The organism is Paenarthrobacter nitroguajacolicus, from assembly GCF_007786235.1.
Taxonomy (GTDB): domain Bacteria; phylum Actinomycetota; class Actinomycetes; order Actinomycetales; family Micrococcaceae; genus Arthrobacter; species Arthrobacter nitroguajacolicus_A.
The window spans coordinates 1-112,885 of the sequence record NZ_VNFK01000012.1; the positions used below are offsets into that span (position 1 = coordinate 1).

106 protein-coding genes, 4 tRNA genes, 1 pseudogene and 1 riboswitch (1 of these 112 cut by a window edge) are annotated in these 112,885 nt (G+C 63.4%); of the genes and pseudogenes, 48 read left to right on the forward strand and 63 right to left on the reverse strand.

The features are described from left to right. Positions 1-104: pseudogene (locus FQP90_RS15040) on the reverse strand (pyridoxal 5'-phosphate synthase lyase subunit PdxS); the annotation flags it as partial. A 192-nt stretch (positions 105-296) separates the two neighbouring features. Continuing rightward, entirely contained in the window at positions 297-977 is a 681-nt protein-coding gene (locus FQP90_RS15045; RefSeq protein WP_144651857.1) for a GntR family transcriptional regulator, read from the reverse strand. Between the two features lie 130 nt (positions 978-1,107). Between FQP90_RS15045 and purU the strand changes: the two genes are divergently transcribed. From purU to FQP90_RS23340, 10 genes are all read left to right on the forward strand, one after another. Next, complete coding sequence (gene purU, locus FQP90_RS15050; RefSeq protein WP_144651859.1) at positions 1,108-2,025, forward strand: formyltetrahydrofolate deformylase; 918 nt, start codon at positions 1,108-1,110, stop codon at positions 2,023-2,025. 48 nt (positions 2,026-2,073) lie between these two features. Beyond that, positions 2,074-4,566, forward strand: a complete 2,493-nt coding sequence (locus FQP90_RS15055) for a GcvT family protein (protein ID WP_144651861.1) — start codon at positions 2,074-2,076, stop codon at positions 4,564-4,566. A 16-nt stretch (positions 4,567-4,582) separates the two neighbouring features. After that, entirely contained in the window at positions 4,583-5,209 is a 627-nt protein-coding gene (locus tag FQP90_RS15060; protein WP_144651863.1) for a cyclodeaminase/cyclohydrolase family protein, read from the forward strand. Beyond that, complete coding sequence (locus tag FQP90_RS15065) at positions 5,206-6,090, forward strand: bifunctional 5,10-methylenetetrahydrofolate dehydrogenase/5,10-methenyltetrahydrofolate cyclohydrolase (RefSeq protein WP_144651865.1); 885 nt, start codon at positions 5,206-5,208, stop codon at positions 6,088-6,090. Before FQP90_RS15060 ends, FQP90_RS15065 begins: the two co-directional genes overlap by 4 nt. Before the next feature lie 10 nt (positions 6,091-6,100). Further along, complete coding sequence (locus tag FQP90_RS15070) at positions 6,101-8,419, forward strand: FdhF/YdeP family oxidoreductase (RefSeq protein WP_144651867.1); 2,319 nt, start codon at positions 6,101-6,103, stop codon at positions 8,417-8,419. A 156-nt stretch (positions 8,420-8,575) separates the two neighbouring features. Continuing rightward, on the forward strand, positions 8,576-9,793 hold the full coding sequence (gene fdhA, locus FQP90_RS15075; RefSeq protein ID WP_144651869.1) for a formaldehyde dehydrogenase, glutathione-independent: 1,218 nt from the start codon (positions 8,576-8,578) through the stop codon (positions 9,791-9,793). A 107-nt stretch (positions 9,794-9,900) separates the two neighbouring features. After that, on the forward strand, positions 9,901-11,160 hold the full coding sequence (locus tag FQP90_RS15080; protein ID WP_144651871.1) for a molybdopterin molybdotransferase MoeA: 1,260 nt from the start codon (positions 9,901-9,903) through the stop codon (positions 11,158-11,160). Between the two features lie 104 nt (positions 11,161-11,264). Further along, positions 11,265-12,071, forward strand: a complete 807-nt coding sequence (locus FQP90_RS15085) for an IclR family transcriptional regulator (RefSeq protein ID WP_144651872.1) — start codon at positions 11,265-11,267, stop codon at positions 12,069-12,071. A 285-nt stretch (positions 12,072-12,356) separates the two neighbouring features. Next, on the forward strand, positions 12,357-14,378 hold the full coding sequence (locus FQP90_RS15090; RefSeq protein ID WP_244296794.1) for a BCCT family transporter: 2,022 nt from the start codon (positions 12,357-12,359) through the stop codon (positions 14,376-14,378). Positions 14,379-14,423: 45 nt separating this feature from the next. Further along, the gene (locus FQP90_RS23340) at positions 14,424-14,600 is read left to right on the forward strand and encodes a hypothetical protein (RefSeq protein WP_167510501.1); all 177 of its coding nucleotides are present in this window, start codon (positions 14,424-14,426) and stop codon (positions 14,598-14,600) included. Positions 14,601-14,671: 71 nt separating this feature from the next. On the opposite strand, the gene FQP90_RS15095 is transcribed toward FQP90_RS23340, so the two are convergent. The 5 genes from FQP90_RS15095 to FQP90_RS23790 form a co-directional block, all read right to left on the reverse strand. Further along, a complete protein-coding gene (locus FQP90_RS15095) occupies positions 14,672-15,352 on the reverse strand; it encodes a fasciclin domain-containing protein (RefSeq protein ID WP_144651876.1) in 681 nt (226 codons plus the stop codon). 170 nt (positions 15,353-15,522) lie between these two features. Further along, positions 15,523-15,897, reverse strand: a complete 375-nt coding sequence (locus FQP90_RS15100; protein WP_144651878.1) for a VOC family protein — start codon at positions 15,895-15,897, stop codon at positions 15,523-15,525. A 171-nt stretch (positions 15,898-16,068) separates the two neighbouring features. Beyond that, a complete protein-coding gene (locus FQP90_RS15105; RefSeq protein ID WP_144651880.1) occupies positions 16,069-17,586 on the reverse strand; it encodes an alpha/beta fold hydrolase in 1,518 nt (505 codons plus the stop codon). Positions 17,587-17,632: 46 nt separating this feature from the next. Beyond that, the gene (locus FQP90_RS15110) at positions 17,633-18,967 is read right to left on the reverse strand and encodes an acyltransferase family protein (protein WP_144651882.1); all 1,335 of its coding nucleotides are present in this window, start codon (positions 18,965-18,967) and stop codon (positions 17,633-17,635) included. Between the two features lie 10 nt (positions 18,968-18,977). Next, a complete protein-coding gene (locus FQP90_RS23790) occupies positions 18,978-19,109 on the reverse strand; it encodes a hypothetical protein (RefSeq protein ID WP_280115986.1) in 132 nt (43 codons plus the stop codon). Between FQP90_RS23790 and FQP90_RS15115 the strand changes: the two genes are divergently transcribed. Beyond that, entirely contained in the window at positions 19,102-20,355 is a 1,254-nt protein-coding gene (locus FQP90_RS15115) for a sensor histidine kinase (RefSeq protein ID WP_144651884.1), read from the forward strand. The genes FQP90_RS23790 and FQP90_RS15115 overlap by 8 nt on opposite strands. Further along, on the forward strand, positions 20,343-20,981 hold the full coding sequence (locus FQP90_RS15120; protein ID WP_144651886.1) for a response regulator transcription factor: 639 nt from the start codon (positions 20,343-20,345) through the stop codon (positions 20,979-20,981). The genes FQP90_RS15115 and FQP90_RS15120 overlap by 13 nt, the downstream gene beginning before the upstream one ends. A 38-nt stretch (positions 20,982-21,019) precedes the next feature. Here FQP90_RS15120 and FQP90_RS15125 read toward each other — a convergent pair whose 3' ends face one another. The 6 genes from FQP90_RS15125 to FQP90_RS15150 all read right to left on the reverse strand — a co-directional run bounded on the left by FQP90_RS15125 (position 21,020) and on the right by FQP90_RS15150 (position 29,788). Continuing rightward, positions 21,020-22,132, reverse strand: a complete 1,113-nt coding sequence (locus tag FQP90_RS15125; RefSeq protein WP_144651888.1) for a mandelate racemase/muconate lactonizing enzyme family protein — start codon at positions 22,130-22,132, stop codon at positions 21,020-21,022. A gap of 65 nt (positions 22,133-22,197) precedes the next feature. After that, positions 22,198-23,847: a PucR family transcriptional regulator gene (locus FQP90_RS15130; RefSeq protein WP_144651890.1), complete on the reverse strand. Its 1,650-nt coding sequence runs from the start codon at positions 23,845-23,847 to the stop codon at positions 22,198-22,200. Next, complete coding sequence (locus FQP90_RS15135) at positions 23,840-25,825, reverse strand: S9 family peptidase (protein ID WP_144651892.1); 1,986 nt, start codon at positions 25,823-25,825, stop codon at positions 23,840-23,842. Before FQP90_RS15135 ends, FQP90_RS15130 begins: the two co-directional genes overlap by 8 nt. Continuing rightward, positions 25,822-26,811 (reverse strand): ABC transporter ATP-binding protein, encoded by a 990-nt coding sequence (locus tag FQP90_RS15140; RefSeq protein WP_144651894.1) that lies wholly within the window; start codon positions 26,809-26,811, stop codon positions 25,822-25,824. Before FQP90_RS15140 ends, FQP90_RS15135 begins: the two co-directional genes overlap by 4 nt. Then, positions 26,808-28,790, reverse strand: coding sequence for a dipeptide/oligopeptide/nickel ABC transporter permease/ATP-binding protein (locus FQP90_RS15145; RefSeq protein ID WP_208760020.1), 1,983 nt, complete (start codon positions 28,788-28,790; stop codon positions 26,808-26,810). The genes FQP90_RS15140 and FQP90_RS15145 overlap by 4 nt, the downstream gene beginning before the upstream one ends. Before the next feature lie 2 nt (positions 28,791-28,792). After that, positions 28,793-29,788, reverse strand: a complete 996-nt coding sequence (locus FQP90_RS15150) for an ABC transporter permease (RefSeq protein WP_208760021.1) — start codon at positions 29,786-29,788, stop codon at positions 28,793-28,795. 265 nt (positions 29,789-30,053) lie between these two features. Between FQP90_RS15150 and FQP90_RS15155 the strand changes: the two genes are divergently transcribed. The 5 genes from FQP90_RS15155 (at position 30,054) to FQP90_RS15175 (ending at position 35,885) form a co-directional block, all read left to right on the forward strand. Then, positions 30,054-31,442 (forward strand): serine hydrolase domain-containing protein, encoded by a 1,389-nt coding sequence (locus tag FQP90_RS15155; protein ID WP_144651898.1) that lies wholly within the window; start codon positions 30,054-30,056, stop codon positions 31,440-31,442. Further along, positions 31,439-32,338: a serine hydrolase gene (locus tag FQP90_RS15160; RefSeq protein WP_144651900.1), complete on the forward strand. Its 900-nt coding sequence runs from the start codon at positions 31,439-31,441 to the stop codon at positions 32,336-32,338. The genes FQP90_RS15155 and FQP90_RS15160 overlap by 4 nt, the downstream gene beginning before the upstream one ends. Before the next feature lie 79 nt (positions 32,339-32,417). Then, positions 32,418-34,019: an ABC transporter substrate-binding protein gene (locus FQP90_RS15165; protein WP_144651902.1), complete on the forward strand. Its 1,602-nt coding sequence runs from the start codon at positions 32,418-32,420 to the stop codon at positions 34,017-34,019. A gap of 145 nt (positions 34,020-34,164) precedes the next feature. Then, positions 34,165-35,043 (forward strand): hypothetical protein, encoded by an 879-nt coding sequence (locus FQP90_RS15170; RefSeq protein WP_144651904.1) that lies wholly within the window; start codon positions 34,165-34,167, stop codon positions 35,041-35,043. Next, entirely contained in the window at positions 35,040-35,885 is an 846-nt protein-coding gene (locus FQP90_RS15175; RefSeq protein WP_144651906.1) for a M55 family metallopeptidase, read from the forward strand. Before FQP90_RS15170 ends, FQP90_RS15175 begins: the two co-directional genes overlap by 4 nt. A gap of 113 nt (positions 35,886-35,998) precedes the next feature. Here the strand turns inward: FQP90_RS15175 and FQP90_RS15180 are convergent, their stop codons facing one another. The 7 genes from FQP90_RS15180 to FQP90_RS15210 all read right to left on the reverse strand — a co-directional run bounded on the left by FQP90_RS15180 (position 35,999) and on the right by FQP90_RS15210 (position 43,450). After that, positions 35,999-36,802 carry an ABC transporter ATP-binding protein gene (locus tag FQP90_RS15180; protein WP_144651908.1) on the reverse strand — a complete coding sequence of 268 codons (804 nt, stop codon included), beginning with the start codon at positions 36,800-36,802 and terminating at the stop codon, positions 35,999-36,001. Between the two features lie 2 nt (positions 36,803-36,804). Beyond that, positions 36,805-37,740 carry an ABC transporter ATP-binding protein gene (locus FQP90_RS15185; RefSeq protein ID WP_144651910.1) on the reverse strand — a complete coding sequence of 312 codons (936 nt, stop codon included), beginning with the start codon at positions 37,738-37,740 and terminating at the stop codon, positions 36,805-36,807. Beyond that, entirely contained in the window at positions 37,737-38,633 is an 897-nt protein-coding gene (locus FQP90_RS15190) for an ABC transporter permease (protein ID WP_144651912.1), read from the reverse strand. The genes FQP90_RS15185 and FQP90_RS15190 overlap by 4 nt, the downstream gene beginning before the upstream one ends. Beyond that, on the reverse strand, positions 38,630-39,565 hold the full coding sequence (locus FQP90_RS15195) for an ABC transporter permease (RefSeq protein ID WP_144651914.1): 936 nt from the start codon (positions 39,563-39,565) through the stop codon (positions 38,630-38,632). The genes FQP90_RS15190 and FQP90_RS15195 overlap by 4 nt, the downstream gene beginning before the upstream one ends. Positions 39,566-39,617: 52 nt before the next feature. Beyond that, positions 39,618-41,180 carry an ABC transporter substrate-binding protein gene (locus tag FQP90_RS15200; RefSeq protein WP_144651916.1) on the reverse strand — a complete coding sequence of 521 codons (1,563 nt, stop codon included), beginning with the start codon at positions 41,178-41,180 and terminating at the stop codon, positions 39,618-39,620. 62 nt (positions 41,181-41,242) lie between these two features. Further along, positions 41,243-42,088 carry a M55 family metallopeptidase gene (locus FQP90_RS15205; RefSeq protein ID WP_144651917.1) on the reverse strand — a complete coding sequence of 282 codons (846 nt, stop codon included), beginning with the start codon at positions 42,086-42,088 and terminating at the stop codon, positions 41,243-41,245. A gap of 78 nt (positions 42,089-42,166) precedes the next feature. Continuing rightward, positions 42,167-43,450, reverse strand: a complete 1,284-nt coding sequence (locus FQP90_RS15210) for an alanine racemase (RefSeq protein ID WP_144651919.1) — start codon at positions 43,448-43,450, stop codon at positions 42,167-42,169. 168 nt (positions 43,451-43,618) lie between these two features. Here FQP90_RS15210 and FQP90_RS15215 point away from each other — a divergent pair, with 168 nt between their 5' ends. The 3 genes from FQP90_RS15215 to FQP90_RS15225 all read left to right on the forward strand — a co-directional run bounded on the left by FQP90_RS15215 (position 43,619) and on the right by FQP90_RS15225 (position 46,048). Further along, positions 43,619-44,122 (forward strand): Lrp/AsnC family transcriptional regulator, encoded by a 504-nt coding sequence (locus FQP90_RS15215; protein WP_244296795.1) that lies wholly within the window; start codon positions 43,619-43,621, stop codon positions 44,120-44,122. Positions 44,123-44,287: 165 nt separating this feature from the next. Next, complete coding sequence (locus FQP90_RS15220; protein ID WP_144651921.1) at positions 44,288-45,070, forward strand: electron transfer flavoprotein subunit beta/FixA family protein; 783 nt, start codon at positions 44,288-44,290, stop codon at positions 45,068-45,070. A 12-nt stretch (positions 45,071-45,082) separates the two neighbouring features. Then, a complete protein-coding gene (locus FQP90_RS15225; protein WP_144651923.1) occupies positions 45,083-46,048 on the forward strand; it encodes an electron transfer flavoprotein subunit alpha/FixB family protein in 966 nt (321 codons plus the stop codon). Between the two features lie 106 nt (positions 46,049-46,154). Here the strand turns inward: FQP90_RS15225 and FQP90_RS15230 are convergent, their stop codons facing one another. The 3 genes from FQP90_RS15230 to pdhA are packed head-to-tail and all read right to left on the reverse strand — an operon-like array spanning position 46,155 to position 49,611. Further along, positions 46,155-47,456, reverse strand: coding sequence for a dihydrolipoamide acetyltransferase family protein (locus FQP90_RS15230; RefSeq protein WP_144651925.1), 1,302 nt, complete (start codon positions 47,454-47,456; stop codon positions 46,155-46,157). A gap of 5 nt (positions 47,457-47,461) precedes the next feature. Next, entirely contained in the window at positions 47,462-48,466 is a 1,005-nt protein-coding gene (locus FQP90_RS15235) for an alpha-ketoacid dehydrogenase subunit beta (protein WP_144651927.1), read from the reverse strand. Further along, positions 48,463-49,611 carry a pyruvate dehydrogenase (acetyl-transferring) E1 component subunit alpha gene (gene pdhA / locus FQP90_RS15240; protein WP_439898657.1) on the reverse strand — a complete coding sequence of 383 codons (1,149 nt, stop codon included), beginning with the start codon at positions 49,609-49,611 and terminating at the stop codon, positions 48,463-48,465. Before pdhA ends, FQP90_RS15235 begins: the two co-directional genes overlap by 4 nt. Before the next feature lie 262 nt (positions 49,612-49,873). Between pdhA and FQP90_RS15245 the strand changes: the two genes are divergently transcribed. After that, positions 49,874-50,446 (forward strand): GNAT family N-acetyltransferase, encoded by a 573-nt coding sequence (locus FQP90_RS15245; protein WP_144651929.1) that lies wholly within the window; start codon positions 49,874-49,876, stop codon positions 50,444-50,446. A gap of 11 nt (positions 50,447-50,457) precedes the next feature. Here the strand turns inward: FQP90_RS15245 and FQP90_RS15250 are convergent, their stop codons facing one another. Then, a complete protein-coding gene (locus FQP90_RS15250) occupies positions 50,458-51,222 on the reverse strand; it encodes an IclR family transcriptional regulator (protein ID WP_144651930.1) in 765 nt (254 codons plus the stop codon). A gap of 177 nt (positions 51,223-51,399) precedes the next feature. Here FQP90_RS15250 and FQP90_RS15255 point away from each other — a divergent pair, with 177 nt between their 5' ends. The 3 genes from FQP90_RS15255 to FQP90_RS15265 are packed head-to-tail and all read left to right on the forward strand — an operon-like array spanning position 51,400 to position 54,043. Then, the gene (locus FQP90_RS15255) at positions 51,400-52,131 is read left to right on the forward strand and encodes a CoA transferase subunit A (protein WP_144651931.1); all 732 of its coding nucleotides are present in this window, start codon (positions 51,400-51,402) and stop codon (positions 52,129-52,131) included. 17 nt (positions 52,132-52,148) lie between these two features. Next, on the forward strand, positions 52,149-52,835 hold the full coding sequence (locus FQP90_RS15260) for a CoA transferase subunit B (RefSeq protein ID WP_144651932.1): 687 nt from the start codon (positions 52,149-52,151) through the stop codon (positions 52,833-52,835). After that, positions 52,832-54,043 (forward strand): acetyl-CoA acetyltransferase, encoded by a 1,212-nt coding sequence (locus tag FQP90_RS15265; RefSeq protein ID WP_144651933.1) that lies wholly within the window; start codon positions 52,832-52,834, stop codon positions 54,041-54,043. Before FQP90_RS15260 ends, FQP90_RS15265 begins: the two co-directional genes overlap by 4 nt. Positions 54,044-54,053: 10 nt before the next feature. Here the strand turns inward: FQP90_RS15265 and FQP90_RS15270 are convergent, their stop codons facing one another. From FQP90_RS15270 to FQP90_RS15280, 3 genes are all read right to left on the reverse strand, one after another. After that, positions 54,054-54,818, reverse strand: coding sequence for an ankyrin repeat domain-containing protein (locus FQP90_RS15270; protein WP_144652029.1), 765 nt, complete (start codon positions 54,816-54,818; stop codon positions 54,054-54,056). A gap of 54 nt (positions 54,819-54,872) precedes the next feature. Then, entirely contained in the window at positions 54,873-55,448 is a 576-nt protein-coding gene (locus FQP90_RS15275) for a GlcG/HbpS family heme-binding protein (RefSeq protein WP_208760022.1), read from the reverse strand. A 147-nt stretch (positions 55,449-55,595) separates the two neighbouring features. Next, positions 55,596-57,215 carry a PucR family transcriptional regulator gene (locus FQP90_RS15280; RefSeq protein ID WP_144651934.1) on the reverse strand — a complete coding sequence of 540 codons (1,620 nt, stop codon included), beginning with the start codon at positions 57,213-57,215 and terminating at the stop codon, positions 55,596-55,598. 137 nt (positions 57,216-57,352) lie between these two features. On the opposite strand from FQP90_RS15280, the gene FQP90_RS15285 reads away from it, so the two are divergent. The 5 genes from FQP90_RS15285 (at position 57,353) to FQP90_RS15305 (ending at position 61,526) form a co-directional block, all read left to right on the forward strand. Then, a complete protein-coding gene (locus FQP90_RS15285) occupies positions 57,353-58,522 on the forward strand; it encodes a sensor histidine kinase (RefSeq protein WP_144651935.1) in 1,170 nt (389 codons plus the stop codon). Continuing rightward, on the forward strand, positions 58,519-59,145 hold the full coding sequence (locus tag FQP90_RS15290; protein WP_144651936.1) for a response regulator: 627 nt from the start codon (positions 58,519-58,521) through the stop codon (positions 59,143-59,145). The genes FQP90_RS15285 and FQP90_RS15290 overlap by 4 nt, the downstream gene beginning before the upstream one ends. A 27-nt stretch (positions 59,146-59,172) precedes the next feature. Further along, a complete protein-coding gene (locus FQP90_RS15295; protein WP_144651937.1) occupies positions 59,173-59,739 on the forward strand; it encodes an HdeD family acid-resistance protein in 567 nt (188 codons plus the stop codon). A 62-nt stretch (positions 59,740-59,801) separates the two neighbouring features. Further along, positions 59,802-60,608 carry an exodeoxyribonuclease III gene (locus tag FQP90_RS15300; protein ID WP_144651938.1) on the forward strand — a complete coding sequence of 269 codons (807 nt, stop codon included), beginning with the start codon at positions 59,802-59,804 and terminating at the stop codon, positions 60,606-60,608. Between the two features lie 33 nt (positions 60,609-60,641). Beyond that, a complete protein-coding gene (locus FQP90_RS15305; RefSeq protein ID WP_144651939.1) occupies positions 60,642-61,526 on the forward strand; it encodes a hypothetical protein in 885 nt (294 codons plus the stop codon). 6 nt (positions 61,527-61,532) lie between these two features. Here FQP90_RS15305 and FQP90_RS15310 read toward each other — a convergent pair whose 3' ends face one another. The 4 genes from FQP90_RS15310 to FQP90_RS15325 all read right to left on the reverse strand — a co-directional run bounded on the left by FQP90_RS15310 (position 61,533) and on the right by FQP90_RS15325 (position 66,078). Beyond that, complete coding sequence (locus FQP90_RS15310) at positions 61,533-62,597, reverse strand: LacI family DNA-binding transcriptional regulator (RefSeq protein WP_144651940.1); 1,065 nt, start codon at positions 62,595-62,597, stop codon at positions 61,533-61,535. A 113-nt stretch (positions 62,598-62,710) separates the two neighbouring features. Further along, positions 62,711-63,673: a carbohydrate ABC transporter permease gene (locus FQP90_RS15315; protein ID WP_144651941.1), complete on the reverse strand. Its 963-nt coding sequence runs from the start codon at positions 63,671-63,673 to the stop codon at positions 62,711-62,713. After that, on the reverse strand, positions 63,670-64,635 hold the full coding sequence (locus FQP90_RS15320) for a carbohydrate ABC transporter permease (protein ID WP_144651942.1): 966 nt from the start codon (positions 64,633-64,635) through the stop codon (positions 63,670-63,672). The genes FQP90_RS15315 and FQP90_RS15320 overlap by 4 nt, the downstream gene beginning before the upstream one ends. 96 nt (positions 64,636-64,731) lie before the next feature. Beyond that, the gene (locus FQP90_RS15325; RefSeq protein ID WP_144651943.1) at positions 64,732-66,078 is read right to left on the reverse strand and encodes an ABC transporter substrate-binding protein; all 1,347 of its coding nucleotides are present in this window, start codon (positions 66,076-66,078) and stop codon (positions 64,732-64,734) included. Positions 66,079-66,329: 251 nt separating this feature from the next. Between FQP90_RS15325 and FQP90_RS15330 the strand changes: the two genes are divergently transcribed. After that, positions 66,330-66,731 carry a helix-turn-helix domain-containing protein gene (locus FQP90_RS15330; protein WP_144651944.1) on the forward strand — a complete coding sequence of 134 codons (402 nt, stop codon included), beginning with the start codon at positions 66,330-66,332 and terminating at the stop codon, positions 66,729-66,731. A 9-nt stretch (positions 66,732-66,740) separates the two neighbouring features. Here FQP90_RS15330 and FQP90_RS15335 read toward each other — a convergent pair whose 3' ends face one another. The 8 genes from FQP90_RS15335 to FQP90_RS15370 all read right to left on the reverse strand — a co-directional run bounded on the left by FQP90_RS15335 (position 66,741) and on the right by FQP90_RS15370 (position 70,912). Next, positions 66,741-67,382 carry a DNA alkylation repair protein gene (locus FQP90_RS15335; RefSeq protein ID WP_244296803.1) on the reverse strand — a complete coding sequence of 214 codons (642 nt, stop codon included), beginning with the start codon at positions 67,380-67,382 and terminating at the stop codon, positions 66,741-66,743. Between the two features lie 174 nt (positions 67,383-67,556). Beyond that, the gene (locus FQP90_RS15340) at positions 67,557-67,892 is read right to left on the reverse strand and encodes a hypothetical protein (RefSeq protein ID WP_144651946.1); all 336 of its coding nucleotides are present in this window, start codon (positions 67,890-67,892) and stop codon (positions 67,557-67,559) included. Positions 67,893-68,013: 121 nt separating this feature from the next. Beyond that, complete coding sequence (locus FQP90_RS15345; protein ID WP_144651947.1) at positions 68,014-68,625, reverse strand: hypothetical protein; 612 nt, start codon at positions 68,623-68,625, stop codon at positions 68,014-68,016. Continuing rightward, positions 68,622-69,263: a DUF6286 domain-containing protein gene (locus FQP90_RS15350; RefSeq protein WP_144651948.1), complete on the reverse strand. Its 642-nt coding sequence runs from the start codon at positions 69,261-69,263 to the stop codon at positions 68,622-68,624. Before FQP90_RS15350 ends, FQP90_RS15345 begins: the two co-directional genes overlap by 4 nt. Then, positions 69,260-69,640 carry a hypothetical protein gene (locus tag FQP90_RS15355; RefSeq protein ID WP_144651949.1) on the reverse strand — a complete coding sequence of 127 codons (381 nt, stop codon included), beginning with the start codon at positions 69,638-69,640 and terminating at the stop codon, positions 69,260-69,262. Before FQP90_RS15355 ends, FQP90_RS15350 begins: the two co-directional genes overlap by 4 nt. Next, the gene (locus FQP90_RS15360; protein ID WP_144651950.1) at positions 69,637-69,828 is read right to left on the reverse strand and encodes a DUF2273 domain-containing protein; all 192 of its coding nucleotides are present in this window, start codon (positions 69,826-69,828) and stop codon (positions 69,637-69,639) included. The genes FQP90_RS15355 and FQP90_RS15360 overlap by 4 nt, the downstream gene beginning before the upstream one ends. Further along, positions 69,825-70,274, reverse strand: a complete 450-nt coding sequence (locus tag FQP90_RS15365) for an Asp23/Gls24 family envelope stress response protein (protein WP_144651951.1) — start codon at positions 70,272-70,274, stop codon at positions 69,825-69,827. Before FQP90_RS15365 ends, FQP90_RS15360 begins: the two co-directional genes overlap by 4 nt. Positions 70,275-70,384: 110 nt before the next feature. Next, positions 70,385-70,912: a hypothetical protein gene (locus FQP90_RS15370; protein WP_144651952.1), complete on the reverse strand. Its 528-nt coding sequence runs from the start codon at positions 70,910-70,912 to the stop codon at positions 70,385-70,387. A gap of 173 nt (positions 70,913-71,085) precedes the next feature. Between FQP90_RS15370 and FQP90_RS15375 the strand changes: the two genes are divergently transcribed. Both FQP90_RS15375 and FQP90_RS15380 read left to right on the forward strand, forming a co-directional pair. After that, a complete protein-coding gene (locus FQP90_RS15375) occupies positions 71,086-71,748 on the forward strand; it encodes a DUF6318 family protein (RefSeq protein WP_144651953.1) in 663 nt (220 codons plus the stop codon). A gap of 23 nt (positions 71,749-71,771) precedes the next feature. After that, entirely contained in the window at positions 71,772-72,695 is a 924-nt protein-coding gene (locus FQP90_RS15380) for a hypothetical protein (protein WP_244296796.1), read from the forward strand. Positions 72,696-72,930: 235 nt separating this feature from the next. On the opposite strand, the gene FQP90_RS15385 is transcribed toward FQP90_RS15380, so the two are convergent. The 3 genes from FQP90_RS15385 to FQP90_RS15395 all read right to left on the reverse strand — a co-directional run bounded on the left by FQP90_RS15385 (position 72,931) and on the right by FQP90_RS15395 (position 73,283). After that, positions 72,931-73,006 (reverse strand) — tRNA-Phe (locus tag FQP90_RS15385). A gap of 46 nt (positions 73,007-73,052) precedes the next feature. Then, positions 73,053-73,126, reverse strand: a tRNA-Asp gene (locus tag FQP90_RS15390). Between the two features lie 84 nt (positions 73,127-73,210). Continuing rightward, positions 73,211-73,283: transfer RNA gene (locus FQP90_RS15395), tRNA-Glu, on the reverse strand. 234 nt (positions 73,284-73,517) lie between these two features. Between FQP90_RS15395 and FQP90_RS15400 the strand changes: the two genes are divergently transcribed. Next, positions 73,518-74,459: a DMT family transporter gene (locus FQP90_RS15400; protein ID WP_144651954.1), complete on the forward strand. Its 942-nt coding sequence runs from the start codon at positions 73,518-73,520 to the stop codon at positions 74,457-74,459. Here FQP90_RS15400 and FQP90_RS15405 read toward each other — a convergent pair. Beyond that, entirely contained in the window at positions 74,456-75,379 is a 924-nt protein-coding gene (locus FQP90_RS15405; protein ID WP_144651955.1) for a PfkB family carbohydrate kinase, read from the reverse strand. The genes FQP90_RS15400 and FQP90_RS15405 overlap by 4 nt on opposite strands. A 90-nt stretch (positions 75,380-75,469) precedes the next feature. Here FQP90_RS15405 and FQP90_RS15410 point away from each other — a divergent pair, with 90 nt between their 5' ends. Continuing rightward, positions 75,470-75,931 (forward strand): metallopeptidase family protein, encoded by a 462-nt coding sequence (locus tag FQP90_RS15410; RefSeq protein WP_144651956.1) that lies wholly within the window; start codon positions 75,470-75,472, stop codon positions 75,929-75,931. Positions 75,932-75,941: 10 nt separating this feature from the next. Continuing rightward, positions 75,942-76,862, forward strand: a complete 921-nt coding sequence (locus tag FQP90_RS15415; RefSeq protein ID WP_144651957.1) for a cation diffusion facilitator family transporter — start codon at positions 75,942-75,944, stop codon at positions 76,860-76,862. Here the strand turns inward: FQP90_RS15415 and FQP90_RS15420 are convergent. After that, complete coding sequence (locus FQP90_RS15420; RefSeq protein WP_144652032.1) at positions 76,859-79,525, reverse strand: PEP/pyruvate-binding domain-containing protein; 2,667 nt, start codon at positions 79,523-79,525, stop codon at positions 76,859-76,861. The two genes, FQP90_RS15415 and FQP90_RS15420, sit on opposite strands and share 4 nt — an antisense overlap. Positions 79,526-79,576: 51 nt before the next feature. Beyond that, positions 79,577-80,614 (reverse strand): universal stress protein, encoded by a 1,038-nt coding sequence (locus FQP90_RS15425; RefSeq protein WP_144651958.1) that lies wholly within the window; start codon positions 80,612-80,614, stop codon positions 79,577-79,579. 417 nt (positions 80,615-81,031) lie between these two features. On the opposite strand from FQP90_RS15425, the gene FQP90_RS23345 reads away from it, so the two are divergent. Further along, positions 81,032-81,724, forward strand: a complete 693-nt coding sequence (locus tag FQP90_RS23345; protein WP_167510502.1) for an FAD-binding protein — start codon at positions 81,032-81,034, stop codon at positions 81,722-81,724. Positions 81,725-81,902: 178 nt separating this feature from the next. On the opposite strand, the gene FQP90_RS15435 is transcribed toward FQP90_RS23345, so the two are convergent. Then, positions 81,903-82,682, reverse strand: coding sequence for a hypothetical protein (locus tag FQP90_RS15435; RefSeq protein WP_144651959.1), 780 nt, complete (start codon positions 82,680-82,682; stop codon positions 81,903-81,905). A gap of 3 nt (positions 82,683-82,685) precedes the next feature. Further along, a riboswitch (cyclic di-AMP (ydaO/yuaA leader) is annotated at positions 82,686-82,854 on the reverse strand. 174 nt (positions 82,855-83,028) lie between these two features. Then, positions 83,029-83,661, reverse strand: coding sequence for a copper resistance CopC family protein (locus FQP90_RS15440; RefSeq protein ID WP_144651960.1), 633 nt, complete (start codon positions 83,659-83,661; stop codon positions 83,029-83,031). A 114-nt stretch (positions 83,662-83,775) separates the two neighbouring features. On the opposite strand from FQP90_RS15440, the gene FQP90_RS15445 reads away from it, so the two are divergent. From FQP90_RS15445 to FQP90_RS15465, 5 genes are all read left to right on the forward strand, one after another. Continuing rightward, positions 83,776-85,218, forward strand: coding sequence for an NCS2 family permease (locus FQP90_RS15445; protein ID WP_144651961.1), 1,443 nt, complete (start codon positions 83,776-83,778; stop codon positions 85,216-85,218). 73 nt (positions 85,219-85,291) lie between these two features. Then, positions 85,292-86,239, forward strand: coding sequence for a formimidoylglutamase (gene hutG, locus FQP90_RS15450; protein WP_144651962.1), 948 nt, complete (start codon positions 85,292-85,294; stop codon positions 86,237-86,239). Between the two features lie 64 nt (positions 86,240-86,303). Then, complete coding sequence (locus FQP90_RS15455) at positions 86,304-86,762, forward strand: hypothetical protein (protein ID WP_144651963.1); 459 nt, start codon at positions 86,304-86,306, stop codon at positions 86,760-86,762. An 84-nt stretch (positions 86,763-86,846) separates the two neighbouring features. Beyond that, positions 86,847-86,917: transfer RNA gene (locus FQP90_RS15460), tRNA-Cys, on the forward strand. Between the two features lie 265 nt (positions 86,918-87,182). Further along, entirely contained in the window at positions 87,183-87,407 is a 225-nt protein-coding gene (locus tag FQP90_RS15465) for a hypothetical protein (protein ID WP_144651964.1), read from the forward strand. Between the two features lie 119 nt (positions 87,408-87,526). Here the strand turns inward: FQP90_RS15465 and FQP90_RS15470 are convergent, their stop codons facing one another. From FQP90_RS15470 to FQP90_RS15480, 3 genes are all read right to left on the reverse strand, one after another. After that, positions 87,527-87,775 carry a hypothetical protein gene (locus FQP90_RS15470; protein WP_144651965.1) on the reverse strand — a complete coding sequence of 83 codons (249 nt, stop codon included), beginning with the start codon at positions 87,773-87,775 and terminating at the stop codon, positions 87,527-87,529. 198 nt (positions 87,776-87,973) lie between these two features. Continuing rightward, entirely contained in the window at positions 87,974-89,566 is a 1,593-nt protein-coding gene (gene hutH, locus FQP90_RS15475; protein ID WP_144651966.1) for a histidine ammonia-lyase, read from the reverse strand. A 9-nt stretch (positions 89,567-89,575) separates the two neighbouring features. After that, positions 89,576-91,303, reverse strand: coding sequence for a urocanate hydratase (locus tag FQP90_RS15480; protein ID WP_144651967.1), 1,728 nt, complete (start codon positions 91,301-91,303; stop codon positions 89,576-89,578). Positions 91,304-91,466: 163 nt separating this feature from the next. On the opposite strand from FQP90_RS15480, the gene FQP90_RS15485 reads away from it, so the two are divergent. Next, entirely contained in the window at positions 91,467-91,904 is a 438-nt protein-coding gene (locus FQP90_RS15485) for an SRPBCC family protein (protein ID WP_144651968.1), read from the forward strand. Positions 91,905-91,920: 16 nt separating this feature from the next. Here the strand turns inward: FQP90_RS15485 and FQP90_RS15490 are convergent, their stop codons facing one another. Beyond that, positions 91,921-92,727 (reverse strand): IclR family transcriptional regulator, encoded by an 807-nt coding sequence (locus FQP90_RS15490; RefSeq protein ID WP_144651969.1) that lies wholly within the window; start codon positions 92,725-92,727, stop codon positions 91,921-91,923. A gap of 191 nt (positions 92,728-92,918) precedes the next feature. Continuing rightward, on the reverse strand, positions 92,919-94,979 hold the full coding sequence (locus tag FQP90_RS15495; RefSeq protein WP_144651970.1) for an ALF repeat-containing protein: 2,061 nt from the start codon (positions 94,977-94,979) through the stop codon (positions 92,919-92,921). Positions 94,980-95,238: 259 nt separating this feature from the next. Here FQP90_RS15495 and FQP90_RS15500 point away from each other — a divergent pair, with 259 nt between their 5' ends. Continuing rightward, entirely contained in the window at positions 95,239-96,675 is a 1,437-nt protein-coding gene (locus tag FQP90_RS15500; RefSeq protein WP_144651971.1) for an amino acid permease, read from the forward strand. Positions 96,676-96,760: 85 nt separating this feature from the next. Here FQP90_RS15500 and FQP90_RS15505 read toward each other — a convergent pair whose 3' ends face one another. Both FQP90_RS15505 and FQP90_RS15510 read right to left on the reverse strand, forming a co-directional pair. After that, a complete protein-coding gene (locus FQP90_RS15505) occupies positions 96,761-97,510 on the reverse strand; it encodes a 3-hydroxybutyrate dehydrogenase (protein ID WP_144651972.1) in 750 nt (249 codons plus the stop codon). A gap of 4 nt (positions 97,511-97,514) precedes the next feature. Then, a complete protein-coding gene (locus FQP90_RS15510) occupies positions 97,515-98,903 on the reverse strand; it encodes an MFS transporter (RefSeq protein WP_144651973.1) in 1,389 nt (462 codons plus the stop codon). Between the two features lie 137 nt (positions 98,904-99,040). Here FQP90_RS15510 and FQP90_RS15515 point away from each other — a divergent pair, with 137 nt between their 5' ends. After that, positions 99,041-99,937 (forward strand): LysR family transcriptional regulator, encoded by an 897-nt coding sequence (locus FQP90_RS15515; protein ID WP_144651974.1) that lies wholly within the window; start codon positions 99,041-99,043, stop codon positions 99,935-99,937. Between the two features lie 93 nt (positions 99,938-100,030). Here the strand turns inward: FQP90_RS15515 and FQP90_RS15520 are convergent, their stop codons facing one another. The 6 genes from FQP90_RS15520 to FQP90_RS15545 form a co-directional block, all read right to left on the reverse strand. Next, a complete protein-coding gene (locus tag FQP90_RS15520; RefSeq protein ID WP_208760023.1) occupies positions 100,031-100,921 on the reverse strand; it encodes an ABC transporter ATP-binding protein in 891 nt (296 codons plus the stop codon). After that, positions 100,918-101,970, reverse strand: a complete 1,053-nt coding sequence (locus FQP90_RS15525) for a FecCD family ABC transporter permease (protein WP_144651975.1) — start codon at positions 101,968-101,970, stop codon at positions 100,918-100,920. The genes FQP90_RS15520 and FQP90_RS15525 overlap by 4 nt, the downstream gene beginning before the upstream one ends. Then, on the reverse strand, positions 101,967-103,061 hold the full coding sequence (locus tag FQP90_RS15530; protein ID WP_144651976.1) for a Fe(3+)-siderophore ABC transporter permease: 1,095 nt from the start codon (positions 103,059-103,061) through the stop codon (positions 101,967-101,969). Before FQP90_RS15530 ends, FQP90_RS15525 begins: the two co-directional genes overlap by 4 nt. Next, positions 103,062-103,943, reverse strand: a complete 882-nt coding sequence (locus FQP90_RS15535; protein ID WP_144651977.1) for a siderophore-interacting protein — start codon at positions 103,941-103,943, stop codon at positions 103,062-103,064. After that, entirely contained in the window at positions 103,940-104,872 is a 933-nt protein-coding gene (locus FQP90_RS15540; RefSeq protein WP_144651978.1) for an ABC transporter substrate-binding protein, read from the reverse strand. The genes FQP90_RS15535 and FQP90_RS15540 overlap by 4 nt, the downstream gene beginning before the upstream one ends. A gap of 145 nt (positions 104,873-105,017) precedes the next feature. Continuing rightward, complete coding sequence (locus FQP90_RS15545; RefSeq protein ID WP_244296797.1) at positions 105,018-105,884, reverse strand: helix-turn-helix domain-containing protein; 867 nt, start codon at positions 105,882-105,884, stop codon at positions 105,018-105,020. A 40-nt stretch (positions 105,885-105,924) separates the two neighbouring features. Here FQP90_RS15545 and FQP90_RS15550 point away from each other — a divergent pair, with 40 nt between their 5' ends. Beyond that, on the forward strand, positions 105,925-107,691 hold the full coding sequence (locus tag FQP90_RS15550; protein ID WP_244296798.1) for an ABC transporter ATP-binding protein: 1,767 nt from the start codon (positions 105,925-105,927) through the stop codon (positions 107,689-107,691). Continuing rightward, entirely contained in the window at positions 107,688-109,442 is a 1,755-nt protein-coding gene (locus FQP90_RS15555; RefSeq protein ID WP_144651980.1) for an ABC transporter ATP-binding protein, read from the forward strand. The genes FQP90_RS15550 and FQP90_RS15555 overlap by 4 nt, the downstream gene beginning before the upstream one ends. On the opposite strand, the gene FQP90_RS15560 is transcribed toward FQP90_RS15555, so the two are convergent. Further along, on the reverse strand, positions 109,425-110,357 hold the full coding sequence (locus FQP90_RS15560) for a spermidine synthase (protein ID WP_434372347.1): 933 nt from the start codon (positions 110,355-110,357) through the stop codon (positions 109,425-109,427). The two genes, FQP90_RS15555 and FQP90_RS15560, sit on opposite strands and share 18 nt — an antisense overlap. A gap of 103 nt (positions 110,358-110,460) precedes the next feature. Between FQP90_RS15560 and FQP90_RS15565 the strand changes: the two genes are divergently transcribed. Beyond that, a complete protein-coding gene (locus tag FQP90_RS15565; RefSeq protein WP_144651981.1) occupies positions 110,461-110,688 on the forward strand; it encodes a hypothetical protein in 228 nt (75 codons plus the stop codon). Here FQP90_RS15565 and FQP90_RS15570 read toward each other — a convergent pair. Together FQP90_RS15570 and FQP90_RS15575 are read right to left on the reverse strand one after the other, a co-directional pair. Continuing rightward, positions 110,651-111,490, reverse strand: coding sequence for a sucrase ferredoxin (locus FQP90_RS15570; protein ID WP_144652036.1), 840 nt, complete (start codon positions 111,488-111,490; stop codon positions 110,651-110,653). The two genes, FQP90_RS15565 and FQP90_RS15570, sit on opposite strands and share 38 nt — an antisense overlap. Before the next feature lie 65 nt (positions 111,491-111,555). After that, positions 111,556-112,761: a cupin domain-containing protein gene (locus FQP90_RS15575; RefSeq protein ID WP_244296800.1), complete on the reverse strand. Its 1,206-nt coding sequence runs from the start codon at positions 112,759-112,761 to the stop codon at positions 111,556-111,558. 14 nt (positions 112,762-112,775) lie between these two features. Between FQP90_RS15575 and FQP90_RS23450 the strand changes: the two genes are divergently transcribed. Further along, positions 112,776-112,885, forward strand: partial view of a hypothetical protein gene (locus FQP90_RS23450; protein ID WP_208760024.1) — the beginning only. Its footprint extends 205 nt past the window's final position; only the first 110 of its 315 coding nucleotides appear in the window; the start codon lies at positions 112,776-112,778; its stop codon lies beyond the right edge, outside the window.

The following is a 112,885-nucleotide window of genomic DNA, read 5'->3' on the forward strand; positions in this document are numbered from 1 at the left end:
TCGGCGATGCGGGCCTGCTCGACGTTAACGACGTCCATGATGACGCCGCCCTTGAGCATCTCAGCCATGCCCCGCTTAACACGGCTGCTGCCCGTGAGCGGAATGTGTTCGAAAAGAGGGTGTCGTGTAGTCACGTGGTACTCCAGGGACTTGGGGCTGTGATTGCATCACAGGCGCGCCGAATGCCGTGGCGGGCCAGAGGGCCCGCGTGATATCCGGGTGATATATTAGGTGGGTTTCAGTATGCAAGCACACAACCCCCGAGTCAATGGGCCGCCAAGACCACACGGCGAGGGTTACGCCGCAAACAACGCCTGGCGAACAGCCTGCTCGAAGCCACTGACATGGACGCGGGCGAGTTCGGCAGCTTCTTCTTCGTTGCCGTCAATGACAGCCCGCAGGAGATCCAGGTGCTCGCGGACGTGGTGCTCGAGGTCCGGAAGGCGGTCCAGCACCATGCACCAGATGCGCGTGGCCAGATTGTCGTAGCGAATCAGCACATCCTCAAGGTGCGGGTTCGCGGCGGCTGCATAGATGCCCTGGTGAACACTCGCGTCGAGGCGCAGAGTTTCAACCACCGAGGCCGCGCTGACATCGAAGTCCTCCACGGCGCGCATGACGTTTCGCAGATGCTCCCTGGTGGCAGGCGAAGCCACCCGCGCCGCGCGGGCGGCGGCGAGGGGTTCCAATTGGGCCCGAATCTCGGAGATAAAGGCCAGGTCCGTCACCTCAACGCGGGTGGCAAAGGTTCCCCGCCTCGGATAGGTAATCACCAGCCGGTCCAACTCAAGCCTCTTCAGCGCTTCGCGCACCGGAGTGCGTCCGATCTCGAGGTCCTTGGCGAGTTGGTCGTCATTCAAAAGGTCGCCAGGTTTGATTTCCAGCATCAGCAGCCGGTCGCGGAGGCGTTCATAGGCGACGTCGGCCAACGACTTCTTCGTAGCATCGCCGGCGATTGCCAGAGTTCCAAAAGCCACAGCGCCTTCCCTTCTTCACAACCAAAAAACCTATTGACCTGCCCCGGTCACCAGTATACGCTGATTTCCAATGCTAATATATCAGTTCGTGATTCAGGAATATATCTAGGCAAATACCTAAGGAGGACGCATGACCCTCGTGGCTTCAGACTCACACCTCAGCACCCTTCCGGCAGAACGCGGCCAGCTCAAGGACGAGCAGGCGCAGAAGTTCGTACTCACACTGTCGTGCGTCGAACAGCCGGGCATCGTGCAGGCAGTTACCACTTTCCTCTTCGACCGCGGCTTCAACATCGAAGAACATCAGCAGTTTGACGACAGCCTGCGCCAGACATTGCACCTGCGCACTGCCTTCTCCGGCGGCCAGAGCTACTCGCCGGATCAGCTGGAGGATGAGTTCCGTTCCATCGCGGACCGCTTCGACATGAAATTCAGCTTCCACGACCAGACCAAGCAACGCGTCCTGGTCATGGTCTCCAAGTTTGGCCACTGCCTCAACGACCTCATCTTCCGCTGGCGCGGGGGCAGCCTCGGCGGCGAGCTCGTCGCCGTCGTCTCCAACCACGAGACCCACCGTGCAATGGCCGAGGCAGCCGGCCTGCCCTTCATCCACGTCCCTGTAACTCCGGACACCAAGGCCGAGGCGGAGCAAAAGCTCCTGGAACTCGTGGACGAATACAAGGCGGACCTGGTGGTCCTGGCCCGCTACATGCAGGTCCTTTCGAACGACCTGTGCCGCCAGCTGGAAGGACGCGCGATCAACATCCACCATTCCTTCCTTCCCGGCTTCAAGGGCGCCCGCCCGTACCACCAGGCCTACGACCGCGGCGTGAAGCAGGTGGGTGCAACCGCCCACTACGTCACCGCCGACCTGGACGAGGGGCCGATCATCGAGCAGGAAGTCATCCGCGTGGACCACAGTTACGGCCCCAATGCGCTGTCCACTGTGGGCCAGGACGCGGAAGCTCTGGCGCTTTCCCGCGCCGTCCGCTGGCACTGCGAACACCGCGTCCTCCTGGACCGGACCAGCACGGTCGTCTTCCGCTAACCAGCCCGTTCAAGCCCGCCCCACACGAACTTCCGCAGGAGAATTTTCATGGCATCCACGCCTCGCATTGTCATCATCGGAGCCGGGATCGTCGGCACCAACCTCGCCGACGAACTGGTCACCCGCGGCTGGAACAACATCACAGTCCTGGACCAGGGCCCCCTGAACATGCCCGGTGGCTCCACGTCCCACGCCCCTGGCTTGGTCTTCCAGACCAACCCCTCCAAGTCCATGGCACTCTTCGCCAAGTACACGGTGGAAAAGCTGCTGTCCCTCACCGAGGACGGGCAAAGCTGCTTCAACCAAGTGGGTGGCCTTGAGGTCGCCACTACGGAGACCCGCCTGGCGGACCTGAAGCGCAAGCTCGGCTACGCACAGTCCTGGGGTATCGACGGCAAGATCCTTTCCCGCGAAGAGTGCAAGGCGCTCTACCCTCTCATCAATGAGGAAGACATCCTGGGCGGCCTCCACGTACCCACCGACGGCCTGGCGCTGGCTGCCCGCGCAGTCCAGCTGCTCATCAAGCGCACGGAAGCCGCCGGTGTGAAGTACATCGGCAACACCGAGGTGACCGGAATCGAGCAGTCAAACCGCCGCGTGACCGGCGTCGAGACCCCTGACGGCGTCATTCCCGCGGACATCGTGGTTTCCTGTGCCGGCTTCTGGGGCGCCAAAGTGGGTGAGCTGATCGGAATGTCCGTCCCGCTCCTGCCGCTGGCCCACCAGTACGTCAAAACCACTCCGGTACCCGCGCAAAAAGGCAAGAATGAACTGCCCAACGGCGCCCGGTTGCCCATCCTGCGCCACCAGGACCAGGACCTTTACTACCGCGAGCACGGCGAGCGCTATGGCATTGGTTCCTACGCACACCGCCCCATGCCCGTGGACCTGGACGAGCTGGGAAGCTACGAGCCCAGCAGCATCAGCGAACACAACATGCCTTCCCGCTTGGACTTCACCCTGGAAGACTTCCTTCCCGCGTGGGAAGCAACCAAGCAGATCCTGCCGGCACTCCGGGAAAGTGAGATCGAAGATGGCTTCAACGGCATCTTCTCCTTCACCCCGGACGGCGGTTCCCTGGTGGGCGAATCCAAGGAAGTGGATGGCTTCTTCGTCGCCGAAGCCGTATGGGTCACCCACTCCGCCGGCATCGCCCGCGCCGTTGCCGAATTGCTGGTAGATGGAAAGTCGAAGATCGACCTTGGTGACTGCGACATCCACCGCTTCGAAGAAGTCCAGCTGACCCCCGAATACGTCAGCGAAACCTCCCAGCAGAACTTCGTGGAAATCTACGATGTCATGCACCCGCTCCAGCCCAAGCTGTCCCCGCGCAATCTTCGTGTCAGCCCCTTCCACGCCCGCCACAAGCAGTTGGGCGGATACTTCCTGGAAGGCGCCGGTTGGGAGCGCCCGTACTGGTTCGAAGCCAACGCCGAACTGCTGAAGGAAATGCCGGACGACTGGCAGCCTCCGGCCCGTGACGCCTGGTCCGGAATGTTCAGCTCCCCCATCGCCGCGGCAGAAGCATGGAAGACCCGTACAGCTGTTGCCATGTACGACATGACGCCGCTCAAGCGCCTGGAGGTCTCCGGCCCGGGTGCCCTGAAGTTGCTTCAGGAACTGACCACCGGCGACCTGGCCAAGAAGCCCGGCGCCGTCACCTACACCCTGCTCCTGGACGAAGCCGGCGGCGTCCGAAGCGACATCACGGTGGCCCGCCTGAGCGAAGACACATTCCAACTGGGCGCCAACGGCAACATGGACACGGCCTACTTCGAGCGCGCAGCACGTCACCAGACCGAGAACGGAAGCGCCAGCGACTGGGTCCAAGTCCGTGACACCACCGGTGGCACCTGCTGCATCGGTTTGTGGGGTCCCCTGGCCCGTGACCTCATCAGCACGGTCAGCAGCGACGACTTCACCAATGACGGCCTGAAGTACTTCCGCGCCAAGAAGGTCACCATCGGTGGGGTCACCGTCACCGCGATGCGACTTTCCTACGTGGGCGAACTCGGCTGGGAGCTCTACACCAGCGCCGACAACGGGCAACGCCTCTGGGACGCCTTGTGGAAGGCCGGCCAGCCGTTCGGCGTGATCGCCGCCGGCCGTGCCGCCTTCAGCTCACTGCGACTCGAAAAGGGCTACCGCTCCTGGGGCTCGGACATGACAACCGAGCACGACCCCTACGAAGCGGGCCTCGGCTTCGCCGTGAAGATGACCAAAGAGAACTTCGTCGGTAAGGCGGCTCTGGAAGGACGCAGCGAGGAAAGCTCGGCCCGCCGCCTGCGCTGCTTGACGGTCGACGACGGCAGGAGCCTGGTGCTGGGCAAGGAACCGGTGTTTTATAAGGACCAGGCGGTGGGTTATGTCACCAGCGCCGCCTACGGTTACTCGGTCCGCAAGCCGATCGCCTACGCCTACCTGCCCGCTGCCGTGTCGCTGGGAGACTCCGTGGAAATCGAGTACTTCGGCCGCCGCATTCAAGCGACCGTCACTGAGGATCCACTGTACGACCCCACTATGAGCCGGCTCCGCGGCTAGGACGCCAGGACTGCACATGATCAGCTCAGAAACCATCAATGACTACCTCTCCCGGCTTGCTTCACGTCAGCCGACCCCCGGTGGCGGTGCAGCTGCGGCACTGCATGCAGCACAAGGTGCTGCATTGGTTGCCATGGTGGCCAGGTACACCACCGGCGCAAAATATGAGCAGCACGCCGCCTTCGTCAACCGGATCACCAGCGCAGCCGACCACTTGATCGTCGAGGCATTGCGCCTTGCCGATGCCGATGAACACGCCTTCCAGGCCGTCATTGACTCCTACAAACTCCCCTCAAGCACGGATGACCTCAAAGCCGCACGAAAAGCAGCCATCCAGGACGCCCTGGTCCAGGCGGCCCACACTCCTGCCGAACTCATCAAGGTTGCCGGCGAGATAGTGGATCTGGCCACTGAAATCTTTGACGTGGCCAATCCCAACGTCATCAGCGACGTCGCTGCTGCAGCGGACGCAGCCCGCGCAGCTGCGACCACGGCCAGGGTCAACATCGACATCAATGTGGTTGCCATCAATGACGCCGATGCCCGCTCGCGTTTGGCGGAGCAGACAGATGGGCTCGAGGACAAGGTAGTCCTGGCTGCCGACTCGTTGGTGAAGCGCGTCCGCGAAAGGATCCTCGCATGACCACCGCAGTGCTTTCCGGCAAGGGGCTCGCCGCCCTGATCCAGCAGCAGGCCGTCGAGGGGACGCGTCTCCTCGACGATGAGGGCCTGCGTCCTGTGCTGGCCGTTGTTGTTGCAACCGACGACGAGTCCACACTTTGGTACGTCCGCTCCATCGAGCGTGCAGCCGAACGCGCGGGCGTCGGTTGCAGGATCGTGGACCTTGGCCACGACGCCTCCGAGCACGTGCTGGCCAGCGTCCTGGAGGACCTCAGCGCGGAGCCCTCAGTCCACGGCATCATCCTCCAGACTCCCCTGCCGGCCGCTGTTGCGGCGGACCGGCTGGTGGGGCTCATCGCTCCGGAAAAGGACGTCGACGGCGCCAATCCGCTCAGTCTTGGCCGTTTGGCTGTCGGTCAGCCCGCCTTCGCACCCGCTACTGCGCGGGCCGTCGTTGAACTGCTGGACCACTTTCAGGTGCCGGTCGCTGGACGGAACGTGGCCGTCGTCGGGCGTTCCGCGGTGGTGGGCAAGCCGCTGTCCTTGCTGCTCCTCGGGAAAGACGCGACCGTCACCATCTGCCATTCCAAATCGGGCGAGCTGGAGCGCTACACCCGGCCCGCCGACGTCGTGGTTGTTGCCGCCGGGCGGACCGGACTGCTGAAAGGCAGCCACGTCTCGACTGAGACGGTGGTGATCGACGTCGGCACCAACGTCCTGCCCGACGGATCCCTGGTGGGGGACGTTGACGAAGCCAGTGTTACCGGAGTGGCGGCCGGCCTGAGTCCGGTTCCCGGCGGCGTGGGGTCGGTAACCACCGCGCTTTTGCTGCTCCACACCGTGGAAGCCGCCCGGCAGCAGTCCCGAACCACGTTGCTCACGGCTTCCACCTCCCGGATCTGAAGGGTTTCCCATGCATTCCAAAGCTCCGCGCGAGAACATCGACGAGTCAAAGCTCACCATCGGTAAACCCAAGACCAAGGCAGTTGGCATTCCGGCTGTTGCCAACGCCTTGAAGATTTCACTGGAACAGATGGGGCCCTTGCGCAGTGTCCAAACCCTGCTGGCAGTGAACCAGCTGGACGGGTTCGACTGCATGGGGTGCGCCTGGCCTGAGCACGAGAAGCGCAACGCTGCGGAGTTCTGCGAGAACGGCGCCAAGGCAGTGGCCGAGGAAGCCACCCGGCGCCGCGTCACGCCGGAATTCTTTGCCCGGCACTCCATTGCCGAGCTCAAGACCCGGGATGACTTCTGGCTGGGCCAGCAGGGCCGGCTCACCCACCCAATGTTCCTCGATGAAGGCGCAACCCACTACAGGGCAATTGACTGGGAAGATGCCTATGACCTCATGGCCGAAGAGTTGCGGGCCATGGAACACCCGGATGAAGCTGTGTTCTACACCTCCGGCCGGACCTCCAACGAAGCGGCATTCGTGTACCAGCTTCTGGTCCGGGGAATTGGCACCAACAACCTCCCGGACTGCTCCAACATGTGCCATGAATCCTCCGGCTCCGCGCTGGTGGAAACCATCGGCATCGGCAAGGGTTCCGTCAGCCTGACGGACTTGGAAACGGCATCGCTGATCTTCGTGGCCGGACAGAATCCCGGGACCAACCACCCACGCATGCTCAGTGCCTTGGAAAAGGCGAAGAAAAACGGCGCGATCATCGTGTCCGTCAATCCCCTGCCTGAGGCCGGGCTCCTGCACTTCGAAAATCCTCAGCATGTGGCCGGAATGATTCAAGGAACGCAGCTAACGGACGACTTCCTGCAGATCCGTGCCGGCGGCGATCAGGCCCTGTTCCAAGGCCTCGGCAAGTACCTCCTTGAAGCCGAAGCTGACGGCCGGAACACCCCTGGCCTGCGCACGGTCCTGGACCACCAGTTCATCGACAACCACACAGTGGGCATCGATGACTACCTCCGCTACCTGGAGAAGGTGGAATGGGATGACATCGTGGAGGCATCGGGCCTTACCTTGGAGCAGATCCAGGCCACGGGAGAGCGGCTGCTCGCCTCCAGCGCCACCATCGTGTGCTGGGCCATGGGACTGACCCAGCACAAGCACTCCGTCCCCACCCTCCGCGACGTGGTCAACGTCCTGCTCCTCCAAGGGAACATCGGCAAGCCCGGCGCAGGTGTTTGTCCGGTCCGCGGCCACTCGAACGTCCAAGGCGACCGCACCATGGGTATCTTCGAAAAGATGCCTTCGACGTTCCACGACCGGCTGGACCAGGAATTTGAGTTCCGCTCTCCCCGGGAACACGGCTACGACACTGTGGCAGCAATTCGCGCCATGCGGGACGGGAAAGTCCGTTTCTTCATGGGGATGGGCGGCAACTTCGTCCGGGCTGCACCGGACTCCGAGGTCACCGAGCAAGCATTGGCCAACACGGGCTTGAGCGTGCAGATTTCCACGAAACTCAACCACTCGCATCTGTCCACGGGGCGGCGGGCGTTGATCCTGCCAACCCTGGGACGCACCGAGAAGGACACCCAGCGCACGGGCGACCAACGGGTCACCGTGGAGGACTCCATGAGCGCCGTCCACGCATCCCGGGGACGGCTTAAGCCCGCAAGCGACCACCTCCACTCGGAGGTCGCCATCGTCTGCAATCTCGCACAGAGACTGTTTGCCGACGGCAACGCCCGCCTTCCCAACACGCCCAAGGCGTCCTGGCTCTCCCTGCGGGACGATTACTCCTTGATCCGGAAGCACATTGAAGCAGTGTTTGACGGCTTCGAGGACTTCGAGGCGCGGATCCAGCACCCGGGCGGTTTTGTGCTGCCACACCCACCGCGCGACGCCAGGAAGTTCGACACCGCGTCCGGAAAAGCCCACTTCACGGGCAATGCTTTGGAGTTCATCAAGGTTCCTCCCGGCCGGCTGGTCCTACAAACCCTGCGCTCACACGACCAGTACAACACCACCATTTACGGGAAGGACGACCGTTACCGTGGCATCCACGGTGGCCGACGCGTGGTGCTCGTCAACGCCCAGGACATCAGCGACCTGGGTTTTGCCGACGGCGACATGGTCCACCTGATCTCCGAGTTCCAGGGAACGGACCGACGTGCCGAGAATTTCCGCATCGTGTCGTACTCCACCCCCAAGGGCTGCGCGGCCGCGTACTACCCCGAAACCAACGTCCTGGTGCCTCTGGATTCCGTGGCGGATACCAGCGGTACACCCACCTCAAAGTCCGTGATTATCCGCCTGGAAAGGGCCTAGATACGTAACAGATTTATCCGTTCACCCATGTGTCCAGTGGTCCGTGAATGGTGCTTCGGTGGCCTGAAACCTGGGGAGGTATTCCTCATCGAAGCACCGCTTTCGGATCATTGGTCAGCACGTTTTCAGCAACAGCCAAGAGTAAAGGGAGTGACCATGTCAGGAAACAAAGCAGTCGCCTACAAGGAACCCGGTGTCGTCGAAATCATCGACACTGACTACCCGACGTTTGAGCTCAAGGACGGACCGGGCGTCAACCCGGCCAACGTCGGGCGGAAGGTGCCGCATGGCGCCATCCTCCGCACCGTGACCACCAACATTTGTGGTTCGGACCAGCACATGGTCAGGGGCCGCACCACAGCCCCGAAAGACTTGGTCCTCGGCCACGAAATCACCGGCGAAGTGGTGGAGGTGGGACCCGACGTCGAATTCATCAAGGTGGGCGACATCGTGTCGGTGCCGTTCAACATCTCCTGTGGCCGCTGCCGGAACTGCAAGGAGCAGAAGACCGGCATCTGCCTCAACGTCAACCCCGACCGCCCGGGCAGCGCCTACGGATACGTGGACATGGGCGGCTGGGTGGGCGGACAAGCAGAGTACGTGCTGGTCCCCTACGCCGACTGGAACCTGCTCCGATTCCCGGACCGCGACCAGGCCCTGGAGAAGATCATGGACCTGACCATGCTCTCGGACATTTTCCCCACCGGTTTCCATGGCGCCGTCACCGCCGGAGTTGGTGTGGGCTCCACCGTATACGTTGCGGGTGCCGGACCGGTGGGCCTTGCTGCCGCCGTGGGCGCGCAACTGCTTGGCGCCGCCGTCGTGATCGTGGGCGACATGAACGAAGACCGCCTGGCACAGGCGCGCTCCTTCGGCTGCGAAACCGTCAACGTCTCCAACGGCGACCCCAAGTTGCAGATTGAGCAGATCCTCGGAGTACCCGAGGTGGACTGCGGCGTGGACGCCGTGGGCTTCGAAGCCCGGGGGCACGGCAAGGACGCTTCGCACGAGGCTCCGGCCACTGTGCTGAACTCCCTGATGGACATTACGGCCGCAGGCGGTTCGCTGGGCATCCCTGGCCTGTACGTTACCGGCGACCCGGGTGGAATCGATGAGGCTGCCAAGCACGGCTCCCTCAGCCTCTCCCTGGGCACCGGCTGGGCCAAGTCCTTGTCCTTCACCACGGGTCAATGCCCCGTCATGAAGTACAACCGCCAACTGATGATGGCCATCCTCCATGACAAGGTACAGATCGCCAAGGCAGTCAATGCCCAAGCCATCCCGCTCGAAGATGCACCGCGCGGCTACGCCGAGTTCGATGCGGGAGCGGCCACGAAGTTCGTGCTGAACCCCAACGGCTACGTGAAGGCTTAGCACGCAACAACAGATACCGGGGACTGCGCGGCAAGATTTACGGGAAGGCCGTGCAGTCCCCGGTATCTTCGCAATGCCAGAAGCGCCACCTCAGGAAGCGGACCTCCATGCTTGCACCAGAACTCGTCGCCACTGCACCCAATCCCCCGGTCCCGGTCCCGGTCCCGGACAAACGAAGGCACGCCCCAACCTGGGCCGAGGCCCGGCGGTTGGCCTACGACTGCGCCGGTCCGCTGCCGCCGCTGAACGTTTCCCTCGCCGACGCGGTGGGACGCACGCTGACGGTTGACGTCCGCGCGTCCCGGGATCTCCCGCACTATGCGTCGTCCGCCATGGACGGCTGGGCCATCAACGGCAGCGGCCCGTGGACCATCACGACGGCGGGGCTGCCGCTGGCACCGGGCGAAGCAAGCGTCATCGCCACGGGCGGATGGATTCCTCCAGGCGCCGGGGCAGTCCTGCGCAAGGAAAGCGGGCTGGTCCGCGAAGCAACAGGGCGAGCCCGCCAGTTGGCACTGAGACCTGATGCGAAGCCCAGCGAAACGGTACCCGGAAAGCACATCCGTCCCACCGGAGAAGAAGCAACCGCCGGCGATGTCCTCATCCGGGCCGGAACGGTCCTCAATCCTGCCCACATAGCCCTCGCTGCCGTGGCGGGCCGCGACGAACTGCAGGTGCAGCGCAAGCCCATTGTCGCCGTCGTCCTTACGGGATCGGAGGTGGTGACCTCAGGTGAGCCGGAACCGGGACGGGTCCGCGACGTGTTCGGCCCGCAGTTGGATGCCGTTATTTCGCAACTGGGCGGGGAGCCCGGTGGCCACCACAGGATTGGCGATTCTTACGCCGAGTGGTTGAAGGCACTGGCCGGCGGCGGCGAGGGCCGACGTCCCGACGTCACCGTGACCACCGGCGGAACCGGTAAATCCGGAACAGACCATTTCCGTGCGGCGGTGGACGCCCTCGGTGGGCGGCTCCTCCTGGACGGTATCGCCATGCGCCCCGGCCACCCTGCCGTGTTGGCGGAACTTCCCGATGGCCGATTCATCATCGGGCTCCCGGGAAATCCCTTGGCCGCCATGATGGCGCTCATGACCCTCGGCGAACCACTCCTGGCCGCTGTGGGAAACCGGCCGTTCCGTAGATCCGGCCTCATGATGTCCGGGGCAGACGTAGCTCCGGACCCCGGACGGACACGCCTCATGCCGTGCACGTTCGTCCACGAACTCGCCTTCCCAGCCGCCCACACCGGTCCGGGAATGATGCGCGGGCTTGCCGGGGCAGACGGATACATGGCGGTTCCCCCTGAGGGTGTAGCAGCCGGCGCGACTGTCCCCGTGATGCCACTGCCATGGACCGTCATGGTGTGAAAGGGTCCGTCCAAAACTCCGTCTAGGATGTGGAAAGACGAAGGTGCAGGCCAGGCAGGGCTACCAGCCCGGGCCGCCTGCCTGGACAACGGACACGAGGCACCATGGCCGCACGCAACAATCCGGACATTGACAAGGACGCAGACGCCCAGGGCGGAGGCGTCCAGTCAGTGGATCGCGCCCTCCAAATCCTGGAGATCCTGGCCCGGGAAGGCGACGCCGGCGTGAGCGAAATCGCCGAGGAGATGGGCGTCCACAAATCCACCGTGTCCCGGCTGGTTGGCTCCTTGGTCAACCGTGAACTGGTCCGGCAGAACAGTGAACGCGGCAAGTACCAACTGGGCTTCGGGATCCTTCGCCTGGCATCTTCCATCCCCGGCAGGCTGAGCGTTGTGCACGAGGCAAGAGCGGTCCTGGAGGCGCTGGCCGCCGAATACAAGGAGACCGTCAACCTGGCAGTGTTGCGGTCAAACTACGCCGTTAACGTGGACCAGGCCATGGGCCCCTCAACACTGGCCACTTACGACTGGGTGGGCAGCCTGACCCCGCTGCACGCCACGTCCAGCGGCAAGGTCCTTCTTGCTGCCCTCACCGCCGACGAAAGAAGCCAGGTATTCAAGGCAGTGGGCTTGCCCGCGCGAACGCCCCGGACGGTGACAAACCGCGGCGAGCTGGAAAAGCAGTTGCTGGACGTGGCGCGCAACGGATACGCCACGGTCCACGAAGAGTTTGAAATAGGCCTCACCGCCGTCGCCGTCCCTATTTTCAACCATGCGGGGAACGTCATCGCCGCGGTAAGCATTTCCGGGCCGGCGTTCCGCTTTGCCCCTGAAGACCAGCCAGGGCTAATCGACGGGCTCCGCGAGGCTGGGCTGACCATCAGCGGACGGATGGGCTACAGGCACCGCTGAGGATGGGCTACAAGCGCCACTGAGCGCGCTCTACGCAACGTGGCCCATGATACGCAACATATTCGGTCGGGAGCAACTGATATATCAATTGGCCCTTAATGTGGATACAAGTCTTGACTTTGGGTGTGACGGAGCGCACTCTGTTGCTTAGTGCGGATGTTGTTGATTCCTGCGGAACGCTCCTCAAGCTCGACGAGCCCAGTGTTCAACCCCGGCCCGCCAGGAATCACGCCCCGGCCCATATGTAAACGCCAGCCCATGACACGCCGAGCAAAGGACCCGCTCATGGCTATAAACAGCGACACAAAACCCACAACCCCTGAGGAGTTACCTGCCGACGACCACCCGGCAGCAACTCCAGCAGCAACCCACAACGCCCACGCGGAGCGCCCTGACGAAAGCATCAGCGTCTCCCCCGATGAAACCAACCCGGCAGTCCTCGACGCTGAGGACGGCGGCGTCGAGCCCCTTCCCGATGCTGAAGAATACGAACAGATCATCGAAGAGTTGCGCCACGCCAAGACCGAGCAGGCCGTTTCGGCCCGCCGGAACCGCAAACTTACCCTCGACAAAGTCACCTTCGGGATCACGGGCGCCATCGCCGTCGCCTTCGTGGTCTGGGGCTTCGTCGGAAGGGACAGTCTTTCTGAAACCTCCAAGGGCGCCCTGAACTGGGTCATGGAGTACACCGGCTGGCTGTTCATGGTCCTCGCCTCATTGTTCGTGGTCTTCGTCCTGTGGCTTGCCCTCGGCAAGTTTGGCAACATCCCATTGGGCAAGGACGGCGAGAAGCCCGAGTTCCGTACCATCTCCTGGGTAGCCATGATGTTCGCCGCGGGCATGGGCATCGGCCTCATGTTCTATGGTGTTGCCGAACCGTTGTACCACTACATCTCACCGCCGCCGGGCACAGTGGATGGCCGCACACCGGCAGCCATCCAGACGGCCATGGCCACATCGATCTTCCACTGGACCCTGCATCCCTGGGCCATGTACGCCGTAGTCGGCATCGCCATGGCCTATGGCACCTACCGCCTGGGCCGTAAGCAGCTGGTCTCTGCGGCCTTCACGTCGCTGTTCGGCATTCGAATGGTTGAAGGCCCGCTGGGGAAGTTCATCAACATCCTTGCCATCTTCGCCACGCTGTTCGGTACAGCCGCTTCCCTGGGCCTGGGCGCTCTCCAGATCGGCAGCGGCATGACCTCCAACGGCTGGCTGGGTGAGGTGGGCACTCCGGTGCTCGTGGTGATCGTCGCGATCCTGACCTTCTGCTTCGTGGCCTCGGCCGTGTCGGGCATCAGCCGCGGCATCCAGTGGCTCTCCAACATCAACATGGTCCTGGCCGTGGTTCTGGCCCTCATCGTCTTCGTGGCCGGGCCCACCCTGTTCATCCTCAACCTGATCCCCTCTGCAGTGGGTGACTACGCCCGGGACCTGGCCGAGATGTCGTCCCGGACAGAAGCGGTGGGAGACGACGCACTGCGCAGTTGGATGACCAGCTGGACCATCTTCTACTGGGCCTGGTGGATTTCCTGGACGCCCTTCGTGGGGATGTTCATTGCCCGGATCAGCCGCGGACGAACCATCCGCCAGTTCGTCACCGGCGTACTGCTGGTGCCCAGCATCGTCAGCGTCATCTGGTTCGGAATCTTCGGCGGGGCCGCGTTCCATGTCCAGCAGGAAGCCGACAAGGCCGGCACTCCAGGGCTTGTGACCATGGTCAACGGCGCCCCCTCCATCAACTTCGATGGTGCACTGTTCGACCTGGTCAAGAACCTGGGCATGCCGGGATGGCTCACTGGAGCCGTCATCGTTCTGGCCATGGTCCTGGTGGCGATTTTCTTCGTGACCGGCGCCGATGCGGCGTCGATCGTGATGGGATCCCTCAGCTCCAATGGCGCCGAACACCCGCGCCGTGGAGTGGTGATCTTCTGGGGAAGCCTCACCGGCGCCGTGGCCGCCGTCATGCTGCTCGCCGGCGGTGACGAACCATCCGAAGCCCTGTCAGGGCTGCAACGGGTCACCATCGTAGCGGCGCTGCCGTTCATCGTGGTCATGTTGTTGCTCTGTTTCGCCCTCGTCAAGGACTTGCGCCGCGATCCCCTGTCACTGCGGCGCCGCCTGGCCACATCCGTTGTGGAGCGGGCAATCCGCACCGGAGTGGAACAGCATCGCGGTGTTCAATTCGACCTCGTCACCAGGCACGACTGCGCCGAGAAATGCCCGGACTCCGACTGTCCCGGAGGAACAGCTACCGGGAGCATTCCCGTGGTCGGGAATCCCACCCCGGAGTCCCGCGACAAGTAGCACGACTCGCAGCTGACACCCATTCACACATCAGGAAGGTCCGCCATGCCCAAAACCTCTGCCCCTGGCACACTCCGTCTCAGCAACCAAGCCAGCGAGGACGTAACCCTCACCCTGGACTCATCCAAGCCCCTGACAGTCCGGATTGAGGTGGACGGCTGCCCGTGCGGCTCCGCCCATGATCGGCCCGGTTCCTATGTGGACAGTGACTTGAACCGCTAGCCCATTGCACATCAAAGCAGGCGCCGGATCCCGGCGCCTGCTTCGTTGTTTGTACTGCTATGGCCTATGGCCTATTTGGGCATCAGCACTGAATCGATCAGGTACACCGTGGCGTTGGCGGTCTTCACGCCGCCGCAGATCACGTTGGAAGCTCCGTCAACCGTGAGGGCATCCTTGGTGCCGGCAACCGTCACTTCGCCACCCTGGACAGTCTTGTGGGTGCCGACGATCTGGTCCGGGGTCAGCTGGCCGGGGACTACGTGGTAGGTGAGGATCTTGCTCAGCAGGGCATCGTCCGTCTTGAGCGTTTCGATCGTCGCCGGGTCGATCTTGGCGAAGGCATCATCAACCGGTGCGAACACCGTGAATTCGCTGCCGTTCAAGGTGGAAACGAGGTCCACCTTGGGGTTCAGCTGACCTGAAACAGCGGCGGTCAGGGTCTTGAGCAACGGGTTGTTGGAAGCAGCTACGGCTACCGGGTCCTGGGCCATGCCCGTGACCGAACCGGCACCGTCCGGAACCTGTGCGGCGTAACCGGCGCAGCCGGGGCCTACAAGGTTAGCGGCCGGATCCATGGCGGCGCTGCTCATGGCGGAAGCCGACGGCGACGGTGCCGCCATGGAAGTTTCCGGTGCTGCTGACGAGGAAGCAGGGGTACTGGAGGTGCTTGAACCACCACAGGCCGTGAGTCCGAGAAGGGCGGCTGCAGTGAGGCCAACGAAGGCGAGGGCGGGGCGCTTTGTGGACAACATGTCATTCTCCTTATTTTTGGAACCAGGGCGTTGGGTCCATGGGGTACGGGGCACGGGCTGCCCGGTGTTGCTTTCGCGTCACCGGCGGTTTGTGCCTCACCAGCTATTCGGAGGACCGGCAGGGATGGATGGGTGCGGATTGAAAAAGTTTTTTTCACCCCGTTGTTGTTTTAGAAGTACGGCCGTGTGATGAGTTCAAGCGCGTGGCCCGAGGGGTCTTTGAAATAGACCCCTCGGCCACCATGCTCGGTGTTCGTCTCGCCGGGCCGGGTCATCTGCGGATCCGCCCAATGTTCGACGCCGGCACTCACCAAACGCTGATAGGCGCGGTCAAAGTGCGCGTCGTCCACCAGGAATGCGTAGTGCTGCATCTGGATCTCAACCGGTGGCTCAGCGAACTGCAGCATCACCCCGCCGGCCAGGGAGAGGTTGGTGAACGGCCCCCAGCTGGGAGCTTGGCCGGCTTCAAGGATTGATCGGTAGAACTCGGCGGAAACCGTGCGGTCGAGGGACGCGATGATGGTGTGGTTGAAAAGCGCTGGCATGGATAACTCCTTGGATGTGGGTTCGTTTCGATGGGTTGCTGGGTCATCGATCCACAAGGCGGGGCACGCGAGCGCGTCAGAGGTCGGCCGGGTAGCCGATCCGTGCAGGGCAGAAGCCCGATCCGGTCATCACGACCGCAAGCCTACCTGAGCCTGGAGGCCCGGTGCGTCCTACTTGCCGCAGACCACGTCCTTCACTGGAAGCTTGCCGTCGAGGAGGTATTGGTTCACGGCGGCATTGGCGCATTCGTTGCCATACGTCGGGAAGAGGGCGTGATTTCGGCCCGGAACCGTCAGGAGGCGTGAGCCCTTCATGGCCCGATGCATGCCCAGCCCTTCTTCATACGTGGTCCGGGTGTCGCCCACTGCCTGGATCTGCAGGGCAGGAATGGTGTTGTCGATGGTCAGCGGGGTGGGGGGAGCATCCCGCCAGAAGGAACACGGAGTAATGGTGTGATGGACGGGGGCAAAGATCGGCTGATCCACCCGCTGCCGTTGAATTTCGTCCCAGTACCATTCCGGGTCAGTGGGCATAGTGGAGTCTCCGCACACGATGGCGAGGGTGGCGGAATAGTCGGCTCCGGTGCCCAGCTCCGTGTCAAACCACGCTTGGACCAAGCCTGCCAGCATGGGGTGCAGTTCTACGTTCTTGCCCTGGGCCAGCTCGCGCAGTTGCACAAGGACCTGCGCGAAGGTCTGGTTGTCCTCTTCAAGGTCGCTGACACCATTGACGTACATCAGGAAGGGCAGGACATGATCGTCCAAGGTGTAGTTGCCCACCTGTATGGGCCGTAGAGCTGCGTCACTGATGAGTTTTTCGATTCCCTGACGGACTTCACCGGCAGTGGAGCCCAGGGAGTATTCAGTGTTTCGGCCGGCGGCCCATTCTGAGAAATCGTCAATCGCGTTCTCGTTGGCTGCGGCCATGTCCTTGAACATGGTGATGCCGTACTTGGCGGGATCGGGTGCGCTGTCCAGGACCAGGCGGTCGATTCTGTCCGGGAACATCTGGCTGTACGCAGCGCCGAGGTACGTGCCATAGGACCAACCCAGGAACGAGGTCTTCGCTTCGCCCAGAACAGTCCGGATCACGTCAACGTCCCGGGCGATGTTCTGCGTGTTGATGTGCGGGAGGACGTCAGGGTACTTTTCCCAACAGCGGTCGGCCGCTTCCTTTGCCCGGGCGACGTTCTCGTCGAACCCACTTCGATCGGCACCGGCTGACCGCATCCAGGTCATCTGGGGGACACCGCAGTCCACGGGTGTGCTCTTCCCCAGCCCGCGGGTGTCCATGCCGATGACGTCGTAGGCCTTGGCCACCTCATCGGTCATACCGGATCGAAGTATGGCGGGCAGGCCCAGCCCCCGCCCGCCGGGTCCGCCGGGGTTGGTCTGCAGGATTCCGCGCCGTTGGGCCGGATCCATGGAGACAATACGGGAGATGGCTACGGAGATTGTCTTCCCACCCGGATCGGCATAATCAAGGGGAACGGTGACCATGGCACACTCAGTCCCCGAGGCCGCGAGCGCCTCGTCAGCACAGGCCGCCCACTGAAGTTGTTGATCGTGGAACCGGGAGAGAGACCCGCCCGAATCTGCCGGCACAGTTGTTGGCGCGCAGCCGGCCACAAGAGGCACGGTGAGCAATATTGCAGCAATGGCCGAGGCCTTGGTCTTGGTCTTGTTCATAATGTTCCTTTTCCAGAGAGTTTCTTGGACCGGGGGCGGGGTGCAGCTAGTGGTAACGCCTGAGCCTTCCCAAGCTCGCCTGACCGATGAGTGCTGTGCTGAAGAGCAGGACGCTGATGGCTGCGGCACCCGGGGTGATTCCTTCGATGAGGAGGACGACGACTCCCGAGACTCCCAGCAGGGTGCTGACAGTGGCCCGGCGGCTGGTGGCCAGCGGCCCTCCGGCGGTCTTGTTGATGCGTTCAAAGCGCCCGAAGAATCCGGCGGTCGGGACAAGGACACACAGTGCGGCTGCCAACCAAGCGGGCCTGCTCAGCCACCACTCTGCCGTGCCCGGAACCGGCAGGGGCAACGGCGAGATGAGGAGCAGGCCCGCCAACCCCACCAGGACGGGCATATGCCAGAGGTAGACGGTCATCGCCCGGGAACCGACCGCACTGACCAGGGCCATGACGGAAGGATTCGCGGCCCACCTCCGGATGGGCGCCTGGCACATCGAGAAGATCATCAGTTGCGCCACCGCCAGGAGGACCAACGCTCCCGTCGGTGGGTTGAGGTTGGCCAGCATGTCCCCCGAGTACACGCCCAGCCACGTCAGCACCAACAAAACCGCCAGCGAGCATCCGGCAGTCCACTTCCGCACGGTCGGTGTCAGGCGATGAATGGAACCGTCCGCAAGCCAGAAACCAAGCTGCTGGATGAAGAGCCACACGAAGAGGAGGTTGGCGTACCCGAAGGCAGCCTGCCCCGACAGAATCCGCAGGCCGTCGACGGCGGCGATGGCCAGCAGGAGGCCCACCATGGTGCGGACTTTTGCCCGATCATGAATCTGGGCAAGCAAAGGAACCAGTGCGGAGCTTCCGAGGTAAACGGCTAGGAACCACAGGGGCTGACTGATCCGGTAGCCGGCGGTCGACACAATATCGGCGGGAACGCCCACCAGGGTCAACAGCACCAGACCTGCGCCGACCAACCCCACAAGGACCACAGCCGGGACAAGGAGCCGCACCAGGCGGCCCCTGACGTAGTCGGCAGCGGTGGCGCCACGGGCTGACATTGCCCGCCATTGCGAGATCGAGCTGAAGCCTCCGGCTATGAAGAAGAGCGGCATGATTTGCACAAACCATGTGAAGGCCGCAAACACGGTGTTGCCGTCAAGCGCATTCTCCAGGACAGGGCCATGCGGTCCCAGGCTGACACCTACCATCAAGGCATGGAGCGCAACCACAACCACCAGGCAAAGGCTCCGAATGACGTCTATGCTCGCGTCCCTGGAGCTTGATATACCCTGTGCCGGCGGGCGCCGACCGGTAAGAATGGTTCCGGTTTCCGGGGCTGTCTTCACCGGCCGGATCGCTGTGGATGTCGCGTCGCTGTTCATACCTTCGACGCTACGGATCGCCGGAAAAGCGCACGATGGTGCGGACCACCGTCTTCCTGATGGTGCTGGCCGCCCCCTCGAAGGTGGACCTGGCTATACCGACGGCATGGGCATTGCTCAGGCAGACTGAATGGATGATCACAACACGACTCCGGCGATGGTGGCGCGCCCTTGCGTATCTGGCCCTTGAACTGCTGGCCAGCATCATCTCCATGGGCCTGTTCATGGTGGGTGCAGTGCTTACCCCGCTCCTTCTGTTCAGCGGGGGGTGGCTCATTGCGCCACGGGCCGTGGCCGTCCTGCGGTGGTGGACAACCAAGGCACGCCTACGGGTCGCCCGCTACTCGGGAGTTCCGTTGGCTGCCGAGTACATCCCAATCCCCAAGAACCCCTCCTTCGAAGAGCGGCTCCGATTGGTCTTTTCCCGCACCACCGGCCGCGATTCCCTCTGGTTGGTGGCCCATGGACTCCTGGTTCCGATCATTACCCTGCTGTGCATCGGGCTGCCCCTCTCGGCCCTGAACTCGCTTCTCATCCCCAGCTACTGGTACCTCCTGCCCCCGGATCAGCCTGTCTCCAGCCTCTACCCGGTGACGTCCTGGGACGGCGCGGCCTGGATGGTGTTGGTGGGCGTGGGGTATGCCGCCGTCTCCTGGTGGCTGATCCCGGCGGCGGCCATGGGTCTCACCTGGATTCAGGCGCGCATCCTGGCCCTCCCTTCCAAGTCGTCACTGGTGGAAAGGGTCACCGCGCTGACCGCCAGCCGCGCCGCTGCCCTGGACGCTCATGCGGCGGAACTCAGGAGAATCGAACGCGATCTTCACGACGGCGCACAGAACCGCCTGGTGGGCGTGGTCATGATGCTGGGGTTGGCCGAGCGGACCCTCGAAAAGAACCCCGAAGATGCGCTGCCCCACGTGCGCAGGGCGCAGCAGGCAGCCACTGAAGCACTGGCCGGACTCCGAACGGCCGTCCACGACATCCACCCCCCGATCCTGGACGAGCTCGGGCTTGAGGGAGCGCTCTCCGCCCTCACGGGAAGGTCGGCCATCCCTTGCCTGCTGACGCTTACCGAACTGCACCGGGTACCCGCAGCACTGGAATCGGCCAGCTACTTCATCATTGCCGAGGCTTTGACGAACGCCAACAAGTACAGCGCTGCCACTGAGGTGACCGTCGCGGTGAGCCGCGGGCAAGGTTCCTCCGGCTCCACCGATAAACTGCTCATCTCAGTCGAGGACAACGGTCGCGGCGGAGCATTTGAACGGCCCGGCGGCGGCCTTGCCGGGATTCGCCGCAGGACGGCGGCTTTCGAAGGGGTCGTGGAGTTCGATAGCCCGGCCGGTGGACCTACAACTGTCAGAGTGGAGCTGCCATGCGGGTGGTAATAGCAGAGGATGACGCCCTCCTCCGGGAAGGACTGTCGCTCCTTCTCAAGAGCGAGGGTTTCGATGTCATCGCGGCGGTCGATAACGCCGATGACTTCCTCGCCGTCCTGGACGACGCCGATGCTGCCGTCCTGGACGTGCGGATGCCACCGACCTTCACAAATGAAGGGCTGCAGGCAGCCCGTGAAGCCCGACGGCGGCGGCCCGGGTTCCCGGTTCTGGTCCTCTCCGCTTATGTGGAGGACCGCTATGCCGGCGAGCTGCTGTCCGAGGGCGCTGCCGGCCTCGGTTACCTGCTGAAGGAGCGGGTGGGCAAGGTGGCTGAGTTCACGGACACCCTCCGCCGGGTGGCTGGTGGCGCCACGGTCATGGACCCGGAAGTGATCTCCCAGCTCATGAGCCGTCGCGGAGCCAGTGACCCCATCAGCACCCTCACTCCGCGGGAACGCGAAGTCCTTGGCCTGATGGCCGAAGGCCTGGACAACCTCTCAATAGGGGCGCGCCTGGTGGTGACGGAGACCGCGGTCAGCAAGCACATCGGCAATATTTTCCAGAAGCTCCAACTCTCCACCATGGACCGGGGACACCGACGCGTCCTGGCAGTCCTGGCCTACCTCCGGTCGTAGCCCCACAACCCAGCCACCCGCCGTCGTCCGCTCGATGGTTACCGTGAAACCTCACGCTCGCTCACCGTGAGTTCTGCAAGCACGTCAAGGTCCACGTCCACGCCAAGGCCCGGCTTCTCAGTGATGTGGACATCCGGGATCACGTACTTCAGGTCTCCGGGTTCCTTGGCGAACCTCAACGGTCCCGACAGCTCTGTGGAAACGATGTTGGGATGGCTCAGCGCCAGATGGAAACCCGCGGAAGAAGCGATGCTGGTCTCCAGCATCGAACCGATCTGAACCTTGAGTCCCCCGAGCTCCGCCTGCGTTGCCAAACGATGACACGGCGTGATGCCACCGCTCTTCATGAGCTTGAGATTCACCATGTCCACGGAGCGGTCCCGGACGAAGTGGGCAAGATCCTGGGCATCCACCACGGCTTCATCAGCCATCAGCCTCATACCGGTGGCCTGGCGCACCAAGCGGAAGCCGTCGATGTCATCGGCCAGGATCGGTTGTTCCACCCAATCGACATCGAACGGTTCCAAGGCCCGGATCATGGTGCGTGCCGTGGCCGGGTCCGCCCAGCCTTGGTTGGCGTCGACCCGGATGCCAAGGTCCAGCCCAATGGCTGCCCGGACGGCTCGTACACGCTCAATGTCCAGCCCGTCAGCACCACCGAGCTTCATCTTGAGGTGGCGGTAGCCCTCCTTCCTGGCTTGCACCGCCTGCTCCGCGAGGACTTCCGGGGCCAGGATGCTCATAACCCGTGCGATGGTTGGCTGCTGGGGCCGCCGTCCACCGAGCAAGGCATGGATCGGACGCTCCGCCGCCTTGCCGGCAAGGTCCCAACAGGCAATGTCCACCGCTGCTTTAGCCGCGCCACAACCCTTGAGGGCCGCATTCAGGCGCTGGTGGATGGCGGTGATATCCCTCGGATCCATGCCCATGACAGCGGGCAGAAGTTCCGTTGTGAGGGCTTCGACCACACCGGTCGGCGTCTCGCCGGTGATGTGTCCGTCAGGCACGCTTTCACCGTACCCAACCAGGCCGTCGTCGGTCTCCAGGGCAAGGACCACGCTGGGCATCGACGGGTAAGAGGCGTAGGCGACCACGAAGGGTTCCACCAAGGGAAGGTCGATCAGGGTAATGGTGGCGCGGGAGATTTTCATGGGTGGCTTCCTATCCACTGGTACTGGGCGGGGTTCAGGGCCAAACACGTTCCGTTTGACAGGGGTCAAGCGGAACGTGAGGCCAGGATGCAGAGTTGCAGCATGGCGGCAAAACGTGTCTTGGGATCGTCAAGGTCAAGCCCGCCCACCAGGGCAAGGCGGCGAAGCCGGTACCGGAAAGTGTTCGGGTGGATATAGACCGCGGCTGAGGCGGCTGCGACATCCCCGAAAGCATCCAGCCATGCGCGAAGGGTGTCCACCAGGTTGGCATTGTGTTTCTCGTCGTAAGCGTAAAGACGCGCGATCTGGCCTGTGGGCTGCTCTCCACGTGATGCAGCGAGGTCACAGAGTTCCAGGATCAGTGCTTCCACATGGACATCGGCCAGCCGGGCGACGCGTTGGCCGTTGGCGTTGCCGCTGCGCAACACCCGCAGGACACGGTCCGCGCTGGAACGGGCAGCAGCCAATTCCGCGGCACCATGGGCAACCGGCCCGACGCCGATCACCGCGTTGATGCGGTCACCCAGGCGCCTCAGGAAGTCGGCCCCGACTGCGGCAGCGCGATCCTCGCCCTGATTGTCTCCTTGCGAAACAGGAAACAGCGCGTAGGCAGTGTCACCCAACAGTGCTACTGCGCACCGTGGCTGAACGGCGCCCAGGTGCATGGCGAAGCTGTCACTGATTCTCTGCCGCTCCAAGGCAAGGCCTGCGTCACCTTCCCTCGGCGGCACCCGGTCCACTTTCTGCAGCATGGCCAACGCCAGCACAACGATCGGCTGGTCTCCCAACCCCAGTCTGTCCAGGGCTTCCGGAGCGCCCCGTCCGCCCGCCAGGGCACTGCTCAGCAGGTCAGCCCGCATCCTCCGCTCAACATCGGCACCGGCATGAAGCCGCAATAAATGCAGTGCCACCAATTTCGCGGCGTCGCATAATGACTGTTTCCGTTCCTCGTTGAGCGGGCCGCGGACGGCTACCCAGATGGAGCCAAGCACTTCATCGCCGGCGCGCACGGCCACAGCCACACGGGGAAGGGACGCCGCATCCAGCGACGTCGGCAAAGAATCGACGTAGACGGGGTCCGTGGAACGGTACAGCTCGCGGAAGACACCCCGCTCCACGAACACCCGCGAAATGGCTTCCGGAACCTGGCGTCCCAGGATCGTCTCCACCCTGGTGGCATCGGCTTCGTCTTGCCGACCGGAGAATGCGAGCACTCGCGAACTGCGGTCCTCAATGGTCACGGGGGCATCAAGCAGTGCTGCCACGGCGTTCGCTAAAGAGAACAGGTCACCGGAAGGCGGGCCACTGGTTGATTCGGCGCCCAAACCTCCAAGGTCGCCGGCAAGGACCGAACGCAACATCGCCGCAAGCTGCGCCCAACCAGCGCCCGGAGTCAGGCCCAGCAAGGCAACCCCGGACTCACGCACGGCGGCAGCCACCCGAAGGTCGGCCGCGAAGGGCGCACGGACCACCAGCCCCACCGCCCCCTGCCTGCCAAGCCTCAGCAACAACGACGCCACGTAATCCGCGTCCTGAAGACCAATGCCCAGCACCAGTGCATGAGCAGGCAGAAGCGGCTCATCCATGGGGTCATGGATGGCTATGCCGCCGATTTCCTCAGCCCTGCCAAGGTCTCCCTCCACCAACTCCAGGAGCGTGGCCCCCAAGTCGTCGAGGACTCGGCCCAAGCTGGCGCGGGGACGGACGTCATTCATTCAGGTCCACTCCCGCACCGGAACGGGCAGGCATCGGCTCCCGCTCCGAATCCACACCGTTGGCGTACTTCTCCACCCACTCCACAATGCGTCGGTTGAAGTCAATACGGTGCGATGGACGGCCAACGTCCGTGAAAAGGTGGGATCCGCCTGGATAAAGAACCAGACGGCTCACGACGCCCAGCTCGCAAAGGGCCGCATGCCATTGCTCCGCCTGGCCAACGGGACACCGCACATCGTCCGCGCCATGGAAAATGAGCGTTGGTGTCGTCACACGTTCCACCGCGGAAAGCGGGGACATCGCCTCGTAGCCCGGAGCATCCGTCCACGCCGGCCCGCCAAGCTCGCGGTCGCTGAGGAACTGCCCGCTGTCCGACGTTCCGGCAAGGCTCCGCAGATCGCTGACAACCCCGCCGGCCACCGCAGCCGCGAATCTCTGGTCGCGGCTGGTCAAGTAGCAGGTCATGTATCCCCCGTAGCTGTACCCGGTCACGGCCAGACGGTCCGGGTCCGCCACTCCTTCGGCCACCAGCACGTCCAGGGGCTCAAGGAAATCCTGTGCGTCCGCAATGCCCCATTTGCCCAGAGCCGCCCTGTAGAAGTCCGCACCATAGCCGTCGCTGCCCCGGACATTGAGCAACAGCACAGTCCAGCCTCGTGCCACCAGCTCCTGGTGGTAAAGGTTCACGTCGTCGGCAGCGCTGTTCCAAGCGTTGTGGGGGCCACCGTGAATGTCCAGCAGAAGGGGCTGCGGCCCCTCACTTTCCGGGTCGCGGATGATCCAACCCTGCACCACTGTCCCATCGGAGATGGGAAACCAGCGTTCCAATCGCGGGAAGAATTCCGTCTCCGCGAAGTTCGATCCGTGACGGGTCCATACCCGGACAGCGCCGTCTGAAAGGTCCACGCTCGCAATTTCGCCAAAGGAGTCAGGTGTCTTCAGGACGGTCACGACAGTGTTGCCGGCAACGGACAGCTCCGAGACCACCAGGCCGTCACCCCGCAGCACCGGGCGAGGCTCGCCGCCGTCGACGTCAACCTCGTAAAGGTGCGTGCACCCAAGGTCCCGGATGCAGAAGAGCACTGACCGGCCGGCATTTATCACTCGGGGCGCTGCCCCGGGATAGGCAGGAGCCCCACCCATCACATTGCGGTCCAGCGAAGCGGTGAGATTTCCTGCGGGGCTGCCATCCAAGGGAAGCCGGATCACGGCTGCGTGGCCCACCGGTCGGCTAGACACCACAAAAAGGGCGTCTCCTTCCGCGCTCCATTCGACGCCGCTTACCACGTGGTCGTCCGGGCCCACAAGAACGGGCTGTGCATCCGGAACGTCCACAGCCAGGACGTGCACGGGGGCAACCAGGCTGGCATCATTGTCGGCCGCGGGGCCGGCAGCAAACGCCACATGGCCCCCGTCCGGCGACCACTCCGGATCGCGGGCGTGCCAGTCGCCATGGGTGAGCTGGACGGTTTTCCCGGAGGCCACGTCAAGGACGTGGATCTGGCGCGTCAAGGTTCCCAGCAGGCCCAGTCCGTCGGACTGATAAACCCTGCCGTCCGCCACAACTGGCGCGTCCGATCCCGTGTTACGACCAGGGACAAAGGCAGCGAAGGCAAGCTTCGTCCCGTCAGGACTCCACGTCGGTTTACCGACTCCCAGCGGCAGGCTGCCCAGGCCTCTGAAACGGTGGTCCCCGGGAGTCATGATGTAGAGCTGGACGTGTCCCTCCGACTCCCGCAGAAAGGAAAGCGACGCCCCATCGGGCGACCACGCCGGTGCTGTATCGGCGTTCCCGAACGTGAGTTGGCGCGAGGGGTTTCCCGCGGCATCCACCAACCAGATGTTGCGTTGAGTGCTGTCGGAAACGGCATCGAGGGTCCGCAGTACGTAGGCAACACGCCCACCGTCCGGAGAGAGTGCCGGCTGTTCAGGAACCGCAAGATCCAGCAGATCGTCAACGCAAAGCCTCCGGGTCACAGCAGTCCCGCCTTCCCAGCCATCAGCGATCCATCAGCGAAGTGGCATGCAGCTGCGTGGCTGTGGCCCTCCGGCTCAGGATCGGCTTCCCGGCAGACGTCTCGGCCCGGGAGCACCAGTGGCCCTATGGGGCAGCGCAGATGGTACCGGCATCCGGTGGGTGGATGATGCGGGTCCGCCGGCTCGGCGTCGCTGACAGCCTGCACCGCCGGGTCGGACATCCCAGGACTCAGGCCGGTGCTGCCGTTTCCGGGCACTGCAGCCAACAAAGCCTTGGTGTACGGATGCTGGGGATTCGAAAGGATCTGCTCGGCGGGACCTTGTTCGACGATCCTGCCCAGATACATCACAGCGATGGCATCGGCCACGTATCGGACCACCGCCAGATTGTGCGAAATAAACAGCATGGACAAGTTCAGTTCCCGTTGCAGGTCCCTCACCAGGTTCAGGACTGTTCCTTGGACAGAAACGTCCAACGCAGAGGTGATCTCGTCGGCGATGATGACCTCCGGCTGCCCAGCCAAGGCCCTGGCCAGGGCCACGCGCTGAAGCTGGCCCCCGGACATCTGCCCGGGGTAGCTGGAGGCACGCTGGGGATCCAGGCCCACCAAACCGAGCAACCGTTCTACCTCTGCGCGTCGGCTTGCGGCGTCTCCCCTGCCGGCGCGTGGGATGCCTTCCGCTATGGAGTCACCGATGCTCATTCGCGGATTCAGTGACGAGTGCGGGTCTTGGAACACCATCTGCAAAGGTCTGTGCTCGCCCCTTTTGGGCCGGAGGGGCCGGCCATTGAAAAGTATCTGGCCAGCGGACAAGGGGGTGAGGCTTGCCGCAGCCCTGGCCAGCGTGGACTTGCCGGACCCCGACTCGCCCACCAAGCCCACCACTTGTCCCTTGGGCACTGTGAGGTCAACGCCATCCACTGCCGTCATCCCGCGGCGGCCACCGAATCGTACTGATACCTGCTCAAAGCGAAGTTCGCTCATGATGCCTCTCCTTGCAGTGCCGCAGCGGGTAGTTTGAGTTCCACCGAGACGCGCTGGCCCGTCCCACGCGACGGGTGCCAGCACGCCACCCGATGCCCGTCCTCCTGCTGGACGAGCTGCGGATCCTCGCGGGTGCAGTGGTCGTCCGCCTTCGGGCAGCGGGACGCGAACGCGCAGCCTGCGGGAACATTGGAGGGGTCTGCGGGGCGTCCCGGGACCACCGCCAGGGGCTGGTTGCGATCCGTTTCCATGTCGGGGACGGCGGCCAGGAGGGCCTGAGTGTAGGGGTGCAGTGACCTTTCAGCCAAATCGGTTGCCGGCAGGTCCTCCACGATCCGCCCGGCGTACATGACCAGGACGCGCTCGCAAACCTGGCCCACCAACGTGAGGTCATGGCTGATCAGGAGGATCGCCACGTTGTTCTCTTCCTTGATGGTCGACAACAGCCGAAGTACTTGTTGCTGGACTGTCACGTCCAACGCGGTGGTGGGCTCGTCAGCCACAATCAGTGCCGGGTTTCCCATGATTCCCATTCCGATCATGGCCCTTTGCCGCATGCCGCCGGAGAATTCATGGGGATATTGCCGGAGGCGCCGTTCCGCGGCAGGGACCCGGACTGCCCGCAACCGGTCAGCTGCGCGGGCGAGTGCTTGCCGACGGTTCATTCCTTGGTGCCGCTGCGCCACTTCAGCGAGCTGGGTGCCGATCCGCATGGTGGGGTTGAAAGATTTCATGGGGTCCTGGAACACCATTGCGAAGGACGTGCCCAACAGCTGACGCTTGGCCGGCGAGGGGCTGGACAGTTGGTCCTGGCCGAGGAACTCCAGGCGTGATGCCGTGACGCTTCCCGGGTACTCCACCAGTTGGGCAAGGGCAAGGGCGGTCTGGGTCTTGCCGGAGCCGGACTCCCCCACCACGCCTACGGCTTCCCCCTGAGCCAGGCTGAAACTGACACCGCGGACGGGAGTGATGGGTCCGGCAGGTCCAGGGAAGCTCACAAAAAGGTCGCTGACGGTCAGCACGGCGCTGCTTTCGCGGCTGCTGGTGGAAGGTTCGACGTCGGCGGAGGACTCGACGGCGGTTGGCCGCACCCGCTGAGGTGCTGCGCCCTTGCCGGCGAAGGGTGTGGGTGCGCCCAAGGTCTTGGCAACGGCTTCACCGAAGAGGTTGAAGGCCAGCCCCGCAATGACAACTGCAAGGCCAGGTGCCAGCGCCGCCATGGGGTGAAGGTAAATATCGTTGAGACCCTCGTTCAGGAGCCGACCCCAGTCATACGCAGGTGGTTGGACGCCCAGTCCCAGGAAGGACAGTCCGGCGAAGGCCAACAGCGAACTGCCCGCCCCAATCGTGGCGGTAACCACCAACGGTTCGGCGATGTTGGGAAGGATATGGCGGATCAATCGCTGCACCCGGCCAACACCGGCCAGTTTCGCCGCGGCGATGAAGTCCCGTTCCGACTGCGTGGCAATCAGGGTCTGGGTCAACCGGGCAAAGGATGGGGCGGTGGCAAAGCCTATGGCCAGCACAGCGCCGGTCTGGCCGACTCCGAAGATGACCGCGAAGAACATGGCCAGCAGCAGCCCCGGAAATGCCACTGCGATATTCACGAAAGCGGTGACCAGCCTGCCAATCCTCCGGCTCAGGAGAGAAGGGACAGCACCAAGCACCAAGCCCACGCAAACACCGATGCCGGTGGCTGCAAGGGCCAGTTTGACCGAAAGGCCGGTAGCCACCAGCAGCCGGAAGAAGAGGTCGCGTCCCAGGCTGTCTGTACCAACCGGATGTTCGGGCGAAGGTCCTTGGAGAATGGCGCGTGTGTTGATCTCCTCGGCCTGTCCTGACCACAGGATGGGTGCCAGAACGGCCAAGGTAAGGACTGAAAGGAGCATGGCGGCAGACACAGCCCCGACGGGTGTCTTCAGCGCCGCCAGCCATCGTGCCGCCATCCCTGCTGTGGCAGCCGTCTTTGAAGTGCTCATATTCAGCTCTCTTTAATCGTTGAACGGGGATCGAGCATGCCCAGTGCGATGTCCACCAAGAGGTTCACCAGAAGCACTCCCAGCCCGTACACCAGCACGACGCCCTGCACTACCGGGTAGTCCTTGGCCAGGATGGAGGAGACGATGGTGCTTCCCAGCCCGGGCCAGGCGAAGACATTTTCCACGAGGACCGTGCCTGCAACCATGGCGCTCAGCATCAGTCCACCGATGGTCAGGGTGGCGGTCAGCGCGTTTGGCAGGGCGTGCCGGAAATAGATCATCCAGTTGGGAAGACGTTTGGCGCGGGCGGTCCGGACGTAGTCCGCGCCGAGTACTGAAAGCATCTCCACCCGAACAATGCGCGACAGTATGGCAGCTGAGCCAAGGGCCATGGACACCACGGGAAGGACATACGAGCCCGCGTCGGAACGACCCGCCACGGGAAACCATCCCAGTTGCACGGCGAAGAAGTACACCAAGCCAACCGCAAGGAGGAACTCCGGAATGGCGGCCACAACAATGGAGGTGGAAGTGAAGGCAAGTTCGGTTCGGCGCCGACGACCGCCTCGGGTGAGGACGCCCATCAGCGCGCCCACCGGCACGGAGATCAGGACTGCGAGCAGGAACGCGAGTCCGGCCAGCTCGAAGGTGGCAGGAAGGCGGTCCCCGATGACCTGCGCCACCGGCAGGTCCGAAGTCATGGACGTTCCGAGGTTCCCGCCCACCAGGCCTTGGAGGTAATGGAGGTATTGAAGCCAGAGGGGATCGTTGAGGCCCAGGGCCTCGCGGCGCGCCTCGATCAGGGCACCCGGAGCGGAGTTGCCCAGTGCGGCCCTGACCGGGTCGCCCGGGATGAGGTGGATCATGAGGAAGGACGCCGTGACCAGCACCCAGAGGGAGACCACCAGACGGCCAATTCTTCGCGCTACAAAGCCGGCCCACGGGCTTTCCGATGCATCCGTGACTGCATCCGCGACGAAACGTGTTGCAATGCTCAAAGTTCTACTCCTGCTTCTTGGGAGACCACACTGGACCTCCACGAGACCGGCGTCATCTATTATCTGGCTCACACCCTTCTCAATGCTTTGTCCGTTCCAATCACTCATGGAGCCCGGCATGGTCGAATCGGACAATGCCCGGAAGAATGACTGAGATTGTCCGCTCCGCCGCATCGGACGGCCTTGTCGTAATGGACCACAGCGTTGGAAGGACGTCGTCGTGATCGACAAAATCGCTCCGCTGCGGGCGCCGTAGCATTGCCGCATGACGAACATGAATGAACTCCGCACGTGGCTGGAAGGCCGTCTCCCATCCCTGCTGGCCGAGCATCAGGTGCCCGGTGCCGCAGTAGCTGTTTCCGTCAGGGGTGAAGTGGTCGACGCCGCGGCAGGCATCCTCAGCAAGAACACCGGCGTCGAGGCTACCGTTGACTCCCTGTTCCAGGTGGGTTCAATCACCAAGCTGTGGACTGCCACCCTGATCATGCAGTTGGTGGACGAAGGCACCTTGGACCTGGATGTCCCGGTTCGGAGGTATCTGCCGGAGTTCCGCCTCATGGACGAGTCCGCCGCGGCCTCCATTACCACTCGCCAGTTACTGAGCCACACCGCTGGCTTCGAGGGGGATATTTTCACCGACACCGGCCAGGGAGACGACGCCATCGCCAAGCTGGTGGACCTCTTCGCGGACGTTCCCCAGCTGTTCGCCCCGGGAGAGATGTTCTCCTACAACAATGCCGGATACGTCGTCCTGGGACGGATAGTGGAAGTGTTGCGGGGCAAGTCCTATGACGAATGCATGCGGGAATACCTGTTCACACCACTGCAACTGACCCACGCGGCCAACGGGCCATACGAGGCGATCCTCTACCGCACCGCGGTGGGGCACATTCTGAACGAGGATGGCGGAGAACCCGAACCCAGCCCCATCTGGGCACTGAGCCGCTCAACCGCCCCTGTAGGCTCGATGCTCAACATGCGGCCCCGAGACCTTCTCAAGTTCGCGCAAATGCACATGGATGCAGGGCGCGGTCCCGCGGGCCAGCAGATTCTCAGCGCCAAGTCGGCGGCGGCCATGCTGGAACCGCAGGTGAAGCTCCCGGACCTGGGCTGGATGGGTGAGTCCTGGGGCCTGGGCTTCTCGCTCTTCGATTACGACGGCGGCACGGTAGTCGGTCACGACGGCGGCACTATCGGCCAAACGGCTTTCCTGCGGATATGCCCCGAAAAGGATGTCTCCATTGCTCTCTTCTGCAATGGTGGAAATCCGCTTGCTGTCTTCACCGAGATAGCAAAACATGCGCTCGGCGAGTTCGCCGGCATCACGTTGCCGCAGCTTCCCGTCCCGGCCGGCTCACCCCCGCCCGTGGATGCTTCTCGGTACGTGGGCGAGTACTCCTCGCGTGTTGCCAGCGTGGTGGTGAGCCAGGATGCCGAGGGCCGGATCTGGCTGGAGCGGACTCCCATGGGAGTCTACGCCGAGGTCGGCGACAGGCCCGAGAAGATCGAGCTGGTGGCCATGGACGGGGATACGTTGTTGCCCGCGCAAAAGCAATTCGGAATGCATCTGCCGCATGCCTTCGTTGGTGACGATGGCCAGGGCCGGGCCTTGTTCGTCCACACAGGCCGTGCAGATCGTCGCGTCAGCCCATGAGCATGGGATCTGAGGAACTCGCCGAAATCTTCGCGGCGGTGGGTGCTACGGGCTACGTGCATGCCCGCGAGGTGGGAGTCGTCGGTGGCCGCGAGGTGTCCCTGAATCCTGACGAGGCTGTTGTCCTGGCCTCCGTTTTCAAGGTGCCCTTTGCCGTCGCCTATTCGCGGGAAGTTTCCGCGGGCCGGTTGAAGGAAAGCGATAGGACCACAGTGACCTCCCGGTACCGGGTGGGAGGCCTGGGAACAGCAGGCTGCGCGGACGACGTCGAAATGAGTTGGCGGGACCTTGCAAAATTCATGATGACCATGAGCGACAACGCCGCCACTGACGTCATTTTCCATCGCATAGGCCAGGCCGCAGTGGACGCCGTCCTTGACGATCTGGGCTTACAGAGGACACGAATCATCGGCTGCGGCGAGGATATGGATCATCAGATGGCGGCCGACCTCGGCCTTGATCCAAGCGCTGCGACCACCGACATGGAAGCCATGCTGGCTGCGGCTGCTCCAGAGCAGGTCTGGGCGCTCGGAATCATGGATCCTGCACGGACACCCTCTTCCACTCCCCGGGACATCGTTTCACTGCTTGACGCCATCTGGACCAACTCAGCAGGCTCTCCTGAGACGTGCGAGCGTGTGCGCTCCATGATGGAGCAACAAATTTGGCGGCACCGGATGGCGACGGGTTTCGATGACGGCGTGGTGGTGGCAGGCAAGACGGGAACCCTTCCTGCCATACGCAACGAGGTCGGCGTGGTCACGTACCCCGACGGCCGTCGCTACGCCGTCGCGGTCTTCACACGGGCCACGACGCTTTCCGATACGCAACCAGGCATCGACGCATCCATTGGCAAGGCGGCACGCTTGGCCGTTGACCTGCTGCGCGGGGCATAGTCGGACCCGCCAAACCTTGATCCCTGCAGTTGTCCGCCAAGCCAATGGCACGGGTCACATTTGCCGAAAGAATAACACCATGAAGACACAAGGCACGATCAAGGCGGCGCTCGGCGTCGCCACCGTGGGCGCGCTCTCACTGACGATGGCCGCCTGCTCCGGTTCTGCACCGAAGACCGGGGGCGAGCTGGCAAACGGCAAGACGTTCACCATGAGGCTGAGCGTGGACCCCGGATCACTGGACCCTCTTTTCGCATCGAACTCCATCACCCAGCAAGCCACCAAATTCCTTTACGACTCGCTGATCAACCTTGATCCGGACAGCAAAGTGGTGTCGGGTTTGGCGGAGTCCTGGGAAGGTACTACCACCGAGGCCACCTTTACCCTGCGCAAGGGCGTCACGTGTTCGGACGGCACTGCCCTGACCCCGGACATCGTGGCAGCCAACATCAACTTCGTTGGCGACCCCGGCAACAACTCCACCCGAACAGGTGTCTTTGTTGCTCCCGGAGCCACCGCCGTTGCGGACAACGACAAAGGAACGGTCACGGTGACCACGGTCTCGCCGGAACCGTTCCTGGTCCGGAACGTGGGCAGCCTGCCGATCGTCTGCGCCGCAGGCACCAAGGACAGGAGCCTCCTTGCCCAAGGCGCCGACGGCACGGGCATGTACACAGTTGCAGAGGTAGCTGCGGGCGACCACTACACCCTCACCCGGCGCAAGGACTACGCCTGGGGTCCCGGTGACTGGAAAACCGAACAGGAGGGCTTGCCGGACAAAGTGGTCCTGAAGGTGATCTCCAATGAGACCACTGCGGCTAACCTGCTCCTTTCCGGTGACGTGAACGCTGCCACCATCGTGGGGCCAGACAAGCAGAGACTGGAGGCCAAGAAGTCGTTCCAACGGGACCTGGTCACGGCGCTGGGACAAATCTGGTTCAACCAGAAACCGGGCTTGCCCGGCGCGGACGAAAACGTTCGCCGCGCATTGACACAGGCATTGAAGCTCGACGAACTCGGTCAAGTGATGACGAGCGGCAGTGGCAAGCCTCCCACCAGCCTGATTGCACCGGTACTCAGCCCCTGCAAGCAGGACACACTGAGCGGCAACCTCCCCCAGCACGATCTTGAGGCCGCAAAGAACGCCTTGGATACCGCCGGATGGAAGGTGGGCCCCAACGGTGTTCGAAGCAAGGACGGCGCTCCGCTCAAAATAGAGTTCTTCTACCCAAGCACCATGGGGCCGACGTTCGCAGCAGGCGCAGAGCTGATCAAGGAAGTTTGGTCCGGGATTGGGGTTGACGTTCTCCTTCGGCCCGTCACGGATGCAGAAGGCAGCTCACTCATCCTGGGTGGTGAAGGCGGGTGGCATGCAGCATTCGTGCCCATCGGCGTTGCCTTGCCCAACGAGCTCGTACCATTGGTGTCCGGCCCGACGCCCCCCAACGGCAACAACTTCGCTTATATCAACAATGCCGGCTATCTGGAAAACGTCCAGAAAGCCGCCGCCGCCACTGGTGAAGCAGGATGCGAGCACTGGGCAGCCGCTGAAAAGCAGATCATCGAGCACGTCGATGTGGTGCCTTTCGTCAATTCTGCAACGCCGACCTTCGCCGAAGGGGCCACCTTTGAACTGGCCGACGGACAATTGGCCCCGTCTTCCGTTCGCATGCTTCGCTAACCGTCCTCTCAGAGGAATGCTCCGTCCTGCTCATGGCAGGGCGGAGCATTTCTCATTTGGGCTGGTTCTCCCGGACAAAGCCGGACGGTAAGGCTTCGTCCTGGCCGACAAAGCCAAGAGCACCTAATCGAACCAAGATTGAATCATGTCACTCAATCTCGATGCCCTCTCCCTTGCTGAGCGGGCCCAATTTACAGCCGTATCTGCGGCCGCCAAGGCCAATGTCCGAGTAGTCGACGAACACCGCCGTGAGAGTCTCAAGGATATTGAAGGGCTGCTGGTGGCTATCTGGGGGATGTCTCCGCAAGGAGCTCCCATTCCGTTTGACCTGCTGCGCAGCATTTCCCACGCCGGGTGCAATGTTTCTGCGGCCTACACCTCGGAGGGAGTCCTGTGCGGGGCCGCGGTGGCCATCGTCTCTCCGGACGGATCGACGTATTCGCTGATTGCCGGAGTCCTGCCCGGCGTTGCGGACAAGGGCGTGGGATTCGCCCTCAAACAACACCAAAGGGCTTGGTCCCTGGCACGTGGCATAGAAACCATGACATGGACCTTCGACCCCCTGGTCAGCCGGAACGCCCGCTTCAACCTGTCCAAACTCGGTGCCGTGACGTCCGAGTATGAGAGGAACTTCTACGGCGCGATGCAGGACTCCATTAACGCCAATGATGAATCGGACCGGCTAGTGGTGTTGTGGCCGCTTTCCTCAACCCGAAGCAGCAAATGCAGCGAGGGCTCGGTGCATGAGGTGAGCCTGCCACCGGGTGCGCTGAACAATGCCCGTGAATATGGACCTGACGGCCAACCTGCACTCCTCGAATCGGCAGGCTCCCTCTGGTGCCGGGCGCCGCAGGACATCGTCGCGCTGAGGAAATCCAACCCCCAGGAAGCGGCCATGTGGCGGTTGCAGCTCCGCGACATCATGGAAGGCGCGTTTGCGTCCGGGTTCATCGCTTCCGGCGTCACCCGGACCGGCTGGTACAAGCTCACCCCGGTTGCAAGCCTCACGAAGGAGACAGCATGAAGGTCTACATATCCGTTGACATGGAGGGTATCTCCGGAGTAGCCACCTACGACCAAATCATCCGGGGTGGCAGCGGTTATCCCCGGGCGCAGGCCCTCATGACAGCTGAGACCAACGCAGCCGTGGAAGGGGCCTTCGAAGGTGGCGCCACCGAGGTCCTGGTCAATGACAGCCACGGAACAATGAACAACCTCCTGCACGAGGACCTTGACCCCCGCGCCCGAGTTATCTTCGGTACTCCCACGGCGTTTTGCATGGCCGAGGGCCTGACGTCGGACTTCGACGTCGCCTTCTACATCGGATATCACGCCCCAGCGGGTGTGGAGGGCCTGCTGGCCCATAGCTTCTCCGGCCTCTTTACGAGCTTCAAGCTCAACGGCGAGATCGCATCGGAAGCGTCCATCAATGCCCTTTTCGCGGCCACTCGCGGCGTACCAGTAGGCCTGGTAACGGGCGACGACGTCATCTGCGACATCGCCGAACGTGAATTCCCAGGCGTGCTGACAGTGCCCGTCAAGGTCGCCCACGGATTCCAGGCAGCCAACAGCCTCTCCCCCACGTTTGCCCGTGCGGCCATTCGCAAGAGTGCCCGTGCTGCTGTCCAGGGCGTAGAGAAGACCCGGCTGCTGCCCGTACCGGACAGGCTCAGGCTCGAGATCGGCTTCCAGAACCCCCTGGCGGCAGAGCTCCTGGAAGCCGTCCCAGGGGTATCCCGGGTCAGCAACATGGTGATCGCCCGGGAAGTCGAAACCACCGAGGATCTTTTGGGGATGGTCGGAACCACGTACGAGTTGGCAGCAGTCGCTGCCAAGACAATGTTCCTCCGCGAGTCCCTCAGGTAATTTCCTTGCCGGCATTAAGCAACAACTCTGCAGGAGCCTGGACGGGCTCCTGCAGAGTTGTTTAAAGGGTGCTCGACCGGTTGAATGCTCGACCGGGTTGAAACCGGGTTGAACTAGTAACGGATCCGCGGAATCGACTGCAGAAGCGTCTGGGTGTACTGGTCCTTGGGTTCAGTAAAGAGACTTTCAGTTTCCCCGTCTTCGACGATGTTGCCGTGGTACATCACGGCGACGTTCTCACAAAGATTCCGGACCACGGCCAAGTCATGGGCTATGAACACCACAGAAAGGCCCAGTTGGTCCCTCAGGTCTGCCAAGAGGTTGACAATGCCGGCCTGCACCGAAACATCCAAGGCACTCACTGCTTCGTCCGCGACCAACAATGAAGGCTCCAGTGCAAGGGCCTTCGCAATGGCCACCCTCTGGCGCTGCCCTCCGGACATGGAAATCGGATAGCTGTCCAGGGCCCTGGCCGGCAGCTGGACTTGTTCCATCAGTTCAAGACACCTTCCACCTACATCCCGTGGTTCCACGATTCGGTGGACCCGCAGCAGCTCGGCCAAGGATTGACGAATGGTCATCCTTGGATCCAAGGACGAATACGGGTCCTGGAACACCATCTGGATATGGCGCCGCTGCTCTTTGGTGCGTCGGACAGGCAACTCTTCACCGTTGAACACCACGGTTCCCGTGAATGATCGCTCCAAAGCCGTGAGAACACGGGCCAACGTGGACTTACCGGATCCTGATTCACCCACCAGTCCATGGATCGTGCCCCTGCGGACGCTCAAGTTGACGTCGTTCAAGGCTACGACTTTGCGGCGATTCCGGCCCTTGCCCGCGGAGAATTCGACTCGTATGTCCCGCATCTCGAGGATGTTCTCGGACGCCGGCTGAGTCGGCTGGGTGTTGGACATCGTTAGAGCTCCTGAAGGATCGAAGGCGAGTCCGGTGCGTGGTCCGCAACCCGCATCGCGAATGAATACCCGGCCGGCCTGTCCCTAAGAGCCGGTGTGGTCCCCGGTATCGATCGAAGTCGTTGGCCGGGTTCGTCGATACGCGGAGTAGCGGCCAGAAGTGCACGCGTGTAGTCCTCCCGCGGGTTTCCCAACACTTCTGCAGCGGTGCCGGATTCCACCAGCCGGCCTGCGTACAGGACGCTGATGGTGCTGCAGAGTTCGGAAACCACAGCCAGGTCATGCGTTACGTACAGGATGCCGGCGTTCAGTTCGGCCCGCAGCCCGTCAAACAGCGCCAGGACCTGCGCCTGCACGGTCACATCGAGCGCGGTGGTGGGTTCGTCGCAGAGAATCAGCTCAGGTTCGCAGGCCACACTGGCGGCGATCATGACACGCTGCCGCATTCCTCCGGACAATTGGAACGGATAAGCGTCCACCCGCAGCTCCGGGCTTGGTATTCCTACCAAACCCATCATATGAATGGCGTAATCCCTGGCCTGCTTTCTGCTCAGGCCTTTCCGTTGGGCGATACCGTCCGTGATCTGGGTACCAACGCGGGCAATTGGATTCAATGCCACCGCAGGTTCCTGGAACACCATTGAGATACCAGCGCCCCGGATCCTACGGAAATTGCGGCCGCTGTTGGCAAAGAGATCCGCGCCGTTGAAGTATGCGCTCCCCGAGCTGACGCGGGCGTTGGCCGACAGCAAACCCATGAGGGACCGCAGGGCCAGGCTCTTTCCGGAGCCCGACTCCCCTACCAGTCCATGGGCTTCAGCCCGCTGGACCGTAAAGGAAACGTCCTTGAGCGCGGCATAGTCGCGGCCCTGGATGGTCACGTCGACGCACAATCCCTCCACCTTCAGGAGTGGCTGCTCCTCTGATGCCGCGTTCATCGCTTTGCTCGCAGGGCATTGGCGATTCCGTCGCCCAGGAACGTGAGCGAGAGGCTGGCGAGAATAACGGCTGCGCCCGGAATCAACACCAGCGTGTAGTTTCCGGAGGCCAGGAACTGCTGGCCGTCACTGATCATCTGTCCCCAATCAGGAGTCGGCGGGACGATGCCCAACCCGAAGTAGCTCAGCGTGACGATCACGCCGATGTTGGATACGACGTCGCTCATGGCGAACACAACTGCTTGCGTCATGGTGTTTGGCAAGACGTGCCGGACCACGATCCGGGCTTTGCCCAGCCCACCCGTCTCACAGGATTGAATGAAATCCCTGTCCCTGACCACGAGCGTTTCGGCGCGCACTATCCTCGCGTAGGAAACCCAGCTCACAATGCTGATCGCCAGGAAAATACTCATGGGACCGTTGCCGAAAACGAAGACCAGCGTGATGACCAGGACGAAGAACGGGAAAGCGGAAACGACGTCCGCAATGCGCATGATGAGGGTGTCGAACCAGCCCCCGAAATATCCGCACAATGCGCCCACAATCGTCCCCAGGACAAAGGGGAAAAGGACAGCCAGGACCGCAATTCCCAAGTCGCTGCGGGCACCGAAAAGAAGGCGGCTCCACGTGTCCCGGCCCAGGTTATCTGTTCCGAGAGGGTGCGCGGCCGTTGGCCCCGACAAGGCATTGGCCAGGTCCTGGGCTGTTGGATCGTAGGGGGTAAGGATCGGGGCAAACACTGCCGCCAGGACCATCGCACCGAAGACGACACCCCCGATGAGGAGCTCGATGTTTGATCCACGGCCCCATGGCCTTATCCGCGAGCGCCACGGAGGTTTGCTGCCACCGAGTCCGGTTGCGGGTGCAGTTGGGGGAAGAAGCGTCTGTGTCATGCCAGTCTCGCTCTCGGATCAAGCAGTGCATAGGAAAGATCAGTGACCAGGTAGACCACAACCACGATGCCGGCAAAGACAAGGGTGGTTGCTTGGACCACTGGGAAGTCCCTTCCGAGGATGCCGGCCAGCATAAGGCTTCCCATTCCCGGAATGGCAAAGACCTTCTCCACCACCAGCGCCCCTCCAGCCAGGACACCGGCTTGGATCCCCAGGATGGTTACCCCGGAGATGCTGCCGTTGCGGATGGCGTAGGCGGCCAGCACGGTAGCTGGCTTCAGGCCCTTGGAGTGGCCAAAAGCCACAAAGTCACTCTGCAATGCGTCCGTCAGCGACGCCCGGAGGCTGTTGACCAGCATGGGCACAATTCCCAAGGCGATCGTCAGGGACGGCAGGACGAGTGAGTGCAGGTGTTCCGCCGTCGTCCTTCCGTAGCCCCCCACGGGAAACCAGTGCAGCTTGAGGCCGAAGACAATGACCAAGAGAGTTCCGGTCAGGAACGCAGGAGTTCCCTGCGCCACGGCTCCGAAGATCCGCACCCCAATGTCGGCGCCTCCGCGGCCGCGGACTGCGACCCACGTTGCAAGCGGGAGGGAGATGACGACGGCGAAAGTCACCGCCATCAGCATGAGCAGGAGCGTGGTGGGCAGCCGATCGGCGAGCAGCGACACTATGGGCGACCGGTACTGGAACGATGTTCCCAAGTTGCCGCTGATCAGGTCAGTCAGGAAATGCCAATACTGTACGGTCAGGGGCTGGTCCAGTCCCCACTCGGCTCGAAGGGCTTGAACGGCCGATTCGGAGGCTTTGTCGCCCAGGGTTGTGCGGGCTGGATCTCCAGGAGTGGCATGGACAAGCACGAACGTCGCCGTGACGACGCCCCAGACCACCAGGACGAGCAGGCCCAGCCGGCGGGCCAGGAACCGGATCATCTGTCCTCACCCCATTCCCGGAGGTTCTCGGCTTCCGGCTGGGTTCCCGGGACTACTTCGACAGCCACGTGTTGACCAGGTTGTAGTTACCGGTGATGGACGGCTGGAAGCCGTGGACCCTGTCGCTGTAACTGTAGAGGCTGGGCAGGTAGAACAGCGGCACCAGTGGTTGGTCGTCGTCAACCTTCGCCTGGATGGTGGAGTAGACCTTTTTCCTCTCAGCCTGGTCACTAAGGCCTGCCGCCTGGCTTATCAAGGCGTCGACGTCCTGGTTTTCATATCCTGTGTACAAGGAGTTGGAGCCACCGGCTTTCGACACGATGAACCGCACCATTTCGTCGGGGTCCGTGATGTCGGTGGTGGCCACACTGATCGCCATGTCGTAGTCCATCGACTTCCGGGCGGCCCGCTGCGCTGCCGGCTCCATCTGGTTGATGGTCAGCGTGATACCTATTTCGGCAAGCTCACCCTGCAGGATCTGGGCAATGGTCAATTGGGTTGCGTTGCCACTGCTCACCAGGATGCTCGCATTGAAGCCCTGCGGCTGGGACGACAACGTCATCTCCTTCTTCGCTTCGTCGAGGTTGTACTGCCGGCCCTTCACGTTTGCGTCGTACGCCCAGTACGCGGGGCTGAGGAATGACCCGGCCGGGGCCCCCTTTCCGAAGTAGGCGGCCTTGAGTATCGCCTCGCGGTCAATGGCATAAGCGATGGCCCGCCGCACGTGGAGATCCGAGAAGGGAGTCCTGGTGTTGTTGAGCGTGAGGAAACTGGTGAGGCTGCTCTCAAATGCCGACGCCTTCAATCCCGGAGTCGACGACAAAGCATCGAAGCTGCTCGCGGCAGGCGTCTCATTGATGCTGATCTGACCACCCTGCAGTTGGGTTGCCCTGGTATTGGCATCTGCCACGGCAACGAAGGTCACGGCGTCAAGGTACGGCTTGTCTTTCCCCCAGTAGGACGTGTTCTTGACGAGCTCCAACTGTTGCCCCTTGGTCCAGCTCTTGACTTTGAAAGGCCCCGATCCCACCGGGTCCTTGGCGAACTCTTCCTTGGACTTGCCGCCATAGTTCTCGGGAACTATGGAGTTTGCGAACAGGGCAAGCACCGACGGCAGGGGTGTCCATGCAGCTTTCGTCTTCACCACTACGGTCTCCGGCGACGGAGCTTCGATCACGGCGATCTGCTCATTCAGGAAACCGGACGGGAGATCCGGGTCCGAGGCGGTGTCCAGGGAGAACTTCACGTCCGCAGACGTAAGCGGGGTGCCGTCCGAGAAAGTGATTCCGGGCCGCAGCGTGAAAGTCCAGGCCAGCTTGTCTTCGGACTGGACCCAGTCCGTCGCGAGGGCGGGCTGGACGCTTTCGCCGTCCACCGAAGGAACAAGAAGGGTGTCGTAGATTTCCTCAACTGTCCAAATGGACTCGTTGTCGGTGGCGTCCGTCGGCATCAGCGTCGCAACGTCCGCCTCCCGGGCCATGACAAGGTGCCCACCCGGCTGCGGGGTTCCTGGATCATCCGAGGATGAAGAAGGACCCGGGGAACACCCCACCAGTAGCAGTGACGAGATGACAGTCGAGGCGGCCAACGCTGGCAGCCATTTCTTTTGAATCATTGTTTGTCCTCTTAAATGCGGGCCTCGGCCCGAGGGTGATGTACTGCAGCAGTGCTGCGGGTTCAGGTCCGGTTGACCAGCGAGTACACAGTGCGGGCCGCGACGCCCGCCAGGTTGTAACTGGTTGCGATCATGCCGAGCAGCTCATCCGCCGATTCCACTTCCCGCGAAATCGACAGGTTGCTGGTGCGGCGCACCCCAGGCACTGCCTCCACGAGTTCCGCCGCCAGAGCTGTTTGGAATCCGATTTCCAGGTGAAGACGGTCCGGGACGGGCAGGAGGCGGGTGCCGCCCACCCCACGCACGGCAGCAGTGGCGGTCTCACGGATCCGCCGTCGTGCCTCTTGCGGGGACAAGCTGTTGGCAGCCATGACGCCTCTGGCGTCCTTGACCTGAACGGTCCGGACACCGGGGAAAGTGCTTTGGGCCAGTCCGCAGATCACGTTGTCCCCTGTCACGAGGCCAACGGGCACTCCCCTGGTGGCAGCAAACATGGCATTGACTGATGCCTCGGATGCCACTGCACCGTTGACGTGGAAGCTTGCGAAGTACCCTGAAAACGAATGCGCCAGCACGCCCTCGGAGCCGGCCGGCGCGTGGTATCCGACATACAGCGCCACATCAAAATCCGGGGTGAGTCCTTCGGCCATACAGAACGCTTTGGGCGAACCGAAGATGACGCGGGCGCGCGGGTCCAGCTGCTCGTGAAGGAGATTGTCCATGGTGCCGTGGCTGTCGTTGACCAGAACCTCGGTGGCGCCGCCGTGGAAAGCACCCTCAATGGCGGCATTGGTTTCTGCAGTCATGAGCTGTTGGGCACGGGGGTACCCGCTGCCGCCGCGAATGACTTGGTCATATGTCGCGATTCCGGCAATTCCCTCCATGTCCACTGAGATATAAACCCGCATAATGAATCTCCTTAAGATCGGCCGTAGTGCCGTTGGTGTCAGCCGATCCTTCGACTGTTCCGCCCAGAGTGGACGGTTCTAGAAATAGGTCCTGATGGCATTCATGACTCTGTAGGAGTCATCGACAAGTGGAATGAGAGTCCACCTGTCGAAGGCGGAGCACGGGTGGGATATCCCGAGGCAGACCAGGTCGCCCACTCCGATGCGGTCCTGGGCGGAAAAAGACAGGAAGAGGTGCTGGTCATTGAGGGAGGTGACTTGGGCGTTGATGGGAGGCCGATCGACGCCGCCGCTCCTCACCAGCAAGGGAATCGGCATGCCGGCGTCGTACGGAACGTCCCGCCGCCCACAGCCAACAATGGCCAAGCCTGGAGAGGGGACAGACAGGACAGTCGCCCAAACCTCCAACGCAGGAATGAAAGGCTCCGCTTCGTCGCGGAACGGCGAGGTCAGTTGATAGAGGCCATGATCGTGCGTGATGTAGCAACCGCTGCGCAGAACCACCCGGATGGACGGCCCCTCCCAGTCGCCGATGAATACCCGGACCACTTCGTCAAAGTAGGAGCTGCCGCCACACGTCACTATCGCGTTCGTGGGCAGCAAGGCAGCGCTGTGGAGGTCCCTGACTGTCGCAGCAAGGTGGGCAAGGAATGTCCGTGCGGCGATGAGCCGGTGAAGGGCGGATTCCCCGGGGACAAGTCCCTCGAATCCTTCAACTCCCACCAAATCCAGGTGGGAGGAGCCGTCGATGGCATGAGCGACCGCCAGAGCCTCCTCTGTGGTCCTGCATCCGGCCCGTCCCTGGTGGTAGCCAAGCTCCAGCAGCACGGGAAGGGGCCGTTCCACATCGCCAACAATTTTCAGTTCTGCGTCCATCAGTTGCACGCCTGCATGGGAATCCACCAGCACGTACACTTCCCTGGCTTCATCTTCCCGCCGGAAAGCGCAGATCCACTCGAGGTCACTCCTGGCAAGAACCTGATTGGCGATGATCATCCGCTCCACGCCGAACTCCGCCAGGACCCGCGCTTGCGAGACAGTGGCGACGGTGACGGCCCATGCTCCCGCCTCCAGCTGCCTGTGAACGAGTTGTGGGCTCATGGTGGTCTTCGCGTGCGGGGCAAGGAAGACGCCGCGTTTTTTGCACCAGCCGGCCATCCGCTCAATGTTGTGGGCCAGCTCTTTTTCTTTGAGCACCATCACCGGCAAAGAAAAATCACCATTAAGCGCATTCCATTGGCGCTCCGGGATTTCAGCCAGGGACATTCCGGAAATGCCTGGGGGAAATGCCTTGAAATGGTAGTCCACGGGGTTGGTGGGAATTGTTCGCTCTGCTGATGCGGGCAGGGTTTCTGTTGCCATGAAAGAAGTTCTCCTCGATGTCACTTCGAAGATTACGCGGTGCTGAATGCGATCCCTTAGTGCCACAGGCAGAGCCGAAGGCCGTTGTTTCGTCCTTTTGGACAATGAGTTTTGGCCGTGGTGCGCCTCGCTCCGGGTGTTCGGCGGCGCGCTCTTGACGATCGTCACATGACTGATACGTTTGCCGTCATGGCCAATGCGGATCCCCGAGCACTCCAGAACTTCGACGGAACAGACAAAGCCGTTTTCAGGGCGCTCGACGACGACCCTCGGGTGCCCGTCCTCTTCCTCGCCCAAAGGCTGGGGTTGGCACGGGGAACTGTCCAGGCACGACTCGAAAGGAAGATGGCAGCCAACTGTCTTCGGCCGAACAGCACCCGGATTACCCCTGATTCACTGGGACTGCCCATATCGGCACTCGTCACGGCGGAGGTGGAGCAATCGTCACTTGCCGCAGCCGTTGAGGCCCTGAGCGGAATCCCGGAAATCATCGAGGTGTACGGGATGGCAGGAGAAGCCGACCTCGCCATACGGGTCGTGGCGAAGGACACCGAAGACCTCTTCCGGCTCGGACAACAGATCACCGATTGCGCGGGAATTCGGCGAACCACCACGTCACTTCTGCTGAAAAAGCTGGTCCCGTACCGAATCAGCCAGCTGCTCCACGACTAACACCCCGCACGGTGAACAATTTCCGGCCTCCGGACCATGGTGAATGAATCACCGTGTTCACCCGGATGACACTGCATTGTCCACATTGACTCGGCTGCGTAGCGTCCTTCGCAACTATTCCTGTGCGCTCAAATATGCGCTCTGGAAAATGCAAGGAGTTGTTCAATGAAGATCATCGTGCTCGTGAAGCAGGTTCCAGATACATCGGAAGAAAGAACGCTGGACACTGAATCAGGATTCCTTGAGAGGGATCCGCAAGGAAATGTACTGGACGAAATCAGCGAACGCGCGTTGGAAGTGGCACTTCGCCATAAGGACTCGCACAAAGGCACGGAAGTCGTGGCCCTCACCATGGGCCCTTCGGATGCGTTGAAAGCCCTCCGGAAGGCCCTGTCCATGGGAGCGGACTCCGGGGTGCATGTGGCTGATGATGCGTTGGCAGGGGCCGACGCGATGTGGACATCCCGGGTGCTTGCGGCGGCCGCCAGCGCCGAGGGATTCGATCTTGTCATTACCGGCAATGAATCCACCGACGGCAAGTGCGGGGTTGTGCCGGCAATGGTTGCCGAGCACCTGCGCCTGCCGCTTGTTGGCTCCTTAGACTCCCCCGGTATCAGCGCCGAGTCGGTCAGCGGGCGGCGTGAGTGCGGGACGGGAACCATGACCGTCCGCGCTGGGCTCCCGGCGGTAATGAGCGTCACTGAACGTTCCGCAGAGGCACGTTTCCCCACCTTCAAAGGCATTCTGACGGCAAAGAAGAAGTCAGTAAAGAACGTGGCCTTGGCCGAGCTTGGACTCTCTGGGGCCACGGTATCGACGGCGGGACGGTCAGTCATCCTCTCCGTCGCCCGGGTGGAGGGCCGTTCAGGCGGCAGAAAGATTGTTGACCACAATGGTTCGGCCGCCACGGAGCTCATGGAGTTCCTCGCCGACCGCCAACTGCTGTAGGAGGAATCACCCATGTCGAACATCGTGGCATTCATAGAATTGTCCCAGGACGGCGGGCCTGGTCCCGGAGCCCGCGAAGTCCTCAAGGCGGCTTCACAACTGGGCGATCCCATTGCTGTCTTGGCAACCAGTTCCCTTAGCGGCTCTACCGTTGGGCAATTGGCCGCACTTGGAGCCAAAGGCGTCTTCGCCGGTGAAACGGAACTGACGTCGTCGTGTCTCCAGGAACCGGAGGTGGAAACACTCGCCAAGGCAGTCCAGGCGCTCGACCCCGCGGCCGTGCTGGTTGTGAACACCACCTCAGGACGCGAGATAGCGGCCCGGTTGGCGGTCCGGGCCAGCGGAGGACTCACTGCCGATGCGGTGGCCGTCCGAAAGCAGGACGGGATGGTGGTTGCCACGCGGCTCGTCCTCGGCGGCACATACTCAGTGGATTCGACGGTCGAGGATGGACTCCCGGTCATCACTCTCCGGCCAGGCGCCTTCGAAGGCCAGGCGCGTCCTGCGGAGCCTGTGGTGACCAGCCTTGGACTGAAGGTTGACACGCGGGCGGCGGCCGCCGTCGAAGCGTTCACTCCGGGTGCCGATTCGCACCGTCCCGACCTCCGGACGGCGGAACGGGTGGTGGCGGGCGGACGAGGGTTGCTCTCCAAGGAGAACTTCGTCCTGGTCGAGCAGCTCGCCGACGCCCTCGGCGCAGCCGTAGGTGCTTCCCGCGCTGCAGTGGACAGCGGCTTCATCGCTTCCGGAGCACAAGTGGGCCAGACGGGAGTCAGCGTTTCACCCGAGCTGTATGTGGCGCTCGGTATCTCCGGAGCCGTTCAGCACCGGGCGGGAATGCAATCGTCAAAGACCATTGTGGCGATCAATAAGGACGCGGATGCTCCGATCTTTGATATCGCGGATTTCGGCATAGTGGGCGATGCCACCACCGTGGTGCCGCAGCTGCTTCATGCGATGGCAGTCCGCACGCCCTGACGGTCAAGTGCCAGCTGTCCCGGACCGGGGCATAACAACGGCGGGCGGCTCCGGGTTTCGGAGCGGCCCGCCTTCCGTCGACCCATAAGGCTCGCGGTTTCCTGCGTTAGGTCATGGCAATGGCCATGCTGGGGTCCGAGACGATGGAACCCACGTCCGCCAGGAACTTCGAGCCCTGCTCGCCGTCCACCAACCGGTGGTCGAAGGAAAGGCTAAGGGTCATCACGCTGCGCAGCGCCACCTGGCCTTGGTGCACCCAAGGCATCTGCCGGACTGATCCGATGGCCAAAATGGCCGCTTCCCCGGGGTTGAGGATGGGCGTTCCAGCATCAATTCCAAAGACACCAATGTTGGTGATGGAAAGAGTACCGCCGGAGAGCTCAGCCGGGCTCGTCTTGCCTGCTCGGGCAACCTCCGTCAGTTCGCTGAGGGCGGCGGACAGCTCTTTGAAGGACATCGCATCAGCGTCTTTGATGTTCGGGACCGTGAGACCCCGGGGAGTCGCAGCGGCAATTCCGAGATTGACGTAGTTGAACTGCACGATCTCCTGCCTCGCCTCATCCCAGGTGGAATTCAGCGAAGGGTTGCGGCGCAGGGAGATGAGTACTGCTTTCGCCACCAAGGTCAGTGGCGTCAACTTGTACCCGGCGTATGCACGATTCCCCTTCAACCTCGCCAGCAGGTCCATCCCGTTCGTAACATCCACCGTGAGGAATTCCGTGACGTGGGGAGCCGTGAACGCACTCGCAACCATCGCGGAGGCCGTGTGCTTCCGCACACCTCTGATGGGTGTCCTGGTTTCGCGAGGGGCAGCAGTCTGCTGTGTCCCGGCGCCCACGGGATGCAGCAACGGCTGCCGGCTTCCGGCTGACTTCGCGGCGGCCGCCTGAACGTCGTCGCGAGTGACCAAGCCACTCCGACCTGTCCCCTGGATGGAACCCAAGTCCACGCCCAAGTCACGTGCCAGTTTGCGGACCGGCGGGGTTGATCGTGGTCGCTCCGGAACGCCACGAAGGGCAGCGGGGAGCGAACCATCCTGCGTGCCAGGATTGGCTTTCCGCGCCTTCCGCGTGGGCCGGCTGCTTCTTTCCACCTCCGCCCCGTATCCAACCAGGGTGGGCACGCGCTTGCCCTCGCCGCCATCGGGGGTTCCATCGGAGGGAAGCCCGCCGGGAAGCTCGAACGAAACAATGGGGGTACCCACCTCCACCACCGTGCCCGGCTGTTCGTGGAGGACGGCAATAGTGCCTGCATAGGGAGATGGAAGCTCCACCACTGCCTTGGCTGTTTCCACCTCTGCGATCACCTGATTCAGCGTGACGATGTCCCCCACGGATACTCTCCAGTGGAGAATTTCGGATTCTGTGAGGCCTTCCCCCAAGTCCGGAAGCCTGAATTCCTTCAACATTCCGTTCACGCTCCCAGACCGGACAGGGAGTTCCGGCGGCCCAGTGCCCGGTCCACACCGTCCAGGATCCTGTCCAGGTCCGGCAGGTGGTGCGCTTCCAACTTCGACGGTGGGTAGGGAATGTCGAAGCCGGCGATCCGCACCGGAGCGGCTTCCAGGAAGTGAAAACACCTCTCCGTAATGGTGGTGGCGATTTCCGCACCCAGACCGCCCGACTGGGAGGCTTCGTGTGCGACCACCAGGCGGCCCGTCTTCCGGACCGAGGCTTCCACTATGGAGTAGTCAATGGGAGACAGGCTCCGGAGGTCAATGACTTCCACCGACACGCCGTCGTCGGCGGCAGCTGTCGCTGCGTCCAAAGCCGTCCGAACCAGCGGTCCGTAGGCTACCAGGGTCACGTCCCTGCCCTCGGTGACCACCTGTGCACTGCCCATCGGCAGGCTTGGTTCGGCATGTTCCTTCACCTCGCCCTTGATGTGATAGCGGCGTTTCGGCTCGAAATAGAGCACCGGATCATCTGAAGAAATAGCCTGCCGCAGCATGGAGTAGGCGTCCTGTGGGTTGGAAACAGCCACCACGCGCAGACCTGACGTGTGCGTGAAGTACGCCTCGGGCGACTCGGAGTGGTGTTCGGGGGAACCGATGCCACCGCCGAACGGCACCCGAATGGTAATTGGCATGGTGACCTTGCCTTGGGTCCTGTAATGCAGCTTTGCCACTTGGCAAACGATCTGGTCGAACGCAGGGTAGATGAATCCATCAAATTGGATCTCCACCACCGGCCGGTAGCCGCGGTACGCGAGGCCAACGGCGCAGCCCATGATTCCGGCTTCGGCCAGCGGTGTGTCCACCACCCGATGGCTTCCGAAATCCTTCTGGAGTCCGTCCGTTACTCGAAAGACGCCACCGAGCTTGCCGATGTCCTCTCCCAGGAGGATGACTTTCGGATCATCCTCCAACGACTTGCGCAAGCCGGCGTTGATCGCCCGGCCGAAGGTCATGCTGCTCATTGGTTGATCCCTTCGACGCTGTCCGCTGGGAACGATTGGAGGTAGCGGGCGTAGTTTTCCTTCTGTGTGTCCAATGTTGAATTCGGCTCGCTGTAGACGTGGGAAAAGACATCCATGGGGGCTGGGGGCGGCATGGTGATGCAGGCGTGGCGCATCTCCTTGGCGACAGCGTCCGCTGCTGCGGTGACCGATGATTCAAGGGCCTCAGTGAGGACTCCCCGACTCTTCAGCAGCGCACCAAGCCTGGAGATGGGGTCCTTCGCCGCCCACTCTCCCATCTCTGCCTCGTCACGGTAGCGGGTGGGATCGTCAGCGGTGGTATGCGGACCCATGCGGTAGGTAACGGCTTCTATGAAGGTCGGTCCTCCGCCTGTTCTGGCTCGGTGCAGGGCAACCCGGGTGGCCGCGAGGACGGCGAGGACATCGTTTCCGTCCACGCGCATGGAGGGGATGCCAAAGCCCGGAGCGCGGGAAGAGATGGGCACGCGGGCCTGCAGGCCCACGGGCTCGGAGATAGCCCACTGGTTGTTTTGGCAGAAGAAGATGACCGGCACTTGAAAACTGGCGGCAAATATCATGGCTTCGTTGACGTCGCCCTGGCTTGTTGCGCCATCACCGAAATACGTCAGGGCCACAGCTTCGCTGTCGTCGTTCTTGAGTCCCATGGCATAGCCGGTGGCGTGCAGGGACTGTGCGCCGATGATGACCTGGGGTGTGGCCATGTTCAGCTCGTACGGGTCCCATCCTGAATGCGCGTTGCCGCGCCAAACGCGAACGATGTCCCCGAGGTCCACGCCGCGGCAATATGCCACGCCGTTCTCCCGGTAGCTGGGGAACACGAAGTCGTCTTCACGAAGGGCCCGACCGGATCCGATCTGGGCGGCTTCCTGCCCCAGGAGCGGCGGCCAGAGTGCGAGTTCACCTTGACGCTGAAGGTAGGTGGCCTCCGTGTCGATCCTCCTGATGACCACCATGTCCTCATACAGCGAGGCAAGCTGCTCATCGGTAACGTCCAGCACCCAGTCGTCGAACTCCGGACTCTCCCGTCGCTTGCCGTCAGGGGTAATTAACTGGATGAGGCCTTCTCCCCCCGTCCTTGGAAGAACCTCATGTTCTGTTGAAGGGCATAGCTCATCTACAAACAAACTCCACACACCTTTGTCATGTCGTCTCCAGCGGCGGTTGGGGCTGGTCCCCTGAACCGCGAAATGGGCAAGGAGGCCCCTTTTTGTGTGACCGTACTCACGCCCCTCGAAGCAGCACAACCTCGCCGTTTCATCTTGGGCACCGTGCGCATTTGGGTGGCCGATTCCTCGGAAATGCTGGGCATGGTGCCGCACCGCCGTAGTCACCGGTGTCCGATGCAGCCCGTTGCCCACCCGCGGCACGGATGACAGGATGGGCGGCATGGGAATCGAAGTTCGCCCCGCCACGGTGTTCGATGACGTGAAGACCATGGTTGGTCCTAAAAGCCCCGACGCCAATGTGTGCTGGTGCTTGAGTTATCGAATCCCGTCGAAGCTGAACAACGAGCTCCAGAGGCAGGAGCGTGGGAAGTTCGTGAAGAAACTGGTGGCGGAGGAGCCGCCTCCCGGGGTTTTGGCGTACGACGGCGACGAAGTAGTTGGGTGGGCAGCGGTGCACCCGCGCGCGGACACCAGTTTCGCGAAGAACCGGAAGATCCCCCATGTGGACGACTCCGAGGTATGGTCCGTGTGGTGCCTACGTGTGCGGCCGGGGCATCGTGGAAAAGGCATCTCGCATGAGCTGTTACGCGGGGCCATCGAGTTCGCGAAGAGCCACGGTGCCCCGGCGCTCGAGGGGTACCCCGTAGACAACAAGGGCGGCAAGGTGGACCTGACCATGGCGTACGTGGGCACGCGCAGGCTCTTTGAGAAGGCCGGGTTCAAGAAGGTCGCCGAGACGACGTCCGTACTCAACGGTTTCCCCCGGGTGCTCATGCGCCTGGACCTGCGCTGAACACCACCCAACTAGGCGCCCTGCAACCGCGCCGTCATCCGGTGCGCTTCCTCGAGCAACAGCTTGCCCAGGAACTCCTGACGGTCCGGCCGGAACCGGGGCTCAATACCGGTCAGGGATAGAGCCCACGCAGGCCTTGTCTGTTGGTCAAACACTGCAGCACCCATCCCCCAACTGCCCTCAAGAATCAGTCCGGGATTCACGGAGTAGCCGGTCAAACGGGTCTGCTCCAGGTTGTCCCGCACCACGTCCGCAGGATGTCCCGCAGCAAAATCGGCTGCGTGCGCCGGCCAATCGGCCAACAGGGATTCCTGCTCCTTGGGAGGCAGGAACGCCATGATGGCCGTGCCCGCGGAAGCCACCCCCAGCGGGAAGCGAACGCCCTCGTGCAGCACGAATGACCTCACCGGGAATGACCCTTCTTCGCGCAGCACGCACACGGTCTCGTTGCCCCGTCGAATCGAAAAGAACGCGCTCTCGCCGGTCTCGGCAGCCAACCTTCGCAGGGACGGCCGGGCAATGTCCTCCATGGGGAATCGAGCCGCCGCTACCGACCCCAACAGAAAGACCTCGGGCCCCAGCACCCATTTACCGGAACTCATATCGTGTTCCAGCAGCCCCTCCGCAGCCAGCGAGGTCAGTAGCCGGTGCACAGTTGGCCTGGTCAGCCCGGATTCACGAACCAAACCCGCCAACGAAGTGCCCTCAGGCTTCCGTCCCACCAGCCGAAGCAGCAGCGCTACGCGCCCCACCACTTGCGCTCCCTGTACCGCCATAGTGGCCTCCCGAAGATTTCATCCACAATATGGACACCACCCACCATAGCGTCCATAGCGTGAGTAGCCAACGGGATGGCCCGTTGACCCACACCCTGAAGAAATCTAGGCTCCAAGGAAAGAACGGATCGTCCACAAAGTGGATGCCACTCACTAACACTCAACGAGGAGTCCACCATGTCCAAGATCCACGCGAGCGCAGCCCAAGCGCTCCATGACCTGATGGCAGACGGCTTGACCATCGCCGTCGGAGGTTTTGGCTTGAGCGGCATCCCCGCCGACCTGATCGACGCCGTCCGCGAGTCGGGCGCCAAGGACCTCACCATCGTCTCGAACAACATGGGTGTGGATGGCAAGGGCCTGGGCGTGCTGATCGAGGCGGGCCAGGTCCGCAAAGTCATTGCTTCCTACGTGGGCGAGAACAAGCTCTTCGCTGAGCAATACCTGGCTGGCCAACTCGAAGTCGAGTTCACCCCGCAGGGCACGCTGGCCGAACGCCTCCGCGCCGGCGGCGCCGGTATCCCGGCCTTCTACACCCGGACCGGCGTGGGCACCCTGGTTGCCGAAGGCAAGCCGCTGGAAGAGTTCGACGGCGTCACGTACGTCCGCGAGCGCGCCATCACCGCCGACGTCGCACTGGTCCACGCCCACACCGCGGACACGGACGGCAACCTGGTGTACCGCTACACCGCACGGAACTTCAACCCCGTGGTGGCTACCGCAGGCAACGTGACCATCGCCGAGGCCGAGGTGATCGTGGAGCCGGGCCAGCTGGACCCCAACCACATTGTCACCCCGGGCGTCTACGTCCAACGGCTTGTCCAGGCAAGCAACAGGGTCAAGGACATCGAACAGCGCACAGTCCGCCAGCGCGCTGAAGCGCACCACACCGTACCCCTTACGGTCTGAAGCAGAAGGAGCAAACCATGGCTTGGACACGAGACCAGATGGCCGCGATTGCGGCAGAAGAACTGAACGACGGCGACTACGTCAACCTCGGCATCGGCATTCCCACGCTGGTGGCCAACAACCTGCCCGATGGCGTGCGGGTGGTCCTCCAGAGCGAGAACGGGCTACTGGGCATGGGTCCGTTCCCTTATGAGGGCGAAGAAGACGCCGACCTTATCAACGCAGGCAAGCAAACAGTCACCATCACCCCCGGCGGGAGCATCTTCGACTCTGCAACGTCATTCGGCATGATCCGTGGCGGGCACGTGAAGGTAGCCATCCTTGGCGCCATGCAGGTGTCCGGCAGCGGCGACCTCGCCAACTGGACCATCCCCGGCAAGATGGTGAAGGGCATGGGCGGTGCCATGGACTTGGTGGCCGGGACACCGCGCGTCGTCGTCCTGACCGAGCACAACGCCAAGGACGGTTCGGCCAAGATCGTCACCGAATGCACCCTCCCCCTCACGGGACTGCGCTGCGTGGACCGGATCATCACGGATCTCGCCGTATTCGACATCGAAGAGACGCACGACGGCGACACTCGCCTGCTGCTGACACGTCTCGCCCCGGGCGTCACCGTGGAAGAGCTCCGCGAAAAGACCGGGGCCGGGTTCGCGGTAGCGCTCGCCTCTGTTGAACACACCCTCGAAGGAGCCAACGCATGAGCCTCAAAGACCAGTTCGGCAAAGACATCCTGCTCACGGGATGGGGCCACAGCAAGTTCGGGAAGTTGGCCGATGAGACGCTGGAATCCTTGGTGGTCCAGGTGGCCGGGGAGGCCATCAGCAACTCCGGGCTGGCCCCCAAGGACATCGACGAGATCTACCTCGGCCAGTTCAACTCCGGCATGCAGCCGCTGGGTTTCACGTCATCCCTGGCACTCCAGCTCTCCGCGGACCTGGCAAACGTCCCCGCGACCCGGACGGAGAACGCCTGCGCTTCCGGGTCCGCCGCCTTCCAGCAAGGCGTCAAAGCCGTGCTGGCCGGGACTGCCCGGAACGTGCTGGTGATCGGTGCGGAGAAGATGACCGATGCCGGAGCCGACGTCGTGGGGGCAGCGTTGCTCGGCGCTTCCTACGAAATGGCTGGCAAAGCCTCCAGCACCGGATTCACGGGCCTCTTCGCGGAGGTCGCCAAGCATTATGACAAGCGCTACGGGGCGGGCATCACCGGTCCCGGTGTCCAAGGCCTCGGCGACGTCCTGGGTTCCATCGCCGCCAAGAACCACCGCAACGGCATGGACAACCCTTACGCCCAGATGCACCGCGACTTCGGCGAGGAATTCTGCCGGACCATTTCGGACAAGAACCCCATGGTGGCCGAACCCTTGCGCCGCACCGACTGTTCGCCGGTCTCGGACGGAGCTGCCGCCGTCGTGCTGTCATCGTCGGCGACCGGGGGCGCAACCGCCCCCGTGCGCCTGGCTGGGTTCGGCCACGCGAACGATTTCTTCCCCGCAGAACGCCGCGATCCCACCGAATTCGCCGCTACCAGGGCGTCGTGGGAGCGCGCCTTCGCCATGGCCGGCGTCGGCATTGAGGGGCTGGACTTCGCCGAGGTTCACGACTGCTTCACCATCGCCGAACTCATCATGTACGAGGCCATGGGCCTGGCTCCCCGCGGTGAAGGATCGCGGGCCATCACGGAGGGTTGGGTCTACAAGGACGGCAAGCTCCCCATCAACGTCTCCGGCGGCCTGAAGGCGAAGGGCCATCCTGTGGGCGCCACCGGTGTGTCGCAGCATGTCATCGCCGCGATGCAGCTCAGCGGCACAGCCGGCGACATGCAGTTGCCCCACGCCCGTCGCGGAGCCGTCCAAAACATGGGCGGGGTGGGCATCGCCAATTACGTGAGCGTGCTGGAAGCCGTCTAGCCCATCTACGTCAGCGGGACCGGATCAGCGCCGCGATCTCCGTAAACCCGAGCCGCTCTGCATTTTGCAGGGCGGTTCGGCCTTGCGGATCACGGATGTCCGGGTTGGCTCCGGCCGCGAGGAGTTGCCGGACCACGTCCTGCTGCTTGGGGCCGCCGTTATTGAGCAGGATGGCTTCCTGCATGGCGGTCCAGCCCAGGTTGTTGACGTGGTCCACGGGCACGCCGGCTGCGATAAGGATCCGAACGGTGTCCGTGTGTCCGTGTTCGCTCGCCGGGATCAGGGCAGTGCCGCCGTAGCGGTTGGTGCTGCGCACGTCCGCCCCCGCTGCCAAAGTCAGCTCCAGGACTTCGTTGAAGCCCTCCGCGCCGGCATACAGGAACGCGGAGTCCTGGATGTCGTCCTTGGCGTTCACGTTTCCGCCGGCCGCGATCAGCTCCCTCACCTTCGCAACGTCGTTGGCCTTCGCGGCAAGGATCAGGAGTCGGTCGGTTTCCATCTGGGCTTCCGGTGTCAGTGTGGGCGGCACAGCAGCCGACGACGCCGGGCCGGGAACCGCGCCCGATGGTTTGGCTGAGGTGGGGGCTGCCTGGGCCGGCGCTTGGTCGGAAGGCGAGGCGTCGGAAGGCGAGGCGGCCGCCGTCGAGCTTGAACTGGCAAGGTCAGAGGGCGACGACGGCGCGCACCCGGCCACGAGCCCGACCAGCACCAACCCCGCCCCCACCACCCGAGTTTTTGTCCAGATACCGCCCTTAAGACGCTCCCATAAGGGCATCACCTGTACAAAAACGCGGGCGCGGGCGCGGGTGCGGGTGGTCATGAGTCGAGGCTACTTCGCCGCAGTGGCCAAGGCCTCGGCACCGGCGGTGGCGCAGGCCTCGTCAAGTGCACCGTCGGGAGCGCCGCCAACACCGATCCCGGCCACAGAAACGCCATTGACCTTCAGCGGGACTCCGCCGGCCAGGAACAATGTGCCGGGGAGGTCGGCGATGGAAGGCCCGTTGCCGTTGATGCGCTTGGCCAGCTCGCTGGTGGGAGCACCGAACGCGGCAGCCGTGTAGGCCTTCTGCTTGGCGGCCTCGATGGTGTGCTCGGCGGCGTTGTCACCACGGAGGATTGCCTGGACGGTGCCGAAGCGGTCCACCAAAGCAACGGTAACGAACGGCAGCTTGTCCGCCTGGCACTTGGCCAATGCAGCATTCACGGCTTTGCTGGAGGCGCCCACGGTGATGCGGTTCTGCGCCACTACGTTCTCGGGGGCGGGCTGCACGTCCGCGGCAACCTTCGCTGAGGCCGTTGCAGGCACGGCCGCAGGTGCCACAGCGTTGGCCACAGCCGTGATTCCACCGGTGAGCAACAATGCTCCGGCAGCGGCGGCGGCAATCATCTTGTTGGACTTCTTCACGGAGTTCTCCTCGTAGTAAGCATCGGGTACATCTCCATGCTTCCGTGACTGTCCCGTTGCCACATCGGCCCGAAGCAGACCCCGGGCTCATCCCTTCCGCCGGCCGTATCAGCCAAAAGGTGGAGAGACCAACAACCGCCTGTGGTGTCAGCCGAGCGGCTCGGTGTCGATCTCCTGCAACCGCAACTGCAGGGCCAAGGCAAGCCGCACGTCGGGGTCTTCGATGTCCACCACTTCGGCCATCCTGCGGAGCCGGTGGCGGAGGGTGTTGGGGTGCAGCACCAGCGCTTCCGCCGCCCGCGCGACATCGTAGTGGGCCGCGATCCAACAGCGGAGCGTCCTCACGTAGTCGGTGCCCTGGCGGCTGTCATGATCCGAGACCACGGACAGCGGTTCGGCGTCCAGGGCCGAACGCGTCTGTAATGCGTCCAGCACCTCAAGCAGGAACAACGGCGCGCCCAACACCTGATGTTTGCCGATAGTGCCGTGCCCCAGCGGCCCACACACCACACCGAGCGCCTGTTTCGCCTGGCTGTAGCCGAGGGGCACGTCCGCTACGCCCGCCAGGGAGCGGCTGACACCTGCCCGCCAGCCCCCACCAACGCTTTCCTCGGACCGGGCCAAGACGGAGGCGATGATCGTTTGCAGTACCGGAGAATCTGCCGCCGTGCCGATCACCGCAACCGTCTGTCCTTCCAAGGATCCCACTGCGGCCGGAAGCCGGTACGAGGACAGCGCCATCCTTAGCAGGACGCTGACATGCACAGCGGCCGATCCCGCCGACATTCCCCGGGAGTGAGCGGGCGGGTTCTCGTCCCTGCCGATCACCACCACGGTGGCACCGGCGTCAAACCGTAATCCGAAAGACTCCGCAATCCGCCGTCTTGGGCCTGTTCCGCGGAAAAGCTGCCCCAACCGGTCTGCCCGTTCCCGTCGATCGGCGTCGGCAGCGACGTTGAGTCTGGCCAAATGCGGAGCGGCAAGGCGAGCAGCTTCCACCAGTACCTCCGGGGCTTTGTCGGTCAGCGCCTTCTCGCCTTTGATGACCCAGATACTTCCCAGGGGTTCGCCGCCGTCGCGGACCGCAATCGCAAGCCGGGGCCTGAAATCCGGCTGGTCACTGATCCAGACAGCAGTGTCAGCGCGCAGCACAGCGGAATAGTCCTCTGCATTGGTCGGGTGATCTGGGACTCGACGCCCCAGGATCCCGTCCCTCCGCAGATCATCCACTTCCTGGCCGGGAATCGTCGAATATGCCAGCACCCGCATGGACAGGTCTTCGATGGCCACCGCCCCGCCGGCTCGTAGGGCGACGTCATTGGCCAACGAGAAAAGGTCCGCCGCCCGATCATCCTCTTCGAGCACCGGCCCGGTGACCGCCCGCAGCGCATCGATCAGCAGGTAAAGCTGCCCCCAGGAGAGTTCTTCGCTGCACTCCAGCAATGACACGCCCGCACGGTTGGCCGCCGCGGTGAGGGGTTCCGGGTCCACCGCCCCGGCACGCACCACGACTGCAGCGACGTGCGCTTCCACGGCCCAGTCCAGCAGCTCGACGCTTGGGCCGCCCGGAACCAGCAATACAGCCTCGGTCAGGTCAACGTGGGCCTGATCCGTGTCATGGATCGACGGCGAGCCGATGGCTACTGATGGGCCGTGCGGCAACGCCAGGGGGCGCACGACGTCGGGGCCCAAGCTGTCAAGCAAAATTCCAACCGTGATGCCGTCCCATGGCATAGACACGGCGTTGACCTGGTCAACTGGTTTCATCGACGGCGGTGTCCTCTTCTGGATGGATTGCTTGCTCTTCCGCTACTTGTATCAGCCAAAAGGTGGAGAGACCAACAACCGGCCGGGACCTAGCATGGAAAGAACGCCTCCAACGGATACGGAAACGGGAACCACCCATGCCAACTGCTCCTCCACAGCCCGCGCAGGGCAGCCGGATCGACGGCCGCATCGACGCTGTGGTGCACTTGGGCTTTGCCGTGCTGATGGTGGCATCGGCGGTCCGGTACGTCATGCGGCACTCCCCCGCAGACAACCTGTGGACGGTGGCTCTGGCCGCCGCAGTGTGTGCGCTCTATGCCATGACCGCAGTCTTGGCACACCGGTGGCCAGGCCGGGGACGCCGGCTGTGGATGCCGTGGATGGTCGCCTTGGTGGCGGCCTGGGCGGCATTGGTCATCGTCGCCCCGAGCTTCGCCTGGTGTTCCTTCGCCATCTTCTTCCTGGCACGCACGGTTTTCCGCGGGTGGGCCGGGTATGTGGCGGGCGGGGCGACGGCGGCGGCCACCGCGGTCGGGCTCTTCCGGATGAGCGACTGGACGGACGTGGCCATGTTGCTCGGCCCGCTGGCCGCGGGCGCCCTGCTCACCTTGATCTACGACAAGATCGAGCGCGACCAGGAGCGACTCGCCGCCAGCGAGCGGGAGGCGGGGATCGCCGCCGAACGCGAGCGCGTTTCACGTGAAATCCACGACACCGTAACCCAAGGCCTCGCCAGCAGCCTGCTTCTCCTGGAAGCAGCACAGCGGTCCTGGCCCGCCCAAGCCGCCCATGACGACGTGCGCCGGGCTGCCGATCTGTTGAGGCGGAACCTCGCCGACACCCGGAGCCTGGTACACGAACTCTCCGCCCCCGGCCTGGAATCCGGGCCGCTTCCTGAGGCCCTGGAGCACGCGGCACGGCAGTACGTGGACTCCATCCGCGTCCAGGTCACCGGTGATGCGCGGCCGCTTCCGTCCGAGGTGCGGCACGCCCTGCTCCGCGTCACCCAGAGCGCCGTGGCCAACATCAAACTGCACGCCCGCGCGGACCACGCCAGCGTGACGCTCGGGTACCTTCCGGATGCCGTCACCCTGGACGTGTTCGACGACGGCCGCGGCTTCGACCCCGGAGCGGTACCTCCGCCGTCGGAAACCGGAGGATACGGGCTGCGGGCCATGCAGCAACGCGTGGAACAGTTGGGCGGAGAATTGTCCGTGGAGAGCACTCCCGGTGAAGGCACCATCATCGCGGCGCAGCTCCCACTGCCGGCGGCCGGCACCGAGACCGCCCTGAAGGAGGCCCCATGACCACCATCTCCGTGCTGCTGGTGGACGACCATACCGTCGTCCGTAGCGGTCTCAAGGCGCTGCTCGGCACCCAGCCGGATATCGCCGTCGTCGGTGAAGCATCCTCAGGTGAGGAAGCGCTGGACGCCGCCCAGCAGCATTCGCCCGCAGTAGTCCTGATGGATCTTGCGATGGGCGCGGGGATGGACGGCATCGAAGCCATCAAGCACCTCCGTCAGCGCAATCCCAAACAGGCGATCATCGTGTTCACCACCTACGATTCCGACGCCGACATTGTTCGGGCAGTGGATGCCGGCGCCATGGGTTACCTGCTGAAGGATGCGGCGCCGGAGGAGATTTTCGCAGCGGTGCGTGGTGCAGTGCAGGGGAAGAGCGTCATGAGCGCACCCGTGGCGTCGCGCCTGTTCCAACAACTACGGAACCCGGACGAGGTCCTGACTCCTCGCGAAGCCGAGCTGCTCAGCCTGCTGACCGAGGGTCTCAGCAACCGCGATCTCGGTAAACGGCTGTTCATTTCCGAAGCAACGGTGAAAACCCACCTCGCGCACATCTACGCCAAGCTCGGTGTCGAGACGCGCGCGGCGGCCATTGCAACAGCCATACGGCGCGAGGGGATGCGGTAAAGGCGCGTGGTTGGTTACGCTGACCATATGTCGGACGTAACGGATCGCAAGATGTTCAAAACCCCGGGAACAGCTTTGTTGGTTCGGGGTGTCCTGGCCATTGTTTTTGGCCTGTTAATCCTTCTGCTGCCCAGCGCCACAGCGTTAGTGGTGGTGGTCATGTTCGGGTTCTTCGCGATCATTGACGGCATCACCAGCGTGGCCCACTACTTCTACGACCCCGCAGTCCGTTCACGCTGGACCGTGGTGGGTGGCTTGATCTCCATTGCGGCTGGCATCGTGGCGATTGCCTGGCCTGGGTTCACAGCGGCGGCCGTTGGCGTCCTCATCGGGCTGTGGGCCTTGGTGCTTGGGCTTTCGCAGCTCGTCCTGGCCTTCGCGGCGCGGAGCTTCATCCGGAGCTGGGGTATTTGGTTCCTGATGGGCCTCATCACCACCGTGTTCGGCATCGTGGTGTTGGTCAACCCCGGAATCGGAATCCTGGGCCTGGTGGCGATGTTGGCGGCTTTCGCGATCGTGACGGGACTGCTGTTGATCGCCTCCGGCGTTGGGCTCCGCAAATTGGCCAGTGCACCGTCACTGTACGGGCACTGATCCTGCACGGTAAAACCCGGTAGGGGGATGCGCTCAGCGCCAAGTTCGGTAAGTTAGTGGCTGTGAAGATAGCTACCTGGAATGTGAACTCCCTCCGCGCCCGTGCCGACCGCGTTGAAGCCTGGCTTGAGCGCAGCGACTGTGATGTCCTGGCCATCCAGGAGACCAAGTGCAAGGACGAGAACTTCCCGTGGGAGCTCTTTGAGCGCATGGGTTATGAGGTTGCGCACTTCGGTGTGAACCAGTGGAACGGTGTTGCCATCGCTTCCCGGGTTGGACTGGAGGACGTCCAGCGCACCTTCATGGACCAGCCGGCATTCGGCAAGGCAGGCAAGGACCCCGCCCAGGAAGCCCGCGCCATCGCGGCTACCTGCGGCGGCATCCGTATCTGGAGCCTCTACGTTCCCAACGGCCGCTCGCTTGACGACGAACACATGCCGTACAAGATCAAATGGCTCGACGTCCTGCAGGGTCATGCAGCAGAGTGGGTCGCGTCGGATCCGACAGCCCAGATCGCGCTCATGGGTGACTGGAACATCGCCCCGTTCGACGACGACGTCTGGGACATCGAGCTCTTCCGCACCAACAACTACACCCACGTCAGCGAACCCGAGCGCGCAGCGTTCCACGCGTTCGAAGCCGCCGGATTCACCGACGTCGTCCGTCCCTACACCCCCGGCCCCGGCGTCTACACCTACTGGGACTACACGCAGTTGCGCTTCCCCAAGAAGGAAGGCATGCGGATCGACTTCTGCCTGGCCTCCCCCGCACTGGCCTCCCGGGTCACGGGAGCTTCCATCGACCGCGAGGAACGCAAGGGCAAGGGTGCTTCGGACCACGCCCCTGTGATCGTGGAGCTGGCAAACTAACCACACGCTCATCGACGAAAGGGCCGGCCGGACATGACTGGAAACCTGTACAGGGGCCAGGCAGGATTGCCGTTCTCCTCGTCGCTGCGCATTTATGAGCCGCTTGAGGCCTTCCCGCCCGAGCAGCAGCGGCAGCTCGTGGCGGAGGGCGGCAAGGCAGGTTCCCGGGCCGCCGTCGAGAATGCGGAGCTTCAAGCGTCGCTGGGGCGCATCACGCGCTCGGGTGGCGATCCCTTCCCCACCGGTCGTACGGACCTGGTGCGGATGACCCGCGTTCCCGGTGGCCGCCACGCCGCCAAGGACAAAGACGGGGACGACGCCGGACACCTCCTTTACTGCCCCAGCCAGATGGTGATTCGGGCCGGCTTGGCGGCCAACGCGCTCATGGATGGCGTCCACAGTCCGCTGGCCGATCTCCTGATCCCTGTATCGCAACGGGATAAGCACCAGGCCCGGATTGACCGCATCAACGCCCGCGAAGACGCCAAGCGCGTCCACACCCGGGCGTCCACGTGGGGCATCCCGTTCAGCTGGTTCTCGCTCTTCGCCGAGTCGGACCGCAAGGATGTGGTGGAAGCCGAGGGGCGTATTCTTACCGTCCGCGTGTGGACGCCGCTCACCGAAGCCCTGGAACGGGCACGATTTGCCGTGGCCCACCTGGCGCTGGCTGCGCCTGACCTGGACATGCTGGACGACCTGACGCAGCTCACGGAATGGTTGGAACTCTTCCATGCCGCATCCATGGTGGAGCTGGATTACGGTGCCGTGGCGGACAAGGTGTATCCCGACGAATCCCCCATGGACGTTCGCTTGGGTATTGAGTGCTTGGCCGAGGGCGACATGACGGGGGCGGCCGCTGCCTACAGGCGACTCGCTTCGCGGTGGATTCCCATCCGGCAGCTGGCTCGCGCTTCCTAGCCAGTTCTAATTGCTGCTGACGCCGTTGGGCGGGGCTGTTGTCTCACGCACAATCAACTGGTGGGGGGCCACCTCGGAATGCACTGCCCCCGCGTTGCCGTCCAGTTCATCCAGCAACATCCTGGTGGCGAGTTCGGCCTGGTTGTCAGGGCGTTGACCCACAGTGGTCAGGCCCAGTGACGACGAGAAATCGTGGTCGTCAATGCCGATCACCGAAAGGTCCTCCGGCACTCTGACTCCGTGGCGGCCGGCCTCAAAGATGACGCCCATGGCCATCTCGTCCGACGAACAGAAGATGGCCGTTGGTTTGCGGCCGGGTTGGCTCCACAACCGGTTGAACGCCTGCTGCCCGCTGGCTACGGTGAAGTCACCCCATTGGTCCCACTCGGGACGGACCTCCAGGCCGGCGTCGGTCATGACTTCCTGGAAGGCGCGTATCCGCACACGGGGAACGTCGAAATTCAGGTCCGTCTCGTCGTCGCCATGAAGTAAGGCAATGTCCGTGTGTCCCAGATCCAGCAGGTGCTTTACCGCCGTGGACGCGGCGTCGTAGTCGTTGATGCCGATGTAGGGGCAATCCTCAACATGGCCACCCACAACAACCAGCGGTATGTCGATCTTGTGCAAGTGCTCCAGTTCTTCCTCGGTCAAGGACATACACAGCACCAACAAGGCGTCGATCTGCTTGTAGACCATGGTGGAGCTGAACAGCCGCTCGCGGTTGCTGCCGTGGCCGCCGAGGTTGAACAGGGAAAGATTGTATTTACGCGAATGCAACTCCCGGTCCGCGCCTTCGATGGCCTTGGAGAAGAACCACCGGCTGACGAACGGGGCCAGGACCCCGATGGTACGGGTGCGGCCCGTCGCCAAACCGGAGGCGGACGACGACGCCACATACCCCAAGGAACTCGCTACTTCGAGGATCTTCTCCCGGGTTGCGGGAGACACCCGGGGCAATCCCCTGACTGCCCGGGAAACGGTCGCCGTCGAGACGCCCGCTGCTGCGGCAACGTCCTCAATACTGACACCCGTGTGGCCGCCGCGTTGGGACCTACCCGTTGTTCGTGACACAGGCTCCCCTCTCCGGCCGCCGTTGCTCCGCCTACACCTTATTTCGGGGCTTGCTGAGTGCGGCCCTCGGTTACGCAGCGGCGTAATGCGCTGCGCAACCGAGGCCGCGCTTCCTAGCCCTTGAGACCGCCGGACAGCAGGCCTCGCACGAAGTACCGCTGAAGGCCAAAGAACACCAGCAGCGGAATAATGATCGAGACGAATGCTGCGGCCGGGTTCAGGTAATCCCTGGCGCCACGGGTACCGGAAATCTCTGCCAAACGCTGCGTAATCGGAGCCACGTCCGCCGTACCTCCGGAGAACACCAGCGCCACCAGCAGGTCATTCCATACCCAGAGGAACTGGAAGATGGCCAACGAGGCCAAAGCCGGAACGGAGAGCGGCAGGATGATCCGCCAGAAGATGGTGCTGTGTCCGGCACCGTCCACCCTTGCTGCCTCGATGACTTCACCGGGAATCTCTGAAATGAAGTTGTGGAGCAGGAAGATGCCCAGCGGGAGGCCGAACATGGTGTGGGCGATCCACAGTTGCGCGTATGAGCCTGCAGGAAGCTGCAGGGTCTGCGTGAAGAACTGCAGGAGCGGAATCAGCGCCATCTGGAGCGGGATGATCTGCAGGGCGAAGACGAAGATGAAGAGTGCGTCGCGGCCCTTGAACTTACCCCACGCGAAGACGTAAGCGGCCATGGATGCCAGAACCAGCACGAAGATGGTGACCGGGATGACGATCGCTATGGAGTTCACGAAATACTGCGAGAGGTTGGCGGACTGTGAGCCTGCCGGTGTGAGGACATCCACGTAGTTCTTGAATGTGAAGTCCCAGTCAACGAAGGCATTCCACCAACCGTTGGAGCGGGGGCCCACCTGCTTGGCGGCCGGACGGAACGAGGTAACGAAGAGGCCGAACGTCGGTACGGACCATACGACGGCGATGATGATCGCTGCCGCTGTAGCCCACTTGGACGTGAGCTTGGTCTTGACCCGCCGCATGATCGGCTGGGCGTCCTCCGTGGGGTCGGATCCAGGACGCTGCCGGGTGGCCTTCGAGGCCTCTTTCGGGGCTGGCGTGGCTGTCAATGGATCTCCCTTTGCTTGCGAAGGACACGAGCGTTGTACACGACGATTGGCAGCACCATCAGGAACAGGACCAAGGCCAGGGCGGCACCGCGTCCCGGCTCACCGGCGCGGAAGGCCTGCGTGTACATTTCATTGGCAACGACCGACGTGTCGTAGTTACCGGCGGTCATGGTTCGGACGATGTCGAAGACCTTCAGCGTGGCGATGGTAATGGTGGTCAGCACCACCACCAAGGCTCCACGGATACCCGGAACCGTGACGTTGCGGAACTGCTGCCAGGCGTTGGCGCCATCCAGTCGGGCTGCTTCGATGAGCTCCACCGGAACACCCTTGATGGCCGCCGACAGGATCACCATGGCAAAGCCGGTCTGGATCCAGACCATCACGATGATCAGGAAGATCGTGTTCTCCGGGGCATCCAGCAAGAACTGCTTGGGATCCATTCCCAAGGCATCCCGGAAGAAGTTAAGGACACCGGTCTGCTCGATGCCGGGGCCACGGTAGTCATAGACGAGTTTCCAAATGATGCCGGCGCCCACGAAGGAAATGGCCATGGGCATGAAGACCAGCGACTTCAGAACCTTTTCGCCCCTGGCCTTATCGATGAACACCGCGTATGCGAGTCCAAAGCTGGTGGACAGCAGGGGGACCAGCACGGTCCAAATGACCGTATTCCGCAGCGTGGTCAACGCTTCGGGCTGCGTGAACATCCAGACAAAGTTGTCCAATCCGTTGCCATTGCCGCTGGCATCGGTGAAAGCCAGCATTGATGTGCGGGCTGCCGGATAGACCAAGCCCACCAGCATGAGGATCGCGGCGGGAGCAAGGAAGCCAACAACGGTCACTTTGTCCTTGACCGACTTGGGTGCCCTGTCCACCAGCAACATGATGAGGCCGATAACCGCTGAGAAGATCGCCAGGGCTATCACTACTTGAAGGAGTTTTTCTCCGATAAATTCCATACCCAACCTCCGGGGCGTGAGTGAATCACTAGGTTCCGGGAAAAGCGCTGCCTCCCCGGCTGGGCAAACCAGTCAGGGGAGGCAGCACTTTGGGAGTTAGCTCTTAGGCCAGCTGGATTCAATGCTGTTGGCTACATCCTGGGAGGACGTGCCGTTGATCCACTGCACGATGCCCTTCCAGAACGAGTTTGAACCCACAGCACTCGGCATCAGGTCCGAGCCATCGAAGCGGAAGACAGTCTCGGGATCCTGGAGGATCTGGACGGTCAGCTTGTCGAGGTCGGACTGTGCGTTGTTGGGGTCAAGTCCCTTGTTGGCACTCACAACACCGCCCAGCTTGACGCGGTTGTTGGCGAAGTCGGCGCTGGCGAGGTAAGCCAGGAACGACTGGACCTCAGGGGTGTCCTTGTAGGCGCCCACCATCTCGCCGCCACCGGTGACTGCCTTGCCCTTGCTTTCGTCAATCGGCGGGGTGATGAATGCCCACACGTCGCCGTCCTCGGCAACGTTTGTTCCTGCGGGCCAGTTGGCGGCCTGGAAGTTGGCCTGGTGGTGCATCGCGCAAGTGCCATCCAGAACAGGCTGGCCAGCCTGGGCGAAGCCGGTGCTCAGGATCGAGCGGACGTCACCGAAGCCACCGTTCACCATGTCCTGGTTGAGCAGGATGTCGCCGGCCTTGTTGAAGGAATCGACGATCTTGGGGTCGTTGAACGGAATCTGGTGGGCTACCCACTGGTCGTAAACTTCGGGTCCGTGGGCGCGAAGGACAACGTCTTCAATCCAGTCCGTGCCGGGCCAGCCAGTGGCCTCACCGGATTCGAATCCGGCACACCACGGCTTCATGTTCTTGTCATCCGCTGCGATCTTCTTGGACAGCTCGATCATTTCGTCCCACGTCTTGGGAACTTCCCAGCCCTTGTCCTTGAAGGTCTTGGGCGCGTACCAAACAAAGCCCTTGACGTTCGCAAGCATCGGAGCGGCGTAGTACGTGCCATCTACCGTGCCGTACTTCTTCCAGTCCGGGGACCAGTTCTTGTCCACCAGGTCGGAGACGGTCTTCGGAGCGGGCTTCAAGTATCCTGCCCGTGCCTGCGTGGCAAGAAGACCGGGCTGCGGGAAGATCGCCACATCAGGGGCGGTGCCGGACTGAGCACGGACACCGATCTGCGTTTCGAATTCCTTGCTGCCTTCGTACTTAACAGTGATTCCCGTGCAGTCTTCGAACTGCTTCCAGGATTCCTCGAGGTTGGTTGCTTCGATATCGACGATCGTCGAGTAGACGGAGACGGTCTTGCCGTCGTGCTTGCCATAGCTTTCGTAGGCGGAGCAATCATTGGAGCCGGCGGTGGATCCCCCACCGCCTCCATCTCCGCTACAGGCGGAAAGGGTAAGTGCCAGGACACCGGCGGCTGCGACCGGTAGCAGGTACTTGGTTTTCTTCATGCTAAAGACTCCTCGCTGAGTACAAGTGATTCGGCGGCGCAATTGATGTGGTGACGCTCACACTAGCCATGTTCTCAAGGTAAATGCAAGCGCTTACACCGACCGTAATCACACTGATACCAAGTAGCCTGCTTATTTCGATGCGGCATACCCATTGAGCCTGTGATGACGGTGCGCGGGGAAGCTTTCGATCCCACCTGAGCATGCCTGCGATTTGTTTACCCAGTGTTGCCTATGGAAAAGTGGGAAGCGTGGATGAACTAGAAGCACTCCAGACCATCGGCCGCCTGATCAAGGAAGAACGCCTGGCCCAAGGTCTGAGCCAGGTGCAGTTGGCCAAGCAGGCGGGTACGGCCATCAAGACAGTGCGCACGTTGGAATCAGGAACGCGGCGTACGCAGGAAATCAACCAGCGCAAGCTTGAGCACGCTCTTGGTTGGCGCGCTGGATCCGTCTCGGAGGTCCTCAAGGGAAAGTCCACCTTCGCCCCGGACATGATCACTCCGGATGACATGCGCTCCAGCGATGAGTCGCGTCAGGGGCCACCCCGTGTTTCCGTTCCCGCAGCTCCCGTGGCCCGGGCTTCACACCTTTCCGACGAAGAGCTCCTCGCAGAGCTCACCTACCGCATGATGCACCGCAACAGAGGCTGAACCGCCCCGCTACAGCGACTTGCGCCGTACCATCTCGTTGATCCAGCTGGGCGCGAACGGTGATGTGCAATTGGGCGGCGTTGGGTAGTCCTTGAGGACTTCCAAACGCTCACCGATATCCAATGCGCGGGTCCGAAGCTCCGGGTATTCAATTCCGATCTGCGCCAAGCAGTGGTTCATGGCCCACTGAAGCCGGTCCGGAGCGTCCTTCATGTGGGCCTCGATGATGTCCAGAAGCGCGCCCAAATCCAGTCCTTCCGGCTTCTTGACCACACGTTCCGACGTAAGAGCCCACCCGGCACTCGCAACCACAGGGTCGGGATCGGCGAACCAGGCAACGCGCAGCACCTCGGCGTGCGGGCTCTTCTTCACCACGTAGTTCACCAGCCAGTCATGGACCTTGGGAGCCCGGGCTTCCCGCAGCATGCTGTCCAGTTCATCCCGCTCGAAGGCCTTGGGACGGCAAATCAGCAAGGACAGCAACCTGGCGGCGGTATCCCCGGTGTCCCACAGCTCACGCGAAAGATCCTGCTGTGTCTTCAACCTCTTCGCGACGGCACGAAGTTTACCCAGGTTCACGCCATGGTCGTCACCGTGTTTCTCGTTGACTTCGCGGGCACGGGGGTCCTCCAGCGAAGCCAGTTCCGCCATCAGCTCGGCCACCGACGTTTCAAGCACTGTTGTTCCAACCACTAAGGCCTCCTCGTGTCCATCGTGTGTGGACATCAGGCTACTAGTTAACCGACAGCGGGATGGCAGCCCGTGCCAGTGCGGTCTTCCGCTATCAAGGCGAGCTGCCATCCCGTTGGGGTCGGTGGAGGGATCCTACTTTTCGCCCTTGAACAGACCGGCGATCTTGGAACCCAGGCCCTTGACGTTTTCAGCAACGTCCCCAGCGATTTCCTTTGACTTTTCGGCGACGTCACCCGCCAATTCCTTGGCATTTTCTCCTACGTCACCAGAGAAAAATTCCTTGACGTTCTCGGCAGCGTCTCCGGCGAACTCTTTGACATTCTCGGCAGCTTCGCCAGCAAATTCCTTGACGTTCTCCACAGCCTCGCCAGCAAATTCCTTAGCGTTTCCCAGGGCTTCGCCGGCCGCATCCTTGGCGTTCTCCGCCGCGCTATTAACCGCCTCGGCGCCCGTGGTTTCTTCACTCATGCTGCTCTCCTCTGTGACGATTGGATCTGTGGCAATGCGTGCCAAAGGAGGGATTCCCCCTTTGCCTTTCAAACTATTGGCAGACGCCCGGATTGTGCAATGTCAGCGGACATATACGACGTCAGCGGACCCTTTCGGCCCGGGTAAACCTGGACCGTGCACCGGAGACCATATGCACCAGCACGGGGGTCTTCTGACCAATGACAAGGTCCAAGGCTTCCACCAATTGCGACACTTCGGCCGCAAGGAGGTGGGGCGCCACTCCTTGCCGCGGTTGGATGCGGATCCGCAGGCCTGGCCTGCCCTTCACTTCGAGGGTTGTCACGGAGGCGCCAGCGAGGTCTGTCCTCTCGGCGAGGGCGGCCCGCAGTGCCTGTTCAGCTACGCCGCCACCGATCCTCACTTCGCCATCAACGTCGCTGTCGTCGTCGCTGGCCACCAGAAGGTTGGCCCTGCCTTTGCCTTGCTGCGACAGCCAGGCAACCATCCCGATGATGACCGCCACCAGGACCAGCCCGGCCACAATCCACAGCCAGCTCTCTTCGCGTCCGGGGAAGCGCGTCTGCCGGAAAGCATTTTCTGCGCCGGCCCACACTCCCGCGGACCAACCGTGCCACCACGTTGCCACAGCAGGGACGGTGGCCAGCAGCAGGAGTAGAAGTCCCACGGCCAAAAGCTTCACGCCGATAATGAAGAGCAATACCCGGTTGACTCCACGCGGTGTTCCGTTCACGCCCCGATCACCCCCGACGTCGCAAGGTTGACCCGAACTGCTGGCATCGGCACCGGTGACATTTCCTCAAGTTCCGCTTGCACCGCAGTCAGCACGGCCTCTTCGCTCACGCGGCTCCCCGATGTTGGCCTTACATTGACCACTACCAGCTGCCGCGAGACAACCACCATGACTTGTTCCGGGGTCACGTTCGCAGCCGTCCGTGCACGACGTGCCAGCGCGGACGCCAGGACTTCGTCATCAACCACGACGGCGGTGCGCGGGTCCCGGAGCAGATGCCGGGCACGCCTGCCGGGGAGCACTGCGTGAAGCAGGAAGAAGAGCCCCACCATTGCTATGACCGCGCCACTCGCGCCGAGGAGCAAGGGCGAGATGCCATCCGGGAGAGCGATGATTCGCTCCGCAGCCGTGCTCGGGTTGATCAACCACGGCGGCTGCCCAATGGCGCGGACCCCCGCTTCAAGCAAGGCGTAGACGCAGAGGACGATCACCAACACAGCCGCAATCGAGGCTGCCCCGGCGCGGGATGAATGCGTTTCCCGGCGCAGAATGCGGCTCATATCCGGGTCTTCACCTGCTACGGGGACGGCGTCCGGGCTTGTGCCATTCACTTGCTGTGTTTCCTGGTCCTGTGTCACTGAACGCGGCCTCCCTCCGTAACGTGCGCTCCGCTGATCCTGATGTCCACCCTGCTTAGCTGCGAGCCGCTGAGCCTCGTGACGGTCTCAAGGATGGTGGCCTTGGCGGCGACGGCCCTGTCCCAAATTGAGCCACCGAAGCCTTGGACCCGCTGCGGATCGCGGAGGACGTCGGTCAGAGCCGGGATGCTGATAGGCGCCACGATGGACAAAGCCAGGAGGCCGTCGTCGTCCGCCCAATCTGCGCGGATGTCGCTGGCCTCCACGCCGAGAGCTTCGGCGGCCGCGGCACGGGCCAAAGATGTTAATGCCTGGGTACTGATCCGGTTGTGGCCGGCCAGGCTGGTGGTGGATTCCACAGCCTCAGCCACGCTCATGACGAAGAGCGCCGGCCCGTAATAGCGTCCAGGACGCCGCGGAGATCCAGCTTGCCATCAGCCGCGCGGCCAAGCAGTGCCCCGATGCCCATGAAAAGCAGTGAGACCAGGAAGCCCCACAGCCCGAACGCGAAAGACATGAACGCCACAAAGGCGCCGATCGCGATGCCCACCACGGTCATGCTCACTGAAGTGCCTCCCTTTCCACTGGGACAGTCTTGGCACCGGCGGGTTTGGTCGGCGGGGCCACGTAGACGTCGTTGATCTCGATGTTGACTTCAATGACCTGGAGACCGACGAGTTCTTCGACCGCCCGGAAGACAGCGGACCTGACCTGGTTGGCCACGCCATGCAAGGGGTGGCCATACAAGGCGACCAGGTTGATGTCGACGGCCACCTGGGTCTCACCGACCTCTGCGCGGACGCCTGCTGCGTGGTCCGAGCTGCCGACGGCGTCGCGGATCGCGCCGAGGGCTCGGGACGGGCCTGACCCCAAGGAGTACACGCCGGGCACGGTGCGGGCAGCGATGCCGGCTACTTTAGCCACAGCCGCCTCGGAGATGATGGTGCGTCCGGTACCGAGGATCTCGCTGCCCCCAGGCACGGGATCAAGCTGCACGTTCTGGTCTTCCATGGAGCACTCCCCTTCTCTTGAGTACCACCCTAGCGTCTAGCTCCGACGCTTTGGGAGAAGCATCCTGCCAGAAGGGAATGCGCGCGGCGCTGCTCAGTTCCTGCGCGGAGCTACTTACAGTTCTTGTCAGTCCAGTCCTGAATGGGCTTCATCAGTTCTTCGAACTTCCCGTCACCGTATTTGCTGAAGTCCGTGCCTGCGGACTCCGTGAAACTGCGGAGCTCCTCGAAGGCCGGCTTCAGCTCTTCCGGCACTTTGCCCTGCATTTGGGACAGTTCCTGCTTGGCCTTTTCTATGTCCTCGGGCTTTCCGCCCACCATCGCCGACAAAGGCAGGATGGTGACACTCAGCATCGTGGCACTCACCGACAGGCAGGCCTCCGACATCGACGTGAAATCGCCGTAGACCCCGCCGGTTCCTCCTGTCGTACCGCTTGTGGGGGTCGTGCCGCTTGTGGGGGCGGTTGGCTCGGAGCTTGTACCGACTTCCGCTGCCGGCGCCTCCGACGACGCTGCAGGCGTGGGCTGGGCGACCGGCGCCGGGGCCGAGCACGCACTGAGCGTCAGGGCAGCGGCCACCAAGGCCACTGATAGAAGGCGGGCCGGATTGGACGTGCTGGTGAGCGAGATGTTGACCATGGTTCCCCCAATAGGATGCGTGCGAAGACGAGCCGGCGAGGCAAGAATAACGCCCATCGCACTGCGGTGAACAGAGTGAGTTATCCACATGCCTCAGTTCGTGACTGGGTTGCCGTTGTTGGCCCAACCTAGACTGGCCGACACATCGCCACAACACTGCCGGGGAGTCTGTCATGCCACGCCGTTCATTCTTGTCTGCTTCTTTTGGTCGTGCCCGGCCGGCGGCCTTGTTTCTCGCAGCCGCGATGCTCCTGAGCGGCTGCCAGAGCGGCGGCTCCCCCACCGCAACAAGCTCGACGACGGCGACACCCACCCCCAGCGCTTCGTCGCCTGTTGCTGCGGCCACCCCGGCTGCATCGGCTGCGTACAAGCCGGCAGATGCGAAGGGGAAGGCGCAGAATGTGCCGGTTCCTGTGATGTCGGAGCTGGCGAAGTCGAACTCAAAGGCCGGGCTGGAGGCGTTTATTGGGTATTGGTACGCAACTTACTCCTACGCGATTGAAACCGGCGATCTAACTGCATGGCGAGCTATCACCAATACGTCAACTCCCGTGGCGGTCGCCCACGAAGAATCGGTGGAACTTAACTACATCAATGGCAGATGGATGGTGGGCGGGAGGCTGGCGACGCCAGTCGTCGAAGTCACATGGGAGCCTCAGGGAGGTCCCGTTTACTCGACCAAGGTCCAAGTAATTCAAGAGGCAATTCAGTACTACGATGCCGAAGGGGTCGAGGGCCAACCGAACTCAGCCGCCACCAATACGGCCGATGCCGTCCTCGCAACATACGTTGACGGTGCTTGGAAGGTCACCGAGTACGGATCGATCGTGGGCTAGCCGTGCGGACACTCGCCTCTCTCATGAGCATTCTGATCCTGGCCTGCCTCCAGATTGCGTTCGCTGCAGGTGCTGCGCAAGCAGACGACACGCGTGTGAGTGCGGACCGCCACGAACGGCAAATAGAAGTTGGCGCCACGTTCGTGTTCAACCCTGAAACCGGTAGGTCTGAGCCAACACTGGGCACTTCACCTGCCGCTGAGGACCCGAATCAGTACATGGCCGATATCCACTGTCGCTCTGGTGGAACGGATACTCCCGACAAGGGGTGCCTGACCATGGAATGCCCAGCGAAATCAGCAGGCGGAGAAGAAGGCACACCTGTGATCTGGCGGCAGGCACCTAAGTCGATCACGAATCCGGTGTGGACGGACTATCCGGCAGTCACCGGACCCACCTGCCTCTACGACCCCCAACCCGAAAACGTCCTGGCCAACATCGCAGCCAGAATCCTCAACGACTTCCGACAACTCCCCGTCAACCCCGGAACCCTCCAAGTCCAGCCCTTCCCCCACACCCTCAAAGGCGGACCCACCAACTTCTACACCACCGCCGGCGAACAGGCCTTCGATATCACCATCCTCGGCCAAGCCGTCCACTTCACCGCCACACCGGCCAGCTACACCTACACCTTCGGAGACGGCACCACCCTGGGCCCCACACCAGCCGCCGGCTACGCCATCCCCGAAGCCGAATGGCTCACCACCGACACCCGCACCAGCCACAGCTACACCGAAACCGGAAACTACCCCGCCACCATCACCACCAACTTCACCGGCACCTACTCCGTCAACAACGGCCCACCACTACCCATCAACGGAACCCTGAACCTGACCACACCCGCCAAAACCATCCACGTCTGGAAAACCGAAAGAGCACTCGTCGCCGACACCTGCCAACAAAACCCCAACTCCTGGGGCTGCCCCTTCCCAAAGGGAATTCGTTAGGCGAAGCCAACGCGGCATCAGCACACGGCTTGTGCGCCGCCGCCAACCACTTTGACGGACGACGGGCAACGACGGAGCCTGAGGATGGCGCGTCAAGGCCATCCGAGATTCAAGTGGGTGGTGGAGGTGCGCCGTCAAAAGCCAGGCAGCCCTGGAAGCATCACAGGACCTCTGTTGAAGAAGAAAGGCTGTTAAAGAAGAAAAGCACCAGTTCCAAAGAACTGATGCTTCCCAGTGGTGGCTCCGACCGGCGTCGATCCGGTGACCTTTCGATTTTCAGTCGAACGCTCTACCAACTGAGCTACAGAGCCTAGGTGACATGTCACCTTGAGAACCGAATTTCTTCGGCGCTCAGAGCGACCCTGACGGGACTTGAACCCGCGACCTCCGCCGTGACAGGGCGGCGCGCTAACCAACTGCGCTACAGGGCCTTGCGTTTGCAGTATCTCTACCGCGTTTTTTTCAAGGCTTCTAGCTTACCAGACTTTTTTCATCCGATTTACCACTTCCTTGCGTACCCCCAACGGGATTCGAACCCGTGCCGCCGCCGTGAAAGGGCGGTGTCCTAGGCCGCTAGACGATGGGGGCCTGAACTCAATTCGGATTTCGCAAGGAAAAGCGACGCTTTACGCGTTCTTTCCGTGTCTCGCTCGTCCGAACTGGACTCTAAAACTTTAGAGCATAGATGGCGATATTCCCAAATCGAGGTCTACAGCCCTTCCCGAGCACCGAAGGAGCGTCCGTCAAACATTGGCAGGATCTTGCCTTGACGCGTCCGAAAACCGCCAGCCGTTCAGGGCCCGCCACGGCTAGATTGGCTCTATGACAACCACCTCCCCGGCCGAACCCGGCCAGCCCTCCCCGGGCCTGCCTCCGCGCACCACCCCCGCGCCGGGAGCGGCCATCAGCAAACTCGGCATCGCCGCCGTAATCGTCACGGTCGTCCTCTGGGCTTCGGCGTTTGTGGGCATCCGCGCCGTCGGCCCCAGCTTCTCCCCCGGGTCTTTGACGCTCGGGCGTTTGGCGGTTGCCGCCGTCGTGCTTGGCATCGTGGTGCTGCCGACGCTGATAGTTTGGCCGAAAGGCCGGGAATGGTTGCCGATCGTGGCGTACGGGGTGATGTGGTTCGGCGGCTACAACGTTGCGCTGAACGCGGCTGAGCACATGCTCGACGCGGGCACCAGCGCCATGCTGATCAACGTCTCGCCCATCCTGATCGCGATCCTTGCCGGCATCTTCCTCAAGGAGGGCTTCCCCAAATGGCTGCTGATCGGCAGCGCAGTGGCGTTCTGCGGCGTCGCGATGATCGCCCTGGGTTCAGGGCAACGTTCGACGGCGGACGTGGCGGGTGTGCTGTTGTGCTTGCTTGCCGCCGTGCTCGCCTCAGTGAGCGCCATCCTGCAAAAGCCCGTTTTGCGGAAGTTCACGGCGGGACAGGCTACGTGGTTTGGCATCATGGTTGGCGCGATCTGCTGCCTGCCGTGGACGGGCCACCTGATCTCCGAGGTCCAGGCCGCGCCGCTCCCGGCAACCCTCGGCTTGGTGTACCTGGGCATTTTCCCCACGGCCATCGCCTTCACCACGTGGGCTTACGCCTTGTCCCTCATCTCCGCAGGCAAACTGGCCGCGACGACGTACTTGGTACCGGGCACCACCATCCTGATTTCGTGGGCCGTCCTCCAGGAAGTCCCCACCATCTGGGGACTGATCGGTGGCGTGGTGTGCCTGGTCGGCGTCGGACTGACACGGCGCAGGAGTCGCTAGCGGGCCATTCCCGCCAGCAGTTCGCGGTGCGTGGGCGGATTGGCGCCGGGGCGGCCCACAGTGATGGACGCCGCCATCGACGCAATAGTGCCGATCCGTTCCAGCACCGTGGGGGCCAGCCCGTCGCTGCCACGCAGGAGCAGCCCCATAATCAACGCTGACATGTAGGAGTCACCCGCGCCGATGGTGTCCGCCACCGTGGAAGGTACTGCGGGGACGCGGAGCTGTATGTGGCGCGTAGCCATCAGCGAGCCCTTCGCTCCCTCAGTCATCACGGCCAAGGTGGTGCCAAGCGCCAGGAGATGGCTTGCGATGTCCTCCAATGCCTTGCCTGGGTAAAGCCAATTGGCGTCGGAGGCACTCATCCTCACGACGTCGGTCAGCGGCACCATCTCTTCGAACAGGCCAAGTGCCTCATGGTGGCTTCCGAGGAGATCGGTGCGGATATTGGGGTCGTACGTGACCATGCATCCGCCTTGGGCCTGTTCCAACAAGCTCCGGACAACTCCGGCACCCGGCTCCAGGAAAGTGGCAATGGAACCGGCGTGTAGGATCCTCGGCGCGTAAGGCAACGCAAGCGGGGCAAGCGCCCACTCGATGTCGAAGGTGTACGCGGCCGAGCCGTCGGCAGCAATCCGGGCTGTCGCCGTCGCTGTCTTTCCCATCGATTTGGAACCCGGCAACAGAACCACTCCGGCGCTTTGTAGATGGGCTGCGATGGCGTCCCCACGCTGGTCGCGACCGATGGCGGTCAGCAAGCCTGCTTTGACGTCCAGACGGCCCAGCCCGTAGGCGACATTGGTCGGCGATCCTCCGGGGTATTCGGCTTGCCCGTCGGGCGACTGCACGATGTCGATCAGGGCCTCACCGACGACCACGACGTCGAGGGGCTCAGGCATGAGGGAAGCGGTGGAAGTCATGCGGTTCCTGTGTCTGTCGAAAAGGGATTGAGTTCAGTATCCCCCATCACACACCGCGCCAATACTGCCATCGCAGACTAAAGTCGAGTCATGCCCGCGAATCTTCCTCCCGGCCTTCCCATCGTTCCCGACGGCGATCGTCCGTCGTCGCGGCTGCCGGAGCGGAATGCCGGGGACGCTCCCCCGTTCATGATGTCCCCCGAAGATTTCGAAGAAGCCGTCAGCGATGCCTTGCAGCTGATCCCGCCCAAGGCAGCCAGCGCCATGGATAACGTGGCCATCTTCATTGAGGACGACTACGTCCCGCATCCGGATGAAGATCCGGACACAGTGCTGTTAGGCCTCTACGAGGGCGTCCCGTTGACAGAGCGTGATTCGTGGTGGGATGCGGGATCACTGCCGGACCGGATCACAATCTTCCGACAACCGATCCTGAACATCTGCGGCACTCGTGAGGAAGTCATCGACGAGGTGGCCATAACCGTGGTGCATGAGATTGCTCACCACTTCGGGATTGACGACGACCGCTTGCATGAACTCGGCTGGGGCTAGCCTTATAACCATGGGGCACGACCACAACCATTCGCACGGAGTCACGGCGACCGGCAAGCATCGGAAGCGGCTCATCGCCGTCTTGGCCATCACCTTGGGCGTGGTGGGCATCCAGGTGGTTGGCGCCGTCGTCTCCGGATCCTTGGCCCTGCTGGCTGATGCCGGGCACATGCTGTCCGACGCCGCAGGCGTCTTCATCGCGCTCATGGCGGCGTGGATCGCCACGCGCCCGGCAAGCGACCAACGAACTTACGGCTACCAACGGGCCGAGGTGCTGGCAGCTTTGGCCAACGCCCTGATCCTCATTGTCATCGCCGTGGTCATCATGATCGAGGCAATCCGCCGCTTTGGCGAAACCACTGAAATCCGCACCGACGTGATGCTCTGGGCCGCCATCCTGGGTGCCGTGGCCAACCTGGTCTCCCTCTTGATCCTGCAGGGAGCGCAAAAGGAGAGCCTCAACGTCCGCGGTGCCTACCTTGAGGTCCTGGGCGACCTTCTGGGTTCCATTGCCGTGATCGTGGCAGCCATCGTCATCATGACCACCGGGTTCGACGCAGCCGACCCCATCGCCTCCGTGGTGATAGCCCTGATGATCATCCCCCGCGCCTGGCACTTGCTCCGCGACGTGGTGGATGTGCTGCTGGAAGCCACTCCCAAGGGCGTGGACGTGAACATGATCCGCGAGCATATCCTGGCCGTGGAGGGTGTGGTGGAAGCCCACGACATCCACATCTGGACCATCACCTCCGGCGTGCCCGTGTTCTCAGCCCACGTTGTGGTGGAGGACGAGGTCCTCAACGCCACCGGTGCGGACAGCATCCTGGATCAGTTGGGGTCCTGCCTTGGCCGGCATTTCGATACCGAGCACTGCACCTTCCAGCTGGAGCCGGTGAGTCACTCGGAGCACGAATCACACCAGCACGCCTAGTCGGCTAGTCCGTCCGGGTCCACAGTGCTGACCGTTCCGGCCGCCCCGTCCACGGTGATGTGCTGGCCTGACTTGATCCGTGTTGTGGCATCCGGAACACCGACCACCGCAGGGATGCCGTACTCGCGGGCGACTACCGCGCCGTGCGAATTGGGCCCACCCATCTCCATGACCAGTCCACCGGCCGTAAGGAACAACGGCGTCCAGCCAGGATCCGTGGACGGCGCCACGAGGATCTCCCCCGGTTCCAAATGCGCGCCAACAGGGTCCATGATGACGCGCGCAGGTGCGGTCACCAGACCTGCCGACGCCGGGCTGCCGGACAACGTGCCTGGGCGCAGTTTTCCGTGAGCCCCGGCCGTGGCCTCGGGCTCCGTGCCGTCAGACAAGAGGACCCTCGGAATATGCCTGCGCCGAAGTTCCTGATGGTAAGCGGCCCGGCGCTCGGCAATGACTTTGTGGAGGGCATCCCCTGCCAAAGCGGCTTCGATGTCGTCGAGGCTTAGGAAGAAGATATCCTCAGGCTGGTCAATCCGCTGAGATGCCGCCAGTTCGCTGCCAACCAGGAGCAATTGTTCCCGTACCGCCGCGAGCCCCAGGACGAGGTTGTACTTAGGCAACTCCCGCAATCCAGCGAACCTCCGGGTGCGATCCAAGGCGGTCCGCACCATCGCGGCATGGAGCGGGCTCTTGCCCCTTGCCCTGGCTACGAGGCGTGCGATCTGCTCATCGGCCTCCCGGGCTGCTTTCGCGAATTGTTGCTCCGGTGTCTCCGCGCCGGGCTCAAGCCGTAAGTAGTTGGCCACGACTCCAAGGATGTGTGTGGGGTCATCGGACCAGCGGGGCATACCGAGGTCAATCTCTGCAACCGCCCTGTGGCCGTAAATGCGCAGAAACGCCTTCAACGCTGACTGTGCAACGGGAGGAAGCGTGCCGTCCCGATACCGGTCCGCCAACTCCGCCGCCGTCTGCCCAGCCATGGAGGCAACGGCGTCGGGGTCGTGTCGGATATCCGAGGCCAAGTGCCAGAGAGCCAAATCCATCTCTGTGGTCACGTTGTTCGGGAGACCGCGAATCACAGTTTGGAGCTCGTCATAGGAAGCCTGCTCACCGAGCAGCCGCTTCACCAACGCCAGCATCGCGAAGCCAAGGGCCGGCAAGGGCAGGATCTGCGGCACAGTGGCGAAGACTTCCGTTCCGAGGATTCTCTGCACGTGGGCGATCCGCTGGTGCGCGGTGGCCTGGCCGGGCACCATGAAGGTGGTGCGAAGGTCCGCGTTGACGCGCTCCACGCTTTTCATTGCCGCGGCCGGACGGAACAGTCCGCGGAGCAGGGACTCGGGAACGCGATACTTGGCTGCAACCGGAGCCACGTGGCGAATCAACTTAAAGGGCGTTTTGATGGTCACCGAAAAGCGGGGGTCATCAAAAAGTCCACGCATCACCGTGGCTGATCGGGCCTCCATAACGTCGAAGACCCGCGGCACGATGACCCGGCCGATCCGACTCCGCAGCACCGCCGTGAAGTCGAAAAAGATGCGCTGCCCGGCCTCGTAGTACGGCGGCGGTCCAGAGCGGGGATCCGGGACGTTAAAAGCCGCAGCCTTGGCTACACAGGATGCTACGAGCCGGATGCCAGCCAACCCCATGGGAGTCAGAGGCCTGGTGAGGCCTTGGGCGAGGCTGAAGTTCAAGAATGCGTGGTCACCGGGCAATGGAGGGTTTCGCGTAGTTTGCGGGTACAACGTGGTGATGGGACGGGCTTGGGTGAGCCACAGCTTTCCGGCGTCATCAATGGCCCACTCAGTGTCTTGGGGAGCCCCGTAGTGGTCCTCCACTCGCCGTCCCAGCTTCGCCAGTGCCTGGATTTGCTGATCGGTGAGGCACGGCTGCGGACTGGCGTCGCCGGACCTGTCACGGCTGGACAACTCAACACGTTCGGTGCCACCCCCAGGGAGCGGGCGGATCTCCACCTGCCGGTCACCCAAGGTGGTTTCCAGAATGGCGCCGCGGTGGCTGTCCACAACATAGTGGTCCGGATTCACGGCTCCGGATACCACGGCCTCCCCTAAACCGGGGCTGGCATCTATCACCACTTCATGTCGTTTCCCCGTCACCGGGTTGGCTGTGAACATGACGCCAGCCACTGAGGAGTCCACCATCTCCTGAACCACGACGGCCAAGGCCACCGAGTCATGATCGATCCCAGTGCTGGTCCGGTAGCTCACGGCACGGTCCGTCCAGAGGGAGGCCCAACAGCGTTTCACCGCGTCCAGCACCGAGTCCACGCCCACCACATTCAGGAATGTGTCCTGTTGGCCGGCGAAGCTGGCGAAGGGCAGGTCCTCCGCGGTGGCCGAGGACCTGACGGCGACAGGTACGTTGTCTCCCAGGGCCAGATAGGCCGCGCGCACTGCTTGGACGACGTCGTGGGGCATGGCGGCGTCGAGGACCAAGGACCGCGCGCGGGTGGCATGGCGGTTCAGCTGTTCAAGCTCAGAAGCGCTGACGGCGCTCAAGGCCGTAAAGACTTCTTCCAACCCAGCAGCTGACAGGGCGTGCCTGTACGCAGCAGTGGTGAGGCAGAAGCCGGGCGGCACGGGCAGTCCGGCACTCGCCAGCTCGCCCAGGTTGGCCGCCTTTCCACCCACTTCCGGGAGCATGCCTCCCCGAATGTCGGCGATGTCCAGGATAAACACGGTGCAGGCCGTGGCTTACGCTGCGCCGAGCATCGGTCCAAACTTGGGACGATCGGCGAGCCGGGGATCCTCACGGTCCGGAACGACCAACACCGGGCCCTTGGCGTGGTGGAGGACGCCGTCAGAGGTGGAGCCAAGGAGCATCCCCGCGAAGCCACCCCGGCCGCGCGTGCCGAGAACCACCAGCTCAACACCGCGGCTGGTTTCCACGAGGACATCCACCGGCGAACCGTCCCGCAGCTCAGTTTCGATGGGCAAGGCGGGGAAGTGGCTCCTCAACCAGGCCACACCAGCATCAAGCTGAACCCTGATGTCAGCAAAGAGTGCATCGCGATCCAAAGGAGCGGGCACCCAGGCCAATGAGCCGCTGTACTGCGGCACAGCACAGATCACTCGGAGCTTGGCTCCCATGCGCTGCGCCTGCTCGGCTGCTTCAAGCACTGCCACGCGAGCCTGCTCGGAGCCGTCAACGCCCACAGCAACCACGTTCTCCACGGTTCGTGGGCCGGCCTTGGCGTGCTCGGCCTTGATGTGTTTGTCCTCGGTGTTCTCACCAAGGCGGTCGGCGCAATACAGCGGGACAGTCACTGTGGGGCATTTGGCGTGGGCAGGCAGGGCGCTGCTCACCGAGCCCAGGAGACGTCCGACGAAGCCGCCGCGACCCCTGCTGCCGAACACCAGGAGCGAAGCGTCCGCCGAAAGGTCCAGCAAGACACCTGCGGCGTCACCGTTCTCCACGGAAGCATCGACGTCGATGGCATAGCCGGAAACCTTGTCCATGGCCTGCTTGACGATGGCGTCGGCACCTTCGCGGATCACCGAATCGTCCACCGTTGCGTAGCCGCCATCCAGTCCGGAAGCGGCGAAGATCGGTACCGAGTACGCAGTGACGATGTGCAAGGGAAGCTGCCGACGTTCAGCCTCCCGGGCGGCCCACACCAAGGCACACTGGCCGTGCTCGGATCCGTCCACTCCAACGACGATGCCACCTGGTGCGACAGCTTGGTCCTCGCCGTCGAGTGGCTCTTCACTGTGTCTGCCGTGCTGGTCCATGGGGGCCTGCCTCTCCACCTACTGCTTGATGTTCCGGCCATTCTGCCAGAGGTTCTCCGGGTCGGATTCCCTGACGACCTGAATGTCAATGACCGGGGCAGGAGAAACAAGGAAATTTCTCCTTCCAATGCCCACTATTCTCGGTCGGCAATGACGAATCAAGGCGACTTTGGGCTATGTGTATAACGGTCCGGGCTCGGTTCCGGAGCACCCTTTTTGCGCTGCGGATGAACACGCAAAACACGCGGATGCGCGAGGCTATCCATGGCCGAAAAAGTTCGGTAGTGTTCGAGTCACCGAATGGCCGGCAAACGTGTTTCGCGACACACTCCGGCCATTTATTTGCGGCCGCTTGGGGAACTCGGACGCGATCCCACGCGCTGCCTCAGGGCACACACGTCAAGGAGGAACCAAGCAGTGTCACCCACGCCTGATTCCGCCACGGAACGCACCACCACCGTGGTCATCGGAGCCGGCCTGTCCGGCCTGGCAGTTGCCAGTGAGCTCAGCCGCTATGGCGTGGGCTCGATCGTTGTGGACGGCTTCGGCGCCATATCAGCCGCAGGCCCTTCAGTCCACACCGGAATGCTTCAACGATGCGACGTCGCCGATCCCGCAGCAATGAAAGAACGCACTGAGATCCTCCGTCACCTGCGGAACTATGCCGCAAGCCATCATCTGGACGTCCGCAACACCACCCGTGCCGTCCGCCTTGATTTCCTGGGCTCTGATCCCTCTCAGCAGCTGGGATTCGGAATGGCCGCGAGCATGACCACAGCCGGGCTCCGGACCGGCCTCCATGTGTCCGGCCCACTCGAATCCATGCCGCGCCAGTGGGCTGTCCACACAGCCAACGGCGTTCTCCTGGCCGACCACATCGTGGTGACCCGCTGTGCCCAGAGCCAGCTGCGCCGAATGCTGGCAGAACTGGGAATCTCCATCGGCCAGAACCTCGTAGCCGCCATGCGTGCCGTCGGAATGCACCTTGTGGGCGTTGGGGAACTCATCACGCCCACCCCCAAGGAAGTGCTTCGACAGGCCAAGGCCGTGGGCCAGGCGATCTCAGCCAAGGTGGCCCTGCCGGCAGGACCCGGCATCGCCACCGTTTAGGAAGTCCACGTCCCGGGAACCTCACGCCGCAAACCCCGGCACGCCACCCAACAAAGACGCGCCGAACCGCCGTCGTGCCCTAAGGCTGGAACTTTAACGCACAGAACTTAACGCCAAAGGCCGGTACCTACGAAGAAAAGAATCTTCGAAGGCACCGGCCTTTGTTGGTGCGTGAGGCTTATGCGCCTGCGCGTACGTAGGTCAGGGGACCCGTTGCGGTCAACCAGCTGATCGGGTGGATGCCCGTCTGGTTGCCGTTGATGCCACCACTGATGGCCTGGCCGTTGCCGATGAAGATTGCAACGTGGCCGGACTGGACGATCATGTCACCGGGCTGGGGGTCGCTGACAACCTTGCCGTAGTTCATGAACTGCATGGGGCCGAGGTCACCAACGGGGATGCCTGCGGAGCCGAGGGCCTTTTCCACCATGGCGGTGCAGTCCTGCATGATGCCGATCTGGGCGTAAGCCGAGGCAACCATGGCTGCGTTGACGCCACCGACGGCGGGAGCAGCTGCAGGAGCAGCGGCGGCCGGTGCGGCGGGAGCAGCAGCGGCAGCCTTGGCAGGGGCTGCTGCAGCGGCGGTGGTTACTGCTGCCTTCTTGGCAACGGGAGCCGGAGCAACCGGAGCCGGCTTTTCGATGACCGGTGCTGCAACCGAAGCAACAGCAGGGCGCTCGAAGTTGACGGTAGCCGTCGACAGGGCGGTAACAACCTGGGTGGGAGCCTCGGATGCGGTCTCGGCGACCGTGGCCGGGCTGGAATCCCGCTGTACCGGAGCCTCGGCTGCGTGGGCAGCAATGGAGCCGGTCAGAACGAGACCCGAAGCTGCTGCGATAACAGCTGCCTGGCGACCAGCGCCGGAAGCGTTGCTGGCAACTGCCTTAGAGATGGAGATGAACGGATTAGGACGTACGCTGTCCGCCTTACGACGGCCGCGAAGAATGCGTGAAGACATGAAAGAGCCTCTCCCGATGCCTGCGAGGTTAGCTGTCGGATTCGGATGGGAGTCACCCGGTCACTATCCCCCGCTGTTCAGCGGAAGCATCGTGACTTCACCCCAAGGCACGCTCGAAAGCGACCTAAAATGGGTTCCCCGTCTCTGCCGTAAGGTTTGTCTGCGAACGGATTCCGGACTGCGGCAGAGCTAGGCAATCAGGCCGGAAGTGCCCGCTACGTGGAACAGGCACAGGTACCACCGTACGCGAAGATCACCCGGAAGTCACATTTAAGTAACGAGAACTACCCTTTTGGCGTGTCGTGGTGACCGTTTCGAGATCTTCGCAGGTACGTAGAAAACCCCGTTATTCCGCGGGAGTTTGGCCGTCCGAGTCGTTTGAGGCCGCCAGTTTCTTCCGCGCGGTAACGGCCAGGTAAATAACGAGTCCGATAGCCACCACCGCCAGTCCTACGATGCTCCAGGGGAAGGGCTGCGATGCGTCCGCCGCCGGCTCGCTGGTACCCGTTCCCGGCGCCGCCGTTCCCGCCGAAGGTACCGAAGCTGAAGGAGCCGAAGCTGACGGTGAGGCAACCGCAGTGCCGCCTGTCGTCGTCGTGCTCCCTGCGGTGGCCGTGAAGGTAAACGTGCCCTCAATAGGGTGGGAATCGGAGCTGACCACGCGCCAAACCACTGTGTATTCGCCTGCCGGCGCGCCGTCGCGCAGCTTCTGAACTGCCTGGTTATCGATGATTTCGACGGGTCCATCCGCCCAGTTTTCGCCGCCCGCGGTGACAGTGACGCCCGAACCGATCGCCAACGGGCGGTTGTTGAAAGTAATGGAGACCGACGCCGGAACTTCCGCCACGTTGGCACCGTTCGCCGGCGCCGTGGACTCGGCGACATCATGCGCGGACGCTGGAGCCGCAGAAAACAGCAGGGCGGACGCGAAGGCAAGAGCAGCGACGACGGCGGCCAGAAGCGGGCGGATGGTGCGCATGGGGCGGTTTCTCCTAGTGTTGGCTTCCTTACAGACTAGGCGAATGGTCCGGTGCGCCCATATCCGACCGCATAGGATTTGAGAGCACACTCCCCTCGATCCCCGGAGTCCTTCATGCTTAAACAAGGTTCTGCAGTCGACCGCTACTTCAAGATCTCCGAGCGCGGCTCCACCTATTCGCGGGAAATCCGTGGCGGTTTCGCAACCTTCTTCGCCATGAGCTACATCGTGGTGTTGAACCCACTGATCCTCTCCGGAGCCGACTCGAGTGGAGCATCGCTCGGCTTCACCGCTGTCGCCGCCACCACTGCGTTCGTGGCGGGCATCCTGACCATCCTCATGGGCGCGTGGGCCAAGCACCCGTTCGCCGTGGCAACGGGCCTGGGCGTCAACGCGTTCGTGGCCGTCACCGTTGCCTCGCACCCGGGGCTGACGTGGCCAGACATGATGGGGCTCGTGGTCCTCTCCGGCGTCACGATGCTCATCCTGGTCCTCACGGGCTTCCGTACCGCCGTATTCAAGGCAGTACCGGAGGCCCTCAAGACCGCGATCGTGGTGGGCATCGGCCTGTTCATCGCCCTGATCGGCCTGGTCAATGCCGGATTCGTCCGCCGCATCCCGGACGCCGCAGGCACCACAGTTCCGCTGGGACTTGGCGTGGACGGCAAGCTGATGGGCTGGCCCACCCTGGTGTTCGCGGTGGGCCTGATCCTGACCATCGCCTTGGTGGTCCGCAAGGTCCGTGGCGCCATCCTGATCGGCATCGTGGTCTCCACCGCCCTGGCTGCGATCCTCGAATTCACGCTCCACATCGGCCCCAGCTTTGATGGCAAGAACGTCAACCCCCGCGGCTGGTCGCTCGTGGCCCCCACGCTTTCCGAGTGGGGCGCCCCTGACCTGTCCCTGATCGGCAAGGCCAACCCCTTCGGCGCGTTCGAACACCTCGGCTTTATCGCTGCCGCCTTGCTGGCCTTCGTGATCCTCCTCAGCATCTTCTTCGACGCCATGGGCACCATGGTGGGCCTGGCCAACGAGGCCGGAACCGTGGACAAGGACGGCAACATCCCCAACGTGGACCGGGTCCTCCAGGTGGATGCCCTCGGTGCAATCGTGGGTGGCGGCGCTTCGGTTTCCTCCAACCAGATCTTCGTTGAATCCGGCGCGGGGATCGGCGAAGGCGCCCGTACGGGCCTCGCCTCGATCGTCACCGGCGTACTCTTCCTCATCGCCATGTTCTTCACACCGCTGATCAACCTGGTTCCGTTCGAAGCCGTCGCACCCGCTCTGGTTGTTGTGGGCTTCATGATGGTCTCCCAAGTGGGCAAGATCGACTGGCAGGACTGGGGAGTCGGCATCCCGGCGTTCCTGACCATCGCCCTCATGCCGTTCACCTACTCCATCGCCAACGGCCTCGGCGCGGGATTCATCTCCTACGTCCTGATCCGCACGTTCCAAGGCCGAGCCCGCGAAGTCCACCCCTTGATGTGGGCTGTGGCCGCTGCGTTCCTGCTCTTCTTCGGCATCGGAACCGTTGAGGAACTCCTGGGCGTCAAGTAGGCATTCCGGTATTTCAGACACCCCGGACCCGGAACTGCTGGTATTGGCAGTCCGGGTCCGGTCTGCTTAAAGCATGGAAACACGCGCCGTAACCGTAGACGTCAGCCCTACCCCGTGGACCGGCCGCTTTGACGGCGACGGCGCCGAGCACCGCCGTTGGTGGCAGGCCATCACCCCGCACACGGCCGAAGCAGCCGCGGTTGCCTCGCGTCCCGCCGTCATACTTGGTTTTTGCAGCGATGCCGGGGTGCTCCGCAACAAGGGCCGCGTGGGGGCGGCCAAGGCCCCGGCCGCCATCCGTTCGGCGCTGGGTCCGCTGGCCTACCACCTTGACCGTGACGTGTTCGACGCCGGCGATGTGGTTGTGGAGGACGACTCACTGGAAGCGGGCCAAGAGCGTGCCGGGCAGGCCATTTCGGGACTGCTCGACGCCGGAAACCTCACCGTGGTGCTGGGCGGCGGCCACGAGACCGCCTTTGCCAGCTACCTTGGCGTAGCCGGTTCTGACGCCGTCCGCGGCAAGCGGCTGGGCGTGCTGAACCTGGACGCACACTTTGACCTCCGTGATGAGCCGACGCCAAGTTCCGGCACGCCGTTCCTGCAGATGGCCCACGCGGAAGCTGCCGCCGGACGCGAACTGCAGTACGCCGTCGTCGGCATTTCTGAACCCAACAACACGCGGACCCTCTTCGACACCGCGGACCGGCTGGGCGTGAAATACCTTCTTGATGAGTCGTGCTCGCCGGAGGCCGTGGAGGTTTTTGTTGCCGACTTCCTGGCTGGCGTGGACGTCCTGTACCTGACGATTGACCTTGACGTGATGCCTGCCTCGGTAGCTCCCGGGGTGAGTGCGCCTGCGGCGTATGGCGTTCCCCTTCCGGTGATCAGCGCGATCTGCCGCCAGGTGGCCGCGAGCGGGAAACTCCTCCATCTGGACGTCGCCGAGCTGAACCCGGAGTTCGATATCGATGCACGAACCGCGAAGGTGGCTGCCCGGTTGGTGAACACGCTGCTGGCGTAGCCATCCCCGGGGCCTTTTCGCGGCCGCCATCCTCCGTTTAGCCTGTGGGGAGGGAAGGATGGCGATGCGCGCAGCTCCTGTGCAGGACAAGTGGGCCTGGGTGGCCGGGCCGGCCGCCGTTGCCCTTGGGCTCACGGCGCACATGATCGCGGGCGGCAGTGCTCCCGCCATCCCCGTTCTCCTGGCCTTCGCGGCGCTGAGCGGCTTGGCCGCGCAACTGATCGCACGTTGGGTGCACGGGCCCTTGCTGCTCCTACTCTTTGCCGGGCTGGCGCAACAACTGCTGCACTTCGGACTGGACGCCTTCGGCGGCTTCTTCCCGGGCAGCGGGCTGTTGGACCATCTTCATGGAGGGCAGGTCCTGGCGGACGTGCCCGCCGGGACCGCACCAAGCGGCGGTTCGGTACACCTCATGCTGTACACGCACATGGCCGCAGCCATCCTCACACTGCTGGTCGCCGCGGGTGTTTCGAAGCTGGCCCGACGCGCGTCACTGACGGCAACCAAAAGCAACATCGCGTAGCCCGGCGCAAGGCGGCGTAGCCCTGCGAAAGCCTGGGAAATGAACTTTGATCCGCCCCCGGCAAGGCGCCTAGTGTCGTTTCCACGTGGTGTACCCGAGAGGCCAGGGAGCTGCCTGCAAAGCAGCGCACGCGGGTTCGAATCCCGCCACCACGTCTTGGGGCGCAACCCCCGCGAGTTGGCACTTAATGCCGATGTTCCGCTCAAACATTGGTATTAAGTGCCAACTCGCGTCGGGTATGGCCTTCCGCACACACGTCGTGATCCCCTGCCGCAACTGGCCCCGTGAAACTGCACCGCCCCTTGGTCCGCGGATGAGACCCAGGTCACGAGCCTGCCAGTCATCTTACAAATATTCCGTTCACTCCGACTATGATTGATGGGTCGCCCTCGCATGCGGCATGTAATAGGAGGCCCCCAAATGACCCCTGCAATGATTGCAGAACGCGAAATTCGCCTGTCTTTTTCCAAGGCAGACGAGATCCACGACGGACTCGACCGCGCTGTGGATGCCCTGATTGAGAACGCAGCAGCAGCAGACGCTAACTGCGGCATTTTGGTGACCCGGCACGAGCCCGGCACCTACACCGTGGCTCTGGACGAATCCGTTCCCTTCGGTCAGACCCACGAAGTACTCGCTGCCTGATACCCCAACGTATTTCCTAGCAGCGACGCCAAAAACCGGGGCCCGTCCCCTTCCGCATCTACTACCCGCGGAAGGGGACGAGCCCCGGTTTCTGTTTAACCTGCGATTCAGTTCGGTTGCTACGCCCGGCGGAGAGTGACGCCGTCGGACTTCATGAACAGTTCCTTGCCCTCTTCGGTGACGCCCGGCCCCGAGTGCTCAAGCCACACCACGTTTCCGCTGCTGGAAATTTCCTCCACCAGGCCGGCGGCGATGACGTGGGCGTACTTGACCACTTCCACCCGCTCGCCAACTTTCAGCGTCTTCCAATCGGAAACCGTAGCCGAGTGAGCGTTTCGCCTGGACAGGACTGCTCCGCGTGCCTTCATTGAACTTCTACCCCTTTGTGGATGTTCTCTGTTGTGTATTGAGTTGTTGAACGGTTGACCGCCAAGCCCACGACACCGTTGTCGCGGACGTGACGTACACCATAAGTTCTACTACATTTGCCACGCCCCGGAGATTGCGTTGCGAACAAAGTCCGGGGCGTGACAAATCTGCCCATCAAATGAGCGTTTTATTCGACGTCAGGCCAAAATCCCGACGGCGGATTCGGCGGCCGCACGGACCGCGCCGGAGCCAACCAAACGGTCGGCCGCTTCGAGTTCGGGCGACAGGAACCGGTCGGTCCCCGGTCCCTGGACCACTTCGCGAAGCACCTCAAGCACTGCCGTACCGGCAGGACCCGGGGTGAGTTCGCCGTCGGACATCTGCGTCCGCATGTCAATGGCGCGGGCGCTGGTGACAAGTTCGACGGCGAGCACGCGGCGAAGGTTCTCCACTGCCTTGCGAAGCTTCCGGGCTGCGTGCCAGCCCATGGACACGTGGTCTTCCTGCATGGCGGAGCTCGGGATGGAGTCCACCGATGCCGGAACGGCCAGGCGCTTGTTGTCCGAGACCAGGCCGGCCTGCGTGTACTGGGCGATCATCAGGCCGGAGTCCACGCCGGGGTCTCCGGCGAGGAAGGCCGGGAGTCCGTGCGAGCGGGCCGGGTCCAGCATGCGGTCCGTGCGGCGCTCGGCGATGGAGCTGAGGTCCGCAACGGCGATGGCCAGGAAGTCCAGGACGTAGGCCACGGGGGCACCGTGGAAGTTGCCGTTGGACGTGACGCGGCCGTCGGGCAGGACCACGGGGTTGTCGATGGCCGCAGCGAGTTCGCGGGACGCCACCAGCGCGGCGTGATCTACGGTATCGCGGACGGCACCGGCAACCTGCGGGGCACAACGCAGCGAGTAGGCGTCCTGCACCTTGGTGTCGTTGATCCTGTGGGAGGCAACGATCGGCGAGTTGGACAGCACACGGAGCATGTTGTCGGCGCTGGCAGCCTGGCCCGGGTGGGGACGAAGCGCTGCGTGGAGCTCCGGGAGGAACACCTGGTCGGTGCCCAGCAGTGCCTCGACGCTGAGCGCTGCGGTGACGTCCGCCGTCGCGAGCAACAGGCGGATGTCGGCGATGGCCATCAGCAGCATGCCGAGCATGCCTTCCGTGCCGTTGACGAGGGCCAGGCCCTCCTTCTCAGCCAGCGTGACGGGCTCGATGCCGTGCTGGGCGAGCAGCTCCGCAACCGTTGCCTTGCCGGGAACGCCGTAGAGCTCGCCGTCGGGACCCGTTGCTTCACCTTCACCCATGAGGACCAGCGCGCAGTGGGACAACGGGGCAAGGTCGCCGGAACAACCGAGCGAACCGAACTCGCGGACCAGCGGAGTGATGCCGGCGTTGAGGACGTCCACCATGGTCTGCAGGACCACCGGACGGACGCCGGTGCGGCCCGATGCCAAGGTCTTGGCGCGGAGGAACATGATGCCGCGGACCACTTCGCGTTCCACGGCCGGGCCCATGCCGGCGGCGTGGCTGCGGATCAGCGACTTCTGCAGCTGTGTGCGGAGGTCGTTGGGGATGTGGCGGTTGGCCAGGGCGCCGAAGCCCGTGGAAATGCCGTAGGCGGGAACGTCGCTGGTGGCGAGGTCATCGATGTGGGCGCGGACCTTGGCGACGTTGTCCAGGGCTTCCTGGGAGATGGTCACCTTGGCGTCGTGGCGTGCGACGGCGACCACGTCTTCCGGGGTCACGCCGCTGGAGCCGAGGGTGACGGTCAGGGGTTCGTGGGTAGTAATAGTCACTTTTGTTGCCTACTTCTCGTTCATGGGGATGCGGACGCCGCGTTCGTTGGCGACGTCGACGGCGCGGTCGTAGCCGGCGTCGACGTGGCGGATGACGCCCATGCCGGGGTCGTTGGTCAGGAGCCGTTCGAGCTTCTCCGCGGCCAGATCGGTACCATCGGCCACGGAAACCTGACCGGCGTGCAGGGACCGGCCAATACCAACCCCGCCGCCGTGGTGGATCGACACCCAGGTAGCACCCGAGGAAGTGTTGATCAGCGCGTTCAACAACGGCCAGTCAGCGATCGCGTCCGAACCATCAGCCATGGCCTCGGTCTCCCGGTACGGGGACGCCACCGAGCCGGAGTCCAGGTGGTCACGGCCGATCACGATCGGGGCCTTGACCTTGCCCTCGGCCACGAGCTGGTTGAACAGCAGACCGGCCTTGGCGCGTTCGCCGTACCCGAGCCAGCAAATACGTGCCGGCAGGCCCTCGAACTCCACCCGGTCCGCCGCGGCGTCGAGCCACTTGTGCAGGTGCTTGTTCTCCGGGAAGAGCTCCTTGATCGCCGCGTCCGTCACCGCGATGTCTTCCGGATCACCCGACAGGGCAACCCAGCGGAACGGGCCCAAACCCTCGCAGAACAACGGACGAATGTACGCGGGGACGAAGCCAGGGAACTCGAACGCCCGCTCGTAGCCGCCCTTGCGCGCCTCATCACGGATCGAGTTGCCATAATCGAACACCTCAGCGCCGGCGTCCTGGAACTCCACCATCGCCTGCACATGCCGGGCCATGGAAGCCTGGGCCTTCTTGGTGAACCCTTCCGGATCCGCCTCGGCCTCGGTGTGCCACTCAGCCACGGTGATGCCCTCAGGCAGATAAGACAACGGGTCATGCGCACTGGTCTGGTCAGTGACCACATCGAAGGTGATCTCCCCGGCCCTATGACGGCGAAGCAGCTCCGGGAACACCTCTGCGGCGTTACCCACATAGCCCACGGACCAGCCGCGGCGTTCTTCCTTGGCGGCCTGGACCTTCGCAAGGGCGGTGTCCAGATCGGTTTCGACCTCGTCCAGGTAGCGCTTGCCGGCACGACGACGCAGGCGGGTCTCGTCGACGTCGACGATCAGGCACGCACCATCGTTCAGGGTCACCGCGAGCGGCTGGGCACCGCCCATGCCACCACAGCCACCGGTGAGGGTGAGGGTCCCAGCCAGCGGCCCCTCAGTAGAACCCTCCGAGGCCGGGGCCGGGTGGCGCCCCTCAGCAGCGAGCTTGTTCCCCACGGCAGCGAACGTCTCATAGGTGCCCTGAAGAATGCCCTGGGTGCCGATGTAGATCCAGGACCCGGCAGTCATCTGCCCATACATCATCAACCCCTCAGCCTCGAGGCGGCGGAACTCGGGCCACGTCGCCCAATCCCCCACGAGGTTCGAGTTCGCCAACAGAACACGGGGAGCCCATTCGTGTGTGCGGAATACACCCACCGGCTTGCCGGACTGGACCAGGAGGGTTTCGTCCTTCTCCATGGTTTCCAAGGTCCGGGTAATCGCATCAAACGCAGCCCAGGAACGGACGGCACGGCCGGTGCCGCCGTAGACCACCAGGTCATCCGGGCGCTCAGCGACCTCGGGATCCAGGTTGTTCATCAGCATGCGCAGCGGCGCCTCGGTCTGCCACGACTTGGCAGTAAGCTCGGTACCCCGCGCGGCCTTGACCGGACGGGCACCAGTGGTGAAATCGGCGGGTGCCATGGTGACTCCTTCGTCTGTGGGAAGTGTGTGGTGGAAAGATCTTCTGCTTCTACTAAAGCCCCTTTATGGCGCGGCGGAAACGGCTTTTCGACTGGTGCTGTCCGGGATTACAGACGTACGCAAACCCCTCGCATTCGCGCTGCAAAGAGCGCATGCTGGACCCATGGCAACGTTCCGTGTATCTACGTTTGTCGCGGCGCCGCCCGAACGAGTCTTCGCCGCTTGGACGGATCTGGACCGGTTCCCGGAATGGATCGGCGGGGTCACCCGCGTGACCGACCGCATCGGTCCCATTGACCAGGCCGGCAGCCGCTACACCGTGTGGTTCGGACGGATGGCAAGCCCCACCGAGATCCTCGCCGTAGAGCGCCCCTGGCACATCCGCACACGCTTCGGCAATGCAATCCTGAAGGGCGAATCAGAGGTGACGTTTACCGCCGAGGGCAAGGGCACGCGCATCCACCAGGAGTTCATGACCCGAGGCTTCATCGCAGGGATCTTCGGGCGGCTTTTCGCCATGGGATCATACCGGGGCAGCTTCCGCGGCGAGCTGGAGACCTTCCGCAAACTCGTCGAGAGCGAAGCGCCGGAGTCGAGCTAGCCTGCAGGAGGAGGGGCTAACCTGCCGGGCGTCCGTGGATCCGGACGGACAGTTCGTCCGCCGCCTTCTGGATGCGGGCAGCGAGCACCGGCCATTGCTCGGCCGGCACTTTGTCCTCCAAGAACGTCACGGCGACTGCCGCCGTCGGCCACCCCACATGGTCCGTCACAGCGGCGGCAATGGAGCCGAACCCCGGGGTGATTTCGCCGTTTTCCGTGGCGTAGCCACGCTGTCGCACCTGATCCAAGTGGGACGATAAAGCCGAGTACTTCATGATGGGGAATTCCACCTCATGCCGGGATGTGAAGGCGGCGGCGTTCGGATACAAGGCCCGGACCTGCGACTTTGGCAGGGCGGCCAGGATTGCTCGGCCGGACGCCGTGAGGTGGCTGGGAAGGCGGACCCCGACGTCGGTGACCAAGCTGGGGCGGTTCTTGGCGCGTTCCTCCACGATGTAGAGGACGTCCCGGCCGTGGAGTACCGCCAGATGGGCGCTCTCGCCGATCACGTCAACCAGCGAAGCGAGCATGGGCCGGCCCAGACGGGACAGCGGTTCCTGCCGTGAGTACGCCGAGCTGAGTTCGAAGGCGCTGATGCCCAACCCGTAGCGCTGTTCCTCGTGCAGGTGCAGGACGAAACCGTTGGCCTCCATCACGCCGAGCAGATGGTAGACACTGGAGCGCGGCAAGCCGAGCGCTGTTGCAATGTTCGACGCCGCCATGGGACCACGGCGCGAGGCCAACAGTTTCAGGATTCGCAGGGTGTTTTCCGCGGCCGGGACTTTGGACGTGGCTTTGCCGGGGGCGGTTGGCGTCGTTGTCATGGTTCCTCGCTGCTCGGGCTGCTGACGGGATCACCGGGCACAACTGTCCGGTATCCCGTACTCAAGCGTGCACCCTCCGCAAGGCCCACGCCAGACCACCACGCCGCTGCGATGTCTGAAATACCAGACTTAACCAGCCCACCCGAATGGCTGGCAGAAGGGCAGGGCGCACGCGGTCACTGGTTGGCTTGCTAGGACTTGGGCTTGGCGTCCGTGGAGGCCGTGGCCCTGGTCGGCACCGGCGTGCCGCCCTTTCGGCGCAGCAGGAACGTGATGGCACCAGCGGCAGCCAGGACCAGCGCGGCGATGAGGCCAAGGGTCCATCCGTTCAGCCCGGTTGAGGAAGCAGCCAACGGACTTGCCGCCTCCGGGGACAGGGACTCCGTTGACGCCGCCTCCGGCCACGTACCGGCCGGAGGGACGTTGACATCGGTGATTTCCGGAACTTCGGTGGCGGGTTCGGATGAGCCATCAGGCGCCTCGCCGGTGACGGCCAAGGCGACTGGAGGAACCTCCGCCGGCGGCCAGGGCACAGCGGCAGGGGCTATCCCGGTCAGCTGGGAAGCATCGACCATGGGCACGTTCAGCGGCAAGTTGCCACCACGGGCCTGGGGGGCGCCTTCGGCTTTGGCAGCTTCCGCTGCCTTCGCAGCGTCAGCCGGCTGGCCGGCGTCGACTGCTGCCTTGTCAGCCAGCCCGGCGAGTTCGGTGATCACGCCGTTGATCGACGCTACGTGCGCGGCGGTTGTTTCGTCACGCTTGGCAGCGGCGAACTGTCCGACGCTGGCGAATGCCTGCAGATCAGCGCGACTGCCATCCAGGGCCACGTTGGCGGCTGCGCGCAATTCCGGCCCGGCCTTGTCCATGGTTTGGAAGGCCAAAATCCGGTTGTCCAACTCCCGAGCAACAGCAAATCCGAACTCAAGGAAATAGCGGATATCGGCGTGGTTGGTGGAACCCAGCGCAATGTCCGCCGCCTTGTTCACGTGACTGCCGCCCGCGTCCAGGAGTTGGTAAACGCGCTGCCGATCCGCGACGAACGCCGATGGCTTAGCTGAATCGAGCGTGCTGGCTTCAGCGTGGCCATCCGTGACAAAGGACTTGATGGCAGAATCCCCACCCAGCAGGGCAGCTTCGGCTGCCTTCCGCACTTCGGGAGTGCCTACAAGCGCCAGATCCAAGGTGGCCTGGCGGGCTTCCTTGGTTAGCGAGTCCAGGTTGGCACCGGATGCCGACAAGGTGGACAGTAGCCCGGGCAGTTCCTTTGCCGCTTTTGCGAACGCCTCCCTGGCGGGCTTCTCGGCGGCCAACGCCGCATTGTCCCTGACATTGCGCGGAGCAGCCTGCGTCGACAGGAAATCCCAGTCGGCATCCAGCCTGGCGGCGTCAGCTTCCCGCGCGGCGGCCGGAGTGGACTTGGCCTGCTCCACGGCGTTCTTCGCCCGGTCAGCTACTGCAGCGGCGCCGACGGGGTTGGCTTTGATGTCGTCCCTGACCTGCTGGAGCAGCGCGGTCACCGCGGCGGACTCAGTGTGATGGTCTGCGGCGACGAACTGGCCGTAGCGAAGGAAAGCAGCGACGGTTTCATCGTCGTCAGTTGCCAGCGATGTCTTGGCAGCAGCAGAAACAGCAGGGTTAGTGGAGGCGACGAGCCCAAAGGCGGCTTGCCGATCTGTCATCTTCGCTTTGCCCCGCCAGCCCGTAAGAACGAACTGCTCGATAGCTGCCTCGCCGGAGTCCAAGCTGTCGGACGCGGCTTTCTCGACGTGGTCGTTGCCGTACTCCAGGAAATACGTGGCTGCGGTCCGGAGATCGCCCTTCCATGTGTCGGCCCAGCCTTGCGACAAGAAGGTGATGCTGGCCGCATCGGATGCGAGGGCTTCCTTCGCCGACGACCTCACATGAACGCTCCCCCGCTCCGTCAGCTCGGTGACCAGTTGCTTGCGGTCCGCTGCCAGCGGTACGTCCTGTCCGCCGTCGAGAAATGCCTGCAGCGTTTCCGGTCCGCCCACCAAGGCGGCCGCAGCCGCAGCGCGCGTCGCAGGACCACCCGTCTTCCACAGCTCCAGCACTCCGGCTGCATCAGCAGCGCGGTTGATATACGGCACAGGAGCCTGCGCGGCGTCAGGGACCTCAAATTGGGGGACGTCATAAGCCTGTGCAGGAGCGGCAAAGAGCAGGGAAGCTCCAGCCACCACGGCAACAGCAGCAGCGGTCCAACGGCGTCGCGTACGACGAAGTGCAGAGATCAAGGGTCCCCCAAATATGGATGCGATGGCAGCGCCTATTTCCACTGGGGGCGACGCTGGAAGCGAGGGATGCCTGACCGGTTTGATGAGCTGTCCGCGGTCATCATATCCGACCGGAAGCTATGACTTTGACCGCCCAGAAAACGGCCCTTCCGCCCACTGTCTGCGATCAAAGACACCAAAGCCCCGTGAGTCCGATCACAAGGGCCGCAAAAGTGATCTGCTGGATAGCGATCCCCTCCCAAAGACGAGAAGGTTTACTATGCAACAAACCAAGCTGGCTGCGGAGAGCTCTGTCCTCCAAGCCGCGGGTACGGCGCTCAGCCGAGGCCTCAACGTCCGTCACATCCGCTTCATGGCGCTCGGATCGGCGATCGGCACGGGCCTCTTCTACGGCTCCGCCTCCGCCATCCAGAAGGCCGGGCCGGCTGTACTGCTGGCCTACATCATCGGCGGCGCGGCTGTCTTCATGGTGATGCGAGCCCTCGGCGAAATGGCCGTCCGACACCCCGTGTCGGGTTCCTTCGGCCAGTACGCCAGCAAGTATCTGGGGCCGTTTGCCGGCTTTGTGACCGGCTGGACGTATGTGTTCGAGATGGCGATCGTAGCCATCGCCGACGTCACCGCCTTCAGTATCTATATGGGCTTCTGGTTTCCGCAGGTGGACAGATGGATCTGGGTGCTGGCGATCATCCTGTTCCTGGGCGCCATGAACCTGCTCAGCGTGAAGGTGTTTGGTGAACTTGAGTTCTGGTTCTCGCTGATCAAGGTGGTGGCGATCATCGCCATGATCGTGGGCGGTGCGGCGATCGTCGTGTTCGGTTTCCAAACGGGCGACGGCGGTGGCGTGGCACCGGGGCTGGGGAACCTCGTCAATCACGGCGGTTTGTTCCCGAACGGTTTCGAGGGGCTGTTGGCCGCGTTCGCCGTCGTAATGTTTGCGTTTGGCGGGATCGAAACGATTGGTATCACCGCCGGTGAAGCCGCCAATCCCAAGAAGGTCATCCCGCAGGCCGTTAACACTGTGCCGGTACGCGTTCTGCTTTTCTATGTTCTGACCCTGGGTGTGCTGATGAGCATCTTCCCGTGGAACGAGATCGGCAGCAGCGGCAGTCCGTTCGTGCAGATCTTCGACGGACTGGGCATCCCGGCCGCTCCGCACATCCTCAACGCGGTGGTCATCACCGCCGCGCTCTCCGCGATCAACAGCGATATCTTCGGTGCCGGGCGCATCCTGTTCGGCCTGGCCCAGCAGGGCCACGCGCCCAAGAGCTTCAGCAAGATCTCCCGGCACGGGGTTCCCTGGATGACCGTAGTGATGATGGGCGGAATCCTGCTGGTGGGCGTCGTTTTGAACGCCGTCATCCCCGAGGACGTGTTCGTGCTCATCGCCTCGATCGCCACCTTCGCCACCGTGTGGGTCTGGGTGATGATCCTCGCCTCGCACGTAGCCATGAAGCGTGAGATCAAGCGCAAGGGACTGCCGACGTCGGAATTCGGCTCACCGCTGTGGCCCGTTGCGTCCATCATGACCATAGCGTTCATGGCGATGGTCATCGTGATCCTTGGAGTCTTCGAGGACACACGGGTTGCGCTTTATGTTGGCGGCACCTGGCTGGTCCTGCTGTTCGTGGCCTACAAATTGTGGGTTCGCGGGGGTGGCCTGCGCCGGGCAGAGCTGGTGGACGAGACCGCCTGACTTCCCGCGCCGAAGTGACAGTTAATGCCAATGTTCGCGGGGAACATTGGCATTAACTGTCACATCGCGGGGGCGAAGGCGGGGCCTACCGGGCCGACCAACCACCATCCATGGTGTAGCTCGCGCCGGTGACCATGCCGGCGTCGTCGGAGGCCATCCAGGCTGCTAACGACGCAACTTCCTCCGGCTCCACCAACCGCTTCACCGCAGACTCCGTGAGCATCACCTTGGCCAGGACTTCGGCCTCGGGGATGCCGTGAAGCCGGGCCTGATCGGCGATCTGGCGTTCCACCAACGGCGTCCGGACGTACCCGGGGTTGATGCAGTTGGACGTGACCCCGTGCTCGCCGCCCTCCAACGCAGTGACCTTGCTGAGTCCCTCAAGGCCGTGCTTGGCGGAGACGTACGCACTCTTGTAGGCCGAGGCCCGGAGCCCGTGGACCGAGGAGATGTTGATGATCCGGCCGAAGTTGTTGGCGTACATGTGCGGGAGGGCGGCCCTGATGAGGAGGAACGGCGCCTCCAGCATCAGGGCCAGTATCCGTCGGAACTCCGCGGGTTCGAACTCCTCGATCGGCGCGACCTTTTGGATGCCGGCATTGTTGACCAGGATGTCGCAGTCAAGGCTCAGTGCGGCCAACGCCTCAGTATCCAAGAGGTCCACCGTCCAAGCTGTGCCGCCCAGCTCATCGGCGAGGGCCGCGGCTCCGGAGGCATCGACGTCGGCCACTACTACTTTCGCGCCGCGTGCGGCGAGCGCACGGGCACAGGCAGCCCCGATACCGCTCGCGCCGCCGGTCACCAGTGCTTTGCGTCCGTTCAAGGAGTTGTCCATCAAACTATCCCTTCGAAGCTGAAGCAGTGGTCAGTCCGTGCCGGATCGCATCGGCCTGGTCCACGTCCTGCAGCGCGATGCCCTTGGTTTCCTTCAGCGAAACGACGGCGACGACGGTGATGGCACATGCGACCACCAAGTAGATCGCGGTGGGAACCCACGAGCCGGTGTCCTTGAGCCACTGGGTTGCCAGCAGCGGCGCGAGTGAGCCGGCGAAGATCGAGGTGACCTGCGAGCCGAGCGAGACGCCGGAGTAGCGCATGCGGGTGGGGAAGAGCTCGGACATGATGGCCGGCTGACCGGCATACATGAAGGCGTGCAGGCAGAGTCCAATGGTCACGGCAAGCACGATGATCACGGCGTTCTTGGTGTCGAACATGGGGAAGGCGAAGAACGGCCAGGTTGCGCCGGCAATCGCGCCGATGAGGTAGACGGGCTTGCGTCCCCAGGAATCCACGAGGCGGCCGACCTGCGGAATGACCAGGAAGTGGATGACGTGGGCGATCAGGAGTGCCAGCAGGAGCGAGGACGTGTCGTACTTGTGGACGCTCTTGAGGTAGACGATCGCAAAGCTCACCACGAGGTAGTACATGATGTTCTCCGCGAAACGGAGGCCCATGGCCTGCAGGATGCCCTTGGGGTACTTGCGGATGACCTCGCCGACGCCGTAGCTGATGGCCTTGGACTCTTCCACCTGCGCCTTGGCTTCGAGGAAGATCGGGGCTTCGGTGACGTGGGTACGGATGTAGTAGCCCACGAACACGATCACTGCGGAGAGCCAGAATGCAACGCGCCAGCCCCAGCCGAGGAACGCTTCGCTGCTCAGGGTGGTGGACATAACGAACAGGACCAGTGTGGCCAGGAGGTTGCCCACCGGCACAGCGGCCTGCGGCCACGAGGACCAGAAACCACGCGACTTGTTGGGGCTGTGCTCTGCTACCAGCAGCACAGCGCCACCCCACTCACCGCCGAGCGCGAAGCCCTGGATGAAGCGCAGTGCCACCAGCATGGCCGGTGCCCAGTAGCCGATTTCCATGAAGCCGGGGAGGCAGCCCATCAGGAACGTTGAGACGCCGACGATCACAATGGTCAGCTGCAGCGTGGGTTTGCGGCCCAGCTTGTCGCCGATCTGGCCGAACACGATGCCACCCAGGGGCCGTGCCACGAAACCAACGGCGTAGGTGATGAAGGCCTGGATGATGCCGTCCAGTTCGTTGCCGGTGCTCGGGAAGAAGTACTTGCCGAAAACCAGCGTGGCGGCTGTGGCGTACAGGAAGAACTCGTACCACTCCACCACGGTGCCAACCATCGACGCCGCGACGATCTTCTTCAGCCCGGAGCCTTCTCCGGCGCCTTTCCCTGCTCTTGATGCGGAGCGCTGCTCTACGCTCATATCCATCTCCTCAGTGTCCTCTTTGACCCTTTTGAACGTGATGTGATCCACAACACGAAATGCTCCACTGAGTATTGCCGCAGATTTGTTATGCCTCAATGACCAAAGAGGCACCATGTGTGTGCAAAATTGCAGACATGAAGCCGAACCCCGATGACCTCCTCATCTTCCTTGCCGTCTCACGTTCAGGGAAGTTCACGACGGCGGCACAAGCCTTGGGGCTGAACCACACCACCGTTTCGCGCAGGATAGCGGCGCTGGAGAAAGCATTGGGCGGCAGGGTCCTGGCGCGTGCGGCTGGTGGTTGGGAGGTCACGGAGTTGGGCGCCGAAGCGGTTCTGGTGGCGGAGCGGATCGAAGCTGCGGTGGGTGCGCTGGGACCCAGCGACCGCGCACCCGACCCCATTACCGGCGTCGTACGCATGACCGCGACTGACGGCTTCAGCGCCTATATCGCGGCACCGGCGGTGGCCCGGCTGCGGCGCGAGCACCCCGGACTCAGCGTGGAGATCGTGACGGTGACCCGTCGGGCGTTGCAGCAGCGCTCAGGTCTCGACATTGAGGTGGTGGTGGGAACGCCGCAAGTGCACCGGGCCGAAGCGATCCGGCTCGGCGAGTATCGGCTGGGAATGTACGCCTCCCGCGCCTATCTGAAAGACAACGGGACGCCTTCCAGCATCGAGGAACTGACGCAGCACCAGCTGGTCTACTTTGTGGATTCCATGCTGCAGGTGGATGACCTGGACGCTCCCCGGCGACTGGTTCCCACCATGCGCGACGGGCTGAGCTCAACCAACGTGTTCGTGCATGTCGAGGCCACCAGGGCAGGTGCCGGCGTGGGTTTCCTTCCGTGCTTCATGGCGGACCGACACCCGGATCTGGTCAGGCTGCTGCCATCGGACTTCGCGGAGCTGCTCCCCTACTGGATGGTCCTCCGCCCGGACTCCATGCGCCGCCCTGCGGTAGCCGCCGTCGTGCAGGCTTTGCGGGAGGAGACGGAGCAACGGCGGGAGGAGCTGCTCGGGGCCGGATGAGTCGCCGAGATGGCACTTAATGGCAATGTTTCCGCACAACATTGTCATTAAGTGCCACCTCGCGGGTCAGGGGCGGGGGAATCAACGGGGGAATCAGGACCCCAGCGGGATCACCAGCGGAGTGTGGCTCACGGGGTCGTCAATCACGATGCACGGCAGGCCGAACACATGTTCCACCAGCTCTGCGGTGACCACATCCGCGGGCCGGCCCTCGGCAACCACTGCGCCGTCCTTCATCGCGATGAGGTGTGTTGCGTAGCGGCAGGCGTGATTGAGGTCGTGAAGGACAGCTACCAGGGTGTTGCCTTCCCCGTTCAACCGCCGGAACAGTTCCAGGAGCTCGATCTGGTGGGCGATGTCCAGGAACGTGGTGGGCTCGTCCAGCAGGAGCAACGGGGTTTGCTGCGCCAAGACCATGGCCACCCACACGCGCTGCCGCTGCCCGCCGGAGAGCTCGTCCACCAAACGCCCGGACAACGACGTGACGTTCGTAGCTTCCAAGGCAGACGCCACCGCGGCTTCGTCAGCCTCAGACCACTGGCGGAGCAACTTCTGGTGCGGGTACCGGCCACGGGCCACCAGGTCCGCCACGGTGATTCCGTCGGGCGCAATAGAGGTCTGCGGCAGCAACCCGAGGCGGCGCGCGACTTCCTTGGCCCCATAAGAGGCGATGCTCTTGCCATCCAAAAGCACCGACCCGGACGTAGGCTCCAGCAGCCGGGACAGCGCCCGCAGCAACGTCGACTTACCGCAGGCGTTGGGTCCCACAATCACCGTGAACCCGCCATCCGGGATACGCACGTCCAGTGATGAAGACACCGAGCGTCCCGCATAACCCAGGCTCACGTTCTCCGCGCTGAGCCGGGCACCAGAGGGGCGGGCACCAGTGGGGCGGGCACCAGAGGGGCGGGCACCCGGCGCAACACCAGAAACGGGATCAACCAACACATCAGTCACAGCAAACTCCTTCACTTCTTCGCTCATTGCCGCTTCACCTCACGGGCAAGAAGCCACACGAGGTAGCAGCCGCCGATGCTGACGGTCACCACGCCCACGGGCAGTTGGATTGGCGCGAAAAGGTTCTGCGCCACGATGTCGCTGGCCACCAAAAGGAAGGCACCCATGGCGGCCGAGGGAACCATTCCCACCGACGCTGACTGGGTGAGGCGGCGCGCCAGCTGGGGCGCAGCCAAGGAAACAAAGGCAATCGGCCCGGCAGCAGCGGTGACCATCGCCGTCAAAGCCACGCCCACCACTGCCAGGACCAGCCGCGAGCCTTCCAGCCGAACGCCCAAGGCGCGGGCGGCGTCGTCGCCCATCTCCAACAGGCCCAGCCGCCTGCCGTACAAAGACAGCACAGCCAGCAGCGCCCCGAACACGATCACCACCGGCAGCACTTGGTCCCACGTGATCTTGTTCAGCGAACCGGCACCCCAAACAGCCGCGGACATGGCCTGCTCCAAGGACGCCTTGAGGATCATGAACGTGTTCACCGAGGCCAACATGGCGCTCACGGCGATACCCGCAATGATGAGCCGGAAGCCCTGGATGCCCTTCTTGTAAGCGAACACGTACACCAGTGCGGCAGTCACCAGACCACCCACCAGCGCACCGGCCGACACCGCAAAGTAGCCGCCACCCATCAGCAGGATGACCACCAGCGCACCCGTATAGGCGCCCGTGTTGAAGCCGATCACATCGGGGCTTCCCAGCGCGTTGCGGGTCAGCGATTGGAAGATTGCCCCGCTGACCCCCATGGCCGCCCCCAATAACAGGGCCAGGAGGACGCGGGGCAATCTCCACTCCACCACCACCATGTGCACGGCGCCGCTGGACTGTCCCAGCAGCGCCGAAACAACGTCCGGCACCGCAACGCTGAACTCACCCAGGCCAAGGGCGACGACGGCGAGCGCCAGGGCGGCGGTAAACAGGACGGCGGTGACAACCAAGGTCCGGACGTCGAGGCGAAGCGAGACGCGTCCGCCAAAGCGGCGGATGGCGATGGTCCGCCGGCCGAAGTCGATGGAGGTCATAGCGTGCTCACTTTCCGGCGTCGGATGAGCCAGATGAGGACCGGTGCGCCAACGAATGCGGTGATGATTCCTACCTGCATTTCACCGGGACGGAGGACCAGCCTGCCAAGGATGTCGGACACCAGCAGCAACACGGGCGAGAGCACCAAGGTGTAGGCCAGTATCCAGCGCTGGTCCGGCCCAACGATCCATCGGGCTACGTGCGGAACCATGAGTCCCACGAATCCGATGGGGCCGGCGGCTGCCGTCGCGGCGCCGCACAGCAGAGTTACCGCGACGATGGTCCAGATCCGGGTGCGAACAATGTTGGCACCAAGCGACCTGGCGGTATCGTCGCCCATGGCCACGGCGTTCAAGGGCCGGGCCATGGCAAGGGCAATAAGCGTTCCTGCAAGGATGAAGGGGGCCACCGTGGTGAAAATGTCCCACGTGCGGTTGCTCAACGTTCCGGCGCTCCAACTGCGCATGCTGTCGAAGACGGCAGGGCGCAGGAGGGTGATGCCGGAGGAAATGCCGCCGAGGACAGCCCCCAAGGCAACGCCGGCAAGGGTGAGGCGGAGCGGCGTGGTCCCGCCCCTCCCCCGCGAACCGATGAAGTACACCGCCACAGTGGCCGCCACGGCACCGGCGAAGGAGAACCAGATGTACTCCTGGATGCTGGTGACGCCAAAGAGCGCCACTCCGAGGACCACGAAGAAGCCGGCGCCCGCGTTGACGCCCAGGATGCCGGGGTCCGCCAACGGGTTGCGGGTCAGGGACTGGATCAGTGCCCCGGACAGCCCGAGGGCAATGCCAACCACTACGCCCGTGACGGTTCGGGGCAGGCGGAGGTCATGGATGATCACGTGTTCCGGTGAGCCATCGTAGGCGGTGATGGCTGGCCACAGGTTGGCTACGTCGACGTCCTTGGAGCCCACCACCAAGCTCAACCACAGCACCAAAGCCAACGCGGCAATCGCTGCGAGCAATCCCAACATCCGGTACCGGTTTACGCCCACCAGGCCCGCTGGGCGTACTTCCTTGGCTGAAACCGGCGCCGCGTCCTGCACTTCAGTGACGGCAGAACGCGGCGCCATGGTTCCGGACGCCATTTAGAGGCCCAGCAATTCGAACTTGGCGTCCTGCAGGTCCACGATTTCCTCGCGATCCCGCTTCTCGTTGGACCAGAGATCGTCGAACCAGCGCCGGGTTTCGGCGTCGAGGTTTTCCCAACGCTCTTCCCAGGCTTCGCTCTTGTCCGTCCAGTAGCCGATCAGCTTGTAGGACTCGGGCGTGAGCTTCTTGTGGTGCCGAAGGTACTTGCGGATCCCGCGCAGCACCTTGGTCTCGCCGGCCACCCAGATGTAGCCCACTCCGCCAGGCAACTCCATTGAGCGCAGGACCTCCTCCAATCGGGACTGGCTGTGTCCGTTGCCCCCGTAGATCCAGGCCACTTCGGTTGCAGCGCCGAGGACCAGCTCCTGCTGGTGCGAGGGATCCTCTACTTCGATCAGGACACGGGTCCGGACACCCGGCGGTGCCTGCTCCACGAGCCGCGCTACGGCCGGAAGTCCGGTGGCATCAGCCAGAAGGATCTGCCACTGCAGTTCTGCCGGCGGTTCGTACAGTCCCGTGGGCGAGTTAAGCCCGACGACGTCACCCACCTGGGCGCGCTGCGCCCAAGCAGCTGCCAACCCGCCGTCGTGAACGACGAAGTCGATGTCCACGGTGCCAGCGACGGCGTCCACCGCACGGACTGTGTAGGTCCGCATGGCGGACGGCTCGATTCCAGGTTCCCAGTCCCAGGAGTCCCCTGTGGAGATGGGCAGTCTGGCCTCATGGGTGCCCGGATCCGGAAGGAACACGCGCAGGTATTCGTCGCCGACCCCCGTGGTGTCAAAACCGGCCAGCCCGGGACCGCCGAAGGTAATCCGGATCATTCCGGGCGTGATCAGGCGCGTGGATATGACCTCTGCACGGTAGATCCGCATCATGACAGGAGCGCCTTTTCAAACTTCTCCAGCAGGGCGTACTGGCCGCTGGGAGAGCCGTAGATCATTTCGAGGTCGTACGTGTGGATCTGTTTGTTGGCCACGAACGGCAGCGAGGTCCACAGCTTGTTGTTGGCCAGCGGAGGGAAGGCATCCGGGTTGGCGCCGTCCTTCTCGGGAACTTCGGTGGTGATGATTGCATCGATGCCGTTGAGTTGCTCCAACTGCTCGGCGCTCAGTTTGGCGCCTTCACCGTCCGCAAGCGGGGACACCTTCAGGCCCAGATCCTTGATGACCAAGCACGGCGTTCCGTAGCAGCTGACCGATACCTGGTCCTCGTAGTAGTCCACGGGGCCAATCACCAGGTTGCTCTTGCCGGCCTCGGCCAGGCGCTTCTTTACGTCGTCAACCTTGGCTTGGTACTTGTCCATCCATGCTTGGTACTGCTCGGTCTTGCCGAATGCCTCTGCCACGGTCTTGAACTTGGTGCGCCAGTCGCTGCCGTCGAAACCGTTGAAGGTGTAGGTCGGGGCGATGTCGGAAAGTTTGGCGTCCAGCTCCTTCTCGTAGCCCAGGCCGTTCAGGATGACATCGGGCTGAGCCTTGAGGATGGCCTCGAAGTTGAACTCGGGGTAGTTGGTGAAGGGCGTGATTCCTTCCAGCGCCTTCTGGTCGAAGAAATACGGGAAGCCCTTGTAGCCGCTGTCCCGAATGGGCTGCTGGCTTGCGAGCGGAATGCCCAGCGTGATGAGCATGTCCAGGTCAGTGGTGTACATGCCCAGCGCCTTTTGGGGCTCGGCCGGCATGACGACTTCTTTGACCTCACTTTGGACCGTGCGGGTCTCCGATTTGGCGCTGGCACTTGCGTCGGTGGTGGCGCAGCCACTCAGAAGGAGTGCTGCGGATGCCAAGGCCGCAACGGCGGCAGACATGGTTTTAGAGCGTGAAATCACTGCGGTCCTCTTGATTCTCAGGGGAGACGGAGAGCTCCCGGTAGCGGCCGCAGGTATCTCGATAGGCCGCCGAAGTTAGGTATACCTACCCTAACAATGGCGAGGTATGGAAAACCGCTGGATTCTATTCGGAACCGGCCAAAGAGTGATGGTTTCCGGCCTTAAGCGAAGACACGTACCAGCCCGGAGTGTGCCCCATCACCTTCCGGAACACTTGAACGAAGGCGCTGGGATTGTTGTAGCCCACCCGCCTGCTGACCGAGGAAACGGGGTAGCCCGCCGCCAGCAACCCCAGCGCTACGCGGACGCGGGCATGGATCCGCCACTGCGCAAAGGTCATGCCGGTTTCCTTGTGGAACAGGCGGGAGAGGTTGCGGACGCTAATGGCAACTTCCACGCTCCACTCCTCCAGCGAGCGGTCCAAGGCCGGATCATCCAGGAGGGCACGGGCAATGAGCTCCAGCCGTGGATCGGTGGGCATCGGCAGCAGCATCGGGCGGGCATCCACCACGTCCAGCAACCCCACCACCACTTGCTCCGAACGCGTCCGCAGGGCATCGTCCATGTCGAACATACTCATGTGGCGCAGCAGTTCCTGCGCGGCGGAAGGCACAGTGACCGCCACGGTGCGGCTTTCCAGATGTGGCGCAACCCGGGCGTTGATGTGCGAGCAGTAGAACCCCGTCCCTTGCGTGGACTTCACGGCATGGACCACGCCCGCCGGAATCCACAGCCCCAAGGTTGCGGGGACAGCATAGAAGCCCCCATCAGCCTCCACCGTCAGCACGCCGCGGGCCCCCCACAGCAACTCATGGGTATCGTGGACGTGTTCAGTCCACGTGGCAGGTGTGGCGCACTCGAAATATCCCGTGTAGACGCCATAGACCTGCGGCGACGTTTCGCCCTCGACGGGGGCATCCGGCACCTGTTCCAGCTGTACTTCCGGCTGGGGGGCGGTCTGTCCGGATTGCGATATAGCTTGGCGGGTCATCTGGCCTTCTCGAAGTTAGGTGAGCCTTACTATGGTAAGCATGCCCTCCAGTTCCGCCATTCCGTCCTGCCCTCCCGGGCGTAACAAGCAAGCGCCATGGAAGGTCTCCCGACTCTTCAACTACGCCCTGTTGGCCAACGGCCGCTGGAAGCTCTTGCTGGCGGGCTGCGCCGGACTCGCCCTGCATCAGGTCAGCGAGGCCTTGGTCCCGGCAACCATTGGCGCTGCGGTGGACAACGCCATTCAACCGAACGATCCCGGCGCCCTCCTCGGATGGCTCGGTGCCTTGGCGGTGGTGTTCGTGGTGCTCGCACTGTCCTGGCGGCTTGGCACCTTGGCCACCGAACGCTCCTTCCTTTACAGCTCCCACGACCTCCGGCAGCTCGCGGTGGAGCGGACCCTCCACCCCCGCGGCATGGAGGCCAGGCGCGCCCCGGGCGAAATCGTGGCAATCGCCTCCTCCGATGCGGACAGGGTGGCAGGCTTGTCGTGGCTGATCGCAGGTGCCCTCGCTGCAGCGGCCGGCGTCATCACGTCAGCGGTCACGCTGCTCCTGATCTCCGTTCCGCTCGGACTGGCAGTCCTGGTGGCAACCCCCGTGATGCTGTTGATCATGCGCCGGCTCACTAAACCGTTGGAGGACCGAAGCGACGTGGAGCAGTCAACGGCGGCCCGCGCCGGCGCTCTGGCAACGGACTTCATTACCGGGTCACGCCCCCTCAAAGGCTTGGGCGCCGAGGACGCAGCCGTAACCCGCTACCGGACTGCGAGCCGGGCATCCCTGCAGGCAGGATTGCGGGCAGTACGTTCCCGATCGGCCTACAACGGGGCCAGCACCGCACTGTCCGCGGCCTTCCTGGCCGGCATCGCCTTCTTCGCGGCGTGGTTCGCCGTCCAAGGCAGCATCACCGTGGGCCAACTCGTGGCCGTCGTTGGCGTCACCCAGTTCGTTCAGGGCCCCATGGCAGCGCTTGGCTACCTCAGCGTGGAACTCGCGCGCAAACGCGCCTCGGCCGCCCGCATAGCAGTCCTGCTCGCTGAACCGGAGGCGGTTCCAGCACCGGAGGCAAAACGTTCGACGGCGGCTGCCGGCTCAGCGGGGACGGTCGCCTCCCGGGGTGTATCGGCACCGTTGCTCGAACTGCGCGGCAACACAGGCAACAGCACCTTCCCGCCCTTCACAGCCTCGGCCGGGGACATCGTAGGCGTCGTGCTGCCGGACGGCACACAGGCCAGGCTCCTGGTGGACACCCTCGGTTTCCGAACACCCGCACCGCGTGGCCTGGTGTCCATTGACGGCCAGGACGCCGCTGACCTGGACCCGGTCCACGTCCGTTCAAGGGTGTTCGCGGACAGCCACGACGGCGTCCTGTTCCGCGGCAGTGTCCGTGAGAACGTCGCACCAGCCGACTCCCACCTGGAGGAACGCGCCATGGCGGCTGCCGCCGTCGAGGACTTTGTCTCGCAACTGCCCGATGGCACCGAAACGGTACTCACCGGGCACGGCCAAAGCCTGTCCGGCGGCCAGCGGCAGCGGCTGGTGCTTGGCCGCTCACTGCACCAAAAGCAAGCGGTGCTGGTCCTGCACGACCCCACCACCGCCGTCGACACCGCCACCGAAGCCGTCATTGCCGACGGTCTGCGGAACTTCCCGGACAAGGCCTTGGTGCTGGTAACCACGAGTCCCACCCTGCTGGCCGCCTGTCATCGGGTGGTGATGGGAGGAGCGGACGGACCGCCCGAAACCGGCACGCACCACGAACTCCTTGCCACGTCCGCCGGCTACCGCGAAGTGGTGGGCTCATGAGCGCCGAAATCCTTCCCATTGCCACGCCCCGCGAGACCCGAAAGGCCATGTGGCGCCTGCTGGCGCAGCGGCCCGGCAAGCTCACACTGACCATCCTTGTGTTGCTGGCGGCGTCCTGCTGCGGACTGGCTGCACCGGCCATCCTGGGCATGATGGTCAACATCGCGGCCTCCGGCGGGGACGTCATGTCCTTGCTCTGGCTGGCAATTGGGTTGCTGGTTGCTGGGGGGCTGGGTGCCTTGCTGGGCATCCTGGGCCAAAACCTGTTGGCACGGATCTGCGAGGAAGCCCTGGCAGGTCTGCGCGAGGAGGTGTTCGCTGCAGCCGTCAGGAAGCCACTGGCCCAACTCGAGAAGGCAGGCATCGGAGATGTCGTGGCCCGCGTGTCAGGCGACGTTGAGGCCGTCAGCGAAGCAATCTCCGGAGTCCTGCCGGCGTTTACCAGTGCGGCCTTCACCATCGCCGTGACGCTGTTGGGCTTGGGCGTGATCGATTGGCGCTTCGCCGTCGCCGTGCTCATTGCTGCGCCGTTGCAGGTCTTCACCCTGCGCTGGTTCCTCAAACGAACAGCCCCGATCTACCGGACGGTCCGGATCACCGAGGCCAATCGGACCGAGCAGATCATCGAGACGGTTCACGGCTCACCCTCAGTCCTGGCTTTGGGTCTTGGGTCCCGTCACGCGGACCTGGTGGCAGCTGCATCCCGGGAGAACATCGGCCACGCCCTTAAGGGCGTCAACTACCTGACCCGCTTCTACAACCGCCTCAACCTGGCTGAACTCATCGGCTTGTCCGCGGTCTTGGTGGTGGGGTTTTGGCTCCATGCCGAGGGGGCAGTGACCATCGGTGCGGCCACGGCTGCAGCCCTGTATTTCTACCGGCTGTTTGATCCGATCGGCCTGGTCCTGGGTCAGTTCGACGAACTCCAGAAAGCCGCTGCCGGGTTGGGTCGAATGTTCGGCCTGACCATGTCCGCGGCGCCGACCATTCCCCCGGCCGCATCCCCGGTCACAGGCGCCGGCATCGTCCTTGACGACGTCACGTTCTCCTACCCCGGCCAACGCCCCGCACTCCACGGTGTCTCCCTCACGGTGAACCACGGTGAGCGTGTGGCGATTGTGGGAACCTCAGGCGCAGGCAAGACCACCCTGGCCAAGGTGATCATGGGCCTGGAACATCCTCAGACCGGGACCGCGTGGGTGGGCGGCTTGGACTCTACAGCTGCCGCTCCTGAAGACCTGCACCAGCGGATCGCCATGGTCAGCCAGGAGGTGCACGTCTTTTCAGGGACGCTCGCCGAGGACCTCCGGCTCGCCAAACCCGACGCCACTCCGGAGGAGCTCTCGCTGGTCCTGCGGTCCGTAGAGGCTGCATGGCATGAAACGCTCGACGACGGACTGGAGACTTCCGTAGGCGCCGGCGGCCACCAGCTCACCCCCGAGCAGGCGCAGCAACTGGCGCTGGCACGGCTGATGCTCAAGGACCCGCCCATCGCGGTCCTGGACGAAGCCACAGCTGAGGCGGGAACAGGATCAGCCACCATGCTGGATCAGGCCGCTGAAGCCGCTTTGGCCGGAAGGACCTCGGTGGTGATTGCCCATCGGTTATCCCAGGCAGCGTCTGCGGACACCGTGGTGGTAATGGAGCACGGACGGATTGTTGAGTCGGGATCGCACCAGGCACTCCTGGCTAACGGCGGCCGGTACGCCACCTTGTGGGAGGCGTGGAACAGTTCACTCAGCCGGAGCTGACGCAGGTTCGGCCGTGGTCACCACAAGCGGATCATGCCGCACCGGGGTCCCGGCCGCGAAAGCCCGCACCTGTGCGTCATCCCAAATATGCGCGGGGACACCACCGCCCAGGAGCGTGCGGGCAAGCGTGGGGTCATCGCCGAAAGGCTCATGACTGCCGGCCATGATCATGTTGCCGTAGCGACGACCCTTGAGCATGGCAGGGTCGGCGATGATCATGGTGTGCCCAAAGGTGTCCGCGATGGTGGCCGCATCCGCCCGGGCGTTCCTGAGGTCCGGGGCGTCGCCGGAGTTGACCACATACAAGCCATCCGGGGCGAGGACGGAATCCGCATGCGCCGTGAATTCGCGGGTGGTCAGGGCGCGGGGCGTGAAGGCCCCTGCGAAGACGTCGCGGATGATGAGATCCCGGGTGTCAGGGGTGAGGGATTCGGTAACCTGCCGGGCCTCGCCCACTCGGATCCGCAGGAGGGGCGCCTTGGGCAGCTCGAACCACCCACGGACGTAGTCGGCGAGCTTGCCATCCAACTCCACCACCACTTGGCGGGCCTCGGGGTAGGCAGCGTGGAAGTACCGCGCCATGGAGCACGCTCCCCCACCCAGGTGCAAAGCGCGCAGCTTCGGCCTATGGGCGCGGGGCCATCTCGATTCCACCAAAGCTGCGATCCAGCGCATGTATTCGAAATCCAGGAACAGCGGATCGGCGAGGTCGATGTGCGAACTCATGACGCCGTTGATCTTGAGCAGCCAGCCGTTGGAGTTGTCGGGGTCCGGAACCAGTTCGCAATCGCCGGTATCGATGTAATAAATGCCCGCCACCGGACCATCAGGACGGGTGCCGGCAGGCACCTCGACGACTCCCGCCGTCGACCTCTGGGATCTACCTGCCCTGCTGGATTTTCGGGGTTTTGCCACTACTTCCGCCCTGCCTGAGTCATGCTTCAAGACTAGTGGAGCCACAGCCACACCAGTAGTAAGGATACTTACAGTTTGGCTGCTGGGGCCATAGGATCACATCATGGAGCTTGGTGAATTGGTGTGGGCTGAGGTGTTGACCGTCGCGGTCGCATGGCTGACGGTGGTCTGCCTCCTGCTGGCCCGGGTGCCCAAGCCACCAAGCATCCTCGACTCGCCGCTGGACATGGACCAGCCCGACGAGTCGGAATCCGGTTACGAGGATTTCCGGCGAAGCCTGCGGTCCACGGGCGTCAGGTTTCGCGGATGGAAGTGGGCTCGTAGACCATGACCGACCCCACCGACGGTGCCAGGCACGTCAGCTGGCACGGGGGCGCGCGGTGGGCCTGCAGTTCCACATCGATCTGCGCCGGGTGGGGCGGGCGGCCGGTGATACGGATGCGCCAGCGGTCCCCCTCGCGCAGGGTTTCAGTGACCGAATAGTCATTCCGGCCAGCCGGGCCGAAACGTCCCAGCACGGCCGCGACGGCAGCCTGTTGCGGTGGTAAGAGATCGGTATATCCGCGCAAATACTCTGCGCTGATGCGGCCGGCGAAATGGTCCTCGATCGCAGCGACGGAGGACTCTACATCGAGTCCGCCGTAGTACACACCGTCGGGAGCGACCACCGCGGTTGCTGCGAACCTGTCGCCGCCGACGTGGGAACACTCCCACACCAACTCGGGCCAATTCTCGCTGAGCGCACGTCCCACGGGACGACCCCGCACTGCGCAGCAGGGGTCATGCCGACCATGAGCGCAGACCAGGATGACCGGGGGAAAGCCGGACTGGCCGGGAGATGCCAGGGCTGAAACCACCGCCGCAAGGTCCTCGTCCCGGTCCCACGTTCCCCACAGCTGTTGATACGCGCCTGAGCTTTGATGTCTCAGTACGGCCCAACGGCTGGGACCGGGGCGCCGGCGAGGGCCGGGGCGCCGCACCAAGAGAATCCGGGCCCGCGCCTGCCGCGCGGCGGAGGACACGAGGGCTTTGGTCCCGGCCTCCAGGTCAAGGCCGTCGAAGCCATTGGGCGGCCAACCGCCCCGGTACTCTACGAGAACCCACACCACGCCAGGTGACGCCGTCCCTGCCATCGGGTCGCCGCGCGTCCGAGCGCTTTCCGCGCAGAAAAAGCGTTCTGCAGAGGCCACCGGGGACATCATTGCGCAGCGGGGACGAGGACTCCTGCGCGCAACAGCCTTTCGACGAGTTCAACCCCCAGATCAGCTGCGAGGTGCTCCTCGCCGTCCAGCAGGCGCCTTACAGACCACAGATCAGCCTCCGGGAAGTCGAGCCAACCCACTCGGGTACTCAAGCGTGAGCCCTCAAGCCGCGGTTCGAGTGCATCACGGAGCCGTACCAGCGAGCCGGCACCGAGGCTGTCAATGGCCGCGAGCTGGGCCACTGGACCAAGCGGGGCAGGGCGCCCCTGCCGCCTGCGGGTGCGGTGGAAAAGCGACGTCGTATCAGCTTCCAAGACGGCCGCGGCCAGCCGTTCACGGACGGCGTCGACCTCCGCATCGGGTCCATCCACACCCAACGGCAGGGAACGGCGCATCTCGGGATCGTCGCACAGTGCCGCAAGAGCAACCTCCACAAGGTGCTCCGCCAGTGCATGACGGGTCCAGTTATGGACCCCCAAGGTGAGATGGATCGAAACCTTGCCCTGCGCCTGGGCTGCATGCAACCAACCACGCGGCAGGTAGAGGACATCGCCCGGCTCCAAGACCGTGTCGATGTAGGCCTTGCCTTGCGCGGCCTCAGCCACCGCGGAACGGCGATCGGTCCACGGCTGGCTGCGCAACGGGTCCTGGTGAACCGGCTCATGGATGATCCAGCGCTTCGTCCCCTCGATCTGCAGGACGAAGACGTCATGAACATCGTAGTGATCGTCGAAACCGCGGTTCTGAGGCGGGGTGATGTAGGCATTCGCCTGCACAGGATGCCCGAGCTCGGTGCTTAGCTGGGTGCTGAGGCTCGAAACCGGCTCCCACGTGCGGTGCAGCGCCTGCAGGACGAGCGTTGCACCATCGGCAAACTTGCGCCACAGCTCAGTGTCATCGAGCTGATCCGAGATAGTGGCGCCAACGCCCGCCGGGGAAGTGAACGAGGATTCCGGAAGCGTTGAGCCGCCCTTGGCAACGCGAAGGAAAGGTGTCCGCAGTCCGCGGCGCGAAATCAGCTCGTCCACCGCGTCGGCCGAGAACACATCGGAGAAGTCGCTGACACCACGGGTGAGCAACGCGGCCCTCCCCCAGACGTCACTGGCGAACCTCTCACGGCCAATGTCAATCAGGCGTGTTTCCAGGACACCGGCGCCCATAACCGCGCCGGGGTCCTGGAAATCAGTGCTGGTGGAGCTCAAACTCAGTTGCCCTGTTGTCCGGCACCGCCGTCAGCGCCACCATCGGCACCGCCGTCAGCGCCACCGTCCGCGCCACCGTCCGCACCACCATCAGCACCACCATCAGCACCGCCGTCATGGACAC

Bases quoted from the DNA above. Each gene is read 5' to 3' on its own strand.
- purU (WP_144651859.1), top strand. From the start codon at position 1,108: ATGACCCTCGTGGCTTCAGACTCACACCTCAGCACCCTTCCGGCAGAA.
- FQP90_RS15055 (WP_144651861.1), top strand. From the start codon at position 2,074: ATGGCATCCACGCCTCGCATTGTCATCATCGGAGCCGGGATCGTCGGC.
- FQP90_RS15060 (WP_144651863.1), top strand. From the start codon at position 4,583: ATGATCAGCTCAGAAACCATCAATGACTACCTCTCCCGGCTTGCTTCA.
- FQP90_RS15065 (WP_144651865.1), top strand. From the start codon at position 5,206: ATGACCACCGCAGTGCTTTCCGGCAAGGGGCTCGCCGCCCTGATCCAG.
- FQP90_RS15070 (WP_144651867.1), top strand. From the start codon at position 6,101: ATGCATTCCAAAGCTCCGCGCGAGAACATCGACGAGTCAAAGCTCACC.
- fdhA (WP_144651869.1), top strand. From the start codon at position 8,576: ATGTCAGGAAACAAAGCAGTCGCCTACAAGGAACCCGGTGTCGTCGAA.
- FQP90_RS15080 (WP_144651871.1), top strand. From the start codon at position 9,901: ATGCTTGCACCAGAACTCGTCGCCACTGCACCCAATCCCCCGGTCCCG.
- FQP90_RS15085 (WP_144651872.1), top strand. From the start codon at position 11,265: ATGGCCGCACGCAACAATCCGGACATTGACAAGGACGCAGACGCCCAG.
- FQP90_RS15090 (WP_244296794.1), top strand. From the start codon at position 12,357: ATGGCTATAAACAGCGACACAAAACCCACAACCCCTGAGGAGTTACCT.
- FQP90_RS23340 (WP_167510501.1), top strand. From the start codon at position 14,424: ATGCCCAAAACCTCTGCCCCTGGCACACTCCGTCTCAGCAACCAAGCC.
- FQP90_RS15095 (WP_144651876.1), bottom strand. From the start codon at position 15,352: ATGTTGTCCACAAAGCGCCCCGCCCTCGCCTTCGTTGGCCTCACTGCA.
- FQP90_RS15100 (WP_144651878.1), bottom strand. From the start codon at position 15,897: ATGCCAGCGCTTTTCAACCACACCATCATCGCGTCCCTCGACCGCACG.
- FQP90_RS15105 (WP_144651880.1), bottom strand. From the start codon at position 17,586: ATGAACAAGACCAAGACCAAGGCCTCGGCCATTGCTGCAATATTGCTC.
- FQP90_RS15110 (WP_144651882.1), bottom strand. From the start codon at position 18,967: ATGAACAGCGACGCGACATCCACAGCGATCCGGCCGGTGAAGACAGCC.
- FQP90_RS15115 (WP_144651884.1), top strand. From the start codon at position 19,102: ATGATCACAACACGACTCCGGCGATGGTGGCGCGCCCTTGCGTATCTG.
- FQP90_RS15120 (WP_144651886.1), top strand. From the start codon at position 20,343: ATGCGGGTGGTAATAGCAGAGGATGACGCCCTCCTCCGGGAAGGACTG.
- FQP90_RS15125 (WP_144651888.1), bottom strand. From the start codon at position 22,132: ATGAAAATCTCCCGCGCCACCATTACCCTGATCGACCTTCCCTTGGTG.
- FQP90_RS15130 (WP_144651890.1), bottom strand. From the start codon at position 23,847: ATGAATGACGTCCGTCCCCGCGCCAGCTTGGGCCGAGTCCTCGACGAC.
- FQP90_RS15140 (WP_144651894.1), bottom strand. From the start codon at position 26,811: ATGAGCGAACTTCGCTTTGAGCAGGTATCAGTACGATTCGGTGGCCGC.
- FQP90_RS15145 (WP_208760020.1), bottom strand. From the start codon at position 28,790: ATGAGCACTTCAAAGACGGCTGCCACAGCAGGGATGGCGGCACGATGG.
- FQP90_RS15155 (WP_144651898.1), top strand. From the start codon at position 30,054: ATGACGAACATGAATGAACTCCGCACGTGGCTGGAAGGCCGTCTCCCA.
- FQP90_RS15160 (WP_144651900.1), top strand. From the start codon at position 31,439: ATGAGCATGGGATCTGAGGAACTCGCCGAAATCTTCGCGGCGGTGGGT.
- FQP90_RS15165 (WP_144651902.1), top strand. From the start codon at position 32,418: ATGAAGACACAAGGCACGATCAAGGCGGCGCTCGGCGTCGCCACCGTG.
- FQP90_RS15170 (WP_144651904.1), top strand. From the start codon at position 34,165: ATGTCACTCAATCTCGATGCCCTCTCCCTTGCTGAGCGGGCCCAATTT.
- FQP90_RS15175 (WP_144651906.1), top strand. From the start codon at position 35,040: ATGAAGGTCTACATATCCGTTGACATGGAGGGTATCTCCGGAGTAGCC.
- FQP90_RS15180 (WP_144651908.1), bottom strand. From the start codon at position 36,802: ATGTCCAACACCCAGCCGACTCAGCCGGCGTCCGAGAACATCCTCGAG.
- FQP90_RS15185 (WP_144651910.1), bottom strand. From the start codon at position 37,740: ATGAACGCGGCATCAGAGGAGCAGCCACTCCTGAAGGTGGAGGGATTG.
- FQP90_RS15190 (WP_144651912.1), bottom strand. From the start codon at position 38,633: ATGACACAGACGCTTCTTCCCCCAACTGCACCCGCAACCGGACTCGGT.
- FQP90_RS15195 (WP_144651914.1), bottom strand. From the start codon at position 39,565: ATGATCCGGTTCCTGGCCCGCCGGCTGGGCCTGCTCGTCCTGGTGGTC.
- FQP90_RS15200 (WP_144651916.1), bottom strand. From the start codon at position 41,180: ATGATTCAAAAGAAATGGCTGCCAGCGTTGGCCGCCTCGACTGTCATC.
- FQP90_RS15205 (WP_144651917.1), bottom strand. From the start codon at position 42,088: ATGCGGGTTTATATCTCAGTGGACATGGAGGGAATTGCCGGAATCGCG.
- FQP90_RS15210 (WP_144651919.1), bottom strand. From the start codon at position 43,450: ATGGCAACAGAAACCCTGCCCGCATCAGCAGAGCGAACAATTCCCACC.
- FQP90_RS15215 (WP_244296795.1), top strand. From the start codon at position 43,619: ATGACTGATACGTTTGCCGTCATGGCCAATGCGGATCCCCGAGCACTC.
- FQP90_RS15220 (WP_144651921.1), top strand. From the start codon at position 44,288: ATGAAGATCATCGTGCTCGTGAAGCAGGTTCCAGATACATCGGAAGAA.
- FQP90_RS15225 (WP_144651923.1), top strand. From the start codon at position 45,083: ATGTCGAACATCGTGGCATTCATAGAATTGTCCCAGGACGGCGGGCCT.
- FQP90_RS15230 (WP_144651925.1), bottom strand. From the start codon at position 47,456: ATGTTGAAGGAATTCAGGCTTCCGGACTTGGGGGAAGGCCTCACAGAA.
- FQP90_RS15235 (WP_144651927.1), bottom strand. From the start codon at position 48,466: ATGAGCAGCATGACCTTCGGCCGGGCGATCAACGCCGGCTTGCGCAAG.
- FQP90_RS15245 (WP_144651929.1), top strand. From the start codon at position 49,874: ATGGGAATCGAAGTTCGCCCCGCCACGGTGTTCGATGACGTGAAGACC.
- FQP90_RS15250 (WP_144651930.1), bottom strand. From the start codon at position 51,222: ATGGCGGTACAGGGAGCGCAAGTGGTGGGGCGCGTAGCGCTGCTGCTT.
- FQP90_RS15255 (WP_144651931.1), top strand. From the start codon at position 51,400: ATGTCCAAGATCCACGCGAGCGCAGCCCAAGCGCTCCATGACCTGATG.
- FQP90_RS15260 (WP_144651932.1), top strand. From the start codon at position 52,149: ATGGCTTGGACACGAGACCAGATGGCCGCGATTGCGGCAGAAGAACTG.
- FQP90_RS15265 (WP_144651933.1), top strand. From the start codon at position 52,832: ATGAGCCTCAAAGACCAGTTCGGCAAAGACATCCTGCTCACGGGATGG.
- FQP90_RS15270 (WP_144652029.1), bottom strand. From the start codon at position 54,818: ATGCCCTTATGGGAGCGTCTTAAGGGCGGTATCTGGACAAAAACTCGG.
- FQP90_RS15280 (WP_144651934.1), bottom strand. From the start codon at position 57,215: ATGAAACCAGTTGACCAGGTCAACGCCGTGTCTATGCCATGGGACGGC.
- FQP90_RS15285 (WP_144651935.1), top strand. From the start codon at position 57,353: ATGCCAACTGCTCCTCCACAGCCCGCGCAGGGCAGCCGGATCGACGGC.
- FQP90_RS15290 (WP_144651936.1), top strand. From the start codon at position 58,519: ATGACCACCATCTCCGTGCTGCTGGTGGACGACCATACCGTCGTCCGT.
- FQP90_RS15295 (WP_144651937.1), top strand. From the start codon at position 59,173: ATGTCGGACGTAACGGATCGCAAGATGTTCAAAACCCCGGGAACAGCT.
- FQP90_RS15305 (WP_144651939.1), top strand. From the start codon at position 60,642: ATGACTGGAAACCTGTACAGGGGCCAGGCAGGATTGCCGTTCTCCTCG.
- FQP90_RS15320 (WP_144651942.1), bottom strand. From the start codon at position 64,635: ATGGAATTTATCGGAGAAAAACTCCTTCAAGTAGTGATAGCCCTGGCG.
- FQP90_RS15325 (WP_144651943.1), bottom strand. From the start codon at position 66,078: ATGAAGAAAACCAAGTACCTGCTACCGGTCGCAGCCGCCGGTGTCCTG.
- FQP90_RS15335 (WP_244296803.1), bottom strand. From the start codon at position 67,382: ATGGCGGAACTGGCTTCGCTGGAGGACCCCCGTGCCCGCGAAGTCAAC.
- FQP90_RS15340 (WP_144651946.1), bottom strand. From the start codon at position 67,892: ATGAGTGAAGAAACCACGGGCGCCGAGGCGGTTAATAGCGCGGCGGAG.
- FQP90_RS15355 (WP_144651949.1), bottom strand. From the start codon at position 69,640: ATGAGCGTGGCTGAGGCTGTGGAATCCACCACCAGCCTGGCCGGCCAC.
- FQP90_RS15365 (WP_144651951.1), bottom strand. From the start codon at position 70,274: ATGGAAGACCAGAACGTGCAGCTTGATCCCGTGCCTGGGGGCAGCGAG.
- FQP90_RS15370 (WP_144651952.1), bottom strand. From the start codon at position 70,912: ATGGTCAACATCTCGCTCACCAGCACGTCCAATCCGGCCCGCCTTCTA.
- FQP90_RS15375 (WP_144651953.1), top strand. From the start codon at position 71,086: ATGCCACGCCGTTCATTCTTGTCTGCTTCTTTTGGTCGTGCCCGGCCG.
- FQP90_RS15380 (WP_244296796.1), top strand. From the start codon at position 71,772: ATGAGCATTCTGATCCTGGCCTGCCTCCAGATTGCGTTCGCTGCAGGT.
- FQP90_RS15400 (WP_144651954.1), top strand. From the start codon at position 73,518: ATGACAACCACCTCCCCGGCCGAACCCGGCCAGCCCTCCCCGGGCCTG.
- FQP90_RS15405 (WP_144651955.1), bottom strand. From the start codon at position 75,379: ATGACTTCCACCGCTTCCCTCATGCCTGAGCCCCTCGACGTCGTGGTC.
- FQP90_RS15410 (WP_144651956.1), top strand. From the start codon at position 75,470: ATGCCCGCGAATCTTCCTCCCGGCCTTCCCATCGTTCCCGACGGCGAT.
- FQP90_RS15415 (WP_144651957.1), top strand. From the start codon at position 75,942: ATGGGGCACGACCACAACCATTCGCACGGAGTCACGGCGACCGGCAAG.
- FQP90_RS15420 (WP_144652032.1), bottom strand. From the start codon at position 79,525: ATGCTCCCGGAAGTGGGTGGAAAGGCGGCCAACCTGGGCGAGCTGGCG.
- FQP90_RS15425 (WP_144651958.1), bottom strand. From the start codon at position 80,614: ATGGACCAGCACGGCAGACACAGTGAAGAGCCACTCGACGGCGAGGAC.
- FQP90_RS15435 (WP_144651959.1), bottom strand. From the start codon at position 82,682: ATGTCTTCACGCATTCTTCGCGGCCGTCGTAAGGCGGACAGCGTACGT.
- FQP90_RS15440 (WP_144651960.1), bottom strand. From the start codon at position 83,661: ATGCGCACCATCCGCCCGCTTCTGGCCGCCGTCGTCGCTGCTCTTGCC.
- FQP90_RS15445 (WP_144651961.1), top strand. From the start codon at position 83,776: ATGCTTAAACAAGGTTCTGCAGTCGACCGCTACTTCAAGATCTCCGAG.
- hutG (WP_144651962.1), top strand. From the start codon at position 85,292: ATGGAAACACGCGCCGTAACCGTAGACGTCAGCCCTACCCCGTGGACC.
- FQP90_RS15455 (WP_144651963.1), top strand. From the start codon at position 86,304: ATGCGCGCAGCTCCTGTGCAGGACAAGTGGGCCTGGGTGGCCGGGCCG.
- FQP90_RS15465 (WP_144651964.1), top strand. From the start codon at position 87,183: ATGACCCCTGCAATGATTGCAGAACGCGAAATTCGCCTGTCTTTTTCC.
- FQP90_RS15470 (WP_144651965.1), bottom strand. From the start codon at position 87,775: ATGAAGGCACGCGGAGCAGTCCTGTCCAGGCGAAACGCTCACTCGGCT.
- FQP90_RS15480 (WP_144651967.1), bottom strand. From the start codon at position 91,303: ATGGCACCCGCCGATTTCACCACTGGTGCCCGTCCGGTCAAGGCCGCG.
- FQP90_RS15485 (WP_144651968.1), top strand. From the start codon at position 91,467: ATGGCAACGTTCCGTGTATCTACGTTTGTCGCGGCGCCGCCCGAACGA.
- FQP90_RS15490 (WP_144651969.1), bottom strand. From the start codon at position 92,727: ATGACAACGACGCCAACCGCCCCCGGCAAAGCCACGTCCAAAGTCCCG.
- FQP90_RS15500 (WP_144651971.1), top strand. From the start codon at position 95,239: ATGCAACAAACCAAGCTGGCTGCGGAGAGCTCTGTCCTCCAAGCCGCG.
- FQP90_RS15505 (WP_144651972.1), bottom strand. From the start codon at position 97,510: ATGGACAACTCCTTGAACGGACGCAAAGCACTGGTGACCGGCGGCGCG.
- FQP90_RS15510 (WP_144651973.1), bottom strand. From the start codon at position 98,903: ATGAGCGTAGAGCAGCGCTCCGCATCAAGAGCAGGGAAAGGCGCCGGA.
- FQP90_RS15515 (WP_144651974.1), top strand. From the start codon at position 99,041: ATGAAGCCGAACCCCGATGACCTCCTCATCTTCCTTGCCGTCTCACGT.
- FQP90_RS15520 (WP_208760023.1), bottom strand. From the start codon at position 100,921: ATGAGCGAAGAAGTGAAGGAGTTTGCTGTGACTGATGTGTTGGTTGAT.
- FQP90_RS15525 (WP_144651975.1), bottom strand. From the start codon at position 101,970: ATGACCTCCATCGACTTCGGCCGGCGGACCATCGCCATCCGCCGCTTT.
- FQP90_RS15530 (WP_144651976.1), bottom strand. From the start codon at position 103,061: ATGGCGTCCGGAACCATGGCGCCGCGTTCTGCCGTCACTGAAGTGCAG.
- FQP90_RS15535 (WP_144651977.1), bottom strand. From the start codon at position 103,943: ATGATGCGGATCTACCGTGCAGAGGTCATATCCACGCGCCTGATCACG.
- FQP90_RS15540 (WP_144651978.1), bottom strand. From the start codon at position 104,872: ATGTCTGCCGCCGTTGCGGCCTTGGCATCCGCAGCACTCCTTCTGAGT.
- FQP90_RS15545 (WP_244296797.1), bottom strand. From the start codon at position 105,884: ATGACCCGCCAAGCTATATCGCAATCCGGACAGACCGCCCCCCAGCCG.
- FQP90_RS15550 (WP_244296798.1), top strand. From the start codon at position 105,925: ATGCCCTCCAGTTCCGCCATTCCGTCCTGCCCTCCCGGGCGTAACAAG.
- FQP90_RS15555 (WP_144651980.1), top strand. From the start codon at position 107,688: ATGAGCGCCGAAATCCTTCCCATTGCCACGCCCCGCGAGACCCGAAAG.
- FQP90_RS15565 (WP_144651981.1), top strand. From the start codon at position 110,461: ATGGAGCTTGGTGAATTGGTGTGGGCTGAGGTGTTGACCGTCGCGGTC.
- FQP90_RS15570 (WP_144652036.1), bottom strand. From the start codon at position 111,490: ATGGCAGGGACGGCGTCACCTGGCGTGGTGTGGGTTCTCGTAGAGTAC.